The sequence below is a fragment of the Exiguobacterium sp. s192 genome, from assembly GCF_018618795.1.
Lineage (GTDB): Bacteria > Bacillota > Bacilli > Exiguobacteriales > Exiguobacteriaceae > Exiguobacterium_A > Exiguobacterium_A undae.
In genome coordinates, this window is sequence record NZ_JACSMS010000001.1 from 515,971 (window position 1) to 631,313 (window position 115,343).

Here is a 115,343-nt window from a genome sequence, read left to right on the forward strand (position 1 = left end):
CCGGCTGTACAACGCGTCCGGGCAAGTTTACGCACAGATTAACCCGAACGTGCAGCACGAAGCCCTCAAGGGACGATTATTCGAGTTTAAATTCAAATTGGAGGTGACATAAACCATGTCGCAAATTCACCGCAGTCGTCTTTACGAACCAACCGAATGGGAAGACCGGGTACTGGATGACCAGAATGGTTCCGTCCTTGTACAAGGGACTCCGATTGATGAAGAAAACATGAACAACTTAGAAGCGGGTGTGTTGATTGGTCATTATGACATCGGTCTCCTTGCGATGCTCGCGATGCAAGTCGCCACGTCGAACGAATTCGAATTGCAAAAGCTGAAAAAGCAGAAGTTTTTACAAGGGAAAGCGACGATCACGAATGCAACGACGGACAACGGCTATTATCGCTCGGCCGACCCATTCGTCATGGTCGCGCTGACCGGCTTCCCACAAGCCAACGCACCGGATTATGAAGTCCTCGTGACGCCGAATGACCCCGCAGATGCTGGGACGTTGAGCGTTATCGAAAAGACACAGAATGGGTTCAAGGTCATGTCGACCAGTACGTCGAAGACCATCTCCTTTACCTGGACCTTGCTCAACCCACAAATCTCATAATTGATTGGAGGAAAAAACATGATTATTCAAAAAGTGGCAGCGGGTGAGACGGTTGCCTTTTCGCTTCGGAACGGTGTCCTGCGTTTCGAGGATCAAGTCGAGATTGATTTGGCAGCACGTCAAGGGGAAATCGACCGGACGATTGATGTTTGTCTCGATAACAGTTTAGAGACGATGCGTGAAGGACTGGGCGCTTGGTATGTGGCGACTATTATCGTACCGGCTCGTCAACAAGAATACGTCGAGACTGACGAAGGGGGCGAAGTCGTCGACCTCCCACTCGACATGAAGAAGGTCGTCTTGAATTTGTGGCCACTTCCACAAGTCTATCTTGAACGAAAACAAGCAGAGCAAGAAGTCGAAGAATCGGAAACCCAAAATGAAGTCATGGAGGTTACAGAATAATGCCATTCGTACTCTCAGTAAAAGATACGTATCGTCAAGCAGTAGAAGCCGCGTCCGGTGGCCGAAACACCGTCATGTATGACGACAAAGGAAATCCGTCTGTCATGGTGTTCATCCCTCGCTTCAATTTAGCGGACGTCATCGACGGAGCACCAGCATCCCCGCACCCAGCGTTCATCGTCAATGGTATCGTCAAGGACGGCATTTGGATTTCGAAGTATCAGAATGTCATCCATGATGGACGGGCGTACAGTCTTCCGGGTATGAATCCGACGACGAGCATGAACATCGATGCCGCATCTGCTTCATGTAAAGCGAAAGGTGCAGGTTGGCACTTGATGACGAACGCTGAATGGGCAGCCATCGCACTCTGGTGCAAGAAAAACGGATCGATGCCACGAGGGAACAACAGTTATGGGAAAGATCATGCAGCGACGCATGAAACAGGTCGACTCGTGAACCCTGGGACACCAGATAAAATTTTAACGGGTACAGGACCGGTATCGTGGGCGCATGATGGAACGACGGCTGGCATCTATGACTTGAACGGAAATGTTCACGAGTATGTCGATGGACTTCGACTCGTGAACGGAAAAATATGGATGCATAAGGACAATGATTTTGGGACGGACCCGAACAGTCTAGCAGCATGGGTCGACACAGGCGTCTTTATCGACAATACGCTTGCGGGTACGGCAGATACGACTGGAACGAAAGCACCGGGTTCGATGCAATTCGCAGGCGACCGGACGAACCCGATGACGACACTTGGTGATGTGGACAACAACTATTCGTATAACTCACAAACCTTCGAATCAATGGCGGCGAAAAGTGGGTATACTGTACCAGAATTGCTGAAGTATCTTGCGATTGCCCCGACAGCGGGGTCTCATGGACTCGACGCGATCGAAGTACGGAACTACGGCACGCGAATCGCTTTCCGTGGTCGCTATTGGAATAGCATTTCCAATGCCGGCGTTTTCTCTCTGACTCTCCTTACTCCACGCGTGCACACGGATTCGAATGTCGGTTTCCGTTCTGCATTCGTTGGTTAAAAATACAAATAATATCATGAATGGGCGCCTTGCGAGGCGCCTTTTCTAATGAGTTAATATTCGATTTACGAAAACATAAAAGGTGATAAATCAAATAAAGATACTGCAAATCACAGTCGCAAGGGAGGGTTCATAAAATGGGAGAGGGTGCAAAACAATTGGAAGTCATCGAGACAATCCAACAGGATTTGGACAAGGTGAAAGAAGAAGTCGATATCTTGAAAGAAAGTGACAAGAATCAATGGAACATCATTAATACCGTCCAAGATGCGTTGAAAGTCATGACGCAGCAAGCAACACGAACAGATGAAAAGGTAGACCAGTTCTCACGTTCTTTCGATGTCTATAAAACTGAACAAGCTAAAGCGAATGGACATCAAGAGGGCATGATGGGCATTGTAAAAGACACGCTCGATAAAGTATTAGATATCAACAAGCAACAATCAGTTGAAACAGCCGCTACGAACCGATTAGAAAGTACAAACAAAAAAGAAGTTCGAGTCGAAGTCATTAAAGTTGTAGCAATCGCCGTTACAATTGTTGGATCTATCGCAGGTGCATTAGTAAAATTTTTATGAAATAGGAGGATATGATCATGACATACAAAGCATATGCAATTACAGCAGGCCATTCGGCTAAAGTGGTCGGGGCAGGAAGTAAGTATGGACAAGAACATGTCGAAGCAAGAAAAGTAGCGGATAAAGTTGCATCTATTATCAAAGCGAATGGGGGAGTAGTCTCACGTTGTGATGGAGATACAGCAACGACAGCAACCGGTGTTTGGCTCGAAGCGGTTCGAGAAGTAGATGCATTCGGAAATAAACACGGTGATGGGAATACGCTCGCTTTATCTATCCATTTCAATGCATTTAATGGTAAGGCAGAAGGGACTGAGTGTTTGTCATTTTCTTCACTCAAAGAAGAAGCAGCAAAGTATTCTGCAGCGATTGCAAAAGCTGGCGAATTTACGAATCGTGGGCATAAGGATGGCTCATGGGTTGGCTGGGTGCAAGAAACGGATCCTTATGCGTATCTCGTAGAAGTATGTTTTATCGACAATAAATCTGATATGGAGAAGTATAAAAAGAACTTTGACGCGATTTGTTATGCGATTGCATCTGTGGCAATGGGTAAACCAATCAAACCGTCTTCCGCAAAGCCAGAATCATCGCCAGCAAAGCCTAAACCGACTCCATCGAAGTCAACGACTGATGATTTATATCGCGTCAAAGTAGAGGGGAAGCAAGTTGGAGCGTATCGTTCGGATGCGAACGTATTAGATCAAATTGAAAAAGCACTCAAAGGCGATAAGAAGAAAATCGAGGTAGAGCGAGCATGATGGAAATTATGATTCTAGCCACAATCATAGCGCCAATAACGACCGGTCTGATAGAAGTATTCAAACAAGCGTTTAATTTTAAGAAAAACTTTATCCCATTAATCGGGATTATAATTGGATTGATCATTGGTTTTTTGGCTGCTCCAATTAGTGAAATTGATTTGTATTTACGTTTGTGGGCTGGAGGACTTGCTGGTTTATCTGCCTCAGGTTTATATGAACTGACTAGTAAACGTGAAGGCATGACCCAATAATGTATAACTCCCATCTTTTTGATGGGAGTTTATTCATTTGTTATTACATAAGAGGTTTTGATGAATTCGAATTCTATCCAAGATTCTATATAGTCGTAATCCATAGAAGAACGTATTATTTGAAGTTGCTTTTTACTTACACGTACTCTATACAAATCTTCGATTTTATTATTATACTGATCCCTATATTTCAAAGAAAGAATAAGTGTAGGTCTAGGAAACTTTTCTTGATCATCAAAAAAAATGTTATTTAAAATAATAAAATAGTGAGGTAAAAAAACTTTCTCAGTTTGATTGGGCTCTACAATTGAAAGGTAATTTGTACAAGAATCTACAATGACGTTTATATTTTGTCTCAAAAAAGCAAGATCATTCATTGATGTTAGTTTGAAGGAAAAAGAGTCTGGTTGAATCTGGCGGATGCTACTATCTGGAAAAGAAATAGCAATATTATTATCACTATTTGAATATGGCTGAACTGAATCAACACCCCCTTCTAATTTAAAAGAATAGCTTACATTGATAGCTAAATAAGAACTTACATTCAAAAGGGGAATAGAGAATCTACTCATACTCGGACTAACAAATAACTTTAGATTATCATCTGGCTGGGTCTGCCAATCAGAATGAATGAATGGGACTTTTGTTTTAAGTTGAACATTGTATGGAACTAGTCGTGGACGATTAAGTTTTCTGTTTTGAAGGTTTTGTTCTGAAAGTTGTTTTGAACTAATTTTTGCGGATCTACCTGCATAGAATGCTGCAACAGCTGCCGCGATAGCGGCAGCTGAATCAATCCATACCCCTGTCGACATTGAATTTCCTCCCATTCCTTTAACAATAAGAGAATAATAAAAAGAAGGAAAAATTACAATTGTTTTTAAATGGGTAAATAAGGGATTTAAATGTTATAATTTAGACTTCCCATAAGGGATGCGGGGAGGATCTAGCGGAGCACGGTCAAACGGTCAAAGTTGAGCCGGGGCGAACGCGAAAGGGGATCTTTCCCTTTCCCGTTGTATAGGTGGTTAATCGAAACTAAGCACAACTTGTTCATTTACTGAAGTGGATGCTTGTTGTGAACGGGACAATACGACATTTATTTTGGTCATGCATTCCGTACGCAACAATAATTCAACTTGATTTCCGGTCGTTAATTGTTCCATCACCCGCCTAATCTCGAACATGTCCCCAGTGATTGCTAATTGATTATCTCCCAGTAATAATATTTTCATCGCTTGCTAACCTCCCGTTCCCACGACGAGTAGCTGCACATTCACTAATTTATGAGTATTTACCACGTATAATTCACTTAGAAACACAATGAGGTGTGCAATTTAAAATTGCACACCTCATTTCACACTATGATGAATTTCCTCGATTACACACTCAATTTCACACTAAAGATATATCAGAAAACGATAGGACAACACCATCAAAAATCAAAGGCATCACGTATCTTCCTATTATATAGTAGGAGACTGACGAATCACCGTCTCGTCGACGAACATGACGTACTTTTTTGCCGTTGGATTCGACGCCCGAGGAATCAATTTTGATTCGTGGCGCGAATTTGATTTTGATGTGGCCAAGCCTACTCCTCCTCGCACGGTTCGGCAGGAACAGTCCAAGCTGTCTGCTACCCTAACTAGTGTTTACGACAAGTGTAACAAAATTTCCTGCTCAGAAACAGAATTCATCGGATTATTGCATCAGCTGGTCGATATAACGAACCGATTTGATGGTCTCATTAAATCGTTTTAGGCTGGTTTTCGGTTGAAACGCTTGAACGGAAAGTTGTTTCAGTTGATCGACAGCACTTTCGACCATCGCCGGACGTAAATATGGACTGTTTTGTGCATTTTTTTGCCAAGCTTCAATAAGGACGTCTGCTTGTTCAACGAATGGAATGACGTCTTTTTGAAAGTCGTATTCGTGACCATTGCGACCTGCTTGATAAATACGTTCGATATCTTGAAGTAACGGTTCTATTGTCATTTGTTTTTAACTACTCCTCTCGGCCGATACGATACAATCACATATCATGGTACAATAAACGCGTTAGGAGGGGAATCCTTTTGAATTACCCGAATGGTAAAAAATTTCAAAAACCGGTTGAACCGCAGGGTATTGCCATCCAAAGTGCGCGTTCGACAGGCTCGACATTCTCGAACCGAGGAATGAAGCTCGAGAAACTTATTAATGAAAGCAATATGTTTTATCTGACCCATAATCGGGCAATCATTCACAAGAAACCGACCCCCCTTCAAATCGTTCAAGTCGATTATCCGAAACGGTCTGCTGCCGTCGTCAAGGAAGCCTATTTCAAGCAACCGTCAACTACCGACTACAACGGTGTATACCGTGGAAAATATATCGATTTTGAAGCGAAGGAAACCAATCATAAAACGTCTTTTCCCCTGAAGAACTTTCATCCGCACCAAATTGAACATATGCGTCAATGTGTGGCACATGGAGGAATTTGTTTTGTCATCATTCGATTCAGTATGTATAATGTGCAATATGTGTTGTCTGTCGAGCATTTGTTCCCCTGGTGGGAGCAATTGGAAACCGGAAGAAAATCGATTCCGTTGGCAGACATCGAACACCACGGAATCAAATTAGAGACAGGTGCGTTTCCTGCGATTGATTATTTACCAGCAGTGGACGAGTTATATTTCACTTGAGAAACTTTACAGATTGAAGGAGAAGGATAGCATATGGAAAGAAGTCGTGTCGCGCGTCGTGAAGAAACGAAGACGTCAGCCAAACAAACGAACCGGACAAAACGTCCGAAAAAGAAAAAGACAGGCGGAGCCGGTGGAAAAGGACCGCTTTGGAAAAAGTTGTTACTCGTCGCCACCGGATTATTTATTGTCATGATGCTAGCGGGTGGCGGATTTGCCGCATATGCGATCGCCACAGCGCCGGAGCTCGATGAATCAAAGCTTCGGGATGCCCTTCCGCTGAAAATTTACGCCAGCAACAAAGAAGAGATTAAAAAAGGCGGAACGAGCCGAGAATATGTATCGATCAAAGAAGTCCCGGATGTCGTCAAAGACGCGTTCATCGCGATTGAGGACCGGCGTTTTTATCAACATAACGGGATTGACTTCCGTCGACTAGGCGGCGCCATCATTGCCAACATTACAGATGGCTTTGGATCAGAAGGTGCTTCGACCATTACGCAACAGGTCATCAAGCAGTCTTTCTTGAGTTCAGATAAAACCATCACCCGTAAAGTACAGGAACAATGGTTGGCGATTCGTTTAGAACGGGATTATACGAAAGAACAAATTCTTGAAATGTACTTGAACAAAAACTATTACGGTCAAGAATCATACGGGATTCAAACCGCCTCAAAAGCGTACTTCAACAAACCCGTTGATAAACTGAATTATGCGGAAGGCGCGATGCTTGCGGGTCTGCCCCAGCGTCCGTCTGCCTATGATCCGATCAACGGTGACCCGAAGTTGACGAAAGGACGCCAAACGCAGGTCCTCGATGCGATGTTGACGACCGGCGTCATCACACAGAAACAACGTGATCAAGGCGTCGAGCAACCAATTTCGAAATTGATTGATCCGGCACCAAAATCGACGGATGATGCCGCATACGACAGCGTCATCTTCGACATGGTCTCGCAAGAATTGGAAGATGTCTTTGGTCTTGAAGGAAAAGACATCTACGGTCAAGGATTAAAAATCTATACATCGATTGATAAACCGATGCATGATTATATGAACGAAGCAATCAAAAAAGACCAAGTTGTTCAGTTACCGGATTATGCCGAGGCTGCTGCGACTGCTGTTAATACACAAACAGGTGAGATTCTAGGGATCGTAGATGGTAAAAATCCCGGAACAGGTACTTCGCGCCGTAACTTTGCCAAAGAACCGCATCAACCGGGATCATCGGCAAAACCATTTTTCGCGTACGGACCAGCGATTGAAAATGAGAAGTGGTCAACGGCAAAAATGTTGACGGACCAAGAAACAGAAGTCAACGGGAAAAACATCGGGAACTACTACGATGGATACCGGGGAACAAACACGATTCGAAATTGGCTCAAAATTTCAGCCAATACACCGGCGATTCAAACGTACCAACAAATCGGAGACGATGCGGTGGAGAGTTTCGCTGCTAAATCTGGATTGAATTTAGAAAAGGATGAGTCGATTTCACCAGCGTATGCGATCGGTGGAATGAAACACGGATTCAATACGACACAGATGGCGTCCGCTTACGCCACACTTGGTAACGGCGGAGATTATATCAAACCGCACATCATCAAGACGATTGAATACAGTGACGGCTCAAAAATCAAATCACCCGTCAAACCGAAAAAAGCAATGGAAGATTATACGGCATACATGTTGACTGACATGTTGCGTGATGTCTTAAAACCAGGCGGAACATTCCCAAGCGCAGCGCTTGCGTTTGACGCCGCCGGTAAAACCGGAACAACGAATGCTTATAAAGATGTTTGGTTTGCCGGTTATACGTCGGATGTCTCGATCAGTGTCTGGACCGGAACAACAAAATCCGGCAACAACAATGATTTAGGGCTAAGTGGACCAACCAACAGTACGATGGCTCAAAACATTTGGAAAGATTTCGTCACGAAAACACGTGACCGGACACCGGCACCTTTCGAACAACCAAGTTCGGTTCTCAGCATCGGTGACGAACTGTACGTCAAAGGAACAAAAGAACCGGTTGTCGAAAAAAAGGCCGTACCAGCTCCGACTGGCTTACAAGCATCTTACAATGAAGAATCGGAGTCTGGTGAATTGACTTGGAGTTACAATGATTCAGCATTACGGACAAACGGCTATGACAGTGTGTCATTTGAAGTATCAATGACGGATCCGGACGGACAACAGTCGGTTATTGGTACAAGTTCAACGAATCGAATCGGTATCAGCGGACTGGATCCGGGACGGACGACGTTTACGGTCGTCGCTAAAGCATCCGGTGAGCAGTCCGGACCGGTCTCGACGACAGTGACAGTTGCTGAAGTCGAAACGGAAGAGCCGACAGAGGACGAACCAACGACGGACGAACCGGCGACGGATGAACCGGCAACAGACGAACCGGCAACAGACGAACCAACGACGGACGAACCGACGACGGACGAACCGGCAACGGATGAACCGGCAACGGACGAACCAACGACGGATGAACCGACGACGGACGAACCGACGACGGATGAACCGACGACGGACGAACCGACGACGGATGAACCGGCAACGGATGAACCGACGACGGACGAGCCGGCTGATGATGAAAACAGTGGAGCATCCACACAATCAGAAAACAATCGTCCGGCAAATGGAAATCAAGGTCGGGGCAATGATAATGCGCCGGCACCGGAAGAAACCGAATAAGCAATTGAATATTGACAGGTCAAATGACCCGTTAAGATGAACAAGACCGAAGAAGCGAATGAGTTTCTTCGGTCTTGCTTCTTTTTTTTGTATAATGGGAAAGAGGAAGGACGTGGGGCAATGGAATCGAGACAATCACTTGTCACCTATTTAGAAGAGTTAAAAACCGATCGCGCCTTCATGGAGCGCGTCACATATATGAAAACAATGGAAGCGACACCCGGTCGATACGCTGCGTTTCCAAACGAAATGCCGGAACGCTTGCGGCAGGCTCTGGAAAAGCGGGGGATTACGTCGTTGTACCGTCATCAAGAATTAGCTTTCCGGACTGTACAAGGTGGGGAATCAACCGTAATCGTCACACCAACGGCATCCGGGAAGACGTATTGTTTTAACTTACCGATTTTAAGTCATCTGTTAGCGAATCCGAATGCCCGAGCGTTGTATCTGTACCCGACCAAAGCTTTGGCACAGGATCAAAATAGTGAACTGCTCGAACTGATTGATGATCTCGAAGCTCCAATCCGTTGTTTTACGTACGACGGCGATACTTCGCCGACAATCCGGACAAAAGTTCGGAAAGCCGGCAATATCGTCATTACGAATCCGGATATGTTACACTCGGGTATTTTGCCGCATCATACGAAGTGGATTGAGCTGTTTGAAAACTTATCGCACATCGTCATCGATGAACTGCATACGTACCGAGGTGTCTTCGGAAGTCATGTCGCCAATGTCATTCGCCGGCTTCGCCGCATTTGCCGTTATTACGGGAGTGATCCGATTTTTATCATGACAAGTGCGACGATTGCCAATCCACAAGAGTTGGCAGAACGATTGACCGAAAAAAAGGTTCAGTTGATTGATGACAATGGAGCGCCGACCGGACGGAAACATTTTATCGTCTATCAACCGCCCATCGTCAATGCTCAACTCGGGATCCGGCGTTCGGCCACACTTGAGACCAAGCAGTTGGCTTCCCGCTTCATCAAAAAGAAATTTCAGACGATTGTCTTTGCCCGGTCCCGTGTCCGGGTCGAAGTGTTGTTGACGTATTTGCGAAGTCTCATTCGCCACGAACTCGGCCCGAAATCGATTGAAGGATACCGAGGCGGTTATTTGCCGAGTGAACGTCGTGATATTGAAAGACGTCTTCGCAAGGGTGAAATCACCGGAATCGTCTCGACCAATGCCTTGGAACTTGGCGTCGACATCGGTCAACTGCAAGTCTGTATCATGAATGGATATCCCGGAACGATTGCTTCTTTATGGCAACAAGCGGGACGAGCAGGGCGTCGTCAGGACGATGCGTTGATCATCTTAGTGGCGTCGTCCGGAATTCTCGATCAATACGTTGCCGAACGACCGGAACTCTTTTTAAATCAATCACCGGAAGCTGCTCGTTTGGATCCGGACAATTTAATCATTGCCGTCGATCATATCAAGTGTGCGGCATTCGAACTCCCGTTTCGCCAAGGCGAATCATTTGGTACTTTGGAGACGGAAGATATCTTGGAGTATCTCGTGGAGGAACGTGTTTTGAATCAACGGGGAGAACGCTACTATTGGATGAATGACGCGTTTCCCGCGCATGGCATTTCGTTGCGCTCGAGTGATCAGGAAAATGTCGTCATCGTCGATCAAACCGATGTCCCGAATCGTGTGATTGGCGAAATGGATACGTTTAGTGCGATGACATTGTTGCACGATGAGGCGATTTATCTTCACGGTGCCGATCAGTATCAAGTCGAGGTCTTGGATTTTGAAGAGAAAAAAGCATTTGTCCGTGCTGTAGATGTGGATTATTACACCGATGCCAATTTTTCCGTCGAGTTGTCTGTTTTGGATGAAGATGAAAGTTATACGAACGGAGCATTCAGTGTGGCGCGGGGAGATGTCAGTGTCCGGGGAATGGCAACGATGTTCAAGAAAATCAAGTTCGGAACCCATGAAAACATTGGCTCTGGACCGATTCATTTGCCGGAACGGGAAATCCACACGACCGGTGTCTGGTTTTCATTGCCGGAAAGCGCGACATCAAGCACGGAACTGGAACAAGTGCTCGAAGGAGTGGCCAACAGCCTGCGTCGCGTTGCCCCGCTGTATTTGATGTGTGATGCAAGTGACGTTTTTGTCGTTCCACAAGTCAAGGCAACGCATACTCAAAAACCGACAATCTATCTGTATGACCGTTATCCGGGGGGAGTCGGTCTCGCCGCATCGATATACAAGCAACGTCACATCATGTTACGGGCAGCGCGGGACTCGATTGAAACGTGTCCCTGTCAGGATGGTTGTCCGGCGTGTATCGGGATGGTCGGTCTCGCAGACGAAAAAGAACGGACGATCCGAATGCTTGCTGAAATGGAGACGGAATTATCATGAAAAATAAACTGAGACGGATGTTGAAGACGACGGAGTCAGAACCAAAAGAAAAACCGTCACCGACGAAACAGGAACAACAGGCAACAGCGGAACAAGCGGCTTGGTTGGAAAAAGGAGCCGATATTCTCACCTTTGAAGAGGAATGGATCGTACGCATCGATCACCGTTATCCGCTGACAGCTCAGCATGGACATCGTTCGTTTGAAGAGGTGTTTGAATCCCTTCAGCTTCCGCATCCACCGCTTGCACTCGATGTCCCGCTGGAACAAGTCATTTTTTTCGATACAGAAACGACCGGATTAAAAGGAACCGGCACAACGATTTTTTTACTCGGCTTCGCACGTTTTGAAAAAGGCGACTTGTTGATGCGGCAATATTTTTTACCGCATCCGCATTATGAAGCGGCTTTGTACCACCATTTTCTGCATGATATCGGGGAAGATGTTCGCTTTGTGACATACAATGGAAAGAGTTTTGACTGGCCACAAATCAAGACCCGTCATGTGTTTGTCCGAGAACGGGTCCCCCGTCTGCCGAAAGTAGGGCATTTAGACTTACTACACGTCTGTCGACGGATGTTCAAAGGATTGTACGATTCGTATCGACTGACACGGATGGAAGAACGAATCGGATTTGAACGGACAGATGATTTACCGGGATTTCTGGCACCGATGCATTATTTTCAATATGTCGAACATCAAAATCCGGCAATCATGGACGGCGTTCTCGAGCACCATCTCCATGACTGCCTGACTTTAGTCAGCCTGTACGATGAATGCAACCGGCTCGTGACGCACCGGCAAGACGCGTCGTCACAAATCCGGGAGAACATCGCTGTCTGGTTAGCCGACTTAGGCATCCATGAGCAATCGGTCAAACACTTTGGACAGGCGGAAGAACTGACGGCTCAAGGGTGGTTGCGGCAGGGATTTTTATACAAGAAACTCCGCCAATACGAAGAAGCCGTCGACTGTTTTCAAAAAAGCGAGACATATGAAGGGTATATCGAACTGGCCAAATGGGCCGAGCACATTGCAAAACGATCCGACGTTGCTTATGATTATACTGAACAGGCAAGAAAGATGTTAGAGCAGCACCAGTTATTGTCTTCGCGACGCGAACGCTTGATCACGGAACTGAATCATCGAAGTTTACGTCTGCAAAGGAAGTGTCAGCAATGAATGTTGTGGCAGTCTCCGGCTATAAGCCAAACGAACTGGGGATATTTGATCAAAAACACCCCGGGATTAAGATTTTAAAAGCCGCCTACCGGGAACGTCTGATCCGTTTGATTGAAGAGATGGGGACGACATGGTTTATTACGAGTGCTGCGCCTGGATGTGAGCTGTGGGCATGTGAAGTCATTCTTGAATTGAAGGAAGATTATCCGGACATCCGTCTAGGTATTTTGTTGCCGTTTCTGGAACAAGAGGCGAAATGGAAAGAACCGGTTCAAGCGCAATATCGTGCCGTGTTAAATCAAGCCGATTTTGTGGATGCGATTAGCCAAAAGCCTTACGAAAATCCTTCTCAGTTTCGAAATAAAACCGAATTCATGATTCAGAAGAGTCAGGGATTGTTATCCGTGTTTGATGAGGAACACGGAGGGTCCGCTAAGTATTTGGTGGAACGTGCTAAACTAGAGATGGAACGGTCCGATTATCAGCTGTTCTTGATCACACAAGACGACTTGGCGATGATGGAGCAGGAACAGAACTACAATGATCAATGGGAGTGAAGCGTATGTATAAGCCGTTATTGACAGCAGATGATATTTACAAAAAGGAATTCAAAACAGGGCTTCGAGGGTACGTCATCGAAGATGTGGATGGTTATTTGGATCAAGTCATTAAAGATTACGAAGGATTTGAGCGAGAAATCGATCGTTTAAAACGTGAGTTGGAAGAAGCGAAGGCGTCTTCTTCTGTCGGGATCAAACGGGAAGAGCGTCGTGTTGAACCAGAAGTGGCGCCGGCACCTGCCAATCCCTCGAACTACGACATGCTACGCCGGATTTCGAATTTGGAAAAAGCCGTATTCGGTCGTCCGCACAACGAAGAATGATGGCAGTCTTTTCAATGACACGCCAACAACTAAAAAGGACTTCTCGATCAGGCGAGAAGTCCTTTTTGGTTTGTCTTACGATCGATTGAGAAGATCCTCTGCACGAGGTAAATCTTCTTTCACGACATAGACGGCAACCCGATCATCTAAGTTTTTGCTGAAGCGGCGGAAAAGAAAAGACGTTTTGATGCCACGTTCGATGCGTACTTCAAGACCGGCTTGATCCAACCGGTCATAGTCACGTGCCAAGCGTTCCCCTTTTTCTCCAAATTCTTCACCGAGCAGAACCCAACGTAACGATTCTTTTGTGCGTCGCAAAACGATCACAAGAAACGCAAGAACAAGCACGGCAATCAATATTAAACGTATTGTGTTCACATCCATAAATCTGTTCACCTCATCTTTATCATACGTCCTTAACGGGCATAAAGTAAACGTTCAAGATAACGCGAAAATGGATTGATTTTTAATCCTTGTTGACGATACGCAATATATCCATCCGGACGAATCAAATAAAGTCCCGCTTGTTTAATCCCGAACTTCCGTGCGAGTTCACCGCCTTGATCGACGACACCATCGTCCTTCAGCTCCTGATGAATGGGGACGGTTTCGAACAAATCGGGATAGGAATAAGCCAGTTCTTTAAACGGTAGAAGTGTCGCGTCATCCGATTGACGCGGTAAAAAGAGCAACAGCAGGAAATTGCGGTCCGCCCGTCGTAACAAAAGTTCATTTTTTTTCGTTCGCGGATTCACGACTTCGCTGTAGGGCATCGGCTCACCGGGACGTGGTGTCAGAAGCGGGAACCGTCCTTGTGTGACGAACAGGTGGGATGCTTGGTAGTTGCTGTTGAGTTGCGCGATTCGATTGGTGACATAATGATGGAGTGGCGTGATTTTTAAACTGTTTCGAATGACTTTTTCTTGTAAGGGCAATAAAAAAGGCACATTGATTTGCAACAGTTCGGTGGCGAGATTGGTTGAGCGTAAGATACCGCGCGCCGCTTCCCTGCGTTCGACACTGTAAGAATCGAGTAAAGGAAAACTGGCCTTAAACCGGTGAACACACCATAACTTCCATGCCAAGTTCATTGCATCGGCAATACCGGTATTCATGCCTTGCCCACCGACGGGCGAATTGATGTGGGCGGCATCTCCAATTAAGTAGATGCGGTGGTGACCAAACTTCTCAATAATGCGATTGTGGACGCGGAACATGGAGTACCAGTGAACTTTCTTAAGGGTAAAAGGTACTTTGGCCCGGTTTTTCAAAAAATCTTCGATGGCTGCGTGGTCGGTTGGAACCGCACCATTCGTTAAGTTGCCGGTAATTCGGAATAAATTGGATTGGAGCGGGAACGATTCGATGACACCATGATCGGAAAAGAAGATATGCACTTCTTCAGACGACAACGGCCAATCGACCTCGATGTCCGCAAGTGCCCACGACTCTTTAAAGGATTTGCCGCTGAACGGCAGTCCAAGTTCACGCCGGACAAAGCTGTTGGCCCCGTCTGCTCCAATGATAAAGGAAGCATCGACGGTTTCAGTGACATCGTCTTTTCGAATCGAGGCACTGATGAACGTCGGGAACTGTGCAAAGCCGGTCAATTCGGTTTCGCGTTCCACCTGATGTCCATCTTCTTGCAAGCGTGTTTCAAGAATGCGTTCGGTTTCACTTTGAGGCAATAAGGTAACGAACGGAAACGGTGTGTTTAAATCGGTAAAGTCAAGCTTTGCTTGCCAAGCCCCGTTAACGTATAAGTTCCCTTGATTAATTTTAATGGCATTCTCCATTAGAGCATCGGCTACACCAAGACGTGCGAACAATTCAAGCGACCGGGCCTGAATACCGATGGCCTTTGAAACGACCGACGGACCGCTTGCCCGTTCGATGATGCGAAACGTCAATCCATACCGTGACAAGGCAAGCGCCAATGTCAAACCGGTTGGTCCAGCACCGATGATCAAAACATCTATTTTTTTCTTCACGGATAGCCCCCCTTATTTTACTTCTTAGCCAAAACTCGCTACCATTAAACTATCGACTTGGCGGGCAACCGTCTGAAAGGATGAGACCAGTGAACGAGCAATTATTTACGACAGAACGATTGATGAGCAACTTCAGAGAATACACACGTCAAAACGAAGCCCATATGACAACCATTCAAGCCCTCAATGCCTATTATAAGGTAGTGGCGGGATCGATTTTAGCCGACCGAATTGCTAAAAATGCCGATTTGATTGTCCGGATGCGTCATTTGGAAGAGGCTTATCAGAAAGTCGCGCAGGAAGCACGATGAGTGACTTTCAGCTCAGTGATGTCAAACGAGCATTTGAATCTTCGACGGAACGGCTCCCGAAAAACGCAGCAGCGGTATTGGTCCCACTGATCGAACGAGACGGGGGAGTCCATGTCTTGTTTCAAGTCCGTGCCAAAACGTTACGTTCGCAACCCGGTGAGATTGCCTTTCCGGGCGGACGGATTGATCCCGGAGAGCAACCGCGGGAAGCGGCCGTACGAGAGACAACGGAAGAGTTGAACCTAACGGAAGAAAACATCGAAGTCATCGGCACACTTGAACCGTTGGTCACACCCAACCGTTCGATCATCTATCCCTATGTCGGGATATTAACGGCGACGGACATTCACCCGTCACCGATGGAAGTCGATCATATCTTTTTCGTATCGCTCGCCGACTTACTGGCGGCAGAACCGATTCAGGGAGAGATGGAGTGGCGGATTCGTCCGGGCAAGAAAGTACCGACCGAACGCATGGCGAATCGTGACGCTTATTTGGACCGGACGTATAAAACCGTTGAACATTTTTATGAACATGAAGCCTATCTGATTTGGGGGCTGACGGCGAAAATCTTGCGGCAGATGTTGCGGACCTTAACGCAATACTAGCTTTTTCAACAGTTCTTTTATATGATTAAGAATATCTGAACGTGTCAGGAGATGAGTGAGATGGAAGAAGAAGAGCTATTTGATTATATCGTCGGTGATATGGTGAAAACAAAAGAAGGATGGGTCGCAGAAGTGACGGCAGTCTTGACGAATACTGTCGTAGGAGACCTTTCGCATACGAAAAACTTTGAATCACTTGGTTTTGAATTTGAGAAACAAGTTCTGATCAAATCGGAAATTGAATTATTAGAACGGAAATCAAAATAAGTAAGAAACCGGACAGATTGTTTCTGCCGGTTTTTTTGTTGTCTGAAGGAAGGAAAAGCAGGTTTCATAATAGGAAAATGAGGGAAATTTTACAAAGATAATAACGAACTCATATGAAATGTGCTTACAAACTAAAGATGGTGGAGGGATCGTGTGTGATTGAATTCAAGGAAGTCGGTAAAACCTATCCAGACGGAACAAAAGCGGTCCAAAAATTGAATTTTACGGTTGAAAAAGGCGAGATTTTTTGTTTGATTGGACCTTCAGGTTGTGGCAAGACCACGACAATGAAAATGGTCAATCGGTTAATCGATCATACAGAAGGCCAGATTTGGATTAACGGGCAACCGATCATGTCGATTGACGAGCATGAACTGCGCCGCCAGATTGGTTATGTCCTGCAACAGATTGCCCTGTTTCCGCACATGACAGTCGAAGAAAATGTATCGGTCGTCCCGAAATTGTTGAAGTGGGATAAAAAGAAGATTGACGAACGGGTCAAAACCCTGTTTCATCTGACCGGTCTGACTGAAAACCTGAGAAAAAAATACCCGAGCGAACTGTCGGGTGGTCAGCAACAACGCGTTGGTGTCATGCGCGCCTTGGCAGCGGAACAAGATGTCATCTTAATGGACGAACCGTTTTCTGCGCTCGATCCGATCTCACGGGATCAATTGCAAAATGATTTATTACGGTTAAATGATGAGCTCGGAAAAACGATTCTGTTTGTCACGCACGATATGAATGAGGCGTTGAAACTCGGAAGTCGGATTTGTCTGATGAATGACGGCGAAATTGTCCTTATTGGAACAAAAGAAGACATTTTAGCGAGTGAAGACCCGTTCGTGAAGGAATTCATGGGTCAAGTTAGGGGGATCGTTCAATGACAGGTTTGTTAGAAACGTATCAAGACCGGAAAACCGAACTGTTGCAAGCCTTGATTGAACATATTCAATTATCGGTCCTATCCCTCGTGATTGCCTGTTTAATTGCGATTCCACTGGGCATCTATCTATCCCGTAACAAAAAAATGAGCGAATGGTCGATTGGAGTCACGTCTGTCATTCAGACGATTCCTTCACTCGCTTTGCTCGGTCTGATGATTCCTCTTGTCGGGATCGGGACCGTTCCTTCGGTCATTGCCCTTGTCTTATATGCACTTTTACCGATTGTCCGCAATACGTATACGGGATTAGCAGAAGTGGATCCTTCGATTAAAGAGGCGGCACGCGCGTGCGGGATGACACCGACGCAAAGCCTGTTAAAAGTTGAACTTCCGCTCGCGTTACCGGTCATGATGGCCGGGGTGCGAACAGCGATGGTCTTGATTATCGGGACAGCGACGATTGCAGCGCTGATCGGCGCAGGAGGACTGGGGTCGATCATCTTGCTCGGGATTGACCGGAATGACAACTATCTGTTATTACTAGGGGCGATTCCGGCAGCATTGTTAGCCCTTTTATTTGACGGCTTATTACGACAAACGGAAGTGGCGACGAAGAAACGTCAAAAAGGGCGCTTGATTGTTGCGGTCGCTTTAATTGCGACGCTCATCATCACACCGTTTGCGCTTGGACGTACGGAACGACCTGATTTGGTCGTCGCCGGAAAACTGGGCGTTGAACCGGAAATTTTGATGAACATGTATAAATTGGTCATCGAGGACGAAACCGATTTGAATGTTCAAGTTAAACCGAATTTCGGAAAAACGACCTTTGTTTATAAAGCCCTGCAATCGGGTGACATTGATCTGTATCCGGAATTCACGGGAACGGTTTTAGCCAGTCTGACAAATGAAAAACCGGTTTCAAATGAAAAGCAAGCTGTTTTTGAACAAGCACGGGACGGTCTGGTCAAACAAGATCTGGCGTTACTCCCGCCGATGAATTACAACAATACGTATGCGGTGGCTGTTCCAAAAAAGGTTGCCGAACAGTATGACTTAAAAACGATTTCTGATTTACAGCAAGTTGCCGGACAGTTAAAAGCCGGATTTACGTTAGAGTTCAAAGACCGTCAAGATGGCTACAAAGGAATACAAGAGAAGTATGGCGTCAACTTTGAAGAAGTCGTGACGATGGAACCAAAATTACGCTACAAAGCGATTGAGTCGGGGGATATCCAAGTCATCGATGCCTATTCGACTGATCCTGAGATTGCGAAGTACGATATGGTCGTATTAGAAGACGATCAACAGTTGTTCCCGCCGTATGAGGGGGCGCCGCTGTTACGACAAGAGACACTGGATGAATATCCGGAAGTTGAGCAGGCACTGAAACGGTTAGACGGAAAGATTTCCGATGCCGAGATGTCACAAATGAATGAAGCTGTAGCTTATGGCGGAAAAACAGCCAACCAAGTGGCACGCGAGTATCTCGAGAAAGAAGGAATCATCCAATGAAGTTATTATTGATCAGTAATCCGACGGCCGGAACCAATCGGGCCGGATTGCTACAAGAGGTGATTGATCCCTTAGCCGCCATGTTTGATGAAATTGTCATCCGACAAACGAAACAGGCGCTGGACGCCCTTCAATTTGCCGAAGAATCAAGCGACTTCGACGCCCTCGTTGTCATTGGTGGAGACGGCACCGTGTTTGAAGTCATCAACGGAATTGCGAAACTGGACAAACGTCCGATTCTTGGGATTATTCCAGGCGGGACGTGTAATGATTTTGCAAGAACGTTAGGGTTGCCAATGGTGCCACGGCTCGCCGCGGAAATGATTGCGACCCAGCAAATCGTTGAGGTGGACCTTGGACAAGTAAATGATACGTATTTCCTGAACTTCGTCGGTTTAGGACTCGTGGCAGAGGCCTCGATCGGCATTGATACGGAAGAAAAGGCGCGTCTCGGGAAGATGGGTTATTATCTTTCGACCATCCGTTCCAGCATGGAAGCCGAACCGTTTTCCTATGAACTGGAGTTAGCGGAAGGACAGAAGATGACCGGAGAGGCTGTCTTGATTTTAGCGGCGAACGGCGAATCGTTAGGCGGGATTGAAACGAACTTGTCCCAAGGCGCCTACAACGACGGGAAACTGGATCTTGTAATCGTCGATGAAGTCAATTTGACGACGATCCGTGACGTCATCCTGCAAAAAATTGGCTTAACCAATGAACCATCCTTTACACATCTGTTGACGAGCGGATTTACCTTAAAAACGGATTCACCCAAAGTCATTGATACGGATGGTGAAAAAGCGATGCATTCACCGATTGAAGTAAAAGTTTTGCCGGAATTCTTAAAGATGTACAGTGGACGTGTCAGTCCTATGAACTAAGGTGAAGGGCGTAAAAGCTTCACCATCATACAACCGGAGACCCCTTGTCAGTCAGACAGGCAGTCTCCGGTTTTTTGATTTTTCCACGGAAATAAAGACGATTTATCACGAATATGCGGTTATGCTTTGACGCTTTAAAGAAAATGTTTGATAAAGGATGACTTCCGGCTTGAACTTTTGTACAATGGAAAAGTATTTTTGAAAAGGAGGTCGAGCACCATGAAAGGAAATGCATGGGCTTCGAAAGTCGGTTTTATTTTAGCAGCGGCAGGATCAGCGATTGGTCTGGGGGCAATCTGGAAGTTCCCGTATACGACAGGAACAAACGGTGGGGGCGCATTTTTACTGCTGTTTTTAGCGTTTACCTTGCTACTTGGATTACCTGTGCTGATCGCTGAGTTTTTAATTGGACGTACAAGTGGGAAAACAGCATTACGTGCCTTCTCCGAATTAGGCCATAAAAAATATACCTTCATTGGTGTTCTTGGTGTCATTGCTTGTTTTTTGTTGCTTTCATTCTACAGTGTCATCGGAGGATGGGTTTTGATCTACACGGTCCTCGGTTTTTCCGGCAGTCTGACCACGATGAACGGCGAGGCCTTAGGAGAGTTGTTCGGAACAATTTCAGCTTCTCCGCTGTACGCCATCACCGGACAGTTGGTTTTCCTGATCATCACGTGTGTCATCGTCTTACGCGGCGTCCAAGCTGGAATTGAAAAAATGAGTAAAATCATGATGCCGTTACTGTTTCTCTGTTTCATCGTTCTTGTTGTCCGCTCGTTGACGCTTGAAGGAGCAGGGGCAGGTGTCCGCTTCTTCATTGAACCGGATTTCTCAGCGCTTAGCCGGACATCGGTCCTTAGTGCGTTGGGTCAAGCGTTCTTCTCCTTATCATTAGGGGTGTCAGCGATGCTGACATATGCCTCTTATATGAAAGAGCGGGGACAAATCAATCGTTCGGCAGTCTGGATCGTCTCGCTGAACATCGTCGTCTCATTATTGGCCGGATTTGCGATTTTCCCGGCTGTCTTCGCATCGGGTCTTGACCCGGCGGAAGGACCGGCGCTGTTGTTCATCGTCTTACCGACGGTCTTCAGTCAAATCCAATTTGGTTCGATTTTCTTGACGCTGTTCTTCCTATTATTCGCCTTTGCTTCAATCACGTCGTCGATTGCGATGTTGGAAGTGGTCGTCTCGTCCATTACAGACCGGAAGCCGTCTGCGACGTTTAAAGACAAAAAACGCAATACGATCATTGCAACTGGATTGATTGCGCTCATCGGAATCCCTTCAGCACTTTCCTTTGGTCTCGCAAGTGAGTTGACATGGATGGATAAAACGATTTTTGATTGGATGGACTTTACGGTCTCGAATATCCTGATGCCGATCGGTGCGTTGCTGATTTCGTTTTTTGCCGGATTCAAGTTGGACCGTGCCTTGGTCGAACAGGAGCTGGTGACGAGTCCGATGATGAAACGAATGCTTCCTTTCTGGCGTTTTAGCGTCTGTTACCTGAGTCCGATCGCGATTTTGATCATCTTAATCTGGCCGTTGTTCGGTTCGTGATACTTCAAGAAATAAATCGTGTTCCAACAGCTGATCTGCAGTCCAAGCAGATCAGCTGTTTTTTTGTCTGCCTACGCACCGGTTCTCAGAAATCAAACTTGAGACGGATGTAACGGTGGATAGATTATGGTGAAATAAGAATAGCGGGAGGACTAACATTTCGCGAAAACGGGAAACTTTTTGTTATATGATCCGTAATGGTAAGATATAAGTAACGACACATCTAACACACAGGATAAATAGATGGATCAACTGAAAGAGGTGATGAGATGAAGTCTTCTACATGGTGGGTACTTGGTTCCATCGGTCTGATGTTCGTGTTTCTTCAAGTTGCAGATGCACTGGACTTCTCCGGTATCTTCATCGCGTTAGGATTGTGGTTCATTTGGAGCGGATACCGTGCGAAACCGGGCAAACGTTACCGGACAGAGCGAAAATCAACGGAACTTAAACGAAAAAACGTCAAAAAGAAATTACTGTTGGATGATGAAGATGAGTTTGTCGGCAGTGTCATCTTAAAACCGGAACAGGCGACGCGGCGATTTGATGAAACGGATGATCTGGAACTGCAAGTGTTGCAGCGTACGGTGGAGGAAGGATTTGTCAAATTACAGTCGTTTGATCAACTGATTCCGTCCATCCGTGACAGTGAAGTCCGTTCTGAAATGCGAATCGTATCCCGTGAGGCGCACGTCTTATTTGAAGAATTGTTCACCTCGCCACGTGAAGTGAAAAAAGTCCGGGACTTCTTTACGTTTTATCTGGATTCCTTACTCTCGATTTCCGAAAAATTCGCGGATTTAGAACGACGTGGAGCACAAGTTCAGGTCGACACGCGGGAACAATTGCAATCCAACCTCAAAATGATTGCCCAAAAATTAAAACAACAACAATCGCTCCTTTTGGAAGGAGATACGGTTGATCTAGAACGTGAATTGTTGACGATTGAAAAAGTGTTGGCACAAGAGTCCGAACAACGCAAACAGGAGGAGAGTTATAAACATGACCCATTCTGATAACAACAGTTGGCAACAATGGCCAGATGAAGAACAAGCGACACAACCTACGATTTCCGATCCCTCGGTGGACGTTAACCTTGCGGAAGCACCGGCTCATCAAGCGGTGCCAAGCCGACCGGTCGAAGAAATGATTCCGAATGATGTTCCGGCAGAGCAACGTCAAAAAATCGAGCGGCTGCTCCAAGTGATCGACTTGAAAAAATCGGATGCCGTCATGCAGTTCGGGGCACCGGTTCAGCGGGAGTTATCGCAATTCTCTGATCAAGTCTTAAGTGAAGTGAAGATGAAAGATGGCGGCGATGCTGGAAAGTTGCTGTCAGATTTGATGCAACGAGTTCGTCAAATGGATCCGGACACTTTACAAGAAAAGAAAAGTTTTTGGTCGAATGTACCGGTCATTGGACGAGCGAAGAAAAAAGCCGAAACATATTTCTTACAATATGAAAAAATGAGTGCTTATCTGGAAGAAGTGGTACACAATCTGGATCGTTCAAAATTTGGTCTGATGAAAGATATCACGTTACTCGATCAGATGTATCAAAAAAACAAGCGATACTTTGAAGAGTTGAACTTGTATATTGCTGCCGGTGAAACGAAGATTGCGCATGTCCGAGAGCATGAGATCGAACCGTTGCGGATGGAAGTCGAACGGACGCGTGATCAGACACGGCTCCAAGAGTTGAATGACATGATTCAACTGGCGGATCGGTTCGAAAAGAAAATCCATGATTTAAAATTATCGCGGACAATCAGTTTACAGATGGCGCCTCAGATTCGTGTCATTCAGCAAAACAATCAAATTTTGGCGGAAAAAATTGAGTCGGCAGTCGTCAATACGATTCCACTTTGGAAGAACCAAGTGGTGCTGTCACTCAGTCTATCAAGACAGAAAACGGCCCTGCAAATGCAAAAAGATGTCACGAATACGACCAATCAATTATTGGAACAAAATTCTCGTCTCTTAAAAGATTCATCGATTGAAATTGCAGAAGAGAATGAAAAAGGAATTGTTTCGGTCGAATCGTTAAAAGTCGCCCATCAAAACTTAATTGAGACATTAGATGAGACGCTTCGTATTCAACAAGACGGAAAACAAAAACGTCGGGATGCGGAACACGAACTGGAACGCATGGAAAACGAATTAAAACAAAAAGTGATTGAAGTTGCTTCGAAAAGTCGGGAGTTGCCAAATCGACCTTACTAAGGAACACGTTTACGTGTTCCTTAGTGGTTTATATAAAGGGGAGAACAGCGTGCAGAAACAACAACAATGGGATACGACGTGGCTTTTATTTGCGCGGATGATGGCGGATCGTCATTCGAAATGTGCCTCGAAGTCTGTTGCCTGTGTCATCGTAAAAGACGAAAAACCGATTTCAATCGGAATCAATGGGACACCAAGTCAACACGTCAACTGTAACGAGATTTATTTAAAACAAGCTGGGGTTTTATATAAAGCTTCGATCGACGAGGTCAAGGATACCGAGTCCGTTTTACATAATGGGCGGATGTTTTACCGCTGTACCAATCAAGAAGAACATCATGAGTGGTCCAAGCTAAACGAAATTCATGCCGAAATCAACGCGCTTGGAAAACTGGCGGCAGACTCGACGAGTGCCCGTCATGCGACGGCGTACGTCACGCACAGTCCGTGTCATGCCTGTAGTCTGGCTCTGATTGCGTCTAAAATTGATCGTGTCGTCTATTCAACAGGATATGAATATGGGGATGGATTGACGTTAATGCGGCAGAGTGGAATTGAAGTGATCCATCGTCCTTTGACGGAAGAATATTTTCTTGAAAGAATTTTCGATAAAGACTTGTAAACGCTTCCAACGCGTTGTATGATGAAATCAAGCATTGCCATGGTAATTATTCACTCTTCCATTCGGGATGATCTCTACAGAGATTGTCCCACTTTTTTTGAAAAAGTATTTGACACTCTTCCAAAATTCTGCAATGATGTATATAGAATATGACGAAGCGGAATGCCGCATTTTCATAAGAAATGCCCATCAAGGAGCTGGAATGCCAGGTCGTTGAAAAAAGTCCTGACTCACTGGAGTCAGGACTTTTTGTATTATAATGTAACAGTTAATGAATCGTGAAGGCGTGACGCCCGTGTCTTGCATTTATTGGCGGTGGCACCTGCTAAGACATTCATCAAACGTTGGCAGATGATATCATCTTGTGTTTGGTGAAGAAACAGCTGTTGAATGAATTGAGAAAAGACAACGTCATGTGTTGTGATTTGGCGCTTTAAAGTAGTCGAAGACATGCGATTCAATTCATCGACATCAAAACCGGCATCCGAACGGAAGGATGAGAGCACCAATAGTTTGACTTGATCACTGCGAACGGTTAACCCAATCGACTGGACGTAACTGCAAGCCGACGTAATCTCTTGCCGGATCAACTCGTGCAGTAAACAAGGGTCCTTAGAGATAAACGGATCGTATGCCGAAACGGCTTGACGAATTTGTTCACGTGTCGTGACATCAGGTGGGGCGAGCTCGTCTGATGCGACAACATCGTCATAACATGCAGATAATGAAGTAATCATCCCAGTATTCCTCCTTATAGTGGATAATTTGTATGCTACTGTCATCTTAAAACATAAATGAAGCGCTTACAATGATTGTTTTGACATTCCATCGTGAGATCAGATTTGATATGATGGAAAGCAGAGCAAACGAGAGGGGAATTGACGATGATTCGATTATTTAAAGCCATTCCTGACTATGAAATGCCCGCTTATCAAGGTGAACTTTATCAGTTGGAAGTTCCTGAATCGGCTGTTGGATTTTTAATTGCAGATCATGTTCCGGGTGAACAGGTGGAAGAGACATTACTCGTCGCCTCTGCTGAAATTAAGACCGGTCAAACCGGGCGACAATGGTTACAATTTACGTTCAACTCCCCGAGTGGAACGTGTAAAGGAAAACAATGGTTAAACCAAGGAACGGCAGAAGAAGCCATGCGTCCGTATCTCGAGACGGGAATCGTTCATGTCAAGGCGAAAGTGGAAGAGTACCCGGTGGACTCAGGTAATAAATCATTGACGGTCCAGCGTGTTCAAGCCGTCCATGATGTATCCGGAGCGATGTTGTTACCGCAGATGCCGGCTTCAGAATCACCTAGCTTGTACCGCGATCAACTGATCGGATTGATTGATCAGATGGAGGAGCCGCTGCGGCAAATCGCACATCGGGTCTTGGAAACGTATTGGTTCGATTTTTCGACCCGTCCGGCAGCACTCTATCACCATCATGCCTATATCGGCGGATTACTGAAGCATACAGCCTGTATGATGACGATTGGATATGGGATCTGTCAGTCTGAACGCTCCAATTTAACATTGCTTCAATGTATTCAAGAAGCAGAAGCTGATCATAAAAATGACTTATTCCAAGCGAATGACCGGGAAATGCGACAGTTTGCTTGGGATGACAGTTTTGACGCCTTGTATCAAGCGGCCCGATCAATCGCCTTGTTAAATGAAGCACCGCGTCAAGACGAGTTATTACTGGGAATCTTATTGCATGATATCGGAAAAATCTTCGAATATACGCACCTGGGTGCATCATCCGATCGATTTGCGCGTTTGCTTCAAATTGAAACGGAAGAAGACCAGGCATCCGGCATTGCGCTTGATCCAAACGGTGTTCTGGTCGGGCATATGCCCTACGGCTGTTTCGTGTTGGAACAGGCGCTTCAGCAACTGGCCATTCGATTACCGGTTCCACAATACCATCGATTGATGCATATGATTTTATCGCATCATGGTAAAAAAGAATGGGGTTCGAGCGTAACACCACAGACAACCGATGCCTGGTACTTACATGCAATTGATCTGTTGGATGCGCGAAAAGAAAAGTGGAGACAAACCCAACAGTCTTAAGGAGTGGAAGCATGTCAGAACGTATTCGCACGACACTGATTACCGGATTTTTAGGAGCCGGAAAAACAACATTATTAAACCACATCGTCACGGATCCAGTCGAAAAGGTAGCCTTGCTTGTCAATGAAGTCGGCGCCGTCCATATTGATGAAGCTTTGATTGAACGAAGCGATGAAGAAGTCATCGAGCTGACGAACGGCTGTATCTGTTGTTCGATTCGCGGAGATTTACGTGATGCCCTGTTGCGGATCGCGAAAAAAAGACGGACGGGAGACATGACCTTTGATCGTTTGATCATTGAAACGACCGGCATCGCAGATCCGGGACCTATTCTGCAGACCTTTTATTTTGAGCCGGCTATTGAACAGCAGTATCAACTGTCGAGTGTCATTACCGTCGTGGATGCTTTCCAATTGGAACGACAGCTCGCATTTGAAGAAAATGTCCGGCAAATCGGATTTGCGGATACGATCCTGTTAAATAAAGTCGACTTGATCTCTGATTCTGAAGTCAATCTGGTCACGGAACGATTAGCGGGTCTGAATCCGACAGCGTTGATTCTTCCGACGATTCAGTCGAAGACGGATCTCAAACCATTATTTGAGACGTTCCATTTTCCAAAACAAGAAGAGGAACGTCTGGCACAACAAACAGACGGTCTGCAAAAAGCGGCGGAATCGTTTACGGCATTGACGATTACGGAGCGGATGCCGCTCCATCGGCAACGTTTTGGAGCCGTTCTTCGGGAAATCTTAGAAGCCTATGCGGAGGATTTATACCGGTATAAAGGAATCATTCATTTTGCCGATACGAATCAAAAAATCGTGTTACAAGGAACCGGTATGATTTATGGAACGGCAGCACGGGGTGAATTTGAGGGAGAAAAACAAACGACATTGGTGTTCATCGGAAAAAATCTAGATGAACAAGCGATTCGAACAGGCGTAAAGGCGGCGATAGCAAATGGTTGAGTTATATTTTGACGGAGCGGTCCGACCATCAAATGATGATGCGGCAGTCGGGATTTTTTGCAAAAATTCAGAAGGACAGGTGATTGAACGGACTTTTAGAATCACGGCCGAGAATAATCATGAAGCCGAATTTCAGGCGTTTTTAAAAGCCGTTGAATTGGCAGAAGAACTGTTGTCGCAAGGCGAAAGTGTTTTCTCCTTCCGGACGGATTCAGAAGCGGTTTCTTTGGCAGTTGAACGCGAATTCGCCAAAAATAAACGGATCCAAATTTATTTTGATCCTGCATTCGAACGGTTTAGCCGGTTGCCACTCGCTTTTGTTAAGTGGATTCCACGGTCAGAGAATAAAGCGGATCGTGTAGCAAAGGATGCTTTAAACGAATATTGATTCAAAAAACCGGCACGGTCTGTTTAGACCGTGCCGGTTTTTTATGACGACGTTTCGCCGTCCGTCGTCTCATGTGGTTCGATTAAAATTTGATCAATCCGTCGCCCGTCCAGATCGACGACTTCGAAGCGGTATCCGTTGCTGACGACATGACTGCCTCGGACCGGAAATTCGCCGAGGAGATATAAGACGAGTCCGGCAACCGTATGGTAGCTGTTTTTTTCCTCACCCGGCAAGTCTGTTTTGATGCCAAGGGTTCGTTTTAAATCATCAATATGCAGTAATCCGTCGGCAAGATACGACCCGTCACTCCGTTGTACGAGCTCGGGTTCTTCTTCGACAGTCGAAATTTCACCGACAAAGGCTTCGAGGATATCAAATAAGGTAATCATTCCTAAAAAACCGCCGTACTCATCCAGTACAAAAGCAATTGAGACGGTCTCTTTACGCATCCGTTCGAGCAAAACCGTTGCTTGTAATTGTTTGGGGACAATAAGCGGTGTCCGGATTAACGATTCGATGACGGTAGTCGGTTGATCGGCAGCCAAAATTTCTTTTGCATCGATATAGCCGACAAAATGATCCAAATCACCATGTCCAACCGGAAGATTCCGGTGTTTCGCTCGTCGTAAATCGCTTAAAATCTGTTCCGGAGAGTCCGTCAAATCAATCCATTCGGTCACGGTGCGCGGTTCCATCAGCTCATAGGCAAGCTGATCGTGAAAGGCGAACACACGTGAAACTTGTTCTGCTTCAGAGGTCGCAAAGGTTCCTTCTTTTGTTCCGCGAATCAAAAGTTGTTTGACCTCATCTTCCGTTTCATCTTCCGTTTGAAGTCGATCCAGACCAATCAGTCGAAAAATAACACTCGTTGATTTACTTAAGATGAAGATGAACGGTTTTAAAACATTTGAGAAAAAACGCATCGGCTGAGCCAGGACCATCGTGACACGCTCCGGACTGACAAGAGCAATCCGTTTCGGGACAAGTTCACCGATGACAAGCGATAAATAGGTGATGATCGTGACGACAATCATATAACCGACGGTGCTCGCGTAAGGGGCAAGCCAGTCAAAACCGGACAACCAGTCAATTAAAGGGGCCGACAAGGCAGCGCCACCAAAGGCACCGTTGATGATACCGATCAACGTGATACCGACTTGTACAGTGGATAACAGGTCCGTTGGACGTTCGAGGAAATCAAGCGCGATTTGGGCCGACTTTTTTCCGTCGTCCGCATACTGTTGTAGTTTTTGTTTTTTTGATGACAGCAAGGCGAGCTCCGTCATTGCAAACACACCATTTGCCAAGATCAAAACGAGGACAATCATTAAATTAATTAACCACATCAAGCATTCACTCCTTTTCGATAACAAACTATTCCCCAAACTCGCCTCCATCATTCCCATTCGGACCGGTTTCCGTTAAACTATTAATGTATCAGCAGATAAAGGGGGACTTTAATATGGAATATCGATTAGAGCGTGACACGATGGGGGAAATTCGTGTCCCACAAGCACAAGAATGGGGAGCACAAACACAACGAAGCTTGGAAAACTTTAAGATTGGAACGGAAAAGATGCCAATCGAAATCATCCGGGCGTTTGCGGTTCTAAAAAAGGGAGCGGCGTTGGCCAACCGTGATTTAGGTGTCCTTGATGCGGAGAAGGCGGAAGTCATTGCGGAAGTGTGTGATGAAATCATCGCTGGACATTTTGATGATGATTTTCCACTCGTCGTCTGGCAAACGGGGTCCGGCACACAGTCGAACATGAACGTCAATGAAGTCGTAGCGCGTGTCGCAACACGAAAATTAAGTGAACGTGGAAGCGAGCAAGTCATTCATCCGAATGACGACGTTAACAAATCACAAAGCTCAAACGATACATATCCGACGGCGATGCATATCGCAGCGAAGACAATCGTCATCGATCAGTTGTTGCCGGCTGTTGATGCGATTCAGGCGACGCTCGATGAAAAGGCAAAAGCCTTCTCCGACATCGTCAAGATTGGACGGACCCATTTGCAGGACGCGACACCGATTACGTTAGGTCAAGAAATCAGTGGATGGGTCCGCATGTTGCAATTATCGAAAAAGATGATTGAGTTGACGTTAGAGCCGTTGACGGAGCTTGCGATTGGCGGGACGGCAGTCGGAACCGGAATCAATGCCCATCCGGAATTCGGAGACCGGGCAGCCGAAAAGATGAGCGAAGAAACGGGGAAATCGTTTGTCAGTGCGGAAAATAAGTTCCACGCCTTAACAAGTCATGACCAACTCGTCTTTTCACATGGTGCGATCAAAGCGCTCGCCATGGATGCGATGAAAATCGCCAATGATGTCCGGTGGTTGGCATCCGGTCCACGTGCAGGAATCGGTGAAATCACGATTCCAGAAAACGAACCCGGCAGCTCGATCATGCCTGGGAAAGTCAACCCGACGCAAAGTGAAGCCTTGACGATGGTCGCGGCACAAGTACTTGGAAACGATACAACGATCGGTTTTGCAGCGAGCCAAGGTAATTTTGAATTGAATGTCTTTAAACCGGTCATCATGTATAATTTCATCCAGTCTGTCCGCCTGCTGACAGACGCTCTGCATTCGTTTAACGATCACTGTGCAATCGGCATCGAGCCGGAACGGACCGTCATTGCCGAAAACGTCGAACGATCATTGATGTTAGTGACAGCGCTGAATCCGCATATCGGCTATGAAAATGCAGCTCGGATTGCTAAGGCAGCGCATAAAGAGGGTACAACCTTAAAAGAGGCGGCACTCGCAACGGGTCTTTTGACGGAAGAACAATACGAGCAATGGATTGTTCCAGCTGATATGGTCAGCCCGAACTTAAAAGCATGATTGAAAACGAGGGTTTCCCTCGTTTTCTCTTCAGTCGAACTTGCTGTTTTTCGACTGTATAGAAAGAGGGGGAAGGCTCGTGGAAACCGAACAAAAAGAAACTGAAAAGCAAATTCATCAAACCATTCTCATGGTGGAACGGCTGCTTCGGATGGAGTCTGTTCCTAAAGCAGAATTACTTGTTTTTTCGCAGTGGTTAAAACGATTTAGCAAACAAGATCAAGCTGATTTTTTTGAACGGCAAGCCGCACGATGGGCGAGTGAGCTGGAGGATGAAACGGAAGAAGTCGCGCACGAGCAAATCGAGAAATTGCTTGCTCCGGTCATCGATCATCTTTCGGCACGGAGCCGTAAAAAAGTCATTCGGAAAGAGATGATTCTTTCCGTGACCAAACGATTTTTAGATAACATTCAATGGAAAAAATCGCTCGAAAATGAACGGTATATGACACGTTTTTTTGGTTCGATCGAAGATACGCTCGAAGTGGGTTATGACTTACATGTCGATGCGATGCTCATCGATCATGATATCATCCGAATGACCGATGAGGCTTTAGTACACAAATTGATTAAAAAAGTCGAAGCTTCCTTCATCCCACTGATCATCATCGGACCAAACGACGCATCTGTCCGTCAATCATGTTACGCACTCGGGACAGACGATTACTGGGATGAGACCGTACAAATCGAGGAACGGCAGATTCGTCTGAAGCGACTTTTGCGAAAATTACGAACCGTCTCTTCGACGATTTTAGTTGATGAACTGACCGGAGCGTTTAATCGAAAATATCTTCAAAATGCGTACCGACGGCGCACATCCCGTCTTGAACGGGACGACCAATTGTTTGCTTTGGCGATCTTTGATTTAGATCATTTCAAGCGGATTAACGATTTACACGGTCATCCGACAGGAGATTTAGTATTGGCAGAACTCGCTGTCTTAACGAAGCAAGCTATTCGGCAAGAAGATGAGCTGATCCGTTTTGGCGGCGAAGAATTCATGTTATTGTTCAGTGCAGATCATGCGGACCATGCAACAGATATGATGGAAAAAGTCCGGGCTAGGATTGAACGGCATACGTTCCCGAACGGGTTAAAAATTACAGTATCAATTGGTCTGACAGTTATCGACCATCCGACGATGGATTTAGAAGAAATGACATCGGAAGCAGATGAGGCGCTTTATCAAGCCAAACGAAACGGCAGAAATCAAGTGGCAGCGTACACGACGTCGACTGCAAAAGAAAAAATCACGGCATTGATTAAGATTGAGTCACAATCATTTGAACAGTTGGCGCCACTTGCGTTGCCGGATCATGCGAAATATCATTTTCAGGTCACACCTTACGAGGAAACGACCTGTGCCCCGCTTCAACTTTGTGTGTTACCGTTGCATCAGTTGGCGGCAAATAACTTCAAACTGCTCGATGAATGGAAACAGTCCCGGGAAGGAATCATTGAAGCGATTGCCATTGCTCCGGAAGAAAATCAGTTACTGGGACACGCCTTGGAACGTGGTGTGACGGATTATTGTCTTTCACCACTCGACCGTGATCAATTGGAAGAACAAATCCGCCAATGGATCATTCGTTTACCCTGAATCAAAAAGAATCCAGACCTCCTGAGAACAGGAGTCTGGATTCTTTTTGTATCGTACGTCATGTCCGGTCGTAACGATTAATGACGAACGAAAACGGATTTTGATCATCTTTAGCGTATGACGTTTTTTCTGTCAGCTTAAACGTGTCCGGCAGCGGCGGGTAGTAGACGTCTCCTTCGATGACGGCATCGATTTCCGTCGCATAGATCCGACCCGCACGTGACAACGTTTGATGAAACAGTTCACCGCCCCCGATCAAAAACACTTCTTCATCCGTCTCGACGTACGCATCAAGCAGCTTTAAATCATGCCAGACGGTCACGCCGTCTGCATGGAAATCAGGGTCTCGGGTGATGACGATGTTCTCACGTCCCGGTAACGGACGTCCGATCGAGAGAAACGTTTTTCGTCCCATGATGACGGGCTTACCGTACGTCGTTTTTTTAAAGTGTGCCAAATCGGCCGGGAGATGCCAAGGCATGTCGTTATCACGACCGATGACCCGATTTGTTGAATAGGCAACGATATGTGAAATCATACAGCGACGACTCCTTTGATGTGCGGGTCTGGATCATACCCTTCGATGATGATGTCGTCGAACGTAAAATCTTCAATTCGTTCGACATCTCGAGCGAAGCGAATCGTCGGCAACGGTTTTGGTGTTCGGCTCAATTGAAGGTTTACTTGATCGAGATGATTCGAATAAATATGCGCATCCCCTAACGTATGCACGAAATCCCCGACCTCAAGCTTACAGACATGAGCAATCATGTGCGTCAGCAAAGCGTAAGAGGCGATGTTAAACGGAACACCTAAAAAGACATCAGCAGACCGTTGGTACAGCTGGCACGACAACTTTCCGTTCGCGACATAAAATTGAAACAGCAGATGACAGGGTGGCAAGGCCATCTCTTCTAATTGACCGGGATTCCAGGCACTGACAATCAGACGACGTGAATCGGGATTCGTCTTAATTTGCTCGATGACATCAGCCAACTGATCGACCGTCGATCCATCCGGTTTCGGGAAGGAACGCCACTGCGCACCATAAACCGGTCCGAGATTCCCGTCTTCGTCGGCCCACTCGTTCCAAATCCGGACGCCGTTTTCTTGTAGATATGCAATGTTGGTGTCACCGGAAATGAACCAAATCAACTCATGGATGATCGACTTCATATGTAATTTTTTCGTCGTCACCATTGGAAATCCATCCTGCAAAGGGAACCGCATCTGATGACCAAAAATACTGGTCGTCCCGGTTCCCGTACGGTCTTCTTTTTTGACGCCGTTCGTTAAGATTTCATGGCAAAGTTGATGGTACTGTTTCATGAATACAATCCCCCTATAAAAGCTATCTTCCTATTGTAGCCGAATCCATTGGGGGGAATCAACCGGTTGGAGGGAATCAAACTTCGGATGAGGTCGGAAGATGACGCCGGAACAAATAACTGAACAGACCAAACAACGGAACGACGTCCCGCCAACCGAGCCGATGATTTTGTCGAATTCGAATCCGGTGTAGCATGAACAACTGCAAGATGTAGAACATCACGAGATCGACGGTCATCGTGCGTACGAACTGATTGGTCATGAAATAGATTTGGAAAATCGACCAATCGGACCGGGCGAGTGCCAGCCAAATGACGACTGCCGACAAAATGGCGAGAACAGCGACGAGATAGGGAATGAATTTTCGACGACGAAACGGCAAAAATGTTTTTCGTGGAATCGCCAGTGCCAAATACGGCATCAAGATAAAAGAGCCTAATACGAAAGCACCAAAACTCGCTAACATCGGGGAAGGCTTCAAGAAACGTTTTTCGTCTAAAAAGAGCATAAAAAAGGCAGCCGGATAAATGCCGAGTAACGTAAATAAGCTCAGAGCGGATGTATCAAATTGGCTTTGATCAAAACGTAAAAACGAGAACAGGAAACCATCAGGGAAGACTCGGTTATTTCCGAAGACGACAATAAATACGATGGCGATGGCCCAAACAAGAAATAATAAATAACGGCGGTACATAACGGCACGCCTCCCTTCTTCAATCATTTTTCCTCAATGGCAGGGATTCAAACGTCACTCGCCACTTTAGGTATATGTTCAGTATACCGTATGGAAATGAGGGAATCTCCTTGTTCTCGTTACGTTGTTCGTGATACGATGTCGATGAAATAAATGGAAGCGCTTTTAAAAATAAATGCAATCGCTTGCATTAATCGTTCACAAGGGAGTCGATCAATCAATGGAACGTAAATGGTGGCATGACAGTGTAGTTTATCAAATTTATCCACGCAGCTTTAATGATTCCAATGGAGACGGTATCGGGGATCTGGTCGGAATCATTGAAAAACTCGATTACTTAAAAGAACTCGGGATTGATGTCATCTGGCTGAGTCCGGTCTACGACTCACCGAATGATGATAACGGGTATGACATTCGGGATTATGAAGCCATCATGGATGAATTCGGAACGATGGCGGACTTTGACCGTCTGTTGGATCAAGCGCATGAACGCGGCATTAAAATCGTGATGGACCTCGTCGTCAACCATTCTTCCGACGAGCATGCCTGGTTCGCGGAGTCCCGGAAAAGTAAGGATAACCCGTACCGCGATTACTACATTTGGAGAAGTGCTCATGAAGACGGGACGTTACCAAACAACTGGGGCTCGATTTTTTCGGGTCCGGCGTGGGAATTGGATGAAGCGACAAACGAATATTACTTACACTTGTTCTCGAAAAAACAACCTGATTTAAACTGGGAAAACGAAAAGCTGCGCCAAGAAGTGTACCAGATGATTACACGATGGTTAGATCGTGGCATTGACGGTTTCCGAATGGACGTCATCAATTTGATTTCGAAAACACCGGGTCTGCCGGATGCGACCGTTCCTCCCGGTGCGTTGTACGGAGAAGGGGGTCAACACTACATCAATGGTCCACGGATTCACGAATTCCTGAAAGAGATGAACGATGCCTCGTTTGGTAATTATGATGTGTTGACTGTCGGAGAAATGCCGGGGGCAACGACGGAAGACGCGATTCTGTATACCGATCCGGCACGAAAAGAAGTCAACATGGTCTTTACGTTTGAACACATGGACTTGGATTCCGGTCCAGGCGGAAAATGGGACGTCCAACCGTTTGATCTGCAGAAACTGAAGCAGAATTTCACGAAGTGGCAAGTCGCTTTACATGAAAAAGGGTGGAACTCATTATACTGGAACAACCATGACCAACCACGCGTCGTCAGTCGATTTGGAGAGGATACGACGTATCGGGTCGAATCGGCTAAAATGTTAGCGACATTACTTCATTTGTTGAAAGGAACACCGTACATCTATCAAGGCGAAGAAATCGGGATGACGAATGTTGCGTTCGAATCGATTGAGGAGTACGAAGACATTGAAATTCGGAACATGTGGAAAGAACGGACAGAACAAGGAGCTTCACCGGCGGAACTCCTCCGGTCGATTCATGTAAAAGGGCGCGACAATGCGCGGACACCGATTCAATGGGATGCGACTGAGCATGGGGGATTCACGACAGGAACGCCTTGGCTGAAGGTGAATCCAAACTATCCAACCATCAATGTTGAAAAGGCTTTACAGGATCCTGACTCGATTTTCTATTATTACAAACAACTGATTGCATTACGGCATCAACATGATTTAATCGTCTACGGAGAATATGCCTTGATTTTAGAAGACGCGCCGCATGTCTATGCGTATACACGAACATACGAAAATCAGACTTGGTATATCTACTGTTCGTTTGCGACGGAAGACACAATCGTGCCGGTAACACACGATTCTTCCGATCGAGTCATCGGAAATTACAACGATGCACCAAATGTGACGGACGAGCAGCTGACGCTCCGTCCATATGAAGCGATTGTTTACCGGACCCATCATTAAGAAACGATGATCCGAGCGACGTTACATCGTCACTTTGGTGAATGACAAAGCCCGCTTTTCTGTCCGTCGAGGGCAAGAAAGCGGGCTTGTTTGTTTTGATCAACGTCTACCGTACGAGAGGGCGTTGAAAATCGAAGGAAAGGAGGCAGACCTTGAAGATCCGCCTCCTTGCCTAAATGTTTGATTAAGACGACTAACGAGGTTGAGTTTACTGTGCCTGCCTGACAATTTGTTTGATTGCCTCAATGATTTGTTGTTGCTCTTCTTTTGTCGTATCGAGATGTAAACCGTACAGACGTTGTGCCGCGACCATTTTTTCATGCAAAATGCGTCCGGTCAATTTAAGTGGTTCTGTCCCGCTGAGTAAGGAAAATTCGACGACAATCGAAGTGGAGCGAGTGAGCGGGAGCTTCAAAGGGGTTGCAATGGCGATGCCGCTCGGAGAAATGTTATGGATTTTCATTAATCCAGCGGGTGTCCGGCGCCCTTCTTTGACAAGGTAAAATTCACCCGTGATGGGTTCGGTGAATTGGTAACGAAACGACTCATTTCGTTTGATTTTCAAGAAGACCACCTCCTATTTTCCATTATCCGTCAAAAACGCATTTTCTTCTAGACGAAATTTAAGGAGGAAGCAACAAATCAAATGATGGAGCACTTAAGCCGCTGCATCTTTTGCAGAAGCCGTCGGATGAATTCGTTTGGCAACATACATGAATGGTGTCGCGACCCAAGCGATGACGAACTTCGCAAGATAGGTCGTTACAAAAATCTGCCACCAAATCTCAAACGGTAAATTATGAAAAGCGATGGCGCAGAACGTCAACGTATCGATTAACTGACTTAAGACCGTTGAGCCAGTCGTACGTAACCAAAGTTTCTTTTCGCCCGTCTTTTGGCGGATTTTAGAGTAGATGAACACATCGAACAATTGGGAAACAAGATATGCGGATAAACTGCCAAATGCAATCCAAGGCAGCAAACCGAACAAAAGATGCAAGGAATTCGACATATCGTCAGCCAAGGCATCATTGAGCGGGGTATACAGTAAGCTGTACTGCATTAAAAGAGTTGTCGTGATCAAGGAGAAGAACCCCATGTACACGCCCTGACGCGCCACCTTTTTGCCGTATTTTTCATTTAAGATATCGGTCGCCAAGTAGCAACTGCCATAAACGACATTACCTAATGTGAAAATATAAGAATAAAGTTCGACTTGTTGGGTGACTTGAATATTTGCAATGATCGTTGCGATGGCAATCCACATCAACAGACCGGTTTTACCGAACAGACGGTAACTGAGCAATAACAATCCCATCGTAATTAAGATGGAAGGAAACCATAACCATTCATTCATGTGCATACTCCTTTCTGATTCATACAAAGAAAAATTCTACGCTCTTTTTTAACATCTGTCAAAAAAAGCCGACGTCAGTAGGCGTCGGCTTAACATCAAGGGCGTTGAAGCGAATAACGCTTGCGGCGTCCCTTACTAAAATAGTGTTCTTGTTGTATAAATCCGTTGGTCGTAAGGATGTGACAAGCAATCTCTTTATGGGGTGACGTGGGTAAGACACGTGCACGTACTTCATAAATATCGAGTACACCGGACTCTTGCAATGCAAGTTGAACGGCTTTTGTACCGTAACCCCGCCCACTGAAGGAATCAAAAATCATCAAGTCCAGCTGAAAGTAATGTCCCATCTTCAACAAGAGGATCCGGCCTGCCAATTGATTGTCGACAAGAATATCGAAGTAAAAGTCTTCCGAATAACTGTGTTCAACAGAATCAAAAGCACGTTCAACCCCGAGTTCATGATCATAACCTTGAATTTCCTGGCGGGATAATCCATACGCCTGTTCGCCGTATTTTAAGAAATGTTCGAATTCAATCTGGTCGACGTGACGCAGCGTTCGACGTTTTAAATCCATGACGTTGTCCTCCTCTGATCGCAATTCAATCTGCTCATTCATTATAGCGACTTCAGGAAAGAAATTGCAAAAGATAGCTGGAATGGAATACGAAAGGAAGATGAAAGGAAGAAAGACACTCGACATACGAAATAACCAAGTTGTAAACGGATTGTGATTGTTTTATTTAGCGGTGGATATGGTAAAGTAATGATGTAGACATCTGTATACTGGAAGGGGTTGGGAAATGTGTTCACTGAACGGGATGGCATTAAATTACGCCTAGAGCAAATTGAACGTTTATATTCAGATTTAAATCGGGAAGCGAAACAATTGACGGAACGGTTACGCCAACTGGATGAACAAGGTGATGAAGTTCGTCACGATCTCGCATTAAACAAAGAAGATCGTGATCACCTGAAATCAAGCATCGATGAAACGTTACAGGCATTGTTACAACGGACGACTGTTGACGCAAAAGTCGAACAAGAAAAGCAAGAAGACTTGATTTCAAAAAAAGCACTCATCGAAGACATCGAAGGGTTATTGAAGAAAAAGAAATAAGCTAGCGCAGGCTAGCTTATTTTTTTCTGGGAGTGAATCGTTTTGACCAAAGAACAGATTGTATTAACAACATGTCTCAGACCAACAGAGGACGTGCGAATCCGATTACAGCACTTGGCTGAAACGGAACAGGACATGGAATTTCAAATCGTTGCACGGAAAAAGCTGAGTCTGCATGCGCTTCAGGAAATGTATCACTGTCCTGTCCTCGTCGTCGATAAAAACCGTCTGGAGTATTATCCGACCGGAGCGGAAAGTTCATTTTTCTTTCATCCGTCCAGTGCCGTCTTCCGCATCAAACAATTTGATGCGAACGGACATGATCCATTGATTGCGATCGCCCGGTTGACGGAAGGCATGACGGTTCTTGATTGTACATTGGGACTCGGGGCGGATGCGATTGTCATGAGCCATGCGGTCGGACCATCGGGTCAGGTGACCGGGATAGAAAGTAAGGCGGCGACCGCTCTGATCGTGCGCGAAGGGTTACAGCAATGGGTGGAGGGCTATTTACCGATTGTTGAGGCGATGCGGCGCATCGAGGTGCAACAACTGGATCATCTCACTTTTCTAGAACGGTCTCCAAGCAAGTCGGTTGATGTGATTTATTTTGATCCGATGTTTGAAAAAACCGTCTCGGAATCCATTCATCTGGATGGATTACGACAGCTGGCGAATTATGAGACGTTGACAGAACAGGTAATGAAGGAAGCCAAGCGTGTGGCACGTCAACGCATCGTCTTAAAAGCGCATTTTGAAAGCGAACTGTTTGAACGGTTCGCTTTTGTACGAATCAAACGAAAATCATCAAAGCTTCATTACGGGGTCATTGAATTATAGGATCAAAAAAGCTCTTCGCAATCTGCGAAGAGCTTTTTAAGGAACATCAGTTATTCAATAGCTTCTTTTAGTTCTTCTTCCATATCGTCAAACTTGTCTTGAACCGATTCAACCGGTTGCTTCGTTAACAGACTGACGACGACGGTAAAGAGTAAGCTTGTAAAGAATCCGGGGACCATTTCATACAGCGTCGTACTGAGGCCAAGTTGGACCCAGACGATGACCGTAATGGCACCTGACAACATACCGGCAAGCGCACCTTGTTTCGTCATTCGTTTCCAGTAAAGTGAAAGCAGAATGATCGGACCGAATGCTGAACCGAAACCAGCCCAGGCATAACCAACCAGTGACAAGATGGTCGCTGACGGATTCCAGGCTAAAACGGAACCTATGACGGCGATCACTAAGACGGCAATTCGTCCAGTCAAGACCAACTGTTTATCCGTCGCTTTTTTATTTAAGAATGTTTTATAAAAATCTTCTGTCAAGGCACTTGATGTGACGAGGAGCTGTGACGAAATCGTTGACATGATTGCTGCCAAAATCGCTGCCATCAAGAATCCTGTGATATACGGGTGGAATAAGACGTCAGAAAAACGGATGAAGACGGTTTCTGGGTCGCCGAGACCGTTTCCTTGTCCCTCAAAGTAAGCAATTCCGACCAGTCCTGTCATCATGGCACCGAGAATCGAGATGAACATCCAACCAATTCCGATCCGACGTGCTTTTTTCAAATCTTTGACCGAACGAATGGCCATAAAGCGGACGATGATGTGGGGTTGTCCGAAGTAGCCGAGTCCCCAAGCGAGGAATCCGATGATTCCGAGGAAAGTTGTTCCTTTTAATGGATCAAATAATGTCGGATCTAAGTTTTCTGCGTAGCTGTACGCCCCATCGATACCGCCGACATCTGTCAAAGCAACAATCGGTACAAGCACGAGAGCGATGAACATGATACAACCCTGGACGAAGTCGGTCCAACTGACTGCGAGAAAACCGCCAAACAACGTGTAGGCGACAACGACCGCAATCGTCAAGAGCATACCATAGTGATAGTCAAAGCCAAATGAGCTTTCAAACAATTTACCGCCGGATACGATACCAGCTGAAGTGTAAAACGTGAAGAAAACGATAATAACGACTGCAGAAACAGTCCGTAAGACACGTGACGTATCTTTGAAACGATTTTCTAAAAAGTCAGGAATCGTAATCGAATCATTTGCCATTTCCGTATAAAGACGAAAACGTGGGGCAAGGATCAAATAGTTCACGTAACACCCGATCAATAAACCTAAGGCGAGCCATAAAGCGGATACGCCGGTCGCATACATCGCTCCGGGTAACCCCATCAACATCCAACCACTCATGTCGGATGCTCCGGCGGATAGTGCCGTGACACCGGGTCCTAAATCCCGACCACCTAACATATAATCTTCTGTGTTTGTCGTTCGCTTGTAGGCAATGTAGCCGATGGCAAGCATCATGACCAGATACAAGCTGATTGAAATCCATTCTTGCGTCATAACAATAAAGCCTCCAATAATCTTTTTTTTGCGCTGTTCATTCATCTGTCAAATAAGCACAATCGATTTGTTCCCCACCTTACAGGGTCCAAAACAACAAAGCAAGTCTTCACAATCTCGCCAAAAGTGGCTTCAGCCCTCATCTATCAAGGGATAGGGACACTTTCCGTCCCTCGTAAAGTTCTAATTTTCAAAATTCGGTCATGAAAATGTCGTCAAATGGAAAGGGAATCGAAATGAAGGGTGTTGCTAAAAAAGGTATAATAAAAAATTTGATTTTTATTCAATGCAAAAAAAACGCGAGACGACTGCCCTGAGAAGGTTGTCGTCTCGCAATAGATTAATCGGTAAAAACAAGCTTGTCATAGGCAACACGAAGGCGGTTGAGGGCTTCGTCGAGTTGGCTGCGGGGGCAACCGAAGTTCAAACGTTCAAATGCAAGTGCGTTTTCTCCGAAGGGTTGACCGTGTGTTAAGGCTAATCCGGCCTGCTCGACCAGCCAGTCGGCACGCTCCGGTGCGTCAAACGGCAAAGCGTGACAATCGATCCACAGTAAAAACGTCGCTTCCGGTGCAATGACCGTCAAGCGGGGCATTTCAGATTGGATCCGGTGCACCGCATGATCCCGGTTGGCTTCCAGGTAAAGAAGTAATTCTTTTAGCCATCGTTCGCTGTCTGGATCCGTATAGGCCGCAACGATGGCTGTTGCCGCGAAGGCGTTCGGATGCACAAAGTGTGCTTGTTGCACTTGTTCGATTTTTCCCCGCGTCTCTGCATTGGGGACGATCAAATAAGAAGCATACAGCCCGGGGATGTTAAAGGTTTTTGAGGGCGCGCTGACTAAAACCACCTGTTCATAATCAAAAGCGAGAATCGGATGATGGGTCGATCCGGAAAAAATCAAATCGGCATGGATCTCATCAGATAAGACATAAACGTCGTGCCGCTTCGCCAGCGTAATGATTTGCTCCAACTCGGACCGGCTGAAGACACGCCCCGTCGGATTATGAGGATTACATAAAATGATCATACGAGCAGTTTTCATTTGTTGTTCGAGCAGTAAAAAATCGATTTTGTATCGATTGTCCACCAATCGAAGAGGGTTTTCGATCAGTTTACGGTTGTTTGCTTGCACGACATGGTGAAACGGCGGATAGACCGGCGTTTGAATGATGATTTCATCCTGTTCCTCGGTCAATGCCAATACACTGTGCGCCAGTGCCGGCACAACACCACTCGAATAAAGAATCGTCGACGGGTCGACCGGCTGATCGTACCGCTTTACAAACCATTGCTGAATGGCAGACTTCGCCTCGTCTTCAAATAAGGAATATCCGAAATGTCCGCTTGCTGCCCGTTTCGTCAAGGCTTTTGTGATGGAGTCGGCCGGACGGACATCCATGTCGGCGACCCACATCGGAATCAATTGATCGGATCCAAATAATTGTTCCAGCCCGTCCCATTTGGCGGATCCGGTTTTTCTTTTCTCCAACACTTCATCAAAGGAGTATTCTTGCATCTGTCTTCATTCCTTTCGAAATAGAATTGCTACTGTCTTCACAGTACCGAACGGGCTTCATTTCGGCAAGTTCGAAAAATAAAGGTTTTAAACGGAAGAACGTTGGGAAAACTCAATATCGTACACAAAAAAAAGGACGGGGTGGATTTTATGTTACATTCTAAAGTGTTAGTAGGACGATCACCGGAAGAGCTCGAAGAACGACTGAACCAATTCTTTGAGGAAAATGGTGTCGGGTCAAATTCGATCATCACACTCAAATTCTCGACATTCGTTGCGTCGAAAGCGGATGAACATTATTCTGTGTTGATTGTTTTTGATAACTCATTAACCAAAACAGTCCTTTAATCGCAGGAGCAGTTATGGGAAATAAGATTTCCTGTGACTGTTCTTTTCTATTTTTTTGAAAAAGTTGAAATTGGGAAACGGATACGTTATACTAATATTAGAAAAAACAGGCTTCCGTAGGTTAATGGCAGACCTCAGCAATGGTAATGCTGCAGTGCGAGTTCGATTCTCGCCGGAAGCATCAAAATAAACAGGTCTTCCGTCACAAGTCAATCACTTGAACGGAGGACCTGTTTTCGTTTGGAACAGGAACTGACCTTGAAGGAGAAATCGATGAATTCATTAAACATTTCGATTGGCAACGAAATCAAGCGGATCCGGCAAGAGCGGAATTGGACACAATCTGAATTATGCCGGGGAATCTGTAGTCAGGCAGAAATCAGTAAGATTGAAAATGGACGAAATTCACCGACAGTGGATTTGTTGCAGCAGATTGCTGAACGGTTAGAGGTGCCTATTTCTAATTTATTGGAAAATAAAGCAGAAATCGAAACGTTTAATCGTTTTGATCATATGCTGCTAAAACTAACACGAGAAGGCCATTATGATCAAATTCAAAAATATGAAGTTCAAAAATCCGATAGTATTTCGAGTGAGACGACGTTGTTGCTCGAATATTATCGTATCATTAGTGATTATCGAATGGATAAATTTGATTATCGGACAACATCCGTTAAATTATCTCGATTAACTGAAGAAGGTGAACTCAAGTTTGAAAGTCCAGGACTATATCTACGAATAAAAATGGCGCTTGCAATTTTATATGCAGAAAATTTCGATTACAAACAAGCGGAAAAAATATATGCTGATTTGGAAGACCTAGATTTTAGAAATGATATAGAGATGAGAACACAACAACTAAAAATTATTTACAATCATGCAAAGTTACTTTTTAAAGTTGGTAAATTTGATAAAGGACTTACTGTCACTCAAGAAGGAATTCAATTAAGTGTGCATCTCCATAATTTTTCTTACATGGCACATCTTTATTATCAAAAGGGAGAATTTTTTGAGGAATTGTATGGATTGGAAGCAAATACTTGTCAAAGTTATATGATGGCGTATGAGTTGTTTAGTGCTTTTCAAATGTTTCGGTATGCTGATATTGTAAAAGATGTCAAAAAAAAATTCCTTTTTTCGAGTATTACTAAAACAGAATAAAAAGGACTGTTCAAAATGATTCCACTTTCTACTTCAATCGGATACCATTTGAGGCAAATTCGCCTTGAAAAAAACCTCACTCAAAAAGAAGTATGCAAAGATATCTGTAGTCAAGCGGAGCTGAGTAAAATTGAGCAAGGTAAAGTGTCCGCGACAATAGATATGATTCAAAAAATTGCCCAGCGATTAAACGTTTCTGTTCTACAATTATTCGAAGAAGACACTCAATCGATGATCTTTCGGGAATATGACCATAAATTCACAAAACTTTTTCGTGATGAACAATATGATGAAGTAATAGAATTTGCCAAAAAAACTGTGGATTTGCCACTCTATTCTTCAATTCATTTATTGGCAAGATATTTTGAGTTGATTGCATTAGAAGGAAAAAAGTCTCTAGATTATCGATCCTGTATCTCACAATTGTCGTTCGTAGCTGACAATGAAGAAGTATGGTACGAGTCTCCAATAATGTATTTGCGTATTAAATTAGCAATTGCTAATTATTACTATTTGAATCAACAATATGTACACTCGAGAAAAATCTATGAAGAATTATTAAAAATGGATTTTGAAACCGAAGAACTGAAACATTTGCGCTTAAAAATTTTATATAATCATGCGCAACAATTGTTTTTTCAAGGTGATTATAAAGAAGGATTAAAAGTCACTGAACTTGGAATTGATGAGAGTATCATCCGCAAAAATTCTTCGTTTTCGGGCCATTTTTATTATCAACGAGCTAATTTCAAGGAAAAGTTAGATTATGAGATGGAAACTGTAAAAGAAGATTACTCATTATCTTATTCTTTATTTGCCGCACTAAATCTTGAACGTTACGTAGAAATTGTTGAAACAGGAAGAACTGATTATTTGTTGTTTAAATTTTGATAAGGCTTTTTGTTAAGGGAGACAGTTAATGAATTCACTACCGGTATCGATTGGAAATGAAATCAAACGAATTCGTAAAGGAAAAAGAATGACGCAAGCAGATCTGTGTCAGGGAATTTGCAGTCAAGCAGAAATCAGTAAGATTGAGAATGGACGTAATTCGCCGACAATTGACTTATTGCAACAAATTGCCAAGCGTTTAAGAGTCCCGATGTCAATGCTGTTCCGTGATCAATATAAAAGTGAGCAGTTCCGTGAATGTGACCGGCTTCTTACAGGATTGTTGAGAAATCAGCAATTTGAAGAATTGCTAGATCAAATCGAAGAAATAAAAAGCCAGTCCACAAACAAGGAAATTCTTCTTTTACTAGAATACTTTAAAATCATCAGTGGAGAGCGGACCAAAAAAGTTGATTTTCGATCCAGTATCTCACAATTGGCACATTTGACGGATACGGAAGAAGTGTGGTTTGAATCTCCGCAAATGTATCTGCGCATAAAAATGGCAATGGCTAATTTTTATTTTGAAAATAAACAATTTATTCATTCGGAAAGTGTGTATGAAGAAATATTAAATTTGAACTACGATACGATTGAATTAAAAAAAATGAGAATCAAAATTATTTATAATCATGCTCAACAACTGTCATTCCAACAAAATTACGAAAAAGGTCTTCGAGTAGTAGCTGCCGGGATTCAGGAAAGCTTAGCCTTAGATGATGCTTCGTTTTTAGGACATTTTTATTATCAACGTGGCTACTTCACGAAAAAAACAAACGGTGCTCTTCAAGATATCAAAAGAGATTTTACACTGTCCTATAGTCTGTTTAAAGCTTTTGAAATGCCAAGTTACGAACAGCTTGTCATCGACAGTCATGAAGAATTTTTGTTGTATAAATTTTAAAATCGTTGCCCGGCCTTCTCGCAAGCAGAGAGGGCATTTTTTATGAGTTCATCGGCCCGGTTCGGATATTGTTGATGACCTTCAAGAATTACCGATTCGACATCTTCGATTCCAAAAAAGCGAAGAATGTCAATCATGTAGCGGACGGCATGATCCGAGCTGACTTTGTCAGGTGTTGAGTAATCACCGCCACGTGAATGGAGCAACAAGACATGTTTTCCCGTTACGAGTCCAACAGAACCTTCAGACGTATAACGGAACGTCTGACCGGCCTGTGCCAAGTAATCCATATAATTATGGAGCGGGGCAGGAACGGTCAAATTCCACATCGGGAAAGAAAAAACGATTTTATCCGATTCGAGAAAACCGGTCAAGTACTCTTGCAGCTTTTCAACCGGGATACTTTCTTCAGCGTCGAGAGATTCCCCCCGAAACAGTTTTGCCGCAGATGTGGCGAGTTTCAGGTCAAAAAAAGGCAGGCGTTCTTCGAATAGATTTAAGACGACAATCTCATCTTCCGGGTGATGTGTCCGGTAACTGGACAGAAACGTTTCGTTCATCTGTGAACTGATACCTTTTGATTGATGGGTGCTGTCATTGGCTTCGATAAATAATAAACGGCTCATAGGATGGCACTCCTTTCATTCTTTAGTATTGAATTACCCGAAAGAGACACTCCTTAGACGTCACCCAAGCGACCAGTTTCGTGGAGGATTTAGGTTTTAATTCCAGCTGGATAAGGAAAAAGAGAGGAGGAAGAAACGGAAAAGAGGGGATGATATGAAGGTGCACGATCAACCTTCATCAGCAAATCTTCACTATCATCGTGAAGTGAAGGCGAATTACCGACTATTCGGAATGATCATCTTTGTATTGACCAGTTGCGGTTCCGCTTTATACGTCTTCTCTAGTGCTTTAAGCCGATCAGGGCTTGAATGGTCTGATGGTTGGCGGGCGGGTTTAATTTTCATTGTCGGATTGGTTCAGCTTTTGATTGGAAAAAGTAATCTGTCGGACCAGTTGAAACCACACGTCATGTCGAGTGTATTCTTGTTGATTCCCTTCATCAATTACCCTTATATCGAGAGTGGTGCACAAACAGTCTGGGCAGCATCGCTGTTATTTTTATTGACGTCACTCGTCGTCATCAATCGGACGATGTTGCTGTATGCGACCGGCATCAGTATTTTATCCTTACTGTATATCTGGCTCGAGGCACCATCAGGAACGTCTGTATTTACGGCGACGGATCACATCGCCCGCATCGGCTTGATTTTGATTGCGACATTAATCAGTTTATTGATTCATACACAATACGTGACACGACTCGAACGGAATATTGATTATTTGACCCGCTTGAAGGAACAAGCTTTTTTTGATCCGGTCACGGAACTTGCGAACCGCTCTTTTTTTGTGATCGAAACGGAAAAAAGGGCAACGTCAGGAGACCTGATTTGTTTGATTGATCTCGACGATTTCAAAACGGTTAATGATGCATTTGGTTACCGAACAGGAGATCGTGCCCTTCATGTCATCGGGAGTCGATTGATGACGCGGTTTTCAGATTGTATTGTGGCGAAAGCGAGTGGCAGTGCATTTCTATTGCATGCAGACGCGCATCATTCGGCACAAGGATTATGCGATGAGATTTTATCCAGTATCTCGGAGCGCGTCCAAATCGACTTTAAACAAATCAATTTAACAGCGAGTATCGGTGTATCCTTTGTGAATGGAGAATCCATTGATCATGTGATCAACGATGCAGAAATCGCGTTGTTTACCGCTAAATCCAATCGAAAAAACACATTTGCCATCACGGATCAAGCGACCCAAAATCAACGCAAGCGGGCGATGCAATTGACGCGTGACTTATATGATGCTGAACTCGATCGAGACTTTTTTGTATTATTTCAGCCGCAGGTCGGAGCGAGCAGTCATCGGATTACGGGAGCGGAGGCGCTCGTCCGCTGGAATCATCCGAAGTATGGTCTCATTTCGCCGCTCGAATTCATTCCGCTTGCAGAGCGGACACGATTTATTGAAACACTTGGCGGATGGGTGATGCGTAAAGCCTGTTTACAAGGAAAACATTGGCTCGAACACGGTCGAAAACCGATTACGATTGCCGTTAATGTATCCCCTTGGCAATTACGTCAGCCGGATTTTACGGAAAAGGTTCTTGAAATCTTAACGGATACGGGATTTCCTCCTCAGTTGCTGGAAATTGAAATGACGGAACATATCTTCGTCGAGGGGACGATGCAGATCATCGATACATTAAATGAATTACATCGACACGGCATCCGAATTGCCCTGGACGATTTCGGAACCGGATTCTCATCGATGCAGACACTCGTCAAACTGCCGTTTGATCAATTGAAAATTCCGAAAGAAATTGTTCAAGAAGCCATCGATTCAGAAGAAAAACGCGCCATCGTCGAAATGATTATCCAACTGGGAAAACGTCTGGATATGACGATTGTCGCAGAAGGCGTCGAAATGACAGCGGAAGCGGAGTTGTTGCAGCAGTTAGGGTGCCACACGCTTCAAGGTTATTTGTTCCACAAACCGTTGGAGGCGTTATATATCGAGCCGTTGCTCGATCGACATGCTTAAAAAAGCTCAACTGTTTTCTTGAACGTCACTAGGCGTTTAAGAAAAGCAGTTGAGCTTTTTGGATTACAGGTACCGTGCGAAACGGCGTTCGAGCATTTCTTGTCCGGCAGCGATGACGGCACAAATGCCCCAGTAAATGAACGCAATGACAAAATAAACGGTCATATAATCAAACTCACGTCCACCGACGATTTTGGCACGTTGGAAAATCTCAGGAACCGTAATCATGGCAGCCAGAGAAGAGGCTTTAACCAAATCGAGCAAGACGTTTGATAACGGCGGGATGGCCAGTCGGACGGCTTGCGGTAAAATGATCCCCGCAAACACCCGGTAGCGTGAGAGTCCTAAGGATTGAGCAGCCTCCCGTTGACCACGATCGACCGACAAGAGCGAAGAGCGGATGATTTCTGCCATATAAGCGGCACTGTTTAGGCTGAATCCGGCAACGGCAGCCGTGAGGGCGTCCAGTTGGATGTTAATGACCGGCAGTCCAAAATAAAGCATGAAGAGTAAGACTAAGATCGGTACGCCCCGCATGAATGAAATGTAGAGCGTGGCAACGATACGTAACAACCGAGACGTTGATAACCGGGCCAAAGCGAGCAATAGGCCGAGTCCAAGACCAATCACCATGCTGAGCAGTGAAATCCAGAGCGTGTGACCAAGTCCCCCCAAGATGTAAGGGAAGGCATCGACCGCTAATTCGGGATTAAAGACGGACCGCCATTCAATCGTATCGAAACTAATCAATTCACATCGACGATCGTCGTTTTGACATCAGGCATTTTTGAAACGTCTTTGTCGGCATAAAAGGTTTTAGATAATTTAGCGAGTGTTCCATCTTTTTTCATCTCATCGATTTGCGCATTGATGTTTGATTGTAATTCTTTGTTGTCCAGATCCATGATGAGACCGACTTGGCTCGGATTGTAGGCAATATCAGGGTGAATCGTAATATCAAAGTCCTTGAAGAAATCGATTGCCAGGCTTTGGAGATAATAATCATTTAAGATGACATCCGTCCGACCGTTTGAGACATCACGCAAATACTGGTCATTCGTTGCATTGTCATACGTGATTTCTTTGGCTCCGTATTGTTTTGCGATTTGCATATACGTCGTCGTGGCTTCACCGGCAGCTTTTTTACCTTTCAAATCCTCGAGTGATTTGATGCCGGAAAGATCACTTTTACGGACGATGGCTGTTCCATACGTATATTTGTATGGTTTAGAAAAGGCGAACTTTCCTTTTCGTTCTTCCGTGATGGTGATATCATTGGCGGCCAAATCAACTTGACCGGTATTCACACTTGTCAACATTCCGTCAAACGACATTTCCTTAAATTCGACCTTCAAATCTAGTCGTTTAGCGACTTCCTTGACGACCTCGACATCAAAGCCGGTCAATTTATTATTTTTTTCTTCATGAAATGAAGTCGGATATAAAGTACCGGCCGTCGCGACCGTTAATGTTCCGTCTTTTTGAATTTTATCGTATGCGGTCAGCTGTTTTTCCTCTTGACCACACGCACCGAGGAACAGGGTGGTTCCTGCAATCAAGAGCCCCGTCCATTTTACAGAGTTTTTCATCGTTTAATTTCTCCTTTTCCTACAAGCAGAGGTAAGTTACTTTCTATTTAAAAATACCATGGAAGAATCAATTGGCGCAAAAAAGAATACCGACTGAAAATTATTTTTTGTCGAAAAGAAATATAAGGAAATTATTCATCTATATGTAAGCGTTATCATAACTGATGTCACATTCATCAACGCATTTTTGAAAGAATAATTTAAAAATATACATGGTAGCGAATAAACATAAAAGGGTGTAAAGTATATTTTAACTGAATATACAGAAAATTTAGAATGGTAGGAGCGTGGTAATATGTCATTTCATCAGATGCCGCAACGGCAAGGACTTTATGATCCGAAACAGGAACACGATGCGTGTGGAATCGGTGTTTATGCTCATCGGACGGGACGAGCGAGTCACGAAATCGTTCAAAATGCCTTAAACATGTTGTGTCAGATGGAACATCGGGGCGGTCAAGGGAGCGATGCGAAAACAGGAGACGGAGCAGGCATCCTGACGCAACTGCCGGATCGTTTATTCCGTCAAGCTCTTCGGAATGTCAGCCTGCCACCTAGCGGGGACTATGGGGTCATGATGATGTTTCTTCCACGGGAGGATCGTTTACGTCAGCGACTGGAACGCGCTTTGGAATCGATCATTTTATCAGAAGGGCAACGGTTGATCGAATGGAGAACCGTTCCTGTCTCGAATACAGTCATCGGTGAAAAAGCCCGTCAGACAGAACCCGTCATTCGTCAATGTTTCATCGAGGCAAAAAAGGTCGAAGGGTTGGCGTTCGAACGCACGCTGTTTTTGATCCGCCGGTTGTTCGAACGAGAAGCAGAACGACTTGGGATTGAACAGTACGTGCTGAGCAGCTCAAGTGAAACGATTGTCTATAAAGGACTTGTCACAACGGATCAACTCGGCCAGTATTTTGATGATTTACAGGATGAACGGTATCAATCTGGTTTTGCCATCGTCCACTCCAGATTCAGCACGAATACATTTCCGAGTTGGAAACGGGCCCATCCGAACCGCTATTTGATCCACAACGGAGAAATCAATACGTTACAAGGAAATATCCGGGCGATGCGGAGCCGGGAAAATAACTTGGCAAAAACGACGTATGGGCGCCGAGCCAAAGATGTCTTGCCGATCCTCGATGAATCAGGCAGTGATTCGTCGATGCTTGATAATGCGTTTGAGTTTTTATATTTGTCGGGACTGACGTTGGCCGAAACAGCGTTGATGCTGGTACCTGAACCATTTGAGCATGGAGAGGTCCGACCGGCGAAACGTGCGTATTACGAATACCACAGTACGATGATGGAACCTTGGGATGGTCCCTCGGCCATTGTATTCACGAACGGAAAACAAATTGGGGCGACACTTGACCGAAATGGATTGCGGCCGGCACGGTATATGATGATGCGGGACGGACACTTCATGTTGTCTTCTGAATCAGGTGTCCTCCCGATCCCAGAACATGACATCCTGTTCAAGAAACGACTTGTTCCGGGTGAGTTGCTGTTGCTTGATTTTGCTTCCGGTCAATTGATGTCCGATGAAGAAGTCAAACGGGAACTCGCCATGCGTCATCCGTATGCGGAATGGTTGGCGGAAGAGTTGGTGACGTTGCCGGGAGACGTTCCAAGAGAGGATGTCGTGAACCTCGGGACATTACAGCGTTTGTTCGGCTATACCCGAGAAGATATCGATCAGTATTTGATTCCTTTGGTCGAGGAGAAAAAAGATCCGCTCGGAGCGATGGGGACGGATATCCCATTAGCCGTCTTAAGTGAACGTCCACAATCGCTGTTCCGGTATTTTAAACAGTTGTTTGCCCAAGTGACGAATCCGCCGATCGATGCGTTGCGCGAACAAATCGTCACCTCGACGATGACGTGGTTAGGTCAGCAGGGGGAACTGTTGACCCCGAACCGTCGGAATTGCCGCCGGATTCGACTCGCTTCCCCGATCCTCATCCCGTCGGAAGGAGCGGCCTTAAAACAAACCAAACTGGTTTCGAGAACACTGTCGACATTATTTGAAGGTTCGCTCGAAGAAGCACTGGAAACGTTGCTGGAACAAGCAGTCCATGCTGTCCAGGGAGGCTGTGAACTGCTGATTCTCTCCGACCGGAACGTACGGTCGGGGGCAGTACCGATGCCGATGCTTCTTGTGACAAGTGCCGTCCATCATCACTTGATCCGGGAAGGATTACGAACAAAGGTCAGTTTGATCATCGAAAGCGGAGAAGTCCGTGAAGTCCATCATTTTGCAGCGTTGATCGGATACGGGGCGGATGCCGTTCACCCATACCTGGTCTATGCGACCTTACAGGATGCCGTGCCGGAAACGATGACGGATTACGAAGAGCGTTACCGGGCTGCCGTGACGGAAGGCGTCGTCAAGGTCATGTCCAAGATGGGGATTTCGACGGTCTTCAGTTACCGTGGTGCCCAAATCTTTGAAGCAATCGGCATTTCCGAGCAAGTCATTGATCGCTACTTCACGGGAACGGTCTCACAATTGGGTGGTCTTTCGCTTGCCTTGATTGAAGAAGAAGCGGTTCGCCAACATGAAGAAGGTATCAAACGGACACACCTCGAGTCGGGCAGTGTATTCCGCTACCGGCATGACGGGGAACACCATGCCTTCAATCCGGCGACGATTCATCTGTTGCAACATGCTTGTCGGACTGGACGATATGAGCTGTTTAAAACCTATTCGGCCCGGATTCAAGCAGAGCCGGCGACGTTTTTACGTCATTTGATGACCTTTCAGGAGACAACGCCGATTCCGCTGGAAGAAGTCGAACCGGTCAGTGAAATCGTGAAGTACTTTAAGACAGGAGCCATGTCTTACGGTTCTTTATCAAAAGAAGCCCATGAGACGTTGGCGATTGCCATGAACCGTTTGGGCGGGAAAAGCAACAGCGGTGAAGGCGGCGAGGAGGAAGAACGTTATCAGTTGGATGAAAACGGGGATTCACGGATGAGCCGTATCAAACAGATTGCGTCCGGACGATTTGGTGTGACCAGTCATTACCTCGTTCATGCCGATGAACTGCAAATCAAGGTGGCCCAAGGTGCAAAACCGGGCGAAGGCGGACAGTTGCCGGGTGAAAAAGTCTACCCGTGGATTGCCCGTGTCCGAGCATCGACACCGGGTGTAGGGTTGATTTCACCACCGCCGCACCATGATATATATTCAATCGAGGATCTGGCACAACTGATCCATGATTTAAAACGAGCCAATGATGAAGCACGGATCAGTGTCAAGTTGGTTGCCAAAGGTGGTGTCGGTACGATAGCCGCAGGTGTCGCAAAAGGATTGGCTGATGTCATCGTCATCAGTGGTCACGATGGGGGAACGGGTGCTTCGCCGAAGACGAGTATCCAGCATACGGGATTACCGTGGGAATTGGGGCTGGCTGAAACGCACCAGACGTTGGCCTTGAATGGTCTGCGCGAACGAGTCGTTCTGGAGACCGACGGCAAGCTGTTGACCGGACGTGATGTCATCATTGCGGCAATGCTTGGGGCGAACGAGTACGGCTTTGCGACAGCACCATTGATTGCCGTCGGCTGTATCATGATGCGGGCGTGTCACCTCGATACGTGTCCGGTCGGTGTCGCGACACAAGATCCGAAACTGCGCGAGAAATTTACAGGATCGGCGGATCACGTCGTACATTTCATGGAATTCGTCGCGGAAGAAGTCCGGGAATATTTAGCGCAATTAGGCGTTCGGCGTTTGGCTGATTTAGTCGGACGGACTGATTTGCTTCAGGCATCGGACCGATTGACGTCGCACTGGAAAGCGTCGAGTCTCGACTTGTCCCGTCTGTTCGTCATGCCGGACTATTCGGCGACAACACAGGAATTTCAGCAGCATCACGTGACGGCGTCATTTGACGGACGAGAATTGGCAACACTGGTATCCGATCAATCCTTTGCCGAGCCACAAACGTTTACGTTCCCTGTCACCAATACGGATCGTGCAATCGGAACGAATACCGGCGCACGCCTGACCCGACTGCACGGGGCGATGGGACTTCCGTCGGACCGGTTGACGCTCCAATTGAATGGATCGGCCGGTCAAAGCTTAGGTGCGTACGTCCCCCGGGGCATGACCTTGAATGTCGTCGGAGATGCCAACGATTATGTCGGCAAAGGGTTGTCTGGAGGAATCATTACGGTCCGACCACCGACGAAATCAAGTTACGTCTCGTCAGATCAAGTCATCATCGGCAACGTGGCACTTTACGGAGCGACGAGCGGCGAACTGTATGTCAACGGTCAGGCCGGGGAACGGTTTGCTGTTCGGAACAGCGGGGCAACAGCAGTCGTCGAGGGAATCGGGAATCATGGTTTGGAATACATGACGGGAGGAAGTGTCGTCATTTTAGGAGACGTCGGATTGAATTTTGCGGCAGGAATGTCGGGCGGTGTTGCCTACGTCTTGCCAAAAGACATGGCGCGATTCCAAGCACGTGTCAATCGGGAGCTCGTGACGACGGGAGCGGTCACTGATCCGGAAGAAGCGACCCGACTCAAAACCTTTATCGAACGACACGTTGCGCGGACGAACAGTGAACAAGGTCATGCGATTCTTGCCAACTGGGATCACGTCCTCAGCTCGTTTATTCGTGTCATTCCGACGACGTATCAAACCGTGACGACTTTAATGGCAGGCTATGCACAACAAGGACACAATACAGAAGAAGCGATGTTGTTGGCATTTGAGACGCACATCGGACGTGGAACAGGAGGGAAACAATGAACAGACGAGATCAATTCATGCATGTTCCCCGAAAGTCTGGAACTGAACGGGCGAGCAGTGAACGCATCGGTGACTTCGAGGAATACAAAGAACGGTTTTCGGAGGCGGAAGCCTCTACTCAGGCCAGCCGGTGCATGGACTGCGGCACTCCGTTCTGCCATGTCGGGGAGACGTACGGTCAAGTCAAGATTGGGTGCCCGGTCTACAATCTGATTCCGGAATGGAACCTTCTTGTGGAACAAGGGAATTTCCAAGAAGCGCTCGTCCGATTGCAACAGACCAATAATTTTCCGGAGTTTACGGGGCGGGTCTGCCCGGCTCCGTGCGAAGGATCGTGTACCCTCTCGATCAATGAACCGGCTGTTTCGATCAAACACATTGAACGGACGATTATCGACATCGGTTTTGAGAAAGGGTGGGTACAACCCCGGATTCCGACCGTCAGAAGTCAATACCGGATTGCAATCGTCGGTTCAGGACCTGCCGGCTTAGCAGCGGCAGATCAATTGAACCAAGCGGGCCATCAGGTGACGGTATTCGAACGGGAAGACCAAATCGGCGGGTTATTGACGTACGGGATTCCGGCCATGAAACTCTCAAAAGACGTTGTTGCCCGCCGTGTCCGCTTGCTTGAGACGGAAGGCATCCTGTTTAAAACCGGAGTGACGATTGGTCTCGATGTCTCACTCGATCAATTGAAAGCAGATTACGAGGCCGTCATCCTCTGTGTCGGAGCGACTGAACCAAGAAAACTCTTGGATGTCCCGACAAGTGGTGTCGGATATGCGATGGATTATTTGACTAGTGTGACGCGACAGCTGTTGACCGGTCAACCCGTTCAGGATCAGCACGATATGCAGGGGAAAGACGTCCTCGTCATTGGCGGCGGCGATACGGGAGCTGACTGCGTCGCAACGGCGCTTCGCCAAGGCTGCCGCTCGGTCGTTCAGTTCGGGAAACACGAGATGCCGGGAACGGTTCGGGCCACCGATAATATGTGGCCGGATACACCGAATCTTTATACACTTGATTACGGATATGAAGAAGCACTTGCTCAATTTGGACGTGACCCGCGGGAATATCTGATCGCCATCGAACGGTACACGACCAGCGAAACCGGGCAATTGACCGGTGTTTGGACGGTTCACAATGAAAAAATCCGACATCCGGACGGTCGCATTGAATTTCAAGCGATTTCAGGTACCGAAAAATATTTTCCAGTCGATACGATGTTGATCGCAATCGGGTTTAGTGGTGTCGAACAAGACGTCTTGCGTCATCTGGCAGTAGAGTCGCACAATGGAAAAATTAAGACAACATCTTATGCAACCAATCAGGAAGGGGTCTTCGCCGCTGGCGACGCCCGCCGGGGACAATCACTAATTGTTTGGGCAATCCGCGAAGGGCGCGAGGTTGCAGAAGCGGTTGAGCACCATTTACGGGCTTTACAGCAAACCGGCTGATTGATGTGACAACAAAAATGTTCGAGACTCCGGGGTTTGGAGAATCGAACATTTTTTTGTATGTCCGAAATCGCAGCCAATCCCAAAAAAAGAAATCGGATAAACCGGTCTGTCCTCTATCCATTTTGAAGTCGTATCGGCTAGGATAAAGAAGAAGGGGTGATCAGGATGCAAGCCATTAAAATTATGTTTGTCTGCGACTCGGGGTTAGTCGGCAGTATCATGGGGGCGAAAGTTTTACGTGAACGCATCCGTCAGGAACAGTTGCCGGCAACTGTTCATACGTGCCGTGCACAAGAAGTGCCGGACGATACCAGATTTCTCGTCGGACCACGACGGATCGTGTCAACGGTTCAGACACATGCGACCTGTCAGATATTTGGTGTTGATGCTCTCCTCGTGGCGGAGGCATACGACGAGTTGATTCAGGCAGTCAGAAACGAGCGGATGTGCCATGACTGAATTTACGACACGGGAACGCGAGATGCTTTTTTATCTTCTGACGAAAACGGAACCGATTCAAATTCAGGAAATTGCAGAAGCACTCGAGACGTCCGAACGGACGATTCAACGGGAACGGGAACGGCTTGCCCAAACCGTGGCACCATTTGATCTGACATTATCGTATATTCGCGGTCGTGGCTTACAGTTGAGTGGTGACGAACGACACAAACGGGAACTCCGTGAAGCCTTGTTGTTATCACATCGGCAGTTGCCGTCAGCGGATGACCGACAAGTTGAGCTGGCTTACCGTCTGTTACAGGAGCAAGGGATGATTAAGTTACAGGCTCTAGCACACGCCATGTACATCGCACCGAGTACGATCACTCAAGATTTGGAGCGGATTGACGAGTGGTTTCGCCACTATGCGCTGGAATTACGACGGAAAAAGGGGTTAGGGGCGGAAGTCCTCGGGGAGGAAATCAATAAACGGCGATTGATTGTATCGTTGATTTTTACCCAGTGGGATGTCCTGACCTTCTATCGTTTTCTTCAAGGTAACATCCATCAATTGCCTTAGCTGTTGCAAAGTCAGCAAACCAAGTGGGTGGAGGCGATTAACCAAGCATACGCCGTTCTCGCCCCTTTGACGAAACAACAAAATCTCAGTGATCGTCTGATCATGCGGGCGACCTTAAGTCTTGCCGTCCAGACGATACGGATGGACGAGTTCCCGATGGTCTATGAACTCAAAGCTTATCCGATTGAGGTCTTACACCATGTCGATACGATCGAGCAACGATTGCCATATCCGCTGTCGATTGCGGAACGGCAATGGATTTCAGAGGAGTTGCGAAGTTTTCAGCAAGGTCAACAAGAGACGGGTGAGGAATTGGTCATCCGTTTGCGGGTCAAACGGCTCATCGAGCAAGTCTCTTTGCTGTACGGGGAAGCTTTTGTGGAGGATCGGGCGCTCGAGCAGGGACTCGTCAGCCATATCATGTCGTACACGAAACAAAATATCGTCAATCCGTCGTACGTCATTAAACAGATTGAACGCGAGTATCCCCGTTTGTTTGATGCCGTTAAACAGGCGGCCGAATCCGTCTTCAATGATCAGGCATTTGCTGATTATGACTTGGCGTTTTGGGTGATGCATTTTGGTGCCGTCTTAAGCAAACCGTTACCGAAAACCCCGTATCGTGTCCTCGTCGTCTGTTCGGCAGGACTCGGTTCGTCCAAACTGTTGATGAACCGGTTGCGTCAAGAATTCACTGAGCTCGACCAGGTCGAAAGTTCTTCTCTTTTTGGCATCAGTCGACTTCAGTTAACGAATTATGATTTTGTTTTGTCGACCGTTCCCTTGCCGGATATCAGTCAACCGCATCTGCTTGTCAATCCCATCCTGCCGAAAGAAGAAGTCGACCGGATCCGGAAACTGCTTGTCTCCTTGCCAAAATCCTTTCAGTCACCTGTCCGGAAGGAAGCATCCGGTTGGCTCGACTTGACGCAGTTGGAGGAGCTGGTCAAGGCCGCGCGTCAATTGACGGATTCCTTTTCGATTGAAACGATTTCTTCTGAAACGGATGGTCTGGAAGAAATCTTACTGGAGATCAGTAATGGCTTGGTCAATAAACATGTGACGTCTTCCGCGGTTCAGCTATCGGCGCAATTGTTGCGGCGCCACGAAATGTCTGGGCTCGGCATTCCAGGCACACGGCTGGCATTATTTCATGGACGTGATGATTCCATTCAGCGCGGCGGCTTCTTCATCTATGAGTTGGCGCAGCCCATCGAATTGCTCGGGATGGATCAAGTCATCCAACCGGTTGAGCGAATCCTTGTCCTGGCCGCTCCCGAAAAAGCGTCGGATCAGTTGTTGCACCTGCTCAGTTCAATCAGTGGTGCCATCATTGAAAACGATGAACAGACGCATCAGTTTGAGTATGGTGATGCGAAGCAACTCGACCGGATCCTAAACCGGACGTTTCGGAAAGTCATCGAGCGCGAATTAAATGTCGAGGAAAAAGTAAACGATTTTTCTTAATGAGGATCGACTACCGCCGACTCGGAATACTCAGAACCATTCGTTCAGACGAATGGTTCTTTTAGTCTTGTCCAACTAGCCTGCCAAAACGTGAACTAGGAAAGATTGAGTAAGCGCTTGCAGAGCGCATACAATAAAAGCGTAGCAAGGCACTTATCACTTTTATATACGAAATGGAGGGTACACCAATGACGACAACGCATGCAGGAAAACGTGGATTGCGTGTCCAGGTTCAACGGTTTGGAAGTTTTTTGAGCGGGATGGTCATGCCGAATATCGGCGCATTCATCGCGTGGGGGATTATCACGGCATTGTTCATCCCAACCGGTTGGGCGCCGAACAAAAGTTTAGCGGAGTTGGTCGGTCCGACGATCACGTATCTTTTACCACTGCTGATTGGGTTTACCGGAGGAAAATTGATGCATGACGTTCGAGGCGGTGTCGTCGGGGCACTGGCGACGATGGGGGTCATCGTCGGGACAGAGATTCCGATGTTCCTCGGAGCGATGGTCATGGGACCACTCGGTGGATTTACGATTAAAAAGTTTGACCAATTGATCGAAGGAAAGGTCAAACCGGGTCTTGAGATGCTCGTCAACAACTTCTCGGTCGGAATCATCGGCGGTCTGTTGATGATCGGCGGTTTTAAATTGTTTGGTCCACTCATGACGGGACTGGACGACATCATGGCCGCAGCAGTCGGTGCGATTGTCAGTGCACATCTGTTGCCGCTTGCCAGCTTGTTCATCGAACCAGCTAAAATCTTGTTCTTGAACAACGCCATCAACCACGGGATCTTGAGTCCACTTGGTTTGGATCAAGTCAGTGAAGCCGGAAAATCCGTGCTGTTCCTACTGGAAGCAAATCCTGGTCCGGGACTCGGGTTACTGCTTGCCTATTCAGTGTTTGGTTCAGGTGCAGCGAAGAAGACGGCTCCTGGTGCTGCCTTCATTCAATTCATCGGCGGGATTCACGAAATCTACTTCCCATACGTTTTGATGAAACCAGTTCTCTTATTGGCGATGATCGCCGGAGGCATGAGCGGAATCTTAACATTTGTTTTATTTGATGTTGGTCTGGTTGCACCGGCTTCACCGGGTAGCATCATTGCTGTTCTCGCGATGGCGTCACGTGGTTCGTACGTCGGTTTGATTGCCGGAATCTTGATTTCCGCATCGGTCACGTTCGTCGTATCAGCTGTCTTACTGAAAACAAGCAAAGCAAAAGAAACATCACTCGAAGAAGCGACGGCAAACGTCAGCGCGATGAAAGGTAAAAATTCAATTGCCTCTTCGTTGGTTTCGGCTGAATCAACTACGCCGTTAGCAGAAGTCGAACACATCATCTTTGCATGTGACGCCGGAATGGGCTCAAGCGCCATGGGAGCGTCGGTCTTACGCAATAAAATCAATAAGGCCGGACTGCCGATCAAAGTGACGAACACGTCGATCAGTCAACTCCCGGCAAATGCCGAATTCATCATCACACATCAGGATTTGACAGAACGTGCGATGGAGAAAGTTCCGCAAGCTGAACACCGGTCGGTCGAAAACTTCCTGAACGCCAATTACTATGACAACTTGGTACATGAGATCGAAACGGCCCGCAATAAAATTTCTTAAAAAGAGCGTTTAAAAAATAGAGAATGGAGTGGATGAAGAATGGCGACAGCGATGAAATTAGAAAAAGAGATGGTTTTACTCAATCAACAGTTTACTACGGATGAGGAAGCGATTGAAGCGGCTGGAGCGTTACTCGTCAATCACGGATATGTTCGTCCGAACTACGTCGAATCCATGAAAAGCAGACATCGTCTGTCGAACGTTTATATCGGCAATCACGTTGCGATTCCCCATGGAACGGAAGAAGCGAAAGGTGAAGTCCTAAAAACAGGTCTTTCTATTTTACAAGTCCCGGCCGGTGTGGCATTTGGAGCGGAACAAGCAAAGTTGATCATCGGGATCGCCGGTATCGGGGACGAGCATCTTGAACTGCTTTCACACATTGCCATCATTTGTTCAGATGAAGACAATGTCGAACGATTGGTGGCAGCAACGACAGCAGAAGAAATCATTCAGTTGCTGTCCGTGGAGGTGTGACGAATGAAAGCCGTTCATTTTGGAGCAGGGAATATCGGTCGTGGATTCATCGGCTTACAACTCGTCAAATCCGGTTACGAAGTGTGTTTCATCGATGTAAATGCGCAAGTCGTCGAGGCGCTGCAGTCCCGTCAGTCCTATACGGTCGGCTACGCAGCAGAAGAGGCTGAAACGGAAACCGTCTCAAACGTGACGGCTTTAAACAGTCAAACGGAAGCGGAACAGGTCATCGAAGCGATCGCGGCGGCTGACGTCGTGACGACTGCAGTAGGACCAACATTATTAGCGAAGATTGCACCGTTGCTTGCTAAAGGGATTGAAAAGCGGTCGACGACCAAAGCACTTTATGTCATTGCCTGTGAAAACATGATTGAAGGGTCGAGTCATCTTCGACAAGAAGTCCTGCCGCATCTGAGTGCGTTACCCGACAACGTTTTCTTCCCGAATGCAGCTGTCGACCGGATTGTTCCGTTGCAACACCATGACGATCCTTTATACGTCGAAGTGGAACCATTTTTCGAATGGGTCATTGAAACGCGTGCCTTACCGGAAAATCATCCTCAGTTTGCAGGCGTCACATACGTGTCCGACATCACGCCCTTCATCGAGCGTAAGTTATTCACGGTCAATACGGGTCATGCGATTGCCTCGTACCTCGGTGCCTTGTTCGGGAAAGAAACGATTGCGGAAAGTCTGCAAGACGTCCGCGTTCGCCGCGGGGTACAAAGTGCACTGTATGAAACAGGGTGGTTGTTGCTTGAAAAATACGGCTTCGATCCAAGAGATCACAGCGCCTACATTCAAAAAAACATCAAACGATTTGAAAATCCACGGATTCACGATGAAATCGTTCGTGTCGCCCGTTCACCGATCCGGAAGCTTGGACCACGTGACCGGTTAGTTAAACCGGCACGTGAATTGATGGATCGCGGCATTGAGGCAAATGGTTTGGCGTTAGGGATTGCAGCTGCCTTGACCTATTCCGATCCAAATGATTCAGAATCTTCTGAATTAAATACGTTCATCGAGAAGCACGGAATACGCCAAACGGTTACAACGTATCTCGGGTTGGAGGCAGAGGAACGGTTGAGTCAACTGATCGTCAGTCAATATGAACAGATGCACCCGATGACAGACTCCATTGCGTGACGACTGTTTCAAAAGTTACATCAGGCAAAACCAGGTTCGGTTTCATACCGAATCTGGTTTTTTTTGTATGCTGTTTTTATGGATGATCACATTTTAAAAATAGATCATCGGTATCCTTGAAATAGGAGTATGACAGAGAGTTGAAGAATAAAAGGTGCTTTTTTCAAAATCTTTAACATAAATCAACCGTGTTGTGTATAACATATTTGGAATATTCGTTATCGAATATTTTTTTTTGTGTTTGCGAGGTACGCTATAGAAACGGAACTACTCTCCGATCCGATTCTTAAACAAAAGAAGGTGGAATTATGCTGAATTATAAAGTGAACGTATATATGGCAAAAGGCACGCGTACAAAATCAAATCATTCCCTTGCGGCGAAACATTTAGTGTATACGAGTCAATTTTTATCGCATACACCGGTGCAACTCCTGCACCAATTATTATTAAACCGTTTAATGCTTGAGCAAGAACAGAACCCGCATTTGATGTATACGTTGGAGGTGAATACGGTCGTCGATCAATATGTCATCGATGTCCGCCTTCACGCCGAACAAGAAGTTTCTGTAACAATTGAGCGTGGATTGATTGAGTTGATCGAGCGAGAAGAAGTCCGTCACATTCCGTCGCTTGAAATCGGAAAACCGGATTATGCGGAATTTGCCCATCTGGTGCTGCAGGTAAAACAAGGCGCAGTCCGGTTGGATCAAGAAAAAATGCAACAGATTTTTGATGGTTCCGGCGTACACGGCAAAATCATTTTGCAAAAAGAACGCATTGACAGCCGCGAGCCTTGTCACTCGATTCAATTGCTCGTCGGAGGGACGGAAAAGAGTTTATACAGCTTGTCTCACTATCAATTGGATCCTTTATTCCGAAAACACGGACTCGTGATCCAATCGCTGAACCTGTTGCCCTTTGATTTATTTTCAATCCGCGATAAAGTAGCGATGCTGTCTTCTGCTGACGCGAAACGACTTTGGATAGATGATATCTCGACTTCGAAAAATGGTCGCAGTCATCAGATTTGTTTTAAGGATGGTCAAGAATTCATGACCGTGATCTGTGATCTTCATGGTTCAATCCGTTCGTATAAGTGTTCTTGAACAAGCAATTGACGTTTAACATGGTTTCATTTCGGTTAAATCCTTTAGAGAAGAAGTTGAAGCTAAAGAATTGGAGATGAATGCCATGTTGTCAGCAAAACAAATCGAAACGTTTAAAACACGTCTGCTTAAAGAAAAAGAGAAAACAGAAACGAACATCGAAAATCGTGAAGTGGATTATGATGCGGGAGAATTGTCGAGTTACGACAATCATCCGGGGGACTCAGGTGACGAGTTGTTCCTGCGTGAACGGGATCAGGCCATGACGGATATGCAGGAAGAGATGTTATCCGATGTTGATGTTGCCTTAAAAGCAATCGAAGACGGGACATACGGCGTCTGTAAAGTATGTGGAAAAGACATTGAAATCGAACGTCTAGACATCATTCCTGAGACGTTGCTCTGCATCCAAGATGCAAAAGAAGAGGAAGAGCGTGAGGGGAATGATCCGATGTCCCGTCCGAGCGAAGAGGCTGTTCTTGATCCTTCTGTCACAGCAACCGGCAAAGATATTGACGGGGCAACAGACGGATTCAGCAAGGTTGGGGAATTCGGAAATTCGGATACACCGTCTGATAAAGAAGATGGCATCGATCCGACCCGGTAAACAGATCAATCCACTGATTAACACGTCAATCCTTTCTGGAGATGACGTGTTTTTTAGTGAGCCTTAAAAATTATCTTCCAAAAAATATCGGGAAATTTTGACTTTTTATCAACATTTGGTACGATAGATACGAGAAGACATTTCGATACCATCAAAATGAAAGCGCATACATGAGATACCTTCTCGTCGTTTGACCATTTTAATTGAGGGAGGAACAAGATCATGATTTATGAGATTCCAAACACGCAAGGGTCGAAGGTACAGTACAAGGATCGTTATGAGAACTTCATTAATGGGAAGTGGACGGCACCGGTCGGAGGAGAATACTTCGATAACGTGACACCGATTACTGGTAAGGTGTTGTGTCAGGTTGCCCGTTCCGGAAAAGAAGATATCGAACTCGCGCTGGATGCAGCTCATGCGGCAAAAGAGGCGTGGGGGAAAACGTCTGTCGCAGAACGTTCAAATATCTTAAATAAAATCGCCAATCGAATGGAAGAAAACCTGGAAATGCTGGCCTATGCCGAAACACTGGAAAACGGGAAGGCTGTCCGGGAGACGTTAAACGCCGACCTGCCGCTTGCAATCGACCACTTCCGTTACTTCGCCGGTGTCATCCGGGCGCAAGAAGGATCGATCGGCGAGCTCGACAACGATACGGTCGCCTATCATTTCCATGAGCCGCTCGGAGTGGTCGGGCAAATCATTCCATGGAACTTCCCGATTTTGATGGCCGTCTGGAAACTGGCACCGGCACTCGCAGCGGGGAACTGTGTTGTCTTGAAACCGGCAGAACAAACACCGGCGAGCATCATGCTGCTGACGGAATTGATTGGCGACCTTCTGCCGCCGGGTGTCTTGAATATCGTCAATGGATTCGGACTGGAAGCAGGGAAACCACTGGCGTCAAGTAAACGTATTGCGAAGATTGCCTTCACTGGAGAGACGACGACAGGACGGCTCATCATGCAATATGCGTCGCAAAACATCATTCCGGTGACGCTTGAACTGGGTGGAAAGTCACCCAACATCTTCTTTGCCGACATCATGGATGCCGATGATGCCTTCTTTGACAAAGCAATTGAAGGCTTGTTGATGTTTGCTTTGAATCAAGGGGAAGTCTGTACGTGTCCATCACGTGCGTTAATTGAAGAATCGATTTATGAACCGTTCATGGAACGTGTGCTTGAACGGGTCAAAGCCATTAAGCTCGGGAATCCGTTGGACGGGGATGTCATGATGGGAGCGCAAGCATCAAGCGAACAGATGGAGAAAATCCTGTCGTACCTCGAAATCGGAAAATCAGAAGGTGCGGAATGTCTGATCGGCGGGGAGCGGAATCATCTCGATGGGGATTTAGCCGACGGATATTATATCCAACCGACGATTTTTAAAGGACATAATAAAATGCGGATTTTCCAAGAAGAGATTTTTGGTCCGGTCTTGTCTGTCACGACCTTTAAGACAGAAGAAGAAGCCCTTCAGATTGCAAATGACACGCTGTATGGATTAGGTGCCGGTGTCTGGACACGCGACATGAACCGTGCGTACCGGTTTGGTCGGGCGATCGAAGCGGGACGGGTCTGGACGAATTGTTATCACCAATATCCAGCCCATGCTGCCTTCGGCGGCTATAAGATGTCAGGGATTGGACGGGAAAATCACAAGATGATGCTGAATCATTACCAACGGACAAAAAACCTGCTCGTCAGTTACAGCCCGGATAAACTTGGTTTCTTCTGATTGAGGAAAGGATGTGGCGACATGGTCGAACGCGTGCTGACGACCGATGCCGGCTTGGAATTGATTGAACTGCTGAAGGCGAAACACGGACCGCTGATGTTCCACCAGTCAGGCGGCTGCTGTGACGGCAGTTCACCGATGTGTTTTGCGGAAGGCGATTTATTTTTAGGAGATCAAGATGTATGGATCGGGACGATCGGCGGTTGCCCGTTCTATATGCACGAAGATCAATACGAATACTGGAAGCATACGCAACTGATCATCGACGTGATCGACGGACGGGGCGGGATGTTTTCGTTAGAAGGTGTCGAAGGAAAACGCTTTTTAACGCGCTCGCGCGCGTTCACGAAAGAAGAATACGCGGAGTTGGCAGCATCCACCAACCTCTGATATTCCGGCCAGACAACACTCCAACCGAAATTTTGGGCGATCATCGCGCAGGGTTTCGGTTTTGGAGTGTTTTTTTGATTCCGAAAACCTCCAGCGAGAGTCATGTTTTGTTTCTTGCCTAAGGCACGTTATAATTGAAACATATTTTACAAAAAAGGAGGACAGATGCCATGGGAACGTTTCAAGAACTGACCTCCATTGAAGCGGTCAAGGAACTATACCTTACAGAACTAGCCAGTGTGCTCTACATTTCCAGCCCGGGGTGTGCGGTCTGTGCATCATTGTTTCCGCAAATCGAACCTATTTTTGTTGCGCATCCTGAATTTCGGGCGGGACGCGTCGATTTGACCGATGTTCCACAGATTGCCAGCGAGTTTTCGGTGTTTACCGCACCCGTGGTCTTGTTATTTGTAAAGGGGAAAGAAGTGCACCGGGAAGCACGGATCGTTCCGATTGAACCGTTAAAACGGAAAGTTGAACAAATCGGTCAATTCGTTCGAACGATGGGCTGACGTAAAACTAACATCGAGGAGGCAAAATCATGCGATATCCTTATTTAGGTTGGACAGGACAGACGATTGGCGTAACAGCACCCTCTTCCGGATTACCGGAAGAACTGCATCCAATGATTGAAGAGGCGACGAACCGATTGCAGGATCGGCAAATGGCGGTGCAAGTCGGGCAAACCGTTTGGACACAACAAAAAGCAACCAGTGCGGCCGCCGACATCCGGGCCGATGAATTGATACAAATGTTGCAGAATCCGGAAATTGACGCAATCATTCCTCCGTTTGGCGGTGAGCGGGCAATTGACGTCTTGCCGCATCTTGAGATGAACCAGATTCCTGAAAAATGGTTGCTTGGTTATTCCGATATCAGTACGTTGCTGTTTGCGATTACCGTTCAGACCGGGATTGCGACGGCTCACGGACCAAATTTCGTCGAGATGCGAAGTGAAGAATGGGATGAGACGACGACCGCCTGGCGCCGTGTTCTGGCGACGCCAAAAGGAGGAACCGTTACACAATGGACCTCTGACTTTTATCAAACCAACTGGAACCATGCGGAACGACCGGCACGGTATATGTACCATTTGGATGCGGCGACAGAATGGAAATCCGTTGATCCCAATGAAACTGAGGTGACGGGACGGCTGCTTGGCGGATGTCTGGAAACCGTTCGTCATCTGATCGGAACGCCGTACGGTGACGTGGCCGCCTTTCAACAAACGCAAATCAATCAAGAACCGATCCTTTGGTACTTCGAAGTATCGGAAGCAAGTGCCACCGATGTCCATCGTTCGTTGATGCAGATGCATCTCGCCGGCTGGTTCGATCAGGCAGCAGGCATCGTATTCGGACGGACAGCTGGTGGACGGACGATTGAAGATTATACGCTGACCGATGTGTACGATATGTTGAAGGAAAAATTGAAGGTTCCGATATTCTATGATCTCGATATCGGACATCAACCGCCGCAACTGACACTCGTGAACGGTGCACAGGCGACAATACGAATTCAAGGGAAAGATTCCAGAGTAGACATGACGTTCTGCTGATTTGGAAGAGGAGGACAGTTATGCAGATTCGAAAATTTCAATCATTGGCAGCGTACAAGCGGATTCATATCAATCCGGAAACACGTCGTATGACATTACCTGAACCGTTTTATGATGCGTTACAGTTAAAAGATGAGTTGATGTTGGCCCAAGTCGGTCAAGTGCTCGTCATGCGAAATCCGCAAGAAATGGTGGCAACGGAAACCGATTTGTTATCGGATATCGTTGAAGAAGGGTTTACAGGACAAGAATTGGTACAGGAATTTGCCTATCGAAAAGCACAGCAAGAACACCGTTTACGACAGGAAGTATTGCAAGACGAGATCGACTCCTCAGCCCAGTTACAAATCGAATTATGAGAATGGGAAGTGAAACGTGATGCGAAAACGAACGAAAATCGGATTGGGTGTCCTCGGATCCGGGATGCTTGCCGCAAGTTATTATTTTTATGAAATGGCGATTGCCACCAATCCGAAACCGTTCTTATCCAACAACCGTGACCTGAGTGACGAAATGGTCCGCTTGATGCAACCGGGACAAACGTGGATCAAAGAACAACCGCTTGAATTGATCGAAGTCAAAGCCCATGACGGCTTAACACTGCGCGGACACTATTTACCGCCGCTTGTACCGTCGGACCGGGTCGTTATTTTAGTGCATGGCTACGGCGGTGTCGGAACGGACTTAGCGGGATTCGCTTATTTGTATCACCAAGCCGGTTTTCATGTCATGATGCCGGATAATCGGGGGCATGGTAAAAGTGAAGGGAACTACATCGGTTTTGGCTGGCACGACCGGGAAGATTGTCTTCGCTGGACAGAATATCTGATTGCGCGTCTTGGTCAGGAAAGTGCGATTTTTCTGCACGGTGTTTCGATGGGCGGAGCGACCGTCCTGATGACGAGCGGAGAAGTACTGCCGCCGCAAGTCAAAGGCATCATTTCCGACTGTGCTTACACATCCGTCAATGCCGTTCTCGCTTATCAGATGAAACGGATGTACCGTCTGCCGCATTTTCCGTTTCTGGCAATGACCAGTCTACTGACGAAGTTGAAGGCTGGTTACTTTTTTAGTGAGGCTTCGGCGTTAAAACAAGTCAAACGGGCGACGGTTCCGATCCTGTTCCTGCACGGCGGTGCAGATACATTTGTTCCGACTTCAATGGTCTATGAGCTGTATCAGGCGTGTCCGACAGAAAAAGAGTTGGTGGTCATCCCGAATGCGGCGCACGCGATGGCCTATTTCGAAGATCCGGATACGTACGATACGGTCGTCGAACGTTTTGTCCGTCGGATTTTGAGTGATGATGAAGTGGGGAAATAATAAAAAAATGTTTGAAACCGTTGACAGAAAAACCTCTATTTAGTATTCTAATAACATAAATAGAAGTCGTCGTGGCGGAACTGGTAGACGCGCTAGACTCAGAATCTAGTGGTGGCAACACCGTGGAGGTTCAAGTCCTCTCGGCGGCATTTCATGCAAGTTCATCTAGAGCATCCTTTTGCGAAAGGGTGCTCTTTTTGAATTTCTATATTGAAGAAACGAACAAAAATATTACGTTTATTCGTAAAATTTGAATTTTTCTGATAAAATGTGTGTTAAGGAAAGTGAATGCAAGGAAAAAAGAGGGAGAAGGCATCCGCCTTCAAGAGAGGAGTTTTAACATGAAAAAGCAATTATCGGTTCTATTTTTGTTGATCAGTTGTCTGTTCGTATTAAGTGCCTGCAGCATCGGTTCGAAGGAGGAAACATCAGAGGACAAGACGTACAAAGTCGGAATCGACGTGACGTATCCGCCATTCGAGTACAAAGACGGCGATACGTACAAAGGAATCGACATCGACTTGATCAAAGCGATCGCGAAGGATCAAGATTTTAAGATTCAATTCGAAGCAATGGACTTCAGCGGAATCATTCCTGCTTTGCAGGCGAATCAGCTGGACGTGGCGATTGCCGGGATGAGTATCACACCGGAGCGGAAAAAAGTCGTGACGTTCTCCGATCCGTACTTTGAAGCCGGATTGATCTTAGTCGTCAAGGAAGACAATAACAAAATTAAATCAGTTGATGACTTAAAAGGCGAAAAAGTCGCCGTCAAAAAGGGAACGACCGGTGCAAAATACGCAACGGATAATGCAGAAAAATTAGGCATCACGGTTACACAATTCAATGACAGCCCGGCAATGTTCCAAGAAGTCAAAAATGGCAACGCAGCGGCTCTGATTGAAGACTATCCTGTCATTTCGTACGCAAACAAACAACAAAACCTCGGTCTGAAACTAGTCGGCGACCGACTCAACGGGGATAACTACGGCATCGCGGTCTTAAAAGGGGAAAACGAAGAGTTGATGAAAAAAATCAACGAAGGACTCGCTAACCTGAAAGAAAGCGGCGAGTACGACAAAATCGTAGATACGTATTTAAAATAAGCGGATTTGAACGAAAGACAAGGGAGTTGAGTCGCTGATGGAAGTCGCAAAAACGGCGTTTCCGTTTTTCTTGGAAGGATTACAGATTACACTTTATATTTTCATCATCGCGGTCATAGCCGGATTCATCATTGGTTTGATTGTCGCGTTGATGCGTTTGTCTCCACTGAAGATTTTAAACGCGATTGCCATCGTCTACATCGATGTCATCCGCGGGACACCATTTATCGTCCAATTGTTCTTCATCTATTTTGGACTCAATTCACTCGAATGGCTGTCGATGGACCGGATGTATGCCGGTATCTTGACGGTCGCAATCAATGCGGGTGCGTATTTCGCCGAGATTATTCGAGCCGGGATTCAGTCGATTGATAAAGGGCAAACTGAAGCGGCTCGTTCGCTCGGAATGACCGGGCGTCAGACGATGACACAAATCATCCTGCCACAGGCATTCCGGCGGATGTTGCCGACAATCACCAACCAATCGATTATCAGTTTAAAAGATACTTCGTTATTGTCGATTATCGGCATCGCAGATTTGACACAACAAGGGCAAGTGCAACAGGCGACGACGTTTGAACCGTTCATCGTGTGGACCGTCGTCGGTTTGATGTATTTCGTCGTCATTTATCTCCTTTCACTGTTAGCGAAATTCTTGGAACGGAGGTTTACCCTACGATGAGTATCATTGAAGTGAAACAATTGAAGAAATCCTTTGGTTCGAATGAAGTGTTAAAAGATATCTCAGTTGAAATTCAGGAAAAAGAAGTGGTCTGTGTCATCGGACCTTCGGGCTCCGGGAAAAGTACGTTTTTACGGTGTCTGAATCGCTTGGAGGACATTACCGGCGGGACAGTCGTGATCGATACGCACGACATTACGAACCCGAAAGTTGATATCAATAAAGTGCGGGAAGAAGTTGGGATGGTATTCCAACACTTTAACTTGTTTCCGCATAAGACGGTGCTTGAAAATGTGACGCTTGCTCCGATGAAAGTGCGTAAGACGGAAAAAAGCCAAGCGAAGCAACGGGCTCTTGAATTACTTGATAAAGTCGGCTTACGTGAAAAGGCCGACAATTATCCGGGTGAACTGTCAGGTGGTCAAAAACAACGCGTGGCGATTGCCCGCGCCTTGGCGATGAATCCAAAAATCATGCTATTTGATGAGCCGACGTCAGCGCTCGATCCAGAAATGGTCGGCGACGTGCTCGCAGTCATGAAACAATTGGCGCTCGAAGGGATGACAATGATCGTCGTCACCCATGAGATGGGATTTGCGCGCGAAGTCGGTGATCGTGTTCTGTTTATGGATGGCGGTTTCATCGTCGAAGAAAACATTCCGAGCTTATTGTTTGATGCGCCGCAACACGAGCGGACACAATCGTTTTTAAGCAAAGTTTTATAAAAGAGACGAATCGAGTATCCATTTGCCGACAGGGAGGCGATGGATACTCTTTTTTGAGGAAAAAAGCCCTTTTTTCCCTAGAGACGTTTCATTCATAAAGAACAGAGGGTACAGTCATAAGAAAAACTTATACATTTATCACTGAGAAATTGGGAATTCGAAACGCACTGAGCCAAAAGAAGTAGTAATATAATAACTAAGGCAAACACTTTTGACATACAGGCCTTCGTCAAGGTTACATTCGATTTGTCAGACCGGGAACGTAACGATTGTCGACTTTTTATGTCATCCGATTTGAAAGCGCTAACAGGTAGAGAGTTGGAAATGTGCTGATTCTTCAGCACGAAGGGTGAAATGAATGAAACGGGGGGAACCGTACATGGCAAGCCGGGAACAGGAACAACAAGCATTTTATGGACCAAACCTTGGTTACATCATCGAATTGTATGAACGCTTTTTAGAAGATGCTTCTTCAGTAGATGAAGAGACACGACTCTATTTTGAACAGAACGGGGCTCCAATCTCAGAACCAGTTGTCAATCAAGTGGTCGAGACCGGAGATTTTGAAAAATATTTGGCAGCGAGCCGCTTAGCGGATCAAATTCGTGCAAAAGGTCATTTAGCGGCGGACATCTATCCATTAAAAGATCATCCGCGGGAGACGGAATTGCTTGAGCTTGGTCAGTTTGGACTGACAGAAGCTGATTTACGTGGCATGCCGGTCACACTCGTTTGTCCGGATCCACCGTCCCACTTGAAGGATGCCTTCGAAGGGATTGAACATCTGAAAGCCCAGTATACAGGGGCAGCCGCGGTCGAGTTCCAACACGTCGACGATTTGGACGAAAAGAAATGGTTGCGTCAAAAGATTGAACAAGGAGCGTTGACGGCCAAACTCAGCGTTGAACAGAAAAAACAATTGTTTAAACGCTTAGCGGAAACGGATCTTTTTGAAAAATATCTGCATAAAACATACGTGGGACAAAAACGCTTTTCAATCGAAGGACTGGATGCGATGGTGCCGTTGCTTGATACGATTGTCGGTCACCTGATTGCCAATGGATCGGAGACAATCAACATCGGAATGGCCCACCGTGGACGCTTAAACGTGTTGGCGCATGTCCTAGGCAAACCGTACGAAATGATTTTTGCCGAATTCCAACATGCACCGAACCACGATCTTGTCCCTTCGGAAGGATCGATTGGAATTACGTACGGCTGGACAGGCGACGTCAAGTATCATTTGGGATTAAACCGGAAAATGGAGCAACAATCCACTAATGTTCGGATGACACTTGCCAATAACCCGTCGCATCTGGAGTTTGTCGATCCTGTTGTCGAAGGATTCACACGGGCGGCGCAAGATGATCGTTCGCAAAAAGGAGCGCCTCGCCAAGAGCAGGGCAAAGCAGCCGCAATCCTGATTCACGGTGATGCCGCTTTCCCGGGACAAGGAATTGTCGCTGAGACATTGAATTTGACGAATTTAAAAGGATATAACACGGGCGGGACGATTCATATCATCGCCAACAATACGATCGGTTTCACGACAGAGCCGACCGATTCACGTTCAACCCGCTATTCGAGTGACCTGGCAAAAGGATACGAAATCCCGATTTTCCACGTCAATGCCGATGAGCCGGAAAGCTGTTTAGCTGTCGCGTTACTCGCCAGTGAATACCGGGCAACGTTCAACAAAGACGTGTTGATTGATTTGATCGGGTACCGTCGTTTTGGACATAATGAGATGGATGAGCCGATGAACACGAATCCAGTGTTATATGAGTTGATCCATCAACATGACACGGCACGGGTCTTATACGCCAACCAACTGGTCGAGCAAGGGGACGTCACGAAAGACGAGGTCGCTGCGATTGAAACGGACATCAATGATGTCATGAAAGCAGCACGTGAGAAAGTACCGAATGTGGAAAAAGAGTACGGTGGGGTCATGCCGGACGTCGTCTTCAAAGGGGTTCCGACCGTTGAGACAGGTGTTTCGGAAGAGAACTTGATGGCTTATAACGAACAGTTACTCGAATGGCCAAGCGGATTCAATGTGTTCCATAAGTTAGAGAAAGTCTTAAAACGCCGGACTGATGCGTTGACGACGAAAAACGGGATTGACTGGGGACATGCCGAGACGCTCGCGTTTGCATCGATTCTATCGGACGGAACACCAATCCGTTTAAGTGGTCAGGATTCCGAACGGGGAACGTTCGCCCAGCGGAACATCAATCTCAATGATGTTAAAACCGGCAAATCGTTTTCACCGATGCACAGTTTGAAATCAGCCACTGCGTCCTTTGCTGTCTACAACAGTCCGTTATCAGAAGCAGGCGTCCTCGGCTTTGAATATGGCTACAATGTTTTCGCACCCGAGACACTTGTCTTATGGGAAGCGCAATATGGTGATTTTGCCAACTCCGGTCAAGTCATCTTTGATCAATTCATTTCGGCAAGCCGTGCGAAATGGGGGCAGACCTCGGGGCTTGTGATGCTGTTGCCTCACGGATATGAAGGTCAAGGTCCGGAACACTCAAGTGCCCGTCTCGAACGTTTCCTATCGTTATCCGGTGAGAAAAACTGGACGGTTGCGAATGTCTCGAGTGCAGCGCAGTATTTCCACCTGCTTCGCCGTCAAGCAGCGATTCTTGGAAAAGATGAAGTCCGTCCGCTTGTCGTGATGACACCGAAAAGTCTTCTCCGGCACCCGCTTGCGACATCTGACTTATCCGAGCTGACAGACGGTTCCTTTAAACGTATCGTGGAACAAACGGGTCTTGGTGAATCACCGGATCAAGTCGAACGAATTGTCTTTTGCAGTGGGAAAGTCGCGATTGACTTGGCAGAAGCCGTCTCGAAATCTGATGACGACTTCAACTGGTTGCACATCGTGCGAATCGAAGAAATTTACCCATTCCCGGCGAAGCAGTTAAACGCGTTGTTGGAGCGGTACCCGAATGTTACGGAATTTGTTTGGGTTCAGGAAGAACCGAAAAACATGGGGGCATGGACATACATTGAACCGCGCTTAGAATCCGTTGGTATCAATGGCATCACGCAAGTGCGTTATATTGGACGCCGTCGACGCTCGAGTACAGCGGAAGGTGACCCGACTGGCCATAAAGTCGAACAAGCGCGCATCGTAACCGAAGCATTGACACGCCAGACGGTCGAAGAAACGAAGGCACCATCTATTTCCGAAACAAATGTTTAACGCATAATATCTTGTGGGGTCAAACACGAACAGTCTTAGGGGGACGAATTATCATGGAAATCAAAGTGCCAGAACTTGCAGAATCGATTACGGAAGGTACGGTCGCTTCGTGGTTGAAACAACCAGGCGATCAGGTGGAAAAAGGGGAAGCGATTGTTGAACTGGAAACGGATAAAGTCAACATCGAAGTTCCGTCAGATGAAGCCGGCGTGTTGACAGAGGTCATGGCGGCAGAAGGCGACACGGTCCGGGTTGGCGAGACGATTGCCATCATCACGGCGGGGGGCGAAGCAGCGAAACCGACTGAATCGACTCCAACGCCAAAGGCAACAGAAGCACCAGCAGAAGCACCTGCCGCTCAAGAGCCGAAAAAAGAGCAGCCGGCAGCTGTCGCGGCGACTGAAGCCACGACGCTTGCTGACCGTCCGATTGCTTCACCCGCAGCTCGGAAGTTAGCCCGCGAAAAAGGAATTGATTTGTCGCAAGTCGCGACGCAAGATCCGCTTGGCCGGATCCGCGTGCAAGATGTGGCAACGTTTGAAGTCGCGCCACGTGAGCAAGCAAAACCACAACCGGCAACGCCGGCACCACAACCGGCAGCTCCAGCAGCACCCGGCAAACCGGAAGAACGAATCAAAATGTCACGCCGTCGTAAAACGATTGCCAACCGTTTAGTAGAAGTTCAACAAACGGCTGCGATGTTGACGACATTTAACGAAATCGATATGTCTGCAGTCATGTCTTTACGGAAACGCCGGCAAGAAAAATTCGTCAAGGACAATGAGGTCAAACTTGGTTTCATGTCGTTCTTTACGAAAGCTGCCGTCGCGGCCTTGAAAAAAATGCCTTATCTGAATGCAGAAATTCAGGGAGATGAGATTGTCCTGAAGAAATTCTACGACATCGGGATTGCAGTTTCTGCCCCGGACGGACTGGTCGTGCCGGTCGTCCGTGATGCCGATAAAAAGAACTTCGGTGAAATCGAAAAAGATATCATCAATCTTGCGGTCAAAGCGCGTGACAACAAACTGGGCTTGTCTGATTTGACAGGCGGAACGTTTACGATCACGAACGGTGGAACATTTGGTTCCTTGATGTCGACACCGATCCTGAATGGACCACAAGTGGCGATTCTCGGGATGCATGCGATCAACTTGCGTCCGATCGCGATTGATGCAGAACGAATGGAAAACCGTCCGATGATGTATGTCGCCCTTTCTTATGATCACCGGATCGTGGACGGAAAAGAAGCCGTCACGTTCCTCAAACACATTAAAGATTTGTTGGAAGATCCGGAATCACTCATCTTCGAAGCGTAATCATACGGGAACACCCTGTTTCGAATCATGGAAACAGGGTGTTTTTTTGTTATCTGTTACAGCGTTGTCACCCAATCTATACAGAAGATTACATCTGCTTCATGAGACGTTCATCGAAACACGGTAAGATTCATCTTGTATGAGAATCACGATTTCGAGGGGGATAAACGAATGTTAAAGCAGATCGGAATGACGGTCCTGACCGGACTAGTCATCACAAGCAGTGCAACGAGCACTGAGGCAGCAAAGAAACCGGCAAAAGGATTATTGGACCCAGAGCGTATCGTCAATGTTGCGCATCGCGGTGCGTCAGGCTATGCACCGGAACATACGATGGTTGCTTACGCGATGGGACATAAAAAGTTAAAGGCCGATTACATTGAAATTGATTTACAGATGACGAAAGATGGTCACTTGATTGCGATGCATGACGAGACGGTCGATCGGACGACAAACGGGACAGGCGCGGTCAAGGACAAGACGTTGGCGCAGATCAAACGATTGGATGGAGGAAGTTGGTTTAATCAAGCCTATCCCGCCTATGCCCGTGCGAGTTATAGAGGATTACAGGTTCCGACGCTTAACGAAATCTTTGATCGTTATGGCAAGCAGGCCAACTATTATATCGAAACGAAGTCACCGGATGTCTATCCCGGGATGGAGAAAAAACTGTTGGATACGTTAAAACGATATGGATTATCAAGTGACCGCGTTAAACCGGGACAAGTGATGATTCAATCGTTCAGTCAAGAAAGTTTGTTAAAAGTAAAACGTCTGGATCGGAACGTACCGCTTGTGCAATTGCTCGAAGCAGGTGATGTGAATGCGTTAACCGCTAGACGGGTGAAAGACATCAAGACCTATGCGGTTGGAGTGGGTCCGTCCTTTAAGGCACTGACGAAAACCAATACGGCGTTGATTCGAAAAAACGATTTGTTACTCCACCCGTACACTGTAAACGAGAAGAAGGATATGCATCGGATGCTTGATTACGGAGTGACCGGTGTTTTCACGAATTTTGCCGACCGTTTTAATGAAGTCAGACAGCAGCATACATCACGTTGAATACAGAAAAAGTCCGCTTTTCTTCCTGAAAAGCGGACTTTTTTTTAAAAATGACATCCAAACCCTTCTTCACTACGTATGCTTATCGAGGTTTTATCATGCATTCAGTTATTTTCGCGTGATGCAGAACATGATACGATAATACAGCAGCGTGGGGCGGAATCGTTCAGGGACGTTCCGTCAAGAGAGAATGGAGTGAACAGCATGCGGATTACACAATATACAGACTATGGATTACGTGTCCTGATTTACTTAGGACTTCACCGGCAGGAAATCACGCCGATGCCGGCGATTGCCAATCATTATGGGATTTCATCCAATCATTTGATGAAAGTGACGCAACAGTTGGCGAAGCTCGGCTATGTTGAATCGACGCGCGGGCGGACGGGCGGACTACGTCTGATTCGCGATCCGGAAGAGATCAATATCGGGAAGGTCGTTCGGGAGATGGAACCGATGGATATCGTCGAATGTTTTTCGGCGAACGGACATTGTGTGATTGAACCACACTGTCAGTTAAAAGGAATTCTCGGACGGGCTTTACGGGCGTTTATTCGTGAACTCGAGCAACATACGCTAGCGGAGTTGATTACGAATCGCCAAGAACTGGATTTACTGTTTGCCAAAGCGGGTGCGGATGATTCACGTTAAGTGAATCACCCGGATCCGTTTTTTCTTTGCAAAAAAAGACAGCTACCGCCTGAAAAAGATCAGGTGATAGCTGCGGACGTGCCAAAATCATTATTTTAATTTAGAAACCGATCGTTTTTTCGGGTTCACGTGTTCGGGATTTTTCGCCAGATCATCCTGCACAGATTCTTTCCATAAAGGAACATCGCTGTAGTAAGCGGCGCGGGCAATCAAATGTCCGCCAATCGGTGCCGTGATCAATACGAACAAAATACCAAGCAGGACACGGGACGAGAAAAATCCATCTTCTGCGACAAAATAGATGATGACGCCAATGAGAATGCTCATGACACCAAGCGTCGCGCTTTTGGACGCGGCGTGAGCACGCGTATAGAGGTCAGGTAGCCGAATGAGACCCAGTGCAGTTACGAGGCTGAAAAAAGCTCCGATCAACGCAAAGGCGGCTACGAAAATATCACTGATTGCGGTCACGTTCGATGATCTCTCCTTTCTCGATGAATTTGGAGAAGGCAACTGTCCCGATGAATGCCAAAATCCCGATCAATAAGATGACTTCCAGATAGTCACTTGTACGAAGAATGATCGAAACCAATCCGACGACGGAAATCAAACTGATGCCGATGGAATCAAGGGCGATGACACGGTCGGCAACGGATGGACCTTTGATGACGCGGTAAAATAAACCAAGCATCGACAGGAACACGCCACCTAAGGCAATAAATAAAAGGGTCTCTAACATCAGCGGCTCACCTCCAAGATGGCTTTCTCAAAACTATTTCGAATCGAGGCAACGGCATCGTCGGCTTCCGGCATATGCAAGGCATGGATATACAATGTCTTGTTGTCATCTGAAATATCAACGACAAGTGTTCCTGGTGTCAACGTAATCAGCATCGAAAGCAGTGTGACTTGCCAATTGTGTTCCAGCTCCGTCTCGTATGCAAAAATACCGGGTTTGATGTCGAGGCGCGGTTTCAAAATGATTGACAGCACTTCAAGGTTCGCAACGACCAGTTCGTATAAAAATCGGATGAACAGCCGGATTAAAGCGATGAATGGTCCAAGATAAAAACGAGTACTGAAGCCTCGCCGCATCGCAAACATCGCAATCAAACCGAGCAAGTAGCCGATGATGAACGATGAAGTGGAAAAGGAGTTGGCGAGAAACATCCAGAGGAATGCAAGCAAGATATTGAGTAATAACTGAAATGGCATGGGTTAATCCTCCTTCAGTACGGCTTGAATATAGATTGAGGGATCGACAAGCGGATCCACGGCTTGAGAGATGAAGGGACGGACGGCTTCCGCACCCACTCCATATAATACGGTAATCACGACTAAACAAAGCGCAGGTGAGAGCAATTGTTTGGTCAAGTGGCGTTTCGGACCGGTGTAGGTCTTCGGCGTTCCCCAAAATCCACGAATGAAAATCTGCATCACCGAGTAGAGGACAAGTAAGCTTGAAATCAAGACGACAAACGGTCCAACGAGATCACCGGCTTCAAATCCGCCCCGAACGATGAGCAACTTCCCGATAAAACCACTGAGTGGCGGAATTCCGGCAAGTGACAACGCAGCAATGAAATACGTCCATCCGAGTAACGGATACTCTTTGATCATCCCGCCCATGTCTTTTAATCGACTTGAACCAACGATTCCGATCATGACGCCGACCAGCAGGAATAATGCCGCTTTGATCAACATGTCATGAATCAGATAGAATACCGCGCCTTCGAGCGACTGGCGGGTCATGACGGAGACACCGTACAAAATCACGCCGACAGCAACGATGATGTTGTAGATTAAAATTTGTTTGGCGTCACGTGTCGCGAGAGCACCAATGACTCCGATTAAAATCGTCGCCAGTGCCAACCAGCCGAGAATCTGATGCGTGAATTCCGGTTGATGGGAGAAGAATAAACTGTAGGTCCGCAAAATGCCGTAGACACCAACTTTCGTCAGCAATGCGCCGAATAAGGCAAGGACCGGAGTCGGTGGTACTTGATAGGAGCCCGGTAACCAGAAGTAAAGCGGGAAGATGGCTCCTTTTAATCCGAAGACGATCAAAAACAGAATCGCGATGACGCTGAGAATGCCGGGTTGATTGATTTCAGAAATTTTTTGTGAAATATCTGCCATGCTCAATGAACCGATGATGCCGTATAAAAAGGCGACCGTCATGACGAACAAAGCAGACGAGATGACGTTAATCAACAGGTATTTCAAGGACTCACGCAACTGAGCCGGCTTTCCGCCGAGCACGATTAAAACGTAAGAAGAAATCAAAAAGACTTCGAAAAAGACAAACATGTTGAAAATATCACCTGTCGTAAAGGCACCGTTCACACCGACAAGTAAAAATTGAACAGCGATGTAGTAGTAAAAGCGTTGGTGCAGATCAGACAAGTAATAGATCGAGTACCAGACTACAAAAAAGACAAGCAGGCTGGTCGTAAAGACAAGCAGGGCGGATAACATATCCGACACAAGCGTGATGCCGAATGGAGCGGGCCAGCTCCCGAGCGTCACGGTCAAGATGCCCCCTTGTTTGACACGGAAAATCAGATAAGCCGAAGCCAGGATCGTCACGAGTGTCGATCCGAAGGACAGGCTGCGCTGTAGACGCAGGCGGTTCGGGAACAACATCAAGATGACACCGGTAATCAACGGGATCAAAATCGGTAATAACGGTAAATTAATCATGCGTATCGGTTCCTTTCATTTCCTCGAGATTGTCTGTGCCAAGTTCTTGATAAGCCCGGTAGGCGAGCACGAGGAAAAATGCGGTCACGCCGAAACTGATAACGATTGCCGTGAGAACAAGCGCTTGTGGAAGCGGATCCGTATACTGGGTGACCCCGTCTTTGATGACAGGAGCCGCTCCGGTCTTCAGACCCCCCATCGTCATGACAAGCAAATGAGCCGCATGACTGAGTAAGCCGGTTCCGATGATGATTCGTAAAATACTTTTCGAAAGAATGAGATAGACGGCACACATCGTCAGGATGCCTGCAGCGATCGCCATGATGATCTCCATTCGTTAATCACTCTCCCCAATCGTTTGAATAATCGTCATCGTCACACCGACGACGACGAGATAGACGCCCAAATCAAACAACATCGCCGTATGCAGGGAAGTTTTTCCGAACAGCGGTAGATTGAAGTAATCATGTGCGTGCGTAAAGAACGGAACATTAAACAATAAAGCGCCCGAAGCCGTCAAGACGGCAATCAACATGCCAATCGCCGTCATCAATTTGTAGTCGACGGGCAGAATTTGGCGGAGTGTTTGAATGTCAAAGGCAAGCAGGACCAACACGAGGGCGGAAGCGGTGACGAGTCCGCCGATAAAGCCACCACCCGGTGTGTAATGCCCGGCAAAGAACAGATAGACGGCAAACAAGAAAATAATGAACGTGATGAACGTCGTGGCCGATTCCAGGATGACGTCATTCGTATGTTTCTTCATCGGATTTTTCATTTGTCGATTCCCCCAGTCTTCCGGAAATTAATCATCGCATAGATGCCGAGTGCGGCAATCGCCAACACGCTGATCTCAAACAACGTATCAAATCCACGGAAGTCGACGAGGATGACGTTGACCATGTTACCGCCTGCGGCTAAGTCCGCCACATTATCGATATAATACTGGGCGATGGAAGCAAATGAGCGTTGGCTCAGAGAAGCCAGTGCGACTAACGTGACACTCAGACCGACGAGAGCGGAGATGGCTGCGTTCCCGAGTCTGAACTTGATCCGTTCTTCTTTCCGGCTGATTTCCGGCATATGATAAAACACGAGTAGGAACAGCGCAACAGAGACCGTTTCAATGACAAGTTGTGTCAGCGCCAGGTCAGGTGCCCGGAATAAGACGAAGAACAGAGCGACCGTATAGCCGACGACACCCAGTAAGATGATGGATGTCAAACGGGACCGGGCGAACGTGATCGATAACGCACTTCCGACCAGAACCAGGACCAAGACGATTTCGTAAGCATGGACCGAACTGAGCGGGTCCACGTCAAATCTAAAGGCATCGAGGAAGTAAAGGCTCGATAAGACCAGCACGACGATAAAACCGAAGATATAGACCAAATAAGAACGCATATAGCCGGTCATGACCGTATCGTGAATAGCGGTCGAGGCTTGTTCACCCCGACGCAACAAGGCGTCATATTGGTGATTCAACGACACCTGTTTTGGCATCCGGTTGTACAGTGAGCGCCATTTCGGTAACGTCAGGAACAAAATCGTCCCGACTGAGATGATCAGCAGGGTCAAGAACAGTTCGGGATTAAATCCGTGCCAGAGCTTGATCTTGAGCGGGAACGATCCACCACCGTCAACGACCTGCGGTAAAATGGCTTCAACGGCAGGGCGAATCAGCGTGTTCGAAAGCAAGTTCGGGAACAAGCCGATCAAGATGACGAGTGAGACCAGCACAAGCGGAGGCAGTAACATGCCGATTGGTGCTTCATGCGGTTTTTTCTGTAACTTGTCCAATTGTTTTGGACCAAGGAACGTCCGATAAACAATCAAGATACTGTAGACAAACGTAAAGATGCTACCGACGACAGCAAAGAACGGGAACAAGAGCCCCCACGTCTCGAGATGGAACAGTCCGGAATTCGATACTTCGAGAACACCGGTCAAAAACATTTCCTTACTCAAGAAACCATTGAACGGCGGAACGCCCGCCATCGACAATGTCCCGATTGTCGCGATCGTGAACGTCACCGGCATCAGTTGAGACAGACCGCCTAGTTTCCGGATATCACGTGTACCCGTTTCATGATCGATGATTCCCGCCATCATGAAAAGACTTCCTTTAAATGTCGCATGGTTGATCAAGTGGAAGACGGCTGCGACGGTTGCAATCGTATAGAGGCTGTCAGGCAGGATTTCAACCTGTAAAGCCGCTGCTCCCAGTCCGAGCAGGGACATGATCAGACCGAGCTGTGAAATCGTCGAATACGCTAAGATGGCTTTTAAATCAACTTGTTTGACGGCATTTAACGACCCCCAGAAGAGTGTGAACATTCCGACAGACGACACAAGATAAAACCAAAGCGGCGTTTCAGCAAAGATGGGACTCATCCGGGCGACCAAATACAGACCCGCCTTGACCATCGTCGCCGAGTGAAGATACGCACTGACGGGAGTCGGTGCTTCCATCGCATCCGGCAACCAAATATGGAACGGGAATTGAGCGGATTTCGTAAAAGCTGCCAGTAAAAACAGCACAAGGGAAACAGTGAAAAGTGGATCGCCTGAATACGTACTGACCGTTGCGAGCGATTCGCGGATGCTGAACGAACCAGACAGTAACGACAGCAAAGAAATTCCGCCAAGCATGGACAACCCGCCGAAAACAGTGATGAGCATCGATTTTTGGGCACCGTAACGGGAGCGTTCCCGTTCATACCAGTAGCCGATCAGTAAGAATGAAGAAATTGACGTCAATTCCCAGAACAGGTACATGACAATCATGTTGTCCGACAAGACAATCCCGAGCATGGCTGTCATGAAGAGAAGCAAATAGACATAAAAATTATGCAGCGCCTCTTTTTTAGGATCCAGATAATAAACTGAATAAAGGACGACAAGGGATCCAATACCGGTAATCAACAACGCGAACAGCAAACCGAGTCCGTCGACATAGGCGACGAAGTTGATACCCAGTGAAGGGATCCAGTTCATTGTCGCAGTGACCGGTTTTCCAGCCATCGTTTGACTGATGAATTGGCTGAAATAGATGACCAGTGTGAGTGGGACGAGTAAAACGAACCATCCTGTGTGCACGGATCGAATCTTCTTGTAGAGTAATGGAATGAAGAGACTTACGAGTAACGGCAACAAGATTGCCAAATGAAGCAATGACACATGATTCCCTCCTTTGTGTGGTGCAATCGAAAAAAATGAAAGAAGGACGTTGTACGCAAGCGACGTGTTTGGCTTGTGACGATGTCCTCTCTAGCATAGGCATTCGATTTTCGGTGAAGCATCTGTTAAAAGTATAGCGTACATTTCGTGTCTCTGCATGACTTGACCCTTTTGATTTAGCGCAGGAACGCGGTTTTTGATCGAATTATTAAATATGTAGGAACACGGCAGAAAAAGGCTAAAAAAAATCTGAAAAAAATATTTGAAACGATGATTTTGATTACAATCAGCCGTTTATGGGAAAACAAATAAAGTGTAAAAATCCAGTGGACAGAGGTGGCGTCATGAAAAAGTCGTTTAAGCAAGGTCTCATCCTAGGCGGAGTCGTTACATTATCCGCATTAGCAATCAAACGGTATCAACAATCCTGCTCAAAAGATCAAAGTATCAGTCATACCGCGGAACTGGACCAACGTCCAAGCGTCGATGCAAAAACGGACGAAACAGAAGTGGGTCTGACGCAACTGGACTCGATTCAGCGTGCGGATTGGCAGGCAAATGGTTTTCCGCAGACACATGCCGAGCTCGAGCGATTAGAAAAAGAAGAAAACCAATAAAAAAACACGCTCTCATTTTTGGGAGCGTGTTTTTTATATGAAGCAAAAACTCAGGCACTTGTCGAAACGAGAGCTTGGATGCGCTCACTATGTGCTGTGTAGGAAGATAGATGTTCGAATTGATGCAGGGTAAGCGTCGTCATTCGACTGTGCCCCGTGCTTGATTCAAGCAGTAGATAGGCTTCATTTTGGTCCTGACCACCACCGTCAAAGCGGATTGTCGCTGTAATCGTCCGTCCGTCGTTCGTTTGCATATAGATATCGTAACCACCAAAATCAACGCGGGTAAAACGATTGGCTTCGCTTACGATTCGTTTAAAGGTTTCTATCAATGAATAAGACATGCAAGTTCCTCCTTATGTGAAAAGACCATGTGACCTGACATTCAATCACCAATCGGTATCGAATATTACTTTTCCCATTAAATAGAAGAATTAAACCTTTAAAAAGAATCTTTTTTTAGGGTTGTTATGAAACGCGTTTCATACGGTATCGTAAAGTGAAACAGCGCGTAACCGGATCATAATCATGGGCGTCAGCTGAAAGCAGGGTCAAAAGGAGCGGAAAAGCTCCTTTTTTTGTACAAAAAAAGACAAAGTCTGAATGAAGACTTTGCCTTTAAGAAGAACAGATTAGAGTTCGACGTTGTGGTAGACTTGTTGCACATCTTCCAAATCTTCCAACGCATCAATCATTTTTTCGAATTGTTGGACGTCTTCCTCAGATAACGTCACTTCGTTTTGAGCGAGCATGACCAGCTCGGCAACTGAAAAATCAGTAATGCCGGCTTCTTTTAACGTTTCTTGAACGGCATGGAACTGCTCCGGCTCAGCATAGATGATGACCGATTCTTCTTCTTCCAAGATGTCACGGACATCCAAATCGGCTTCCATCATCAATTCAAGGATGTCATCGGCCGTTTTCCCCTCAAACGCAAAAATGGCCGTTGCATCAAACATATAGGCGACAGAACCGCTGACGCCCATGTTTCCTCCGTTTTTCCCAAATGCGGCACGCACGTCAGAAGCCGTCCGGTTGACGTTGTTCGTCAACGTCTCGACGATGACCATCGAACCGCTTGGTCCAAATCCTTCGTACCGTAAGACGTCAAAGTTTTCTTCAGCGCCACCTTTTGCTTTTTCAATCGCCCGATCGACGATTGCCCGGGGAACACTGTACGTTTTTGCACGTTCCAAGACAACTTTTAATGCCTGATTTGATTCAGGATCCGGTTCGCCTTGTTTCGCGGCAACATAAATCTCCCGTCCGAATTTCGCATACACCCGGCTTGTATTTTTGTCTTTCGACGCCTTTTTCTCTTTGATGTTATTCCATTTACGACCCATCAGAATCCACTCGCTTTCACATGACTTCGATTTAGTAGAAACCCGTCGGTTCCCTCTGCCTGTCTAGTATACCTCATCCGCCATCGATTTCTGAACTGAAATGATAGGACTTGACTGAATTTTGAACGGGAACGTTTACAACGAGTGGAAATTCGGGAAGTATCAGTAGATGAATAAATTCAGCATGTGGAAGGATGAACGATTATGAACAAAGCAGCAGTGTTCCATCGCGCCTTATCTCCGTACGTCTATAAATATGACGAAGAGACGGTGCATATCCGCTTAATGTCGGCGAAAGGGGATCTTGATCGTGTCGAACTCGTACACGGGGATCCATATGAATGGGATGCTGAGCGAGAAGAGGATCGGGACTGGAACTTCGATCCGGACAAAGAGAAATTTTGGAAAACCGCGACAACCCCGATGACCTATTCAGGATCGGATGCGACCCATGATTACTGGTTCGTCGCCATTCGACCGGCTAAAAAACGTGTCCGTTACGGATTCACAGTCTATGCCGGTGACACATCCGCCGTCTACACAGAACGAGGGTGGTATGACGAGGTGCCGCTTGATCATCCGGGCTATTACTTTGCCGTTCCTTACATGAACGCAGTAGACGTATTTGATGCTCCGGCATGGGTCAAGGATACGGTCTGGTATCAAATTTTCCCGGATCGGTTCGCAAACGGCGACCCGACGAATGACCGGGCGGGGACGATTGCCTGGGGAGCGGAAGCACCCGCGTTCGACAATTATTTTGGCGGCGATTTCCAAGGGGTGATTGATCGGATTGATTACTTAAAAGCACTGGGCATCACAGGGATTTATTTTTGTCCGATCTTTGTTGCACCTTCCAATCATAAGTACGATACGCTGGATTACTTGCAATTGGATCCAAGTTTCGGAACAGAAGAGACCTTCCGGGAAATGGTCCAGTTGCTCCACGATAATGGCATCCGGATTTTACTCGATGCCGTCTTTAACCATGTCAGTGTGGAGCATCCAGCCTTCCAAGATGTGATGACAAACGGAAGAGAATCAAAGTATGCCAATTGGTTCATGATTGATGAGTTCCCGGTTCAAACGACACCGGCACCGAACTACGAAGTATTTGCGTTCGAAGCGAACATGCCGAAACTCAATACAGCCCATCCGGACGTCAAAGACTATCTATTGAAGGTCGGACGATACTGGGTCGAAGAGTTTCAGGTCGATGGTTGGCGGCTTGACGTGGCGAGTGAGGTCGATCATGCCTTTTGGCGTGAGTTTCGGACGGAAGTCCGTGCTGCCAATCCGGAAGCGTACATCGTCGGCGAGTGCTGGACGGATTCTCAGGAATGGTTGCTCGGTGATCAGTTTGACGCGGTCATGAACTATGGACTGACCGAAGCCTTCTTGACGTTTTTTGCGACCAATGAGAGCACGGCATCCGCGTTCAGTCATGCGATCGTCCGAAACTTGAACAGTAACTCCATGAATGTCAACGAAGTGATGTTCAATTTGGTGGATTCGCACGATACACCACGTGCCTTGACGCGAGCGAATGGGGACCGGGAACGGATGAAATTGTTGATGTTATCTCTGTTGACGTTCACAGGGAGTCCTGTCATCTACTACGGAGACGAGATCGGTCTGACGGGTGGCCAGGATCCGGATAACCGCAAGTGTATGGTCTGGGATTCAGCGGAGCAGGACACGGAGCTTCTCGACTATATCAAACAGTTGATTGCCCTGCGTAAACAACACGCTGGTCTTGCCAACGCGTCAAGTTATCAATTTGAACAAGTGAATGATGAGACCGGCAGCTTTGTAATTCGTCGTGAGACGAACGAAACGACCTATTTGATCGTGTTCAACAATGGACCGGAAGACATCCAAATCGATCTGGCAGAACCGACGATTGATTTATTGGAGAAGAGGCACTATTCGCAAACCGTTGACGTGCCAGCTGTATCCGGTAAGATTTTGCAAGTGATCGACGTCTAAACAAACAGCCGCTTCCAGGAAAATTTTCCGGAAGCGGCTGTTGTTTTAGGTAAATCAAGTATCAGAAAAAGGGATGGATGAGCAGACCGCTTCTCAACTTCGGTTCAAACCAGGTTGATTTCGGGGGCATGACGTCCCCGGCGTCAGCCACTTCCATCAACTCGGTCAATCCGGTTGGATGCAGATGGAAAGCCACTGCCATCGTTCCTTGATCGACGAGCTGTTCAAGTCCGGCGTATCCTTTGACGCCACCAACGAATTGAATCCGTGAATCGGTCCGAGGATCCTCGATGCCGAGGAAAGGCGTCAACAGTTCATCCTGGAGAATCGCGACATCCAGATTGTCTTTGACGGATGGACGATCCTGCTCGTAATCGAGCGTGTACCATTCTTGTTTCAAGTACATCTCAAACCGGTGTTTTTGTGTTTCGGGTGCCCGCCCGCGTGTAATCGTGAAACGACTGCTGATCCGTGTCAGTAATTCCTCAACCGACTGACCGTATAAATCTTCGACGACGCGATGATAACCTTGAATGTTTAATTGGTCACGCGAAAAGGAAACGGCGAGGAACAAACCGGCATCGTCGTGATCGTTCAACCGGGCGACTTGCGAGGCAGCTTCTGCCCGGTGATGACCGTCCGCGATGTACAGATGATCATGACGGGCAAATTGACTGCCGATTGTCATCATCGCTTCTCGATCGGTCACTTTGAAGATCGTGTGTTCGATTCCATCTTCAGCGGTGAATTGATAGAGTGGCGGCTGTTTGTCCTGTTCTGTGACGATCCGGTCCAGTTCGGTGTCCGGGTGGTGTGCAAGCAGAATCGGTCCTGTATGAGCCGCGAGTGCCTGCACATGACGGACACGGTCCCGTTCTTTGTCCGGACGTGTGAACTCGTGTTTACGGATGATGCCTTGATCATAGTCGGAAACAGACACACAACCAACGAAACCGGTTTGTGTGTGGATCCCATCGCTCAACCGGTAAAGGTAATAACTCTCGACATCATCCAGAGTCAGGATATGCCGTTCGACGGCTTCTTTAAAATGAAGTGCCGCTTGTTGGTACACCCGGGGATCATGGTCGTCAATCAAGTCCGGTAAGGTGACCTCGGCTTTATCGATCCGTAAAAAAGATAACGGACGCCGTCGGACTTCCGCCCGACCTTCCGCCCGATTGAAGACGTCGTAAGGGAGTGAGGAAAAAGCTTCTGCATATTTGGAGTCTGGACGCAAAGCATGGAAAGGTTCAAAAGTAGGCATAATCAACGCTCCTTATAATAGTCGTGTTTTTAAGACACCAGGAATCAAATTCAGTTGGTGCAGGGAAATGGATTCATCGAGATGATTGTCAATATCGATGATTGTGTAAGCGATCCCATCCTTGCTGCCGTTGATCATATTGGCGATGTTGATTTGTTCAGAAGCGAGGACGGAAGCGATTTGACCCACCATGTTCGGAATGTTCTGATGGGCAATCGTGATTCGTCGTTTGCCGGAGTAAGGCAGTTCAACCGCCGGGAAATTGACGGCATTCCGGACGTTTCCGGTTTCAAGAAAGAGTTTTAATTGATCGACTGCCATGACGGCACAATTTTCTTCTGCCTCAGCAGTGGACGCGCCGATATGCGGCAACGGAATCACTCGCGGCAGGGAGAGTATGAAGGCATTCGGAAAATCCGTCACATAGTTGGCCAATCGACCAGATTTTAAGACCGTCGCCAAAGCGTGTTCATCAATCAATTCACCACGTGAAAAATTAAGTAAGGTCGCTCCTTGCTTCACCTTTGCGAGCAACCGTTCATCAAGCAGATGTTGCGTCGAATCAATCAAGGGCAAATGCAGGGTGATATAATCACTTGTTGCCAGCAACTCCTCAAGATTGGTCACACGTTGGACTTGATTGGAGACGCGCCAGGCGGACTCGACGGACATATGCGGATCGTAACCGGAAACCGTCATGCCAAGCTCATGTAATGTATTGGCTAAACTGGCACCAATCGCACCGAGACCAACGATGCCAATCCGTTTACCGAGTAATTCAGTTCCGGCAAACTGTTTTTTGTTGGCTTCGACCCGTTCCGGGATATCATGTCCCCGAAGATTGTTTGTCCATAAAATGCTCGGAATCAGTTTCCGGGCACTCAAGAACAAACTGGCGATGACAAGCTCTTTGACGGCATTGGCATTTGCTCCCGGTGTCGAGAAAACAGGAATTCCCCGGTTGGCCAATTGGTCGAGCGGAATGTTGTTGACGCCGACTCCTGCCCGAGCGACTGCTTTTAAGGACTCCTTGAACTTCATTCCGTGCAAGTCCTTGCTTCGGACAAGAAATGCGTCTGGTTCTTCGACGTCACGTTGGACGAGATAACCATCGTTAAATCGTTTTAGCCCCTTTTCAGATACGTCATTCCAAAGTTGTACGTGGTACATTTAGCGTTCCCCCTGTTCAAATCGGTGTAGTACGGATAGAAGAGCATCGACTCCGGAATTCGGCATTGCATTGTAAAGACTGGCACGCATCCCACCGACGGATCGGTGCCCCTTTAGATTGACCAGCTGATTCCGTTCCGCGAATTTTAGGAATTGTGTGTCTAAGTCCACTTGACCTGTCGAGAAGGGGATGTTCATTCGGCTACGGTCGCTGATTGCGACAGCATTTGAGAACAAGGTCGATTGGTCCAAATATGTATAAAGCGCAGCAGCCTGTTGGCGGTTGCGCTGAACAACCGTCTCAAACCCTTGCTCTTTGATCCATTCCAGGACAAGTTTCGTCAAATAGATACTATACGTTGGTGGTGTGTTGTAAAGCGAGTGATGTTTCGCGTGTGTCTCATAACGCAAGTACGAGCCGGACGATTGGGGTGTCCGTTGAAGCAATTCATCTTTGATGATGACGAGCGTCATTCCTGCCGAACCAAGATTTTTTTGGGCGCCAGCATAAATGACATCGAACTGCCGAATATCAATCGGTTCAGACAAGATAGAAGACGAAAAGTCAGCGACTAGAGGGACACCAACTTGTGGGGCTTTTGTATACGTGGTTCCTTCCAACGTGTTGTTCCATGTGATGTGAAGGTAGTCGGCGTCAGAAGTGACAGCTTCAACTGGAATCGATCGATAGCCATCCGATGCCGATGAAGCGAGGATTCGTGTCGTTGCATAAGCCTGTGCGTCTTTGATCGCCTTTTGTGACCAACTACCGGTATCAATGAAGTCGACCATCTGGCGATTTGTCGCCAAATTAAGCGGCAACATCGAAAACTGGAGCGTTGCACCACCTTGCAAAAAAAGAACGCGATACTCGTCCGGTATATCCATCAGTTCGCGGAGCAACGATTCCGTTTCGTGGAGGATAGTTTCAAACAAATCGGACCGGTGACTCAGCTCCAGGACGGATTGTCCAGAACCTTGATAATTCAACAGTTCAGATTGGGCTTTTAGTAAGACCGGAACCGGTAACACCGCTGGACCAGCGGAAAAGTTAAAAACAGTCATGTCATTCCTCCTACGATAATTTTCAGAAAATATTTACAACTAAAGTGTAACGGAATGAAAACAGTTAATCAAATGTCTTTTTGGAATTGAACTACCTCCACCTACGCTTCACTTAGAGGTGAAGGATTCCTGAGTGATCCGACCTAACGGTCGAAACCTGATCAGGCTAAACCCGTCGTTCCGACGGTTGAAGAAGCTAAGATACGTTCGGCTTCTTGTTTGAGATTCAGTCCTGCATTCACATCTCGATCGTGATGGATACCGCAACTCGGGCATGTCCATTCACGCAAGCTGAGATGTTTCACGTCTTTGTGTTGATGGCCGCAACTGGAGCACAGTTGACTGGAAGCAAAGGTCTTGCCGATCTTCACGACAATCTTCCCGTACCATCCTGCCTTGTACTCCAGCATGCGGAAGAATGCCGACCAGCTGACGTCCGAGATGGCCTTGCTTAACTTGCGATTCTTCTGCATGTTCTTCACTTGCAAGGTCTTGATCCCGATGACGTCGTGGTTTTGGACGATCTCGGTCGATACCTTATGCAAGAAGTCGGTGCGCTTGTTGGCGATCTTCTCGTGGATGCGGGCGACCTTCCGCTTCTGCTTCTGATAGTTCCTCGCCTCGGAAAGCGGGACTTTCTTGTTCAAAGCGATGCGCTGACGGCGGGAGAGCTTACGCTGTTCGCGCGCCAGTTTCTTCTCAAGCGAACGAAAGTAACGATCGTTTTGGTAGACGGTGCCGTCCGACAGGATTTCCTGCTCTTTTGTCGGATAGATTCTGAATTTGTAGGCCTTGTGTTTCAACACCATTTTTCACCTCCTTCAAAGGGAATATACCCGAAAAGCAGGTTGGCGATTCATCTCCCACTTTCACTTCGTTTAGAAGTGGGCGTATTCTCGCCTAATTTTGATAAACAGGAGGGAGGTCATGCAGGTTGTGAGGAGGGGAGAAGGCCAGAAATCAGCAAACCGCTTTTTCGACAAAACAAACAGACGGATTTTACATCCACCTGTTTGTTTTAATCGTAAGAGATTATTTAATCATCAGATTTAGGAAGGGTCGAGTGGCGTCAGTTGAGTAAAATGCCATTTCCAGCCATCGGGTGTCCAATGGTACAAGGAAACACTTCGAAATCGACCAACGTAAGAGGTTTGACCATAAGAAAAAGTATCCTCTAATAGTTCTTGTACGAGTGCCGTCGTCTCAAACACTTCGACTACGACCGATTCATTCGTCTGATTGATCCATTTGATTTGATCTAAATCTACGTAATGATCAAGATAGGTCTCAGCATCAAATTGACGTCCCTGTCCATCAATAAAAGAAAAATCGTCCGATAACAGTTGGTGCATCGCTTCCCGATCCCCTTGCATCAAGTAAGCATGCCGGTTTGTGAGGAATGTTTGCAGTTGAGTATGTTTAGCTGACGGTTCCATAAAAATCATCCTTTCGGTCTTGAAGTGAGTGAGTTGATCCAAACACAATGAAACAAAAAAAGACTCTGCAACAGCAGAGTCTTGGAAAATTAAAGTTTAGTAACGTTAGTTGCTTGCGGTCCGCGTTGGCCTTCTTCAACTTCAAACGAAACTTCTTGACCTTCGTCAAGTGATTTGAAACCGTCTGTTTGAATAGCTGAGAAGTGAACGAAAACGTCGTCGCCGCTTTCACGTTCGATGAAGCCAAAACCTTTTTCTGCGTTAAACCATTTTACTTTACCTTGTTCCATGTGTGTTGCCTCCTGCGTATGACTGAGCCATACTGATTATTACTACCGTGATCAATTTCATCGAGTCAAAAGTGTAACCTTCATATCTCCACCGAACAACAATAATTACTTAATAATATACCATGACCGGTGTGAAAAAGATAGGGGAGATTAAAAAAGAATAAGAAAAGAGGAAACGCGGCTGCGCTTCCTCTTAGGAAAATTAAAGTTTAGTAACGTTAGTTGCTTGTGGTCCGCGTTGGCCTTCTTCAACTTCAAACGAAACTTCTTGACCTTCGTCAAGTGATTTGAAACCGTCTGTTTGGATAGCTGAGAAGTGAACGAAAACGTCGTCGCCGCTTTCACGTTCGATGAAGCCAAAACCTTTTTCTGCGTTAAACCATTTTACTTTACCTTGTTCCATGTGTGTTGCCTCCTGCGTGTGACTGAGCCACACTGATTATTACTACCGTGATCAATTTCATCGAGTTAAAGTGAAACACTTTGTATCTCCACCGAACAACAATAATTACTTAATAATATAACATGGTCTCTAAGAAAAAGGAAGTAATAAACAAAATAAATAACATCCCGCCTAAAATTTATCAGAATCCATTAAGTAATGGAGCGTTAAAAGGAATTGGCGTCTCGTGGTCCGAATACATGAATCTAAGTAAATAAGTAGAAGGATTCCGTCAATTGTTTATCCGACCGGTTCGCGCTGAGACCTGGCTTGTTTCACTGCACTGATTAAATAGCCGTGAATGGATGCGTATCGTTTAGGATTTGTCCAGACATCATGGAAAATTTGTTTTAGAGTGAGTTGGATGCGCCGTTCATCGGACAACATTCGGGTTAATAACAGATATAACGATTTTTCATACCGGTCATATAACAATTCGAGAGCGTATCTATTTTTTAGTTCGATTTGTTGGAATAACTCTTCATCAGTTCGCATGCTCTCCTCCTTGTAGTCGTTTACCTCTTGTTTTGTAAACACTTTGTTACTTGTTTGTTGTTGTAATTTTCCCGATAAAAAAAATATCAAACACCTTAACTCTTTGATATTAAGATATTTAAGGAATACGTTAGTCGCAAAGAAGGAGAATGACGCCATGAATTCGATTTATTTACGTGTGTATACGAAAGAAGACGCACAGGCATTGCTGGATCTCAGCGTTCGAAACCAAGGACATTTTGAATATTGGATGCCGGTCAAGCCCCCCAAAGACACCTATACGCTGCCGAAACAACTTGAGCGAATTCAACAGTTGGAGGAGAACCAAAAAGCAGACCGTTCATATGCGTTCGGGATATTTTTAACAGAAACGAATCAACTGGTCGGAGAAGTGTCTGCGGCATTCGTTGAACGTTTCCCGGCAGAGACGTGTATGATCGGGTATCAACTTGATCAGCAGTATAACGGGCAAGGGATCATGTCAATAGCTGTCCGCCAAGCTGCGCGTCTCTTGTTCGACGAGTATCAGTTCCACCGTTTGCGGGCCGAAGTCATGCCCGAGAATATCGGATCGATCCGCGTCTTGGAAAAAGCAGGATTCAGACAGGAAGGCATCGCAAAAAAGAGTTTGTTCATTAACGGTGCCTGGGAAGACTTCGTGTTGTTTGCACTATTAAAAGAAGAACTCGATTAAAAGAAGAACTCGGATGAAGAGAAATGCTCGAGCACAGTCTTTTAGTCATACATCAGAATTGTCAAAGGAGAATGATTCATGCCCATGTCGACTTATTACCAGAATCTGCGTCAAAAAACAGGAAATCAATTGTTGTTCACACCGTCTGTCGGTGCAATCATCCGCGATGCATCGGGACGAATCTTGTTCCAAGATCCGGGAGGTCCGTTCTGGAGCCTTCCGGCGGGCGCAATCGAACCGGGCGAGCCGCCGGCAAAAGCGGTAATCCGTGAAGTATATGAAGAAACTGGATTGATTGTCCGTCCGGTCCGCCTGATCGGCTGTTTTGGAGGTGAGGCGTTTCGCCTGACCTACCCTGATCAAAACCAGGTGGAGTATGTCGTCTTTATTTTTGAGTGTGATGTGTTGGAAGGAACGTTAACAGCGATTGACGGTGAATCCAAACAACTGTGTTATTTTGACAGGAAAGATCGTCCGCCCTTAGCGCTTCCTTATCCCGAACATATTTTTGAAACAGGAACGGAAAGTAGTTTTTTTGAATGGGAAGAAGCATGGATTGATCAATTAAAGATGGAATACTCTATAAAAGACGAACATTAAAAGGTTTTTCGATAGAAAAATATGCTTTTTGGTGATTTTATTTTGACAAGCTTCCTAATATTCGATATAGTATCCAAGTACGAACGTTACTATTTAATTAATAAAAAATATTCGTTATTTGGGGTGCTAGTGATGGATGTAGTATTTGATTATGAAGATATTCAATTAATTCCTGCAAAATCAATTGTAGGAAGCCGGTCGGAATGTGATACGACGGTTGAGTTTGGTGGACGACGTTTTAAGTTACCGGTCGTTCCGGCCAATATGCAGACGATCATTGACGAAAAAATTGCGACTTATTTGGCAGAGAACGGTTACTTTTACATCATGCATCGTTTCGAGCCTGAAACACGACTCGATTTTGTCCGGTCGATGCAAAAACGCGATTTGATTTCATCAATCAGTGTTGGCGTAAAAGCGGAAGAATATACATTCGTCGAGACGTTGGCACAAGAAGGCTTGACGCCGGAATACATCACGATTGACATCGCTCATGGTCATTCGGAAGCGGTCATTCGGATGATCCAACATATCAAACTGCTGTTACCGGACAGTTTTGTTATTGCTGGAAACGTTGGGACACCGGAAGCCGTTCGTGAGTTGGAACACGCCGGAGCAGACGCGACAAAAGTTGGAATCGGTCCAGGTAAAGTGTGTATTACGAAAATTAAAACGGGATTTGGTACGGGAGGCTGGCAATTGGCGGCATTGAGATGGTGTGCCAAAGCGGCCAGTAAACCGATTATCGCTGACGGCGGTATCCGGACCCACGGCGACATTGCAAAATCCGTTCGTTTTGGGGCGACGATGGTGATGATCGGTTCACTGTTTGCGGGACACGAAGAGTCCCCGGGTGAGACGCACGAAGTTGATGGCTTACGTGTTAAAGAATATTTTGGCTCGGCGTCCGAGTTCCAAAAAGGTGAAAAAAAGAACGTCGAAGGAAAAAAAGTGTTTGTTGAACATAAAGGCAGTTTGTCAGAGACGTTGATTGAGATGGAGCAAGATTTACAGTCTGCGATTTCATACGCGGGCGGTAACAAGCTGCAGGCAATCAGGACTGTCGATTATGTGGTCGTCAAAAATTCAATCTTTAACGGCGATAAAGTGTATTAAGTCGGAGAAAGCGGCATCCTTACAGGGTGTCGCTTCTTTTTTTTATATTATTGAGAGCGCTTACTTGAAAGGAAAAAGGGTAAAGAGAATGGTGCATATTTTCAGAAAAATCCATTTAAAGGAGTGCTTTGAAGTGAGACTGGAAACGACGACTTACTTAGTAGACAAGTTTTCTGCTGTCCGCAATCAAACCCTAGCATTGATCGAACCGCTCGAACCGGAGGATTTTATTATTCAAGCCAGCCCGGATGTCAGCCCGCCGAAATGGCATATCGCACACACCACATGGTTTTTTGAGCGGATGATCCTCCAGGAATATGATGACCAGTATACAGTGTTTCATCCAAAGTATAACTATTTGTTCAATTCCTACTACAATTCGATTGGACCTTACCAACCGCGTCATCAACGAGGTGTTCTGTCTCGACCGACCGTCGAGGAAATACTTGCTTACCGAATGCATGTGGACAAAGCAATCTTGTCCCTGTTGAAACAAAAGCGAGAAACACCCGTTCAGCAAAAACTGGAGCAACTGATTGAAATGGGGCTGCAGCATGAACAGCAACATCAGGAATTAATCCTGATGGATGTTAAGTACAACTTTTTTGTGAACCCCTTACTGCCTGCTTATCAAAATAAAACAGAACCTGAACGTACTTTTGACGTTGACGGTTCACCGACATTTAAACGGTTTGAAGGGGGACTCGTTGAAATCGGTCATGATGGTCAAGGGTTTGCCTTTGATAATGAAAATCCAGTCCACAAAACCTGGCTCAACCCGTTTGAGTTGGCAAGCCGACCGGTCACCAACCGTGAGTTTCTGGCATTCGTCGAAGCAGGCGGGTATGAACAGTCGGAGCATTGGTTGTCTGACGGGTTTCATGTCGTTAATCAGCAAAGCTGGAAAGCACCTTTGTACTGGATGAAAAACGAACAAGGTGAGTGGTCCGTCTTTACCTTAAACGGAATCAAACCGTTACACTTGGACGAACCTGTTTGTCATGTCAGTTTTTACGAAGCGGATGCCTACAGCCGCTGGTGTGGAAAACGATTACCGACCGAGGCGGAATGGGAGTACGTCGGACGGCAGGTCGAACAACGGGGGAATCTGATGGGAGAAGGGTCCTACCATCCTCGACCTGTCAGTTCCGATCTGCAAGAGATGACCGGCATGTTCGGTGATGTTTGGGAATGGACTGCGAGTGCCTATGCACCGTATCCGGGAAGCCGACCGCTTGAAGGGGCGTTAGGGGAATACAATGCGAAATTCATGTGTAACCAGATGGTGTTGCGAGGAGGCGCATGTGTGACGCCGGATGATCATATCCGCGAGACGTACCGTAATTTCTTTCCTCCGGATAAGCGTTGGCAGTTCAGTGGTTTTCGGTTGGCAGGTGACCTTTAAATGAGTCAGCAGGTCAAAAGTTATGACATGTATACGAAGCAACACAACATGCGTCAGGAAGTGTTGTCCGGATTATCACAAGACAAGAAGACACTTCAGGCAAAATACTTTTATGACCAAAGAGGGTCTGAATTATTCGAACAAATTACACGACAACCGGAATACTATTTGACGAGAACGGAACTCGAGATTTTATCGCAGCATCAAGTGGCGATTGCCGATTGTATCGGACCGGTCCATACACTGATTGAGTATGGAAGCGGCAGCAGTCGGAAAATCAAAAGTCTGCTCAGCTCATTACATCAGTTGGAGGCATATATGCCAATTGATATTTCCAAAGAGTTCTTGATTCAATCCGCGCATCAACTTTCGCAGGACTATCCGACTTTGGATATCAAAGCCGTATGTGGTGATTATTCGACGCCGCTGGTCCTGCCGATTGAAGACAAGCTGAAAAAAGTGATTTTCTTTCCCGGATCAACCATCGGCAATTTTGATCCCGACGAGGCCGCTGCTTTTTTGAGTCGTTCGTATCAACTGCTGGAAAAGGGTGACGGCTTTTTGATCGGTATTGATACGAAAAAAGCGGTAAGTGTTCTCGACGAAGCCTATAACGATCAGGCGGGTGTGACGGCACAGTTTAATTTGAACATTTTAAAGCATATCAATGAATCACTTGAGGGAACGTTTGATCTGACATGGTTCGAACATGTTGCGTTTTATAATGAAGCGCTTGACCGGGTTGAGATGCATCTGAGAAGTCGGATTGATCAACTGGTGACCGTCGCGGATCAGACATTTAGCTTTAAACAAGGTGAAACCATCCATACGGAAAATTCCTATAAATACAGTGTGGATGACTTTCAAGTGTTGGCCAGACAAAATGGATTTACTCCGGTCACATGTTTTACGGATCGAAACCAATATTTTAGTGTTCATTATTTAGAAAAGACATGACGGCAAAGAAACGACCATCCGATGGCGGATGGTCGTTTCTTTGTCAGGTCAGTCGGCTTCCGTCCGGAATCGGGTGTTCCGGGCAGACCAACACGGGCATGAGCTGATCGAGAGAACCCAACTCGAGAATGCGTCCGGAGGAGCCGACGACGAGCCCCGGGACGTTCAGGGCGACCAGTGCTTGTTTGCCGATGATTTCTTCGTATTCAAAACGTGTTTCTTTCCAATCGAGAAACAAAGACTGTTGAAATTCTAAAAAATCAATCAGTAGTAACAGTAATGCGGGTTCTTCGTCCGAAGTCTGAAGCGAACGAATTGTACCGACACGAATGTCGAGGGATTTCAGGTGATCAAGAGTCACGAAAGGTTTGATCGGATGCACATTCAACTCTCCTTTGATATCTTGAATATAGAACGTTTGTTCTTGTTTAATGGCGGGTATAGACTATCAAGAAGGTAAAAGTTCGTTCGTCGTGCGCTCATTGCGGTAAATAATCCTCCAGATTGATATCGAGTTCTTGCCCTAACGCTAACTTCGCTAATTCACGCCCGAGATAAGGACCAATCGTTAAGCCGGAGGCTCCAAGCCCGTTAGCGACCAGTACATTCGGATGAGTCGCGAGCCGTCCGATGATCGGTAAGGAAGTACTGGTATAAGGACGAAGTCCGACACGCATCTCATTGATTTTCGAGTCTTCCAGTGCAGGTGCAACCGGCAAGGCGCGTGTCAATAAAGCATGCATGCCCTTGACGGTCGGTTGGAGGTTATAGTCAAGTTGTTTCTCATGCGTGGAGCCGACTGCCAATTTTCCATCCTCGATCGATACAAGGTACAGTCCGCGTTGCCCCATGATGACGGGCCATTGTTCTGTCTGTTCCGCCGTGATGTCCAGATGGAGAATCTGTCCCTTCTCAGGACGGATGTCAAGTTCAAGATGCAACGGTTTCAACAACTCATTGACCCAGACACCTGCCGTCAAGATGATCTGCTCCGCGTAATGCATTTCATCCTCAATTCGGACACCTTTCACTTGACCGTCCACGACGATTAACGAGGCATCTGCTTCAACCACCTTCGCCTGCTGTTTGAGGGCGCCGCGTTCTAGTGCAGCGCGTAACGCACGTCCGTCAACTCGTGCTCCGCCGGAAACGAATAATGCATCCTCGACATATTCAATCAACGGAAACATCTGTTGCACGCGATCAGCGGTCAAACGCTCGATTTGCTGGATCGCCGGCGCCTCGGGAAAACGATTTTCAGCAATGACCTGCATTTTTTCGATTTTTGATGTTTCGTGTAAAGCGATAGCGCCTACTTTTTGATAGCCGGTCGTCGTCTCACCAAGTGCCTCGAGTTCCGGAATCAAGGTGTCATAATAATGAGCACCGTTATTGGCTAACCGATACCAAGCCTTGTTCCGACGTTGCGTCATCCAAGGACAAATGATTCCGGCTGCGACGTGCGTGGCACGACCCGCTTCTTTCCGGTCCACCAACAAGACGGATGCTCCTTCTTTCGCTAAATGATACGCGGTTGAGGTGCCGAGAATACCTGCTCCGATCACGATATGGCTGTACATGCTTTTCATCTCATTTCTAAAATAATCTAGTTCAAGTGTAAAGAAAAAAACGGTAAAGAACAAATACGAATGAGCAGATGAAAACTGCACATTCAAATATGGGGAATGATGGGAAAATAAAACTTTTTATCAGAATGTTTCGTATACTCAATATAAACCTACATTTCACACGAAATTTACGGTTAGAAACTGCCTAATTCGGAAAGATACCCTTATAGGCATCACGTCCCGACATCATCGACTTGAGCATGGAGTCACCATTGAAGGAGGGGAAGGCAATGAACATTAGTCGCGCCATTGTACGCAAACGCTACACGGATCACACTTTGTTTTATTCTGCCATCCTAACTTGGAAGTTGCTTTTCTTCCTGCCCTTACTCATGTACGTCAATAGTGGGTCGGACCATGTTTTTCGTCTTTATTTTGTTCCTTATTTGACGGTCATTGTTTTATTTCGTGTCATGACCTACTTTGCCACGTATAAGGCTTCCTTTATGGAAATGACCGAGATGGGCTTATCTGTGTTCCTGATCATCGCAGATTTCTACTTGATTGCGTTATTTGATATTCCATTACCGTTTGGGATGGTCATCATGTTGTTATCAATCTTGCATTTTACTGCTGCGTTCAGTCGTTTTCGTTGGTTTCGTCGTCGGCTTTGGCTCAACCGCCATTTGGAAATCTTAAATTTTCTGACCGATCATGGTGAGACGCCGATCAAGATTGCCGTGGTATCTGAAGACGAGATGCTTGTGACGACAAAAAGCGGCAAAGAGTTCACGTACCGTCATGTTTACTGGAACGGCTTTTACTTCGAACGCGGATAAAATAAAAAGACTGTAGACTCAGAGCTACAGTCTTTTTTTGATGGAAATGGTACCGATTGTTTGCGATACTGAAGGCACAGTAACGAAAAGTAGGTGAACGTTTATGATACGTTGTCTCCTTGTGACAACCGATCATCAAGTTTTGGTGGAATCGGATTTAGATCGACTGCACGCACCAAATATCAAATGGTATTTTGTTGATTTTGACCAACCGACGGAGCATGAAAAACAACAGTTGGTGTCGGCATTTGAGTTTCATCCGTTGGCGCTTGAGGACTGTTTTCAATATTTGCAACGTCCGAAGTTAGAATATTATGAAGGGTACAGCTTTTTTGTTCTGCATGCCTTAGATACGGAATCGTTAAAAGGGAAGGAAATTAATCTGTTTGCCAATGAGAAGTATGTCGTTTCCTACCATGAAGAACCATCAAGCGAGATTGATTTGGTGTTCAATGCCTTTCAACGGATTCATGGCGACCATGAGCACTGGACGATCGAGATTGTACATAAAATCATGGATAAGATCGTTGACGGCTATTTTCCAATCGTGCATGCATTGGAAGATAAGATTTTTTCACTCGAAGGACGTTACGAACAGCGTGGAAACGATAAACGCATCATGGAAGACATCTTTGATATTCGATCCGATTTGTTGGAAGTGGCGCGAACGATTTTACCGATGCGGGATTTGTTATACCGTGTCGTTGAATCAAGACGACTGGCGATTCATGCAAATAAAAAAGCATTTTTTCAAGATATCTACGATCATCTGCTGAAACTCAACGACATGATCGAGTACAACCGCGAGATGACTTCCGAATTTCGGGACAATTTTATTTCGCTTAATTCATACCGGATGAACAATATCATGAAGACGTTGACGATCTTTACGACGATTTTTATGCCCTTGACGTTTATTGCCGGGATTTACGGGATGAACTTTGAACACATGCCGGAACTGACGACGAAGTATGGCTATTTCTTTGCTTTGGGCGGAATGGCGATGATCTCGATTAGCATGATTTTGTATTTCAGAAAAAATCATTGGTTTGATGAGTGAGGGGGAAAGCGGTTGGATATTCGACAATTACGATTTTTTACGACTATCGTGGATCAAGCGTACAACTTAACCCGTGCCTCGAAACACCTACATATTTCGCAACCTGCACTCAGCCAGCTGGTCCGCGATTTTGAAGAGTCGGAGCAAGTCGAACTGTTTGAACGCCATCATGGGCGTTTGACCGGTCTGACCGATGCGGGTCGACAATTTTATGAAGACGCCTTAAAAGTGTTACGCCAACATCAAGTCATGATGGAACATCTGCATGAACGATCCAATCTGATGCGGGGGAAAGTCCGGCTCGGCATTCCGCCTGTCATCTTACCGGTCCTGTTCTCGCAACTCATCCCGAAGCTGATGGCAGAACATCCGGGGATCGAGTTGGAAGTGATTGAAGAAGGGGCATTTGAATTAAAACGTCGTCTGTTGCTTGAAGAATTGGACTTAGCGATTTTGATTGAGCCGGGAGAGTCGTATGGAATCGAACGTTACCGGTTGATTGAAGATGAGGTCGTCGTCGCAGTCCGTCCCAGCCATCCGTTGAGTCAGCAACAGAACGTATCCTATCAAGAGTTGGCTGCAGAACCGCTTGTCATTCTCAATGACAGTTTCATGTTGCATCATCAAATTCTGTCGCAGTTTCGAAACGTTCAGGTGGAACCGCACATCTTTTTTACGTCCGGAGCGTGGGATTTATTGATCGGGATGGTCCAGGAACTGGATGTCGTGTCGATTTTACCAGAACCGATTTTACGGTTTCATCACGCGGAAGATATCCGAATTCTTCCGTTCGACCCACCGATGTTATGGGACGTCTCCCTCAATCATTTGGCGGGAGTCGAACAACGGCCGCTCGTCCGTCACGTCCACGAGTATGTCTTACATTATTTTAAATCGTACTGGCCGCGTCCTTCCGGTCGAGAGGAAGCGGAATAAAAAAATCCCGGACGATTCGTGTCTCTTTCGATAAGAGGACGAAATCGGTCGGGATTTTTGTTGACGTTTGGCTGGTATCAAGACGCGGACGCTGGTAACAGCTGATTGATTTTTACCTGTGCTTCTTTATACGGAGCAAGCGGATTTGGAGCGCTCAAGGTATTGCGTTCAACCTCGATTTGCTTCCGTAACGTGTCCTGCAGTGCCGCATACATCGCATCGAGTAAGACGATGACGTGTTGATGGGCGACAGTGCGTAATTGTTGTTCCTCGGAGTCCAGATATGCGGTGGCGTCCGGTTTCGTCATCTGCATCAAAGCGTCTTTTAATTGTTCTTTTTCGTTCCGTTCAAAAAAGGCTTTGGCATTTCGGAAATACTGTTTGACGGATTCGTAAGGTGTTGGGTCAAGAAACGGTCCCGTAAAACTTACAGCCGGCATCGAAAATGCCTCGAACGGCGACAATTGGAAGGACGGATTTAATTTCGTCGCAAACTGTTCTTCCTCTTGAAAACGTTGCGCAATGGCAGTTTTAATCCAACTGTCAATCCGGAAATGGGTCACCCGCAGTTCTTGTTCAAAATCATATTTCAAGAAGCCGAGCAATTCCTCCAAGGCTTGTTGTAAAGCGTGCTGTTTCGTGGCATTCGCAAACCGGACCGGATGATAGGCTTCTTTAAAGAAGTCCGGGAACCGGTAATAAATACGCTGATTGACATGATGCAACAATTCATGAATTTCAGCAGATAACGCATGCCGCAGCAAGTCGGGGCGATGATTTGAGAAGTGTGTCTCGATTGTGGTCGCAATGTGGTCCAGTTCTTCCAGACGGATCTCTTTTCGCGCAATGTTGGATTCGGTTTGTTCAATCACTTGGCCCAACCGATGAACGGTTTTTTCCGTCTCATCCGATAAGGCTTGTAAGGCCAGTCCTTTTAAATCCTGTTCCAAAAACTGATGGAACACCTCTTCGAACGCGGCAAGTCCGGATTGCTGACTCTGTCCTGTCAGTTTTTCGGACAACGCCTGCAGGCTGGAGACGCCAAACAGGCGCGGCGCACGAATTCCGAACCGTTGCAATTCGGTTCCGACATACTGTAAGACGTCTTGTTTTTCGGACTCCTGACGGGCTAAATCAATGGCATTGACGATAAAAAACATCTTGTCGAGCTCAAAGGCATCCTTGACGCGTCCGAGCTGAATGAGAAATTCCCGATCGGCGCGCGCAAACGCATGGTTGAAGTACGTGACGAACAAAATCGCATCGGCATCTTTGATATATTCGAAAGCGACGTCGGTGTGGCGGGCATTGATCGAATCAGCACCCGGTGTGTCGACCAATGTAATCCCGAGACGCGTCAGGGGACTGTCGAAATACAAGTCGATGATATCGACAAAACAACTGAGATGTTCTTGGGCGACGTATTCCGTGAACGTTGTCCGATTAACGGTTTGGGTTGTACCGATGAACCGTTGAACGATCGGATAACCGGTCGAAAAGGCACGTAAGAACGGAGCATTTCGTAACTCCTGTTCCGAACGGCTTTCAATCCAAGCGAGTGCGTCGGCAAGTGATTCGGCGGATGCGTCGAATTTGTGCAGCACATCATTCAAATCGCTGAGCAACTCCTGCTCGGTTTTAAACAGGATCGTCGCCGTCTCATGCGGATGTTCCGGACTGACCGGATTGATGCGGTTGATCGATGCCGTCGTCGGGTTAGGTGAAACCGGTAAGACCGCTTGTCCGAGCAACGCATTACAAAACGACGATTTACCGGCACTGAAGGCGCCGAACAACGCAATCGTAAACGTACTCGCAGTGACCCGGGTCAACTTGTCTTCGAGATAGGCGACCGTTTCTTCGAATCCGGGCACTTGTGACAAAATATCCTGGATCTTCTTGATGTCATGAAGCGAGTAGGTCAGTGCTTCTGTAGAGGCTGTCGCAATCGGCTGTTCGACCGTCGCCGCTGTTTCTTTAAGTGATTCATGTGGTGTGAACGGGACGACATCTTGTGCTGTCCGTATCCGTTTTTGTTTCCATGCCGCTACTTGTTGCCGGGCAAGTTCCAGTTGATCATCGGAAGGAGCGGCGGCTTGTTCGAGATAGGTCGTCATCCCATGCCGCGTTATCGTTTCTGTCGTCAACAGGTCACGTTTTTGGCGTAAGACATCTTGTTCGGCCAGTAACGCCTGAACGGCTGTTCCATCCATCCGTTCGAGTTCCAGACGAACGCCGTCCCGCCACCGGTTTGTTTCTTTGACGTACCAGGCACTTGTCTGGCTGACGACCCGATTCGTAAATTGCAGGACGGATTCGCCCGTAATCGTGATGCCTTCTTGCAACGCTTCTTCCATCACGTCGAGTGGAGGATCAAGCGGAAACTGATCGATCTGTAACGATTGCGTATCCGACAACAAGCCGGCTTCTTTTAATGATTGTTTCATCAGTTTGCGCAGGTGCAAAACGACTTCGGAGGTCGTGACGGACTGCAACGCATGCAACACCTCTTCGGCAATCTGTTGCTGGGTTTCTTGTGTTTTCTTGGCACTTTTGAAAAAACCGACTTTAAACGCCGGCTGACGCGATTCAAGAAACGTCTTCATCTTTTCGCGGAGTTCAAACGGCATCAACGTCGCATTTCGAAGTAAACTTTCGCGGTGTTTGGAAAAACGGCTGATCCATTGTTCCGGTGACATCAACTGGATTTGTTGCTCGATCTGTGCCAAGCGTGAGAAAACCGTCTCCGGCTGGAGTTGTTCTTCGCGTGTCAGCTGTTCTTGACTGGCTTGTTCGGCTTCTTCGATCCGGGTACGCAAGTAGGTGACGTGTTCTTGATGCAGGCTTTCGAGCGTTGTCGCCGCGGACTGGAGCAGTTTCGGTTGAACGTCCCGGATGCTTTGCTCCACCAATTGTTTGACCGTCGCAAAATCGTTGTCCGGCTGTTCGGCTTCACGCAAGCTTGTAAAGAAGATTCCTTTTGGTTCAACACCGTGTGCTGCGAATGCCTGACGGACAGAACGCTTGAACGACGCAAACGATAATTCGTTCGACTGGTGTTTATCAATTTGATTGACGATCAGGTACAGCTCAGGAACGGAACTAAGCAATTCCTTCGTGACCATGAAATTCAACTCGGACTGAACATGATTGTAATCCATGACATAAAAAATAATATCGGCTAAGTGTAAGGCGGATTCGGTTGAGATCCGGTGTGCGTCGTCCACGGAGTCGACACCCGGTGTGTCCATCAAGACCAAACCGTTTGGTAACGTCGATGCCGCATGGGTGATGTCGATTCGTTCGACCGTTCCGTCACGCCCCAGCGTCTCGAGGTGAGACAGCTCATCGGACGTCAGCTTGACGGACGGACGATCATGGAAATGGACGATTGCTGCATCGTGTTGGTCATGTTGGACCGTGACGATATTAGCGCTCGTCGGAATCGGGCTTGTCGGTAAAATCGATTCGCCCGTCAAGGCATTGATCATGCTGGATTTCCCGGCAGAAAAATGCCCGGCAAAAGCAATCGTAAATTCACGTTTCAACAATTTTTCTGAAAATTTATCTAATTTATCCAGTCGGAGTTGGTCCGACGAGGGGTGAATGAGTGTTGTCAGAAGCGCGGTCGCTTCTATCTGGTTCGTTAATCGTTCTTCGAATGAGCGCATGCGTATGAAACCCCTTTCTAACAATCCTGTTTCAGTGTAGCATGGTTAATTTATGTTCGTCATCTGTTGCAAGTAAGTTGTTGATACCCGATTTACTTAAAGCATTCAAACTGACGTTTTTCCAAAAATGGTTTATGCTGATACAGCAGGAGTAAACAGGAAAGAACTGTTAGATTTTATGTTACATAATGAAACGAAACATGGCTTGAGTCCTCTGAAAAGAAGGACTCAAGCCATGTTGGTCGAAATTTAAACAGTCAATTGGGTTCAGGAACAATCATTTCGGATTCGTCCGGACGCTCTTCAGTCGTTTGCATGAGTCGAAGCAAGTGTAATTTAAACAGATACATCACAAGTAAATGGATGTTGGCTTGCGTCGTTTTGTACAGTATCCACGGTAAGGCGGGTACATACTCATGGATGGCGATGAGACATTCTTGGGAACCCGGAATTTGGCGGAATTCGATCCGGCCTTTACTCCCGTCTTGTACTTGGGCGAATAGTCCGCCCGTAATCCGGTACGTCGCTTGTTGGGCATCTTGGAACGGTTCTTTTGTCAACTCAAGCAAGGGTTGATCCAAGAAGGGAACTTGAATCTGGACAACTGTTTCGTCCGCCAGGTGAGACGTCAGAAACGGTTTGGCGAAAGAAGACAACCAGTCGACATAATCATCGGCTGCCCAGTTCGCATCCCGACCTTCCGGAAGACGGACCCGTTGGACGGACCGGACATCCAGTGATTCGAGCTTCTTCGATGAACCCGACGAGCCTTTTTTCTGTTGCTTTTCTTCTTGTTCTTCTTGAAGTGCCATCCGAACCGACTCTTCAAAGGAAATTTTCCCGTCGCTGATTCCGTCGACCATCTTTTCCGGGTCGGCGACCATTTCATGTACCATACTTTCAACGAGTGGATAAACCGTCTCTTTCGGTTCACCGGAGACTAAAGTGACCCAAAGCCGCGACAGATTGACCGTCATGAACGGTAAATCAAAGGTCGGCTGTTTTTTGCCGATCACTTCAGCCGTTTTTAAAATCATTTCTTTATAAGTCATGGATTCGGGACCACCGATGTCGATCGCCCGATTTTTTAAGTCATCCCGTCCGACGCTTGCACCTAGGGCGTGGATGACATCAGGCAAGGCGACCGGGTGCGTTTGATTACGTGTCCATTCCGGAAGTAACATCACAGGCAGGCGTTTGACGAGCTTAGATAGAATCGGGAAGGAAGAACCTTTGGGTCCGACGATCAAAGCGGCGCGAATCGTCGTCACCGGTGTTCCGTAAGCTCCGAGCACCCGCTCGACTTCGAGACGGCTTTTCAGGTGGCGCGACAAATCTTCTGTTTCTTCGGGGATGATTCCGCTTAAGTAGACGATTTGCTGAATGCCGTTTTCTTTTGCGGCGCGGGCGTAATTGTCAGCTAAAATCAAATCCATGTCTTCGAAAGATCCTTGTGTCAGTTTGGCGGACGGCATCATCGAATGGACCAAATAGATGGCGATGTCTGCGCCCTGTAATCCGTCAATCGTATCGTTAAGTGAAAAGAGATCACATGACCGCCATTCGACGTTCGCCTCATCATCTTTGTCGTCGCCGTTACGGGACAGCGCAATGACATCATATTTTTTCTTTAATTCATTTAATAAATTATGTCCGATATATCCTGTTGCACCGGCGAGCGCCAGTCGTTTGCGTGGTTGTGTCATTTGATTTCCTCCTTGATTAGCACTACTTGAGGAATTTACCCGAATCGATCGCTTCGTAATCCAAACAAGTGTTTTCAAAAAATAAGGCTTCAGTCGTTAAAAACAGGGAAAAGAAAAAACAGGGAACACAATCAAGGATTCAGCAGCAGTATCATCTGCACATTTACTTTTAGTTTAGGGAGAGGGACGAAGATGAATGCAGTCTGTTTCTTAGATGAACACCACCATAAGCGCTATCACATGATTTTGAGACGGTTGAATGCGAGGAATCGGTCAAACCATTCGTTTCAGTCGATCCTGTTCTTAGCAACGGGTAACTTACAACTGTTGCAACTGTTCAGTGATTATTTTTTCCCGGAGACGGGTGAATTTTTTTACCAAGAGTTGTTAGCGGAACCGGTTGATAATCGGATTATTGAAGTCGAGCGTCAATTGCTGGTTCAGCTGTATAATGGTCGTACGACCTTGACCGTCATCGAGGTGATCGACCAGTTGAACCCGAAAGACTTGGAACTTGCGTTAGGGGCCATTCAAATCCGATCATTCGGCGCAGATGAAGGCATCGTTCATCGGTAACAAAACTAATCCCATAGCTGACTAGATAAGAAGTGGAATCGTTGATGATTCCACTTCTTTTTTGTGAGTCTCATCCTCTTTTCCATAACAAAAGAAGAAACGCTAAAAGATGTTTGTGACATCAGTTTATTATCATAAAACGGTATCCGAATAAAAGCTAAGCTTGTTTATTAAGATTTGATTGAACGGAAATCAACCTGGAAATAAGATGTAAGTAACAGGAAATATGTGACGACCATCGTCTGAAATTTACGATGAGACGGGAGAGGAGTGAACGTATGCAACTCAAACAATCGATTTATTTTCATTCGCCGATTTTCATTCAAAACATCTTGACGACGATATATGGGCGCGTCTTGTACCAAGAACGATATGGAAGCGTGTATCAAAAACGTTTTCAAGAATTGAAGGAGAAAGAGCAATTTCGAATCAACGCTGAAAAAGAACAACTGAACCGTCTGAATCACTTTCTGACGTTTTGTTACGACTACAGCACTTATTATAAAGCGCTTTTTGACGAAGCGCAGATTTCTTTACCGTTTCACCAGTTAGAGGAGTTGAAGCAGATTCCTGTTTTGAGCAAGGAACTGTTACGCACACGCAATGCAGATATCCACGCTAAAGTCCGGGCACCGATTCTTGGAAAAACGGGAGGGACGACCGGAAAGTCGATTCAAGTCCATTACACAAAAGACGATATGCAAATCCGGATGGCACACTTGGATTACTTCAAGTGGACACACGGGATTGAGCGCGGGATGCGCCGGGCCAGTTTTACCGGTCAAGTACTCGCTGCAACAAATCAAAAATCACCTGTCTATTGGCGGATGAACAAAACAATCAATCAAATGCTGTTCACGATCAAAAACATCAATCCGCAGACGGCCGCTTCCTACATCGAACAATTGAACCGGTTTGATCCCGAATCGATTGATGGATTACCGTCCGGGATGATTGAAGTCGCCCGGCATGCCAAAAAATACGGAATTCCTTGTACATTCCGACCGAAAGCGATTTTCCCGACGGCAGAGATGATGACGGCTGAAGAACGGAAATTGATTGAAGAAGTGTTCCATGCTCCGATTTTTGATCAGTATGCCTCATCGGAAGGGGCACCGATCGTCGCTGAATGCCGTTACGGAAAAAAACATCTGCATTATGAAATGGGCATTATCGAAGTCGAGGCAGATGGGCAGATTCTTGTGACGAGTTTTGACACACATGGCACGCCTCTCGTCCGCTATCGTGTCGGAGACCGGATGACACTCAGCGAAGAAACGTGTCAATGTGGTCATGCCGGTCCAATCATCGCATCGATTGATGGACGCGGACGCAGTTTCATTCAATTGAAGGACGGCCATCGCATTTTTGAAGGCGAACTTGCCGGTATCGTTCGTGCCTTTCCGAACTGCATCGAACGTGTCCAATACATCCAAGCAGATGAAGAGGAAGTCGTCATGCTGTATGTACCGGACGAACGCTGTTTTAAAGAAGAACATGAAAAAGAGCTTTATTTTGTCTTGAAACGGTTATTTGGGGGACAAATGGAGGTTCTCTTGCGAGCGGTTCCGGAAATCCCGAAAGAAATCAGTGGCAAGACGCTGCTGATTAAACAGTTGATCCCGGACAACTTATAGTAAATAAAGATGTAAAAAAAAGCAGGTCTTTCCTGATTTTAAAAGGGAATGATCTGCTTTTTTTATGTTGTCAAAAGAGTCGCAAACTGTAAAAAAAGGTAAAATGCTAGCACATTTCAAGGGAACCGGATGATTTTGTCATGTAGTTGTCAGAAAAGCGACATAAGCTAAAGGTATCAGATAAGTTCAGAATTATTTAAAGTGGATAAGTGATCGATTCATTGTTCGAGTGGTCGGCAATCCAGTCGTTGTTCGAAAGGACGTGCGCAGATGGGAATCAAAGAGCAAGTGTATCTGTATTCACCTGTGTTCCTACAAAATCTTTTGACGACATTGTACGGCTATCAGTTGCAGCGGGACCGGTATGGACCGGCGTATCAACAGCGGTTTCAGGAATTGATGGACAAACGGGCGGAAACGATCGATGTCGCAGCGGATCAATTGAAACGGCTCAATGATTTTTTGTTGTTTTGCCAGCACCACAGTCCTTATTACGAAGCGTTGTTTGCAGAATTGAACCTACAATTGCCGTTCGAGAAGCTGACGGATCTGAAGCAGATCCCACCACTTGAAAAAGAAACGTTACGGCAACACATCGGATTAGTCCGAACGGATCTGCCGGCCCCGATTATCGGCAAGACAGGCGGCACGACAGGAAAGTCGATTCAAGTCCATTATACGAAGGCCGACATGCAGATTCGAATGGCGCATCTGGACTACTTCAAAGCGACGCATGGGGTCGAAAAAGGAATGCGGCGCATCAGTTTTACGGCGCAAGCCCTGGTTTCGGAACATCAGCGGACCCCCGTTTACTGGCGGATGAACCGAGCGCTCAATCAATTGTTGTTCACCGTCAAAAAAATCAGTCCGCGTACGATGACCGCCTATCTGCAAGCGATCGACGAGTTTGATCCGGAATCGATCGACGGTTTACCGTCCGCGATGATTGAACTTGCCTATCATGCGAAACGAGAAGGAATTGAGCTGTCATGCCGGCCACGCGCCATTTTCCCGACGGCCGAAATGATGACACGAGAAGAACGGCAATTGATTGAAGACGTGTTCCATGGACCGGTTTTTGATCAATATGCTTCATCGGAAGGGGCACCGATCGTCTCGGAATGCCGGTGCGGACAAAAACATTTGCATTACGAGATGGGCATCATTGAACTGGAAGCAGACGGAGAAGTGCTCGTGACAAGCTTCGATACCCACGGTACACCGTTGATCCGCTACCGGGTCGGAGACCGGATGACCAGCAGTGGGAAGACGTGTTCCTGTGGTCATCCCGGTCCTGTGATTGATTCAATTGACGGTCGAAAACGGGGCTATCTCATTAAACCAGACGGTCAAAAAGTATTTGAAAGTCAGCTGTCGAGTCTCGTTAAAGTGTTGCCGAACAGCGTTGAACGGGTCCAGTATATTCAAAACAGTGAACGGGATATCACGTTTTTGTACATTCCGGATTGGACACGTTTTTCGTCGGAACACGAGCAACAACTTTACCGTTTTTTGAAAACCTTATTGGGCGCAGACATGCAGGTGTCGCTTCGGGCAGTTCAAGAAATTCCGCGTGAGGTCAGCGGCAAAACGTTACTCGTCAAACAAATGATGGCCTAAAAGGCGGATCTTTTCGAAGATCGGTCTTTTTTTGTCGGATCATTGGCCTAGTTCAATGGAAATAGATGCCAATCTCTTGTAAAATGGGAATCATTAGTGGACTAGGAGGAGAGGCATGAAACCAAGCCCTAGCATTTTGATTCTCGGGACGATGCACCTAGATCGTCCCGACAACGGTGATCTGCTGCATCCGGCGCCGATTATAGTGTCGGATGCAGACCGTCAACAGCAAATCCAGACACTGATCGACGTGCTGTTGACGTTTCGACCAACGAAAGTGGCGCTCGAGACGACGTCTGACCGACAAGCACAACTCGATCAAGACTATGCCGCCTATCAAGAAGGTACTTTTGAACTGACAGCCGATGAGCGGCATCAAATCGGGTTCCGGTTGGCCCGTCAAGCGAAGTTGCCACAGGTAAACGGCGTCGATTGGAATCAATCGATTGAGGGAGTGCCAAACCTCACTCAACTCGAACAGGAAGAACCGGTTGGATTTCATCAGATCATCTCGCGGGAAACCTTACGGATGAAACAACTGGATCAAGACATCATGGGGCTCGATTTTTTGACCTTCTTTCAGAAAATCAATCAACCAGACACGACACGGGGTATGCATCAGACCTATTTGGAACTCGCGCGTCTCGGGGAGACAGGCATGCAGTGGGTTGCCCGGTATTGGTATGTCCGGAATCTGACGATCTTTAAGAACATCCTCGCACTCGTCGAATCATCGGATGAACGGATTATCGTGATTTATGGGTTGGCCCATGTGCATCTACTGCAACAATTATTAACAGACAGCGGTCTGGTCGAAGTGACGACACTCGACGACCTGACACGATAAGGAGAGAAGTCAATGTTATTTCATTACCATCTGTGGACGCCGTTCGTCGAAGAGACGGAACGGTTTTATCAAAAGCTTGGTTTTCGCGTGACGCAACGAATTGGAAAACAGGACGGAACGTTCACGTCATTTGACCCGCCACTTGACTGGGACGATTTCCGGAATGAAAAGATTCTGTTTCGGATCATTGAGATGAAACGAGGAGCAATCAACATTACGTTTGGGTACGGAAAAAAAGTCGCCTTCGACCACATCGGCTTTTGGGTGACAAAAGCCGAGCGGCTGGCGACACTTCAACGGGCGGAAACGTTGGGGTGGACGGTCCAGGCGAACGAACGCCGGACGTTCATTCAGACGCCTTACGGCTTTCGGATCGAATTGCAGACGCATCTGGATGCGATCGAATCACGATCGGGGGATCAACTTCTGCAGCTCGAGATTGCGACACCCCAATCAGGTCTTGCAGCGATGTTACACCGGTTACTCGAGCGACCGGTTCCGGAAATCACGACGTCAGCAGCCGAGCAGACACGTTTGGTTGACGTGACGTTTTCCGGTGAGCACGCAAGACACGAGCAGGATCCAAACGGTCTGGAAGTGCGGACGGTGAGTAAGGTGCAACGTTAATCAACGAGTGGATAGGTGACGAAGACTTTTAACGGATGCGCGTCTGTCAGCAAGCGCTCGAAACATGCGACTAGATCGCGGGAAGCGACCGTTTGTTCATACAGTTGCTCGAGCTGCGGAACGTGCGGTGCCGTCTCGAAAAACCACGCAGCATGAGCGCGGTAATCCCACCCGTCACTCGAGCCGACAATCCGCAATTCTTTTTCGAAAAAAGCCGGCGTCAACGATAACGTCTCGTGATTCCCGTCCGACAAGATACAGAGTTGACCGTGAGGAACCAATGCCTCCTGTAACAGAGCAAAAGCGTCCTGACGGGCTGAGCATTCGAATGCATGCGTAAACGTGTCGGAAGACGGATCGTCGGCCTGAAACAAAGCCGTCGCGCCAAGTCGTAAAGCGAGGGCTGCCCGGACGGGATCCGGTTCAGAAACAATAATGCGTTCGACCTGATAATAGTGACGGAGATAAAAAACCGTCAATAACCCCATAACTCCCATCCCGGTCACGAGTACAGAATCCGTCGGCAGAGGCGCGAGTTTCCGCACGCCCTTCGCGGCGTCACACGACAAGATGTTCAGTAAGGCGAGTTTAGCGGAGATCCCGTCCGGAACAGGAATGGCTTTTGACGCCTCGACAAGCGCGACGTCCTGATGACCAAAAAAAGCAAGCAACCGGTCGCCGACCTGAAACTGGGTCACGTCTGTCCCGACGGCGAGGACTTGGGCGTAGCTTTCGTAACCGGTCTCTTTCGGATAGATCGGAAACGGGTCCGTTAGATCGTTGCCGCGGATTTGCGGCAGCTCGGCGCCGATGCTGATGGCTCCGGCGATGGTTCGGACAAGCAATTCGTTTGCTTGCGGGGGAGGCAGTGTATGTGTAGTCCAGGCGACGGAACAAGCTGATGTCACCTGTAAGCGGTGCTGATCCATTAAAAACCCTCTTTTCTGAAAAAGTGATTCATCTTCATGTAGTATAAGGCAAAAAATTCCTTTTCAAAATAAAAATATGACAATTTTGTAAGGTGTGAACTTTTGCCAAGTAACCTGTTTACCAATCAAGATATGCTATTCTAGACAAAAGACTGAACAAGAAGAGGACGTGGCAGACATCGAACGCATCGAAATGTCGATTCATCGTGGATTAGTGGAATTAAAAAATTTAGATAAACGGATTCAAAAAGCACAGACCAAACCGTTCATCGGTGTTCATACCGGCAGTCAGGCTCCGGCAGGTTATCCGTCGGTCGTGACGTTTGCCGAAGAAGCCAAAGCCAATCTCCAATCGATTCGGGACTTGATGGAACGACGGAACCGGATCAAGTCGGCCATCACGGCGTCGAACGCTGTAACGGTCGTCCGGATTGCCGGGCGCGAGATGACCGTCGCCGAAGCCATCGACCGACGGGATGCCGGTCTGGTCTATGACCGTCAATTGTTGCAGACATTACAGACGCAACTTCGGCAGGTCGAGCAGACGATCGAAGAAGAACGTCAGGATATCACGCGTCGGGCTGACAGCCATATCGAGGCGACATATGGTTCACGCGAGAAGGGCAATGCCGAGGAAATCGAAAAGTCACGGCGTTTGTTCCTTGAACGCTTGGAACCAAACTTGATTGATCCGTCGCAGTTACGTCAAGTGATCGCCGAGCTCGACGAAACGATTGACACGTTTGAGGCGGAAGTCGATTTCACGCTGTCGGAAAGTAATACGGTCACGAAAATCTTCGCCTGATGAAAAAATTCCTTGTTTGTCCGATGATCCTGCGACCAAACACGCTTGTTTTGTGCGATAACAAAACGTCGGTGCGATGCACCTCACATCGGTTCTGAATGGAACCTCAAGTGAAAGTTCAACGCTGACAGCTCAACGGATAACGAACAATGGTCAACGATCAAATGATCAAAGCTTAAAGTTGAATGAGCAAAGACGGATAAAATCCACGGTACAACGGAATGAGAGAG

Annotated in this window: 116 protein-coding genes and 2 tRNA genes (1 of these 118 running past the window's edge); 77 read left to right on the forward strand and 41 right to left on the reverse strand. The window is 46.7% G+C overall.

Features of this window, described 5'->3' with window-relative positions:
- The 7 genes from KNP87_RS02650 to KNP87_RS02680 all read left to right on the forward strand — a co-directional run.
- Positions 1-112, forward strand: partial view of a hemolysin gene (locus KNP87_RS02650; protein ID WP_214720735.1) — the final stretch only. It extends 191 nt beyond the left edge of the window; 112 of the gene's 303 nt are visible here — the last part of the coding sequence; the start codon falls outside the window, past its left edge; the stop codon is at positions 110-112.
- A 3-nt stretch (positions 113-115) separates the two neighbouring features.
- Positions 116-616: a signal transduction protein gene (locus KNP87_RS02655; protein ID WP_214720736.1), complete on the forward strand. Its 501-nt coding sequence runs from the start codon at positions 116-118 to the stop codon at positions 614-616.
- 18 nt (positions 617-634) lie between these two features.
- On the forward strand, positions 635-1,021 hold the full coding sequence (locus KNP87_RS02660) for an AAA family ATPase (RefSeq protein WP_214720737.1): 387 nt from the start codon (positions 635-637) through the stop codon (positions 1,019-1,021).
- Entirely contained in the window at positions 1,021-2,076 is a 1,056-nt protein-coding gene (locus tag KNP87_RS02665; RefSeq protein WP_214720738.1) for an SUMF1/EgtB/PvdO family nonheme iron enzyme, read from the forward strand. Before KNP87_RS02660 ends, KNP87_RS02665 begins: the two co-directional genes overlap by 1 nt.
- A 137-nt stretch (positions 2,077-2,213) precedes the next feature.
- Positions 2,214-2,654 (forward strand): hypothetical protein, encoded by a 441-nt coding sequence (locus KNP87_RS02670; protein WP_214720739.1) that lies wholly within the window; start codon positions 2,214-2,216, stop codon positions 2,652-2,654.
- A 17-nt stretch (positions 2,655-2,671) separates the two neighbouring features.
- Positions 2,672-3,415 (forward strand): N-acetylmuramoyl-L-alanine amidase, encoded by a 744-nt coding sequence (locus KNP87_RS02675; protein WP_214720740.1) that lies wholly within the window; start codon positions 2,672-2,674, stop codon positions 3,413-3,415.
- A complete protein-coding gene (locus tag KNP87_RS02680; RefSeq protein WP_214720741.1) occupies positions 3,412-3,669 on the forward strand; it encodes a holin in 258 nt (85 codons plus the stop codon). Before KNP87_RS02675 ends, KNP87_RS02680 begins: the two co-directional genes overlap by 4 nt.
- A gap of 29 nt (positions 3,670-3,698) precedes the next feature.
- On the opposite strand, the gene KNP87_RS02685 is transcribed toward KNP87_RS02680, so the two are convergent.
- From KNP87_RS02685 to KNP87_RS02695, 4 genes are all read right to left on the reverse strand, one after another.
- On the reverse strand, positions 3,699-4,484 hold the full coding sequence (locus KNP87_RS02685) for a hypothetical protein (RefSeq protein WP_214720742.1): 786 nt from the start codon (positions 4,482-4,484) through the stop codon (positions 3,699-3,701).
- Positions 4,485-4,697: 213 nt separating this feature from the next.
- A complete protein-coding gene (locus KNP87_RS02690) occupies positions 4,698-4,904 on the reverse strand; it encodes a hypothetical protein (RefSeq protein WP_214720743.1) in 207 nt (68 codons plus the stop codon).
- A gap of 231 nt (positions 4,905-5,135) precedes the next feature.
- On the reverse strand, positions 5,136-5,261 hold the full coding sequence (locus KNP87_RS17320) for a hypothetical protein (protein WP_285801200.1): 126 nt from the start codon (positions 5,259-5,261) through the stop codon (positions 5,136-5,138).
- Positions 5,262-5,373: 112 nt separating this feature from the next.
- Positions 5,374-5,667, reverse strand: coding sequence for a DUF1798 family protein (locus tag KNP87_RS02695; RefSeq protein ID WP_214720744.1), 294 nt, complete (start codon positions 5,665-5,667; stop codon positions 5,374-5,376).
- Between the two features lie 74 nt (positions 5,668-5,741).
- Here KNP87_RS02695 and recU point away from each other — a divergent pair, with 74 nt between their 5' ends.
- From recU to gpsB, 6 genes are all read left to right on the forward strand, one after another.
- A complete protein-coding gene (gene recU / locus KNP87_RS02700) occupies positions 5,742-6,356 on the forward strand; it encodes a Holliday junction resolvase RecU (protein ID WP_214721028.1) in 615 nt (204 codons plus the stop codon).
- A 33-nt stretch (positions 6,357-6,389) separates the two neighbouring features.
- Positions 6,390-9,059: a PBP1A family penicillin-binding protein gene (locus KNP87_RS02705; protein ID WP_214720745.1), complete on the forward strand. Its 2,670-nt coding sequence runs from the start codon at positions 6,390-6,392 to the stop codon at positions 9,057-9,059.
- Positions 9,060-9,179: 120 nt separating this feature from the next.
- Entirely contained in the window at positions 9,180-11,444 is a 2,265-nt protein-coding gene (locus KNP87_RS02710) for a DEAD/DEAH box helicase (protein ID WP_119923150.1), read from the forward strand.
- A complete protein-coding gene (locus KNP87_RS02715; RefSeq protein ID WP_214720746.1) occupies positions 11,441-12,625 on the forward strand; it encodes a ribonuclease H-like domain-containing protein in 1,185 nt (394 codons plus the stop codon). Before KNP87_RS02710 ends, KNP87_RS02715 begins: the two co-directional genes overlap by 4 nt.
- Complete coding sequence (locus KNP87_RS02720) at positions 12,622-13,182, forward strand: SLOG family protein (RefSeq protein WP_026832733.1); 561 nt, start codon at positions 12,622-12,624, stop codon at positions 13,180-13,182. Before KNP87_RS02715 ends, KNP87_RS02720 begins: the two co-directional genes overlap by 4 nt.
- A 5-nt stretch (positions 13,183-13,187) precedes the next feature.
- Positions 13,188-13,508: a cell division regulator GpsB gene (gpsB, locus tag KNP87_RS02725; protein WP_051524806.1), complete on the forward strand. Its 321-nt coding sequence runs from the start codon at positions 13,188-13,190 to the stop codon at positions 13,506-13,508.
- Between the two features lie 75 nt (positions 13,509-13,583).
- Here gpsB and KNP87_RS02730 read toward each other — a convergent pair whose 3' ends face one another.
- Positions 13,584-13,892 carry a hypothetical protein gene (locus KNP87_RS02730; RefSeq protein ID WP_026832735.1) on the reverse strand — a complete coding sequence of 103 codons (309 nt, stop codon included), beginning with the start codon at positions 13,890-13,892 and terminating at the stop codon, positions 13,584-13,586.
- Between the two features lie 32 nt (positions 13,893-13,924).
- A complete protein-coding gene (locus tag KNP87_RS02735; protein WP_214720747.1) occupies positions 13,925-15,499 on the reverse strand; it encodes an FAD-dependent monooxygenase in 1,575 nt (524 codons plus the stop codon).
- Between the two features lie 80 nt (positions 15,500-15,579).
- Here KNP87_RS02735 and yvfG point away from each other — a divergent pair, with 80 nt between their 5' ends.
- From yvfG to KNP87_RS02785, 10 genes are all read left to right on the forward strand, one after another.
- Complete coding sequence (gene yvfG, locus KNP87_RS02740; protein ID WP_235184650.1) at positions 15,580-15,810, forward strand: protein YvfG; 231 nt, start codon at positions 15,580-15,582, stop codon at positions 15,808-15,810.
- Positions 15,807-16,418: an NUDIX hydrolase gene (locus tag KNP87_RS02745; protein WP_214720748.1), complete on the forward strand. Its 612-nt coding sequence runs from the start codon at positions 15,807-15,809 to the stop codon at positions 16,416-16,418. The genes yvfG and KNP87_RS02745 overlap by 4 nt, the downstream gene beginning before the upstream one ends.
- A 60-nt stretch (positions 16,419-16,478) precedes the next feature.
- Complete coding sequence (locus tag KNP87_RS02750; protein WP_026832739.1) at positions 16,479-16,685, forward strand: hypothetical protein; 207 nt, start codon at positions 16,479-16,481, stop codon at positions 16,683-16,685.
- A 155-nt stretch (positions 16,686-16,840) separates the two neighbouring features.
- Entirely contained in the window at positions 16,841-17,572 is a 732-nt protein-coding gene (locus KNP87_RS02755; protein WP_214720749.1) for an ABC transporter ATP-binding protein, read from the forward strand.
- Positions 17,569-19,086 carry an ABC transporter permease/substrate-binding protein gene (locus KNP87_RS02760; protein WP_119923146.1) on the forward strand — a complete coding sequence of 506 codons (1,518 nt, stop codon included), beginning with the start codon at positions 17,569-17,571 and terminating at the stop codon, positions 19,084-19,086. Before KNP87_RS02755 ends, KNP87_RS02760 begins: the two co-directional genes overlap by 4 nt.
- On the forward strand, positions 19,083-19,967 hold the full coding sequence (locus KNP87_RS02765) for a diacylglycerol/lipid kinase family protein (protein WP_214720750.1): 885 nt from the start codon (positions 19,083-19,085) through the stop codon (positions 19,965-19,967). Before KNP87_RS02760 ends, KNP87_RS02765 begins: the two co-directional genes overlap by 4 nt.
- 219 nt (positions 19,968-20,186) lie before the next feature.
- The gene (locus KNP87_RS02770; protein WP_026832743.1) at positions 20,187-21,533 is read left to right on the forward strand and encodes a sodium-dependent transporter; all 1,347 of its coding nucleotides are present in this window, start codon (positions 20,187-20,189) and stop codon (positions 21,531-21,533) included.
- A 269-nt stretch (positions 21,534-21,802) separates the two neighbouring features.
- A complete protein-coding gene (locus KNP87_RS02775) occupies positions 21,803-22,549 on the forward strand; it encodes a 5-bromo-4-chloroindolyl phosphate hydrolysis family protein (protein ID WP_026832744.1) in 747 nt (248 codons plus the stop codon).
- The gene (locus tag KNP87_RS02780) at positions 22,536-23,756 is read left to right on the forward strand and encodes a toxic anion resistance protein (RefSeq protein WP_026832745.1); all 1,221 of its coding nucleotides are present in this window, start codon (positions 22,536-22,538) and stop codon (positions 23,754-23,756) included. The genes KNP87_RS02775 and KNP87_RS02780 overlap by 14 nt, the downstream gene beginning before the upstream one ends.
- Positions 23,757-23,805: 49 nt before the next feature.
- A complete protein-coding gene (locus KNP87_RS02785) occupies positions 23,806-24,378 on the forward strand; it encodes a deoxycytidylate deaminase (protein ID WP_026832746.1) in 573 nt (190 codons plus the stop codon).
- Between the two features lie 254 nt (positions 24,379-24,632).
- Here KNP87_RS02785 and KNP87_RS02790 read toward each other — a convergent pair whose 3' ends face one another.
- Entirely contained in the window at positions 24,633-25,115 is a 483-nt protein-coding gene (locus KNP87_RS02790) for a hypothetical protein (RefSeq protein ID WP_026832747.1), read from the reverse strand.
- 147 nt (positions 25,116-25,262) lie between these two features.
- On the opposite strand from KNP87_RS02790, the gene KNP87_RS02795 reads away from it, so the two are divergent.
- The 3 genes from KNP87_RS02795 to KNP87_RS02805 are packed head-to-tail and all read left to right on the forward strand — an operon-like array spanning position 25,263 to position 27,812.
- Positions 25,263-26,453: an HD domain-containing protein gene (locus tag KNP87_RS02795; protein ID WP_214720751.1), complete on the forward strand. Its 1,191-nt coding sequence runs from the start codon at positions 25,263-25,265 to the stop codon at positions 26,451-26,453.
- Positions 26,454-26,464: 11 nt separating this feature from the next.
- On the forward strand, positions 26,465-27,424 hold the full coding sequence (locus KNP87_RS02800) for a CobW family GTP-binding protein (RefSeq protein WP_214720752.1): 960 nt from the start codon (positions 26,465-26,467) through the stop codon (positions 27,422-27,424).
- Complete coding sequence (locus KNP87_RS02805; RefSeq protein ID WP_028106088.1) at positions 27,417-27,812, forward strand: ribonuclease HI family protein; 396 nt, start codon at positions 27,417-27,419, stop codon at positions 27,810-27,812. Before KNP87_RS02800 ends, KNP87_RS02805 begins: the two co-directional genes overlap by 8 nt.
- A 41-nt stretch (positions 27,813-27,853) precedes the next feature.
- Here KNP87_RS02805 and KNP87_RS02810 read toward each other — a convergent pair whose 3' ends face one another.
- Entirely contained in the window at positions 27,854-29,161 is a 1,308-nt protein-coding gene (locus KNP87_RS02810) for a hemolysin family protein (protein ID WP_214720753.1), read from the reverse strand.
- A gap of 116 nt (positions 29,162-29,277) precedes the next feature.
- Between KNP87_RS02810 and fumC the strand changes: the two genes are divergently transcribed.
- Both fumC and KNP87_RS02820 read left to right on the forward strand, forming a co-directional pair.
- A complete protein-coding gene (gene fumC, locus KNP87_RS02815) occupies positions 29,278-30,672 on the forward strand; it encodes a class II fumarate hydratase (RefSeq protein ID WP_214720754.1) in 1,395 nt (464 codons plus the stop codon).
- A gap of 79 nt (positions 30,673-30,751) precedes the next feature.
- A complete protein-coding gene (locus KNP87_RS02820; protein WP_214720755.1) occupies positions 30,752-32,272 on the forward strand; it encodes a GGDEF domain-containing protein in 1,521 nt (506 codons plus the stop codon).
- Positions 32,273-32,330: 58 nt separating this feature from the next.
- Here the strand turns inward: KNP87_RS02820 and KNP87_RS02825 are convergent, their stop codons facing one another.
- From KNP87_RS02825 to KNP87_RS02835, 3 genes are all read right to left on the reverse strand, one after another.
- On the reverse strand, positions 32,331-32,810 hold the full coding sequence (locus tag KNP87_RS02825) for a dihydrofolate reductase (protein WP_214720756.1): 480 nt from the start codon (positions 32,808-32,810) through the stop codon (positions 32,331-32,333).
- Entirely contained in the window at positions 32,807-33,601 is a 795-nt protein-coding gene (locus KNP87_RS02830; RefSeq protein WP_214720757.1) for a thymidylate synthase, read from the reverse strand. Before KNP87_RS02830 ends, KNP87_RS02825 begins: the two co-directional genes overlap by 4 nt.
- 76 nt (positions 33,602-33,677) lie before the next feature.
- On the reverse strand, positions 33,678-34,295 hold the full coding sequence (locus KNP87_RS02835; protein WP_214720758.1) for a hypothetical protein: 618 nt from the start codon (positions 34,293-34,295) through the stop codon (positions 33,678-33,680).
- Between the two features lie 220 nt (positions 34,296-34,515).
- Between KNP87_RS02835 and KNP87_RS02840 the strand changes: the two genes are divergently transcribed.
- Positions 34,516-36,189 (forward strand): glycoside hydrolase family 13 protein, encoded by a 1,674-nt coding sequence (locus KNP87_RS02840; RefSeq protein WP_214720759.1) that lies wholly within the window; start codon positions 34,516-34,518, stop codon positions 36,187-36,189.
- Between the two features lie 208 nt (positions 36,190-36,397).
- Here KNP87_RS02840 and KNP87_RS02845 read toward each other — a convergent pair whose 3' ends face one another.
- From KNP87_RS02845 to KNP87_RS02855, 3 genes are all read right to left on the reverse strand, one after another.
- Positions 36,398-36,754, reverse strand: a complete 357-nt coding sequence (locus tag KNP87_RS02845) for a PilZ domain-containing protein (RefSeq protein ID WP_214720760.1) — start codon at positions 36,752-36,754, stop codon at positions 36,398-36,400.
- A 93-nt stretch (positions 36,755-36,847) separates the two neighbouring features.
- The gene (locus KNP87_RS02850; RefSeq protein WP_214720761.1) at positions 36,848-37,546 is read right to left on the reverse strand and encodes a queuosine precursor transporter; all 699 of its coding nucleotides are present in this window, start codon (positions 37,544-37,546) and stop codon (positions 36,848-36,850) included.
- A gap of 95 nt (positions 37,547-37,641) precedes the next feature.
- A complete protein-coding gene (locus KNP87_RS02855; RefSeq protein WP_214720762.1) occupies positions 37,642-38,121 on the reverse strand; it encodes a GNAT family N-acetyltransferase in 480 nt (159 codons plus the stop codon).
- 228 nt (positions 38,122-38,349) lie between these two features.
- On the opposite strand from KNP87_RS02855, the gene KNP87_RS02860 reads away from it, so the two are divergent.
- On the forward strand, positions 38,350-38,664 hold the full coding sequence (locus tag KNP87_RS02860) for a hypothetical protein (RefSeq protein ID WP_012370605.1): 315 nt from the start codon (positions 38,350-38,352) through the stop codon (positions 38,662-38,664).
- A gap of 93 nt (positions 38,665-38,757) precedes the next feature.
- On the forward strand, positions 38,758-39,504 hold the full coding sequence (locus KNP87_RS02865; RefSeq protein WP_353049348.1) for a class I SAM-dependent methyltransferase: 747 nt from the start codon (positions 38,758-38,760) through the stop codon (positions 39,502-39,504).
- Between the two features lie 50 nt (positions 39,505-39,554).
- On the opposite strand, the gene putP is transcribed toward KNP87_RS02865, so the two are convergent.
- Together putP and KNP87_RS02875 are read right to left on the reverse strand one after the other, a co-directional pair.
- The gene (putP, locus tag KNP87_RS02870) at positions 39,555-41,027 is read right to left on the reverse strand and encodes a sodium/proline symporter PutP (RefSeq protein ID WP_214720764.1); all 1,473 of its coding nucleotides are present in this window, start codon (positions 41,025-41,027) and stop codon (positions 39,555-39,557) included.
- Between the two features lie 340 nt (positions 41,028-41,367).
- A complete protein-coding gene (locus KNP87_RS02875) occupies positions 41,368-42,546 on the reverse strand; it encodes a MalY/PatB family protein (RefSeq protein ID WP_119923132.1) in 1,179 nt (392 codons plus the stop codon).
- Between the two features lie 150 nt (positions 42,547-42,696).
- Between KNP87_RS02875 and KNP87_RS02880 the strand changes: the two genes are divergently transcribed.
- The 5 genes from KNP87_RS02880 to KNP87_RS02900 all read left to right on the forward strand — a co-directional run bounded on the left by KNP87_RS02880 (position 42,697) and on the right by KNP87_RS02900 (position 45,850).
- A complete protein-coding gene (locus KNP87_RS02880) occupies positions 42,697-42,894 on the forward strand; it encodes a hypothetical protein (RefSeq protein WP_012370601.1) in 198 nt (65 codons plus the stop codon).
- Positions 42,895-43,004: 110 nt separating this feature from the next.
- A tRNA-Thr gene (locus KNP87_RS02885) sits at positions 43,005-43,075 on the forward strand.
- 92 nt (positions 43,076-43,167) lie between these two features.
- Positions 43,168-44,055, forward strand: coding sequence for a helix-turn-helix domain-containing protein (locus tag KNP87_RS02890; protein WP_147367718.1), 888 nt, complete (start codon positions 43,168-43,170; stop codon positions 44,053-44,055).
- 15 nt (positions 44,056-44,070) lie between these two features.
- Positions 44,071-44,946, forward strand: a complete 876-nt coding sequence (locus KNP87_RS02895; RefSeq protein ID WP_214720765.1) for a helix-turn-helix domain-containing protein — start codon at positions 44,071-44,073, stop codon at positions 44,944-44,946.
- A 28-nt stretch (positions 44,947-44,974) separates the two neighbouring features.
- Entirely contained in the window at positions 44,975-45,850 is an 876-nt protein-coding gene (locus KNP87_RS02900) for a helix-turn-helix domain-containing protein (RefSeq protein WP_214720766.1), read from the forward strand.
- Here KNP87_RS02900 and KNP87_RS02905 read toward each other — a convergent pair.
- Entirely contained in the window at positions 45,847-46,476 is a 630-nt protein-coding gene (locus tag KNP87_RS02905; protein ID WP_214720767.1) for an FMN-dependent NADH-azoreductase, read from the reverse strand. The two genes, KNP87_RS02900 and KNP87_RS02905, sit on opposite strands and share 4 nt — an antisense overlap.
- Before the next feature lie 154 nt (positions 46,477-46,630).
- Between KNP87_RS02905 and KNP87_RS02910 the strand changes: the two genes are divergently transcribed.
- Positions 46,631-48,466 carry a putative bifunctional diguanylate cyclase/phosphodiesterase gene (locus tag KNP87_RS02910; protein ID WP_214720768.1) on the forward strand — a complete coding sequence of 612 codons (1,836 nt, stop codon included), beginning with the start codon at positions 46,631-46,633 and terminating at the stop codon, positions 48,464-48,466.
- A gap of 63 nt (positions 48,467-48,529) precedes the next feature.
- Here the strand turns inward: KNP87_RS02910 and KNP87_RS02915 are convergent, their stop codons facing one another.
- The gene (locus tag KNP87_RS02915; RefSeq protein ID WP_214720769.1) at positions 48,530-49,216 is read right to left on the reverse strand and encodes an amino acid ABC transporter permease; all 687 of its coding nucleotides are present in this window, start codon (positions 49,214-49,216) and stop codon (positions 48,530-48,532) included.
- Positions 49,213-50,055: a transporter substrate-binding domain-containing protein gene (locus KNP87_RS02920; protein ID WP_214720770.1), complete on the reverse strand. Its 843-nt coding sequence runs from the start codon at positions 50,053-50,055 to the stop codon at positions 49,213-49,215. The genes KNP87_RS02915 and KNP87_RS02920 overlap by 4 nt, the downstream gene beginning before the upstream one ends.
- 295 nt (positions 50,056-50,350) lie before the next feature.
- On the opposite strand from KNP87_RS02920, the gene gltB reads away from it, so the two are divergent.
- The 24 genes from gltB (at position 50,351) to KNP87_RS03040 (ending at position 77,523) form a co-directional block, all read left to right on the forward strand.
- The gene (gene gltB / locus KNP87_RS02925) at positions 50,351-54,829 is read left to right on the forward strand and encodes a glutamate synthase large subunit (RefSeq protein ID WP_214720771.1); all 4,479 of its coding nucleotides are present in this window, start codon (positions 50,351-50,353) and stop codon (positions 54,827-54,829) included.
- Positions 54,826-56,292, forward strand: a complete 1,467-nt coding sequence (locus tag KNP87_RS02930) for a glutamate synthase subunit beta (RefSeq protein WP_214720772.1) — start codon at positions 54,826-54,828, stop codon at positions 56,290-56,292. Before gltB ends, KNP87_RS02930 begins: the two co-directional genes overlap by 4 nt.
- Positions 56,293-56,460: 168 nt before the next feature.
- The gene (locus KNP87_RS02935; protein WP_214720773.1) at positions 56,461-56,754 is read left to right on the forward strand and encodes a PTS sugar transporter subunit IIB; all 294 of its coding nucleotides are present in this window, start codon (positions 56,461-56,463) and stop codon (positions 56,752-56,754) included.
- Positions 56,747-57,313 carry a helix-turn-helix domain-containing protein gene (locus KNP87_RS02940; RefSeq protein ID WP_214720774.1) on the forward strand — a complete coding sequence of 189 codons (567 nt, stop codon included), beginning with the start codon at positions 56,747-56,749 and terminating at the stop codon, positions 57,311-57,313. The genes KNP87_RS02935 and KNP87_RS02940 overlap by 8 nt, the downstream gene beginning before the upstream one ends.
- 3 nt (positions 57,314-57,316) lie before the next feature.
- Positions 57,317-58,780 (forward strand): BglG family transcription antiterminator, encoded by a 1,464-nt coding sequence (locus KNP87_RS02945; protein WP_214720775.1) that lies wholly within the window; start codon positions 57,317-57,319, stop codon positions 58,778-58,780.
- Positions 58,781-58,968: 188 nt separating this feature from the next.
- A complete protein-coding gene (locus KNP87_RS02950; protein ID WP_214720776.1) occupies positions 58,969-60,402 on the forward strand; it encodes a PTS mannitol transporter subunit IIBC in 1,434 nt (477 codons plus the stop codon).
- Between the two features lie 39 nt (positions 60,403-60,441).
- On the forward strand, positions 60,442-60,879 hold the full coding sequence (locus KNP87_RS02955) for a PTS mannitol transporter subunit IIA (RefSeq protein WP_233550661.1): 438 nt from the start codon (positions 60,442-60,444) through the stop codon (positions 60,877-60,879).
- A 3-nt stretch (positions 60,880-60,882) separates the two neighbouring features.
- The gene (locus KNP87_RS02960; protein ID WP_214720777.1) at positions 60,883-62,028 is read left to right on the forward strand and encodes a mannitol-1-phosphate 5-dehydrogenase; all 1,146 of its coding nucleotides are present in this window, start codon (positions 60,883-60,885) and stop codon (positions 62,026-62,028) included.
- Between the two features lie 308 nt (positions 62,029-62,336).
- Positions 62,337-63,134: a hypothetical protein gene (locus KNP87_RS02965; protein ID WP_026832775.1), complete on the forward strand. Its 798-nt coding sequence runs from the start codon at positions 62,337-62,339 to the stop codon at positions 63,132-63,134.
- Between the two features lie 85 nt (positions 63,135-63,219).
- The gene (locus KNP87_RS02970; protein WP_026832776.1) at positions 63,220-63,741 is read left to right on the forward strand and encodes a TraR/DksA C4-type zinc finger protein; all 522 of its coding nucleotides are present in this window, start codon (positions 63,220-63,222) and stop codon (positions 63,739-63,741) included.
- A gap of 222 nt (positions 63,742-63,963) precedes the next feature.
- Positions 63,964-65,484 carry an aldehyde dehydrogenase gene (gene adh / locus KNP87_RS02975; protein WP_026832777.1) on the forward strand — a complete coding sequence of 507 codons (1,521 nt, stop codon included), beginning with the start codon at positions 63,964-63,966 and terminating at the stop codon, positions 65,482-65,484.
- A gap of 21 nt (positions 65,485-65,505) precedes the next feature.
- Entirely contained in the window at positions 65,506-65,874 is a 369-nt protein-coding gene (locus KNP87_RS02980; RefSeq protein ID WP_026832778.1) for a DUF779 domain-containing protein, read from the forward strand.
- Positions 65,875-66,044: 170 nt separating this feature from the next.
- Positions 66,045-66,386 (forward strand): thioredoxin family protein, encoded by a 342-nt coding sequence (locus KNP87_RS02985; RefSeq protein WP_214720778.1) that lies wholly within the window; start codon positions 66,045-66,047, stop codon positions 66,384-66,386.
- Between the two features lie 29 nt (positions 66,387-66,415).
- Positions 66,416-67,432, forward strand: a complete 1,017-nt coding sequence (locus tag KNP87_RS02990) for a S66 family peptidase (protein WP_214720779.1) — start codon at positions 66,416-66,418, stop codon at positions 67,430-67,432.
- A 20-nt stretch (positions 67,433-67,452) separates the two neighbouring features.
- Positions 67,453-67,791 carry a hypothetical protein gene (locus KNP87_RS02995; protein ID WP_026832781.1) on the forward strand — a complete coding sequence of 113 codons (339 nt, stop codon included), beginning with the start codon at positions 67,453-67,455 and terminating at the stop codon, positions 67,789-67,791.
- Between the two features lie 19 nt (positions 67,792-67,810).
- Positions 67,811-68,755, forward strand: coding sequence for an alpha/beta hydrolase (locus KNP87_RS03000; RefSeq protein ID WP_214720780.1), 945 nt, complete (start codon positions 67,811-67,813; stop codon positions 68,753-68,755).
- A 65-nt stretch (positions 68,756-68,820) separates the two neighbouring features.
- Positions 68,821-68,904 (forward strand) — tRNA-Leu (locus KNP87_RS03005).
- 192 nt (positions 68,905-69,096) lie between these two features.
- Positions 69,097-69,861 carry a transporter substrate-binding domain-containing protein gene (locus KNP87_RS03010; protein ID WP_026832783.1) on the forward strand — a complete coding sequence of 255 codons (765 nt, stop codon included), beginning with the start codon at positions 69,097-69,099 and terminating at the stop codon, positions 69,859-69,861.
- 37 nt (positions 69,862-69,898) lie between these two features.
- Complete coding sequence (locus KNP87_RS03015; protein WP_026832784.1) at positions 69,899-70,543, forward strand: amino acid ABC transporter permease; 645 nt, start codon at positions 69,899-69,901, stop codon at positions 70,541-70,543.
- Positions 70,540-71,268 carry an amino acid ABC transporter ATP-binding protein gene (locus KNP87_RS03020; protein ID WP_028106115.1) on the forward strand — a complete coding sequence of 243 codons (729 nt, stop codon included), beginning with the start codon at positions 70,540-70,542 and terminating at the stop codon, positions 71,266-71,268. The genes KNP87_RS03015 and KNP87_RS03020 overlap by 4 nt, the downstream gene beginning before the upstream one ends.
- Before the next feature lie 358 nt (positions 71,269-71,626).
- The gene (locus KNP87_RS03025) at positions 71,627-74,488 is read left to right on the forward strand and encodes a 2-oxoglutarate dehydrogenase E1 component (RefSeq protein WP_214720781.1); all 2,862 of its coding nucleotides are present in this window, start codon (positions 71,627-71,629) and stop codon (positions 74,486-74,488) included.
- 50 nt (positions 74,489-74,538) lie between these two features.
- Complete coding sequence (gene odhB, locus KNP87_RS03030) at positions 74,539-75,807, forward strand: 2-oxoglutarate dehydrogenase complex dihydrolipoyllysine-residue succinyltransferase (RefSeq protein ID WP_214721029.1); 1,269 nt, start codon at positions 74,539-74,541, stop codon at positions 75,805-75,807.
- 171 nt (positions 75,808-75,978) lie between these two features.
- Positions 75,979-76,872: a glycerophosphodiester phosphodiesterase gene (locus KNP87_RS03035; protein WP_214720782.1), complete on the forward strand. Its 894-nt coding sequence runs from the start codon at positions 75,979-75,981 to the stop codon at positions 76,870-76,872.
- A gap of 204 nt (positions 76,873-77,076) precedes the next feature.
- The gene (locus tag KNP87_RS03040) at positions 77,077-77,523 is read left to right on the forward strand and encodes an Rrf2 family transcriptional regulator (protein WP_026832789.1); all 447 of its coding nucleotides are present in this window, start codon (positions 77,077-77,079) and stop codon (positions 77,521-77,523) included.
- A 90-nt stretch (positions 77,524-77,613) separates the two neighbouring features.
- Here KNP87_RS03040 and mnhG read toward each other — a convergent pair whose 3' ends face one another.
- The 7 genes from mnhG to KNP87_RS03075 are packed head-to-tail and all read right to left on the reverse strand — an operon-like array spanning position 77,614 to position 83,406.
- Positions 77,614-77,994, reverse strand: coding sequence for a monovalent cation/H(+) antiporter subunit G (gene mnhG / locus KNP87_RS03045; RefSeq protein ID WP_026832790.1), 381 nt, complete (start codon positions 77,992-77,994; stop codon positions 77,614-77,616).
- Positions 77,978-78,262, reverse strand: coding sequence for a Na(+)/H(+) antiporter subunit F1 (locus KNP87_RS03050; RefSeq protein ID WP_026832791.1), 285 nt, complete (start codon positions 78,260-78,262; stop codon positions 77,978-77,980). The genes mnhG and KNP87_RS03050 overlap by 17 nt, the downstream gene beginning before the upstream one ends.
- The gene (locus KNP87_RS03055; RefSeq protein ID WP_026832792.1) at positions 78,262-78,738 is read right to left on the reverse strand and encodes a Na+/H+ antiporter subunit E; all 477 of its coding nucleotides are present in this window, start codon (positions 78,736-78,738) and stop codon (positions 78,262-78,264) included. Before KNP87_RS03055 ends, KNP87_RS03050 begins: the two co-directional genes overlap by 1 nt.
- A gap of 3 nt (positions 78,739-78,741) precedes the next feature.
- Positions 78,742-80,226 carry a Na+/H+ antiporter subunit D gene (locus tag KNP87_RS03060; RefSeq protein ID WP_214720783.1) on the reverse strand — a complete coding sequence of 495 codons (1,485 nt, stop codon included), beginning with the start codon at positions 80,224-80,226 and terminating at the stop codon, positions 78,742-78,744.
- Positions 80,219-80,560: a Na(+)/H(+) antiporter subunit C gene (locus tag KNP87_RS03065; RefSeq protein WP_014970525.1), complete on the reverse strand. Its 342-nt coding sequence runs from the start codon at positions 80,558-80,560 to the stop codon at positions 80,219-80,221. Before KNP87_RS03065 ends, KNP87_RS03060 begins: the two co-directional genes overlap by 8 nt.
- A 3-nt stretch (positions 80,561-80,563) precedes the next feature.
- The gene (locus KNP87_RS03070) at positions 80,564-81,004 is read right to left on the reverse strand and encodes a Na(+)/H(+) antiporter subunit B (RefSeq protein WP_174544502.1); all 441 of its coding nucleotides are present in this window, start codon (positions 81,002-81,004) and stop codon (positions 80,564-80,566) included.
- Positions 81,001-83,406, reverse strand: coding sequence for a Na+/H+ antiporter subunit A (locus tag KNP87_RS03075; protein ID WP_214720784.1), 2,406 nt, complete (start codon positions 83,404-83,406; stop codon positions 81,001-81,003). The genes KNP87_RS03070 and KNP87_RS03075 overlap by 4 nt, the downstream gene beginning before the upstream one ends.
- Positions 83,407-83,750: 344 nt before the next feature.
- Between KNP87_RS03075 and KNP87_RS03080 the strand changes: the two genes are divergently transcribed.
- The gene (locus tag KNP87_RS03080) at positions 83,751-84,023 is read left to right on the forward strand and encodes a hypothetical protein (protein ID WP_119923112.1); all 273 of its coding nucleotides are present in this window, start codon (positions 83,751-83,753) and stop codon (positions 84,021-84,023) included.
- 50 nt (positions 84,024-84,073) lie between these two features.
- On the opposite strand, the gene KNP87_RS03085 is transcribed toward KNP87_RS03080, so the two are convergent.
- Positions 84,074-84,367: a hypothetical protein gene (locus KNP87_RS03085; protein ID WP_026832797.1), complete on the reverse strand. Its 294-nt coding sequence runs from the start codon at positions 84,365-84,367 to the stop codon at positions 84,074-84,076.
- Between the two features lie 288 nt (positions 84,368-84,655).
- Positions 84,656-85,369: a YebC/PmpR family DNA-binding transcriptional regulator gene (locus KNP87_RS03090; RefSeq protein ID WP_026832798.1), complete on the reverse strand. Its 714-nt coding sequence runs from the start codon at positions 85,367-85,369 to the stop codon at positions 84,656-84,658.
- Between the two features lie 204 nt (positions 85,370-85,573).
- Here KNP87_RS03090 and KNP87_RS03095 point away from each other — a divergent pair, with 204 nt between their 5' ends.
- Positions 85,574-87,358 carry a glycoside hydrolase family 13 protein gene (locus tag KNP87_RS03095; RefSeq protein WP_119923111.1) on the forward strand — a complete coding sequence of 595 codons (1,785 nt, stop codon included), beginning with the start codon at positions 85,574-85,576 and terminating at the stop codon, positions 87,356-87,358.
- Positions 87,359-87,419: 61 nt separating this feature from the next.
- Here the strand turns inward: KNP87_RS03095 and KNP87_RS03100 are convergent, their stop codons facing one another.
- The 8 genes from KNP87_RS03100 to KNP87_RS03135 all read right to left on the reverse strand — a co-directional run bounded on the left by KNP87_RS03100 (position 87,420) and on the right by KNP87_RS03135 (position 93,520).
- Positions 87,420-88,622, reverse strand: a complete 1,203-nt coding sequence (locus KNP87_RS03100) for a DUF1015 domain-containing protein (protein WP_026832800.1) — start codon at positions 88,620-88,622, stop codon at positions 87,420-87,422.
- A 12-nt stretch (positions 88,623-88,634) separates the two neighbouring features.
- Entirely contained in the window at positions 88,635-89,792 is a 1,158-nt protein-coding gene (locus KNP87_RS03105; protein WP_214720785.1) for a phosphoglycerate dehydrogenase, read from the reverse strand.
- Positions 89,793-90,857 (reverse strand): 3-phosphoserine/phosphohydroxythreonine transaminase, encoded by a 1,065-nt coding sequence (gene serC / locus KNP87_RS03110; RefSeq protein WP_026832802.1) that lies wholly within the window; start codon positions 90,855-90,857, stop codon positions 89,793-89,795.
- Positions 90,858-91,018: 161 nt separating this feature from the next.
- Entirely contained in the window at positions 91,019-91,666 is a 648-nt protein-coding gene (locus tag KNP87_RS03115) for an RNA-guided endonuclease TnpB family protein (RefSeq protein ID WP_353049349.1), read from the reverse strand.
- A gap of 240 nt (positions 91,667-91,906) precedes the next feature.
- Positions 91,907-92,293, reverse strand: a complete 387-nt coding sequence (locus KNP87_RS03120; protein WP_051524812.1) for a nuclear transport factor 2 family protein — start codon at positions 92,291-92,293, stop codon at positions 91,907-91,909.
- Positions 92,294-92,382: 89 nt separating this feature from the next.
- Positions 92,383-92,583, reverse strand: coding sequence for a cold-shock protein (locus tag KNP87_RS03125; protein WP_012370557.1), 201 nt, complete (start codon positions 92,581-92,583; stop codon positions 92,383-92,385).
- Between the two features lie 202 nt (positions 92,584-92,785).
- Entirely contained in the window at positions 92,786-92,986 is a 201-nt protein-coding gene (locus KNP87_RS03130; RefSeq protein ID WP_012370557.1) for a cold-shock protein, read from the reverse strand.
- A gap of 279 nt (positions 92,987-93,265) precedes the next feature.
- Complete coding sequence (locus KNP87_RS03135) at positions 93,266-93,520, reverse strand: hypothetical protein (RefSeq protein WP_214720786.1); 255 nt, start codon at positions 93,518-93,520, stop codon at positions 93,266-93,268.
- A 157-nt stretch (positions 93,521-93,677) separates the two neighbouring features.
- On the opposite strand from KNP87_RS03135, the gene KNP87_RS03140 reads away from it, so the two are divergent.
- The 5 genes from KNP87_RS03140 (at position 93,678) to egtD (ending at position 98,292) form a co-directional block, all read left to right on the forward strand.
- A complete protein-coding gene (locus KNP87_RS03140; RefSeq protein WP_214720787.1) occupies positions 93,678-94,214 on the forward strand; it encodes a GNAT family N-acetyltransferase in 537 nt (178 codons plus the stop codon).
- A gap of 78 nt (positions 94,215-94,292) precedes the next feature.
- Positions 94,293-94,814: an NUDIX hydrolase gene (locus KNP87_RS03145; protein WP_214720788.1), complete on the forward strand. Its 522-nt coding sequence runs from the start codon at positions 94,293-94,295 to the stop codon at positions 94,812-94,814.
- Positions 94,815-94,946: 132 nt separating this feature from the next.
- Positions 94,947-95,930 carry a GMP reductase gene (guaC, locus tag KNP87_RS03150; RefSeq protein WP_251135382.1) on the forward strand — a complete coding sequence of 328 codons (984 nt, stop codon included), beginning with the start codon at positions 94,947-94,949 and terminating at the stop codon, positions 95,928-95,930.
- 133 nt (positions 95,931-96,063) lie between these two features.
- Complete coding sequence (gene egtB, locus KNP87_RS03155) at positions 96,064-97,335, forward strand: ergothioneine biosynthesis protein EgtB (RefSeq protein WP_353049350.1); 1,272 nt, start codon at positions 96,064-96,066, stop codon at positions 97,333-97,335.
- Positions 97,336-98,292 carry an L-histidine N(alpha)-methyltransferase gene (gene egtD / locus KNP87_RS03160; RefSeq protein ID WP_214720791.1) on the forward strand — a complete coding sequence of 319 codons (957 nt, stop codon included), beginning with the start codon at positions 97,336-97,338 and terminating at the stop codon, positions 98,290-98,292. It abuts the gene before it with no gap.
- 43 nt (positions 98,293-98,335) lie between these two features.
- Here the strand turns inward: egtD and KNP87_RS03165 are convergent, their stop codons facing one another.
- Positions 98,336-98,674 carry a hypothetical protein gene (locus KNP87_RS03165; RefSeq protein WP_214720792.1) on the reverse strand — a complete coding sequence of 113 codons (339 nt, stop codon included), beginning with the start codon at positions 98,672-98,674 and terminating at the stop codon, positions 98,336-98,338.
- A 97-nt stretch (positions 98,675-98,771) separates the two neighbouring features.
- Entirely contained in the window at positions 98,772-99,872 is a 1,101-nt protein-coding gene (locus KNP87_RS03170) for an NAD(P)/FAD-dependent oxidoreductase (RefSeq protein ID WP_251135383.1), read from the reverse strand.
- A gap of 461 nt (positions 99,873-100,333) precedes the next feature.
- Between KNP87_RS03170 and KNP87_RS03175 the strand changes: the two genes are divergently transcribed.
- The 3 genes from KNP87_RS03175 to KNP87_RS03185 all read left to right on the forward strand — a co-directional run bounded on the left by KNP87_RS03175 (position 100,334) and on the right by KNP87_RS03185 (position 102,695).
- Positions 100,334-100,699, forward strand: coding sequence for a hypothetical protein (locus tag KNP87_RS03175; RefSeq protein ID WP_251135384.1), 366 nt, complete (start codon positions 100,334-100,336; stop codon positions 100,697-100,699).
- A 103-nt stretch (positions 100,700-100,802) separates the two neighbouring features.
- Positions 100,803-101,759 (forward strand): magnesium/cobalt transporter CorA, encoded by a 957-nt coding sequence (gene corA, locus KNP87_RS03180; protein WP_119923069.1) that lies wholly within the window; start codon positions 100,803-100,805, stop codon positions 101,757-101,759.
- A gap of 12 nt (positions 101,760-101,771) precedes the next feature.
- The gene (locus KNP87_RS03185; RefSeq protein WP_214720794.1) at positions 101,772-102,695 is read left to right on the forward strand and encodes a LysR family transcriptional regulator; all 924 of its coding nucleotides are present in this window, start codon (positions 101,772-101,774) and stop codon (positions 102,693-102,695) included.
- 77 nt (positions 102,696-102,772) lie between these two features.
- Here KNP87_RS03185 and KNP87_RS03190 read toward each other — a convergent pair whose 3' ends face one another.
- Together KNP87_RS03190 and KNP87_RS03195 are read right to left on the reverse strand one after the other, a co-directional pair.
- On the reverse strand, positions 102,773-106,366 hold the full coding sequence (locus tag KNP87_RS03190; protein ID WP_214720795.1) for a dynamin family protein: 3,594 nt from the start codon (positions 106,364-106,366) through the stop codon (positions 102,773-102,775).
- Between the two features lie 257 nt (positions 106,367-106,623).
- Positions 106,624-108,072 carry an NAD(P)H-binding protein gene (locus tag KNP87_RS03195; RefSeq protein WP_214720796.1) on the reverse strand — a complete coding sequence of 483 codons (1,449 nt, stop codon included), beginning with the start codon at positions 108,070-108,072 and terminating at the stop codon, positions 106,624-106,626.
- A gap of 192 nt (positions 108,073-108,264) precedes the next feature.
- Here KNP87_RS03195 and KNP87_RS03200 point away from each other — a divergent pair, with 192 nt between their 5' ends.
- The 5 genes from KNP87_RS03200 (at position 108,265) to KNP87_RS03220 (ending at position 113,379) form a co-directional block, all read left to right on the forward strand.
- Positions 108,265-108,648 carry a hypothetical protein gene (locus KNP87_RS03200; RefSeq protein ID WP_214720797.1) on the forward strand — a complete coding sequence of 128 codons (384 nt, stop codon included), beginning with the start codon at positions 108,265-108,267 and terminating at the stop codon, positions 108,646-108,648.
- A 278-nt stretch (positions 108,649-108,926) separates the two neighbouring features.
- The gene (locus KNP87_RS03205; RefSeq protein ID WP_214720798.1) at positions 108,927-110,285 is read left to right on the forward strand and encodes a phenylacetate--CoA ligase family protein; all 1,359 of its coding nucleotides are present in this window, start codon (positions 108,927-108,929) and stop codon (positions 110,283-110,285) included.
- 270 nt (positions 110,286-110,555) lie between these two features.
- The gene (locus KNP87_RS03210; RefSeq protein ID WP_214720799.1) at positions 110,556-111,905 is read left to right on the forward strand and encodes a phenylacetate--CoA ligase family protein; all 1,350 of its coding nucleotides are present in this window, start codon (positions 110,556-110,558) and stop codon (positions 111,903-111,905) included.
- Positions 111,906-112,020: 115 nt separating this feature from the next.
- Positions 112,021-112,752: a DUF5694 domain-containing protein gene (locus KNP87_RS03215; protein ID WP_214720800.1), complete on the forward strand. Its 732-nt coding sequence runs from the start codon at positions 112,021-112,023 to the stop codon at positions 112,750-112,752.
- Positions 112,753-112,764: 12 nt separating this feature from the next.
- The gene (locus KNP87_RS03220) at positions 112,765-113,379 is read left to right on the forward strand and encodes a VOC family protein (RefSeq protein WP_214720801.1); all 615 of its coding nucleotides are present in this window, start codon (positions 112,765-112,767) and stop codon (positions 113,377-113,379) included.
- Here the strand turns inward: KNP87_RS03220 and KNP87_RS03225 are convergent.
- Positions 113,376-114,308, reverse strand: a complete 933-nt coding sequence (locus KNP87_RS03225) for a zinc-dependent alcohol dehydrogenase (protein WP_214720802.1) — start codon at positions 114,306-114,308, stop codon at positions 113,376-113,378. The genes KNP87_RS03220 and KNP87_RS03225 overlap by 4 nt on opposite strands.
- 169 nt (positions 114,309-114,477) lie before the next feature.
- Between KNP87_RS03225 and KNP87_RS03230 the strand changes: the two genes are divergently transcribed.
- On the forward strand, positions 114,478-115,113 hold the full coding sequence (locus tag KNP87_RS03230; RefSeq protein ID WP_233550653.1) for a hypothetical protein: 636 nt from the start codon (positions 114,478-114,480) through the stop codon (positions 115,111-115,113).
- Positions 115,114-115,343: the final 230 nt, after the last annotated feature.

Coding starts and splice junctions, on each gene's coding strand:
- KNP87_RS02655 (WP_214720736.1), top strand. CDS start 116: ATGTCGCAAATTCACCGCAGTCGTCTTTACGAACCAACCGAATGGGAA.
- KNP87_RS02660 (WP_214720737.1), top strand. CDS start 635: ATGATTATTCAAAAAGTGGCAGCGGGTGAGACGGTTGCCTTTTCGCTT.
- KNP87_RS02665 (WP_214720738.1), top strand. CDS start 1,021: ATGCCATTCGTACTCTCAGTAAAAGATACGTATCGTCAAGCAGTAGAA.
- KNP87_RS02670 (WP_214720739.1), top strand. CDS start 2,214: ATGGGAGAGGGTGCAAAACAATTGGAAGTCATCGAGACAATCCAACAG.
- KNP87_RS02675 (WP_214720740.1), top strand. CDS start 2,672: ATGACATACAAAGCATATGCAATTACAGCAGGCCATTCGGCTAAAGTG.
- KNP87_RS02680 (WP_214720741.1), top strand. CDS start 3,412: ATGATGGAAATTATGATTCTAGCCACAATCATAGCGCCAATAACGACC.
- KNP87_RS02685 (WP_214720742.1), bottom strand. CDS start 4,484: ATGTCGACAGGGGTATGGATTGATTCAGCTGCCGCTATCGCGGCAGCT.
- KNP87_RS02690 (WP_214720743.1), bottom strand. CDS start 4,904: ATGAAAATATTATTACTGGGAGATAATCAATTAGCAATCACTGGGGAC.
- KNP87_RS02695 (WP_214720744.1), bottom strand. CDS start 5,667: ATGACAATAGAACCGTTACTTCAAGATATCGAACGTATTTATCAAGCA.
- KNP87_RS02705 (WP_214720745.1), top strand. CDS start 6,390: ATGGAAAGAAGTCGTGTCGCGCGTCGTGAAGAAACGAAGACGTCAGCC.
- KNP87_RS02710 (WP_119923150.1), top strand. CDS start 9,180: ATGGAATCGAGACAATCACTTGTCACCTATTTAGAAGAGTTAAAAACC.
- KNP87_RS02715 (WP_214720746.1), top strand. CDS start 11,441: ATGAAAAATAAACTGAGACGGATGTTGAAGACGACGGAGTCAGAACCA.
- KNP87_RS02720 (WP_026832733.1), top strand. CDS start 12,622: ATGAATGTTGTGGCAGTCTCCGGCTATAAGCCAAACGAACTGGGGATA.
- gpsB (WP_051524806.1), top strand. CDS start 13,188: ATGTATAAGCCGTTATTGACAGCAGATGATATTTACAAAAAGGAATTC.
- KNP87_RS02730 (WP_026832735.1), bottom strand. CDS start 13,892: ATGGATGTGAACACAATACGTTTAATATTGATTGCCGTGCTTGTTCTT.
- yvfG (WP_235184650.1), top strand. CDS start 15,580: ATGAGACCAGTGAACGAGCAATTATTTACGACAGAACGATTGATGAGC.
- KNP87_RS02745 (WP_214720748.1), top strand. CDS start 15,807: ATGAGTGACTTTCAGCTCAGTGATGTCAAACGAGCATTTGAATCTTCG.
- KNP87_RS02750 (WP_026832739.1), top strand. CDS start 16,479: ATGGAAGAAGAAGAGCTATTTGATTATATCGTCGGTGATATGGTGAAA.
- KNP87_RS02760 (WP_119923146.1), top strand. CDS start 17,569: ATGACAGGTTTGTTAGAAACGTATCAAGACCGGAAAACCGAACTGTTG.
- KNP87_RS02765 (WP_214720750.1), top strand. CDS start 19,083: ATGAAGTTATTATTGATCAGTAATCCGACGGCCGGAACCAATCGGGCC.
- KNP87_RS02770 (WP_026832743.1), top strand. CDS start 20,187: ATGAAAGGAAATGCATGGGCTTCGAAAGTCGGTTTTATTTTAGCAGCG.
- KNP87_RS02775 (WP_026832744.1), top strand. CDS start 21,803: ATGAAGTCTTCTACATGGTGGGTACTTGGTTCCATCGGTCTGATGTTC.
- KNP87_RS02780 (WP_026832745.1), top strand. CDS start 22,536: ATGACCCATTCTGATAACAACAGTTGGCAACAATGGCCAGATGAAGAA.
- KNP87_RS02790 (WP_026832747.1), bottom strand. CDS start 25,115: ATGATTACTTCATTATCTGCATGTTATGACGATGTTGTCGCATCAGAC.
- KNP87_RS02795 (WP_214720751.1), top strand. CDS start 25,263: ATGATTCGATTATTTAAAGCCATTCCTGACTATGAAATGCCCGCTTAT.
- KNP87_RS02800 (WP_214720752.1), top strand. CDS start 26,465: ATGTCAGAACGTATTCGCACGACACTGATTACCGGATTTTTAGGAGCC.
- KNP87_RS02805 (WP_028106088.1), top strand. CDS start 27,417: ATGGTTGAGTTATATTTTGACGGAGCGGTCCGACCATCAAATGATGAT.
- KNP87_RS02810 (WP_214720753.1), bottom strand. CDS start 29,161: ATGTGGTTAATTAATTTAATGATTGTCCTCGTTTTGATCTTGGCAAAT.
- fumC (WP_214720754.1), top strand. CDS start 29,278: ATGGAATATCGATTAGAGCGTGACACGATGGGGGAAATTCGTGTCCCA.
- KNP87_RS02825 (WP_214720756.1), bottom strand. CDS start 32,810: ATGATTTCACATATCGTTGCCTATTCAACAAATCGGGTCATCGGTCGT.
- KNP87_RS02830 (WP_214720757.1), bottom strand. CDS start 33,601: ATGAAACAGTACCATCAACTTTGCCATGAAATCTTAACGAACGGCGTC.
- KNP87_RS02835 (WP_214720758.1), bottom strand. CDS start 34,295: ATGTACCGCCGTTATTTATTATTTCTTGTTTGGGCCATCGCCATCGTA.
- KNP87_RS02840 (WP_214720759.1), top strand. CDS start 34,516: ATGGAACGTAAATGGTGGCATGACAGTGTAGTTTATCAAATTTATCCA.
- KNP87_RS02850 (WP_214720761.1), bottom strand. CDS start 37,546: ATGAATGAATGGTTATGGTTTCCTTCCATCTTAATTACGATGGGATTG.
- KNP87_RS02855 (WP_214720762.1), bottom strand. CDS start 38,121: ATGGATTTAAAACGTCGAACGCTGCGTCACGTCGACCAGATTGAATTC.
- putP (WP_214720764.1), bottom strand. CDS start 41,027: ATGACGCAAGAATGGATTTCAATCAGCTTGTATCTGGTCATGATGCTT.
- KNP87_RS02875 (WP_119923132.1), bottom strand. CDS start 42,546: ATGCAAGAATACTCCTTTGATGAAGTGTTGGAGAAAAGAAAAACCGGA.
- KNP87_RS02880 (WP_012370601.1), top strand. CDS start 42,697: ATGTTACATTCTAAAGTGTTAGTAGGACGATCACCGGAAGAGCTCGAA.
- KNP87_RS02890 (WP_147367718.1), top strand. CDS start 43,168: ATGAATTCATTAAACATTTCGATTGGCAACGAAATCAAGCGGATCCGG.
- KNP87_RS02895 (WP_214720765.1), top strand. CDS start 44,071: ATGATTCCACTTTCTACTTCAATCGGATACCATTTGAGGCAAATTCGC.
- KNP87_RS02900 (WP_214720766.1), top strand. CDS start 44,975: ATGAATTCACTACCGGTATCGATTGGAAATGAAATCAAACGAATTCGT.
- KNP87_RS02905 (WP_214720767.1), bottom strand. CDS start 46,476: ATGAGCCGTTTATTATTTATCGAAGCCAATGACAGCACCCATCAATCA.
- KNP87_RS02910 (WP_214720768.1), top strand. CDS start 46,631: ATGAAGGTGCACGATCAACCTTCATCAGCAAATCTTCACTATCATCGT.
- KNP87_RS02920 (WP_214720770.1), bottom strand. CDS start 50,055: ATGAAAAACTCTGTAAAATGGACGGGGCTCTTGATTGCAGGAACCACC.
- gltB (WP_214720771.1), top strand. CDS start 50,351: ATGTCATTTCATCAGATGCCGCAACGGCAAGGACTTTATGATCCGAAA.
- KNP87_RS02930 (WP_214720772.1), top strand. CDS start 54,826: ATGAACAGACGAGATCAATTCATGCATGTTCCCCGAAAGTCTGGAACT.
- KNP87_RS02935 (WP_214720773.1), top strand. CDS start 56,461: ATGCAAGCCATTAAAATTATGTTTGTCTGCGACTCGGGGTTAGTCGGC.
- KNP87_RS02940 (WP_214720774.1), top strand. CDS start 56,747: ATGACTGAATTTACGACACGGGAACGCGAGATGCTTTTTTATCTTCTG.
- KNP87_RS02950 (WP_214720776.1), top strand. CDS start 58,969: ATGACGACAACGCATGCAGGAAAACGTGGATTGCGTGTCCAGGTTCAA.
- KNP87_RS02955 (WP_233550661.1), top strand. CDS start 60,442: ATGGCGACAGCGATGAAATTAGAAAAAGAGATGGTTTTACTCAATCAA.
- KNP87_RS02960 (WP_214720777.1), top strand. CDS start 60,883: ATGAAAGCCGTTCATTTTGGAGCAGGGAATATCGGTCGTGGATTCATC.
- KNP87_RS02965 (WP_026832775.1), top strand. CDS start 62,337: ATGCTGAATTATAAAGTGAACGTATATATGGCAAAAGGCACGCGTACA.
- KNP87_RS02970 (WP_026832776.1), top strand. CDS start 63,220: ATGTTGTCAGCAAAACAAATCGAAACGTTTAAAACACGTCTGCTTAAA.
- adh (WP_026832777.1), top strand. CDS start 63,964: ATGATTTATGAGATTCCAAACACGCAAGGGTCGAAGGTACAGTACAAG.
- KNP87_RS02980 (WP_026832778.1), top strand. CDS start 65,506: ATGGTCGAACGCGTGCTGACGACCGATGCCGGCTTGGAATTGATTGAA.
- KNP87_RS02985 (WP_214720778.1), top strand. CDS start 66,045: ATGGGAACGTTTCAAGAACTGACCTCCATTGAAGCGGTCAAGGAACTA.
- KNP87_RS02990 (WP_214720779.1), top strand. CDS start 66,416: ATGCGATATCCTTATTTAGGTTGGACAGGACAGACGATTGGCGTAACA.
- KNP87_RS02995 (WP_026832781.1), top strand. CDS start 67,453: ATGCAGATTCGAAAATTTCAATCATTGGCAGCGTACAAGCGGATTCAT.
- KNP87_RS03000 (WP_214720780.1), top strand. CDS start 67,811: ATGCGAAAACGAACGAAAATCGGATTGGGTGTCCTCGGATCCGGGATG.
- KNP87_RS03010 (WP_026832783.1), top strand. CDS start 69,097: ATGAAAAAGCAATTATCGGTTCTATTTTTGTTGATCAGTTGTCTGTTC.
- KNP87_RS03015 (WP_026832784.1), top strand. CDS start 69,899: ATGGAAGTCGCAAAAACGGCGTTTCCGTTTTTCTTGGAAGGATTACAG.
- KNP87_RS03020 (WP_028106115.1), top strand. CDS start 70,540: ATGAGTATCATTGAAGTGAAACAATTGAAGAAATCCTTTGGTTCGAAT.
- KNP87_RS03025 (WP_214720781.1), top strand. CDS start 71,627: ATGAAACGGGGGGAACCGTACATGGCAAGCCGGGAACAGGAACAACAA.
- KNP87_RS03035 (WP_214720782.1), top strand. CDS start 75,979: ATGTTAAAGCAGATCGGAATGACGGTCCTGACCGGACTAGTCATCACA.
- KNP87_RS03040 (WP_026832789.1), top strand. CDS start 77,077: ATGCGGATTACACAATATACAGACTATGGATTACGTGTCCTGATTTAC.
- KNP87_RS03050 (WP_026832791.1), bottom strand. CDS start 78,262: ATGTTAGAGACCCTTTTATTTATTGCCTTAGGTGGCGTGTTCCTGTCG.
- KNP87_RS03055 (WP_026832792.1), bottom strand. CDS start 78,738: ATGCCATTTCAGTTATTACTCAATATCTTGCTTGCATTCCTCTGGATG.
- KNP87_RS03060 (WP_214720783.1), bottom strand. CDS start 80,226: ATGATTAATTTACCGTTATTACCGATTTTGATCCCGTTGATTACCGGT.
- KNP87_RS03065 (WP_014970525.1), bottom strand. CDS start 80,560: ATGGAGATCATCATGGCGATCGCTGCAGGCATCCTGACGATGTGTGCC.
- KNP87_RS03070 (WP_174544502.1), bottom strand. CDS start 81,004: ATGAAAAATCCGATGAAGAAACATACGAATGACGTCATCCTGGAATCG.
- KNP87_RS03080 (WP_119923112.1), top strand. CDS start 83,751: ATGAAAAAGTCGTTTAAGCAAGGTCTCATCCTAGGCGGAGTCGTTACA.
- KNP87_RS03085 (WP_026832797.1), bottom strand. CDS start 84,367: ATGTCTTATTCATTGATAGAAACCTTTAAACGAATCGTAAGCGAAGCC.
- KNP87_RS03090 (WP_026832798.1), bottom strand. CDS start 85,369: ATGGGTCGTAAATGGAATAACATCAAAGAGAAAAAGGCGTCGAAAGAC.
- KNP87_RS03095 (WP_119923111.1), top strand. CDS start 85,574: ATGAACAAAGCAGCAGTGTTCCATCGCGCCTTATCTCCGTACGTCTAT.
- KNP87_RS03100 (WP_026832800.1), bottom strand. CDS start 88,622: ATGCCTACTTTTGAACCTTTCCATGCTTTGCGTCCAGACTCCAAATAT.
- KNP87_RS03105 (WP_214720785.1), bottom strand. CDS start 89,792: ATGTACCACGTACAACTTTGGAATGACGTATCTGAAAAGGGGCTAAAA.
- serC (WP_026832802.1), bottom strand. CDS start 90,857: ATGACTGTTTTTAACTTTTCCGCTGGTCCAGCGGTGTTACCGGTTCCG.
- KNP87_RS03115 (WP_353049349.1), bottom strand. CDS start 91,666: ATGGTGTTGAAACACAAGGCCTACAAATTCAGAATCTATCCGACAAAA.
- KNP87_RS03120 (WP_051524812.1), bottom strand. CDS start 92,293: ATGGAACCGTCAGCTAAACATACTCAACTGCAAACATTCCTCACAAAC.
- KNP87_RS03125 (WP_012370557.1), bottom strand. CDS start 92,583: ATGGAACAAGGTAAAGTAAAATGGTTTAACGCAGAAAAAGGTTTTGGC.
- KNP87_RS03130 (WP_012370557.1), bottom strand. CDS start 92,986: ATGGAACAAGGTAAAGTAAAATGGTTTAACGCAGAAAAAGGTTTTGGC.
- KNP87_RS03135 (WP_214720786.1), bottom strand. CDS start 93,520: ATGCGAACTGATGAAGAGTTATTCCAACAAATCGAACTAAAAAATAGA.
- KNP87_RS03140 (WP_214720787.1), top strand. CDS start 93,678: ATGAATTCGATTTATTTACGTGTGTATACGAAAGAAGACGCACAGGCA.
- KNP87_RS03145 (WP_214720788.1), top strand. CDS start 94,293: ATGCCCATGTCGACTTATTACCAGAATCTGCGTCAAAAAACAGGAAAT.
- guaC (WP_251135382.1), top strand. CDS start 94,947: ATGGATGTAGTATTTGATTATGAAGATATTCAATTAATTCCTGCAAAA.
- egtD (WP_214720791.1), top strand. CDS start 97,336: ATGAGTCAGCAGGTCAAAAGTTATGACATGTATACGAAGCAACACAAC.
- KNP87_RS03170 (WP_251135383.1), bottom strand. CDS start 99,872: ATGTACAGCCATATCGTGATCGGAGCAGGTATTCTCGGCACCTCAACC.
- KNP87_RS03175 (WP_251135384.1), top strand. CDS start 100,334: ATGACCTACTTTGCCACGTATAAGGCTTCCTTTATGGAAATGACCGAG.
- corA (WP_119923069.1), top strand. CDS start 100,803: ATGATACGTTGTCTCCTTGTGACAACCGATCATCAAGTTTTGGTGGAA.
- KNP87_RS03190 (WP_214720795.1), bottom strand. CDS start 106,366: ATGCGCTCATTCGAAGAACGATTAACGAACCAGATAGAAGCGACCGCG.
- KNP87_RS03195 (WP_214720796.1), bottom strand. CDS start 108,072: ATGACACAACCACGCAAACGACTGGCGCTCGCCGGTGCAACAGGATAT.
- KNP87_RS03200 (WP_214720797.1), top strand. CDS start 108,265: ATGAATGCAGTCTGTTTCTTAGATGAACACCACCATAAGCGCTATCAC.
- KNP87_RS03205 (WP_214720798.1), top strand. CDS start 108,927: ATGCAACTCAAACAATCGATTTATTTTCATTCGCCGATTTTCATTCAA.
- KNP87_RS03210 (WP_214720799.1), top strand. CDS start 110,556: ATGGGAATCAAAGAGCAAGTGTATCTGTATTCACCTGTGTTCCTACAA.
- KNP87_RS03215 (WP_214720800.1), top strand. CDS start 112,021: ATGAAACCAAGCCCTAGCATTTTGATTCTCGGGACGATGCACCTAGAT.
- KNP87_RS03220 (WP_214720801.1), top strand. CDS start 112,765: ATGTTATTTCATTACCATCTGTGGACGCCGTTCGTCGAAGAGACGGAA.
- KNP87_RS03225 (WP_214720802.1), bottom strand. CDS start 114,308: ATGGATCAGCACCGCTTACAGGTGACATCAGCTTGTTCCGTCGCCTGG.